At 72.2% G+C, this 113,099-nt stretch carries 111 protein-coding genes and 2 pseudogenes (2 of these 113 cut by a window edge); 79 read left to right on the top strand and 34 right to left on the bottom strand.

Going from position 1 to position 113,099, the window contains the following annotated elements; all coding sequences use genetic code 11:
- The 23 genes and pseudogenes from RI578_RS06470 to RI578_RS06360 all read left to right on the top strand — a co-directional run.
- On the top strand, positions 1-224 hold the 3' portion of the coding sequence (locus tag RI578_RS06470; protein WP_310870171.1) for a hypothetical protein. Its footprint begins 136 nt before the window's first position; only the last 224 of its 360 coding nucleotides appear in the window; its start codon lies off the left edge, out of view; the stop codon is at positions 222-224.
- Entirely contained in the window at positions 221-634 is a 414-nt protein-coding gene (locus tag RI578_RS06465; RefSeq protein ID WP_310870170.1) for a hypothetical protein, read from the top strand. The genes RI578_RS06470 and RI578_RS06465 overlap by 4 nt, the downstream gene beginning before the upstream one ends.
- Before the next feature lie 17 nt (positions 635-651).
- Positions 652-1,479, top strand: coding sequence for a hypothetical protein (locus RI578_RS06460; protein ID WP_310870169.1), 828 nt, complete (start codon positions 652-654; stop codon positions 1,477-1,479).
- Complete coding sequence (locus tag RI578_RS06455) at positions 1,480-1,932, top strand: hypothetical protein (protein ID WP_310870168.1); 453 nt, start codon at positions 1,480-1,482, stop codon at positions 1,930-1,932.
- A gap of 11 nt (positions 1,933-1,943) precedes the next feature.
- Positions 1,944-2,291 (top strand): hypothetical protein, encoded by a 348-nt coding sequence (locus RI578_RS06450; RefSeq protein ID WP_310870167.1) that lies wholly within the window; start codon positions 1,944-1,946, stop codon positions 2,289-2,291.
- Positions 2,288-2,497, top strand: a complete 210-nt coding sequence (locus RI578_RS06445) for a hypothetical protein (RefSeq protein ID WP_310870166.1) — start codon at positions 2,288-2,290, stop codon at positions 2,495-2,497. Before RI578_RS06450 ends, RI578_RS06445 begins: the two co-directional genes overlap by 4 nt.
- A gap of 3 nt (positions 2,498-2,500) precedes the next feature.
- Positions 2,501-2,983, top strand: a complete 483-nt coding sequence (locus RI578_RS06440; protein WP_310870165.1) for a hypothetical protein — start codon at positions 2,501-2,503, stop codon at positions 2,981-2,983.
- Positions 2,984-2,986: 3 nt separating this feature from the next.
- The gene (locus tag RI578_RS06435; RefSeq protein ID WP_310870164.1) at positions 2,987-3,505 is read left to right on the top strand and encodes a hypothetical protein; all 519 of its coding nucleotides are present in this window, start codon (positions 2,987-2,989) and stop codon (positions 3,503-3,505) included.
- A 13-nt stretch (positions 3,506-3,518) separates the two neighbouring features.
- Positions 3,519-3,947, top strand: coding sequence for a hypothetical protein (locus tag RI578_RS06430; RefSeq protein WP_310870163.1), 429 nt, complete (start codon positions 3,519-3,521; stop codon positions 3,945-3,947).
- Positions 3,948-4,131: 184 nt separating this feature from the next.
- Positions 4,132-5,280 carry a hypothetical protein gene (locus RI578_RS06425; protein ID WP_310870162.1) on the top strand — a complete coding sequence of 383 codons (1,149 nt, stop codon included), beginning with the start codon at positions 4,132-4,134 and terminating at the stop codon, positions 5,278-5,280.
- 141 nt (positions 5,281-5,421) lie between these two features.
- Positions 5,422-6,960 (top strand): hypothetical protein, encoded by a 1,539-nt coding sequence (locus tag RI578_RS06420; RefSeq protein WP_310870161.1) that lies wholly within the window; start codon positions 5,422-5,424, stop codon positions 6,958-6,960.
- A complete protein-coding gene (locus tag RI578_RS06415; protein WP_310870160.1) occupies positions 6,960-8,435 on the top strand; it encodes a hypothetical protein in 1,476 nt (491 codons plus the stop codon). Before RI578_RS06420 ends, RI578_RS06415 begins: the two co-directional genes overlap by 1 nt.
- Position 8,436: 1 nt before the next feature.
- On the top strand, positions 8,437-9,516 hold the full coding sequence (locus RI578_RS06410) for a DUF5047 domain-containing protein (RefSeq protein WP_310870159.1): 1,080 nt from the start codon (positions 8,437-8,439) through the stop codon (positions 9,514-9,516).
- Positions 9,516-10,337, top strand: a complete 822-nt coding sequence (locus RI578_RS06405) for a hypothetical protein (protein ID WP_310870158.1) — start codon at positions 9,516-9,518, stop codon at positions 10,335-10,337. Before RI578_RS06410 ends, RI578_RS06405 begins: the two co-directional genes overlap by 1 nt.
- On the top strand, positions 10,334-11,098 hold the full coding sequence (locus RI578_RS06400; protein ID WP_310870157.1) for a hypothetical protein: 765 nt from the start codon (positions 10,334-10,336) through the stop codon (positions 11,096-11,098). The genes RI578_RS06405 and RI578_RS06400 overlap by 4 nt, the downstream gene beginning before the upstream one ends.
- 9 nt (positions 11,099-11,107) lie before the next feature.
- On the top strand, positions 11,108-11,518 hold the full coding sequence (locus tag RI578_RS06395; RefSeq protein WP_310870156.1) for a hypothetical protein: 411 nt from the start codon (positions 11,108-11,110) through the stop codon (positions 11,516-11,518).
- A gap of 3 nt (positions 11,519-11,521) precedes the next feature.
- On the top strand, positions 11,522-12,400 hold the full coding sequence (locus RI578_RS06390) for a hypothetical protein (protein WP_310870155.1): 879 nt from the start codon (positions 11,522-11,524) through the stop codon (positions 12,398-12,400).
- Positions 12,400-12,759 (top strand): hypothetical protein, encoded by a 360-nt coding sequence (locus RI578_RS06385; protein WP_310870154.1) that lies wholly within the window; start codon positions 12,400-12,402, stop codon positions 12,757-12,759. The genes RI578_RS06390 and RI578_RS06385 overlap by 1 nt, the downstream gene beginning before the upstream one ends.
- 34 nt (positions 12,760-12,793) lie before the next feature.
- On the top strand, positions 12,794-13,099 hold the full coding sequence (locus RI578_RS06380; RefSeq protein ID WP_310870153.1) for a hypothetical protein: 306 nt from the start codon (positions 12,794-12,796) through the stop codon (positions 13,097-13,099).
- 18 nt (positions 13,100-13,117) lie between these two features.
- Entirely contained in the window at positions 13,118-13,396 is a 279-nt protein-coding gene (locus tag RI578_RS06375; RefSeq protein ID WP_310870152.1) for a hypothetical protein, read from the top strand.
- Positions 13,396-13,980: pseudogene (locus RI578_RS06370) on the top strand (N-acetylmuramoyl-L-alanine amidase); the annotation flags it as partial. The gene RI578_RS06375 and the pseudogene RI578_RS06370, both read left to right, overlap by 1 nt.
- 431 nt (positions 13,981-14,411) lie before the next feature.
- Positions 14,412-14,597, top strand: a complete 186-nt coding sequence (locus tag RI578_RS06365; RefSeq protein ID WP_310870151.1) for a hypothetical protein — start codon at positions 14,412-14,414, stop codon at positions 14,595-14,597.
- Positions 14,594-14,908, top strand: coding sequence for a hypothetical protein (locus RI578_RS06360; RefSeq protein ID WP_310870150.1), 315 nt, complete (start codon positions 14,594-14,596; stop codon positions 14,906-14,908). Before RI578_RS06365 ends, RI578_RS06360 begins: the two co-directional genes overlap by 4 nt.
- Positions 14,909-15,146: 238 nt before the next feature.
- Here the strand turns inward: RI578_RS06360 and RI578_RS06355 are convergent, their stop codons facing one another.
- Positions 15,147-15,362 (bottom strand): hypothetical protein, encoded by a 216-nt coding sequence (locus tag RI578_RS06355; protein WP_310870149.1) that lies wholly within the window; start codon positions 15,360-15,362, stop codon positions 15,147-15,149.
- 168 nt (positions 15,363-15,530) lie between these two features.
- On the opposite strand from RI578_RS06355, the gene RI578_RS06350 reads away from it, so the two are divergent.
- The 6 genes from RI578_RS06350 to tgmC all read left to right on the top strand — a co-directional run bounded on the left by RI578_RS06350 (position 15,531) and on the right by tgmC (position 20,093).
- Entirely contained in the window at positions 15,531-16,715 is a 1,185-nt protein-coding gene (locus RI578_RS06350; protein ID WP_310870148.1) for a helix-turn-helix transcriptional regulator, read from the top strand.
- Between the two features lie 184 nt (positions 16,716-16,899).
- A complete protein-coding gene (locus RI578_RS06345; RefSeq protein WP_310870147.1) occupies positions 16,900-17,058 on the top strand; it encodes a hypothetical protein in 159 nt (52 codons plus the stop codon).
- Positions 17,055-17,540, top strand: coding sequence for a DUF6415 family natural product biosynthesis protein (locus RI578_RS06340; protein ID WP_310870146.1), 486 nt, complete (start codon positions 17,055-17,057; stop codon positions 17,538-17,540). The genes RI578_RS06345 and RI578_RS06340 overlap by 4 nt, the downstream gene beginning before the upstream one ends.
- A 191-nt stretch (positions 17,541-17,731) precedes the next feature.
- Entirely contained in the window at positions 17,732-18,025 is a 294-nt protein-coding gene (tgmA, locus tag RI578_RS06335; protein WP_310870145.1) for a putative ATP-grasp-modified RiPP, read from the top strand.
- Entirely contained in the window at positions 18,022-18,972 is a 951-nt protein-coding gene (gene tgmB, locus RI578_RS06330) for an ATP-grasp ribosomal peptide maturase (RefSeq protein ID WP_310870144.1), read from the top strand. Before tgmA ends, tgmB begins: the two co-directional genes overlap by 4 nt.
- Positions 18,972-20,093, top strand: a complete 1,122-nt coding sequence (gene tgmC / locus RI578_RS06325; RefSeq protein WP_310870143.1) for an ATP-grasp peptide maturase system methyltransferase — start codon at positions 18,972-18,974, stop codon at positions 20,091-20,093. Before tgmB ends, tgmC begins: the two co-directional genes overlap by 1 nt.
- A gap of 59 nt (positions 20,094-20,152) precedes the next feature.
- Here tgmC and RI578_RS06320 read toward each other — a convergent pair whose 3' ends face one another.
- Both RI578_RS06320 and RI578_RS06315 read right to left on the bottom strand, forming a co-directional pair.
- Positions 20,153-20,386: a helix-turn-helix transcriptional regulator gene (locus RI578_RS06320; protein WP_310870142.1), complete on the bottom strand. Its 234-nt coding sequence runs from the start codon at positions 20,384-20,386 to the stop codon at positions 20,153-20,155.
- Positions 20,387-20,821: 435 nt separating this feature from the next.
- Positions 20,822-21,055 (bottom strand): annotated as a pseudogene (locus tag RI578_RS06315) (radical SAM protein); the annotation flags it as partial.
- Positions 21,056-21,214: 159 nt separating this feature from the next.
- Between RI578_RS06315 and RI578_RS06310 the strand changes: the two are divergent.
- The 4 genes from RI578_RS06310 (at position 21,215) to RI578_RS06295 (ending at position 27,707) form a co-directional block, all read left to right on the top strand.
- On the top strand, positions 21,215-21,658 hold the full coding sequence (locus RI578_RS06310) for an SRPBCC family protein (RefSeq protein ID WP_310870141.1): 444 nt from the start codon (positions 21,215-21,217) through the stop codon (positions 21,656-21,658).
- Between the two features lie 149 nt (positions 21,659-21,807).
- Positions 21,808-24,216 carry an MFS transporter gene (locus RI578_RS06305; RefSeq protein ID WP_310870140.1) on the top strand — a complete coding sequence of 803 codons (2,409 nt, stop codon included), beginning with the start codon at positions 21,808-21,810 and terminating at the stop codon, positions 24,214-24,216.
- A gap of 145 nt (positions 24,217-24,361) precedes the next feature.
- On the top strand, positions 24,362-26,833 hold the full coding sequence (locus RI578_RS06300) for a SpoIIE family protein phosphatase (RefSeq protein ID WP_310870139.1): 2,472 nt from the start codon (positions 24,362-24,364) through the stop codon (positions 26,831-26,833).
- A 148-nt stretch (positions 26,834-26,981) separates the two neighbouring features.
- Complete coding sequence (locus RI578_RS06295) at positions 26,982-27,707, top strand: class I SAM-dependent methyltransferase (RefSeq protein ID WP_310870138.1); 726 nt, start codon at positions 26,982-26,984, stop codon at positions 27,705-27,707.
- Between the two features lie 68 nt (positions 27,708-27,775).
- On the opposite strand, the gene RI578_RS06290 is transcribed toward RI578_RS06295, so the two are convergent.
- Complete coding sequence (locus tag RI578_RS06290; protein WP_310870137.1) at positions 27,776-28,999, bottom strand: cation:proton antiporter; 1,224 nt, start codon at positions 28,997-28,999, stop codon at positions 27,776-27,778.
- Between the two features lie 285 nt (positions 29,000-29,284).
- Here RI578_RS06290 and RI578_RS06285 point away from each other — a divergent pair, with 285 nt between their 5' ends.
- The 6 genes from RI578_RS06285 to RI578_RS06260 all read left to right on the top strand — a co-directional run bounded on the left by RI578_RS06285 (position 29,285) and on the right by RI578_RS06260 (position 37,161).
- Positions 29,285-30,118, top strand: a complete 834-nt coding sequence (locus tag RI578_RS06285; RefSeq protein ID WP_310870136.1) for a M55 family metallopeptidase — start codon at positions 29,285-29,287, stop codon at positions 30,116-30,118.
- Positions 30,111-31,469, top strand: coding sequence for a M20/M25/M40 family metallo-hydrolase (locus RI578_RS06280; RefSeq protein WP_310870135.1), 1,359 nt, complete (start codon positions 30,111-30,113; stop codon positions 31,467-31,469). Before RI578_RS06285 ends, RI578_RS06280 begins: the two co-directional genes overlap by 8 nt.
- 59 nt (positions 31,470-31,528) lie before the next feature.
- A complete protein-coding gene (locus tag RI578_RS06275; protein WP_310870134.1) occupies positions 31,529-33,520 on the top strand; it encodes a prolyl oligopeptidase family serine peptidase in 1,992 nt (663 codons plus the stop codon).
- A 5-nt stretch (positions 33,521-33,525) separates the two neighbouring features.
- The gene (locus RI578_RS06270) at positions 33,526-34,449 is read left to right on the top strand and encodes an LD-carboxypeptidase (RefSeq protein ID WP_310870133.1); all 924 of its coding nucleotides are present in this window, start codon (positions 33,526-33,528) and stop codon (positions 34,447-34,449) included.
- Positions 34,450-34,502: 53 nt separating this feature from the next.
- Entirely contained in the window at positions 34,503-35,072 is a 570-nt protein-coding gene (locus RI578_RS06265; protein ID WP_310870132.1) for a GNAT family protein, read from the top strand.
- Positions 35,073-35,181: 109 nt separating this feature from the next.
- Positions 35,182-37,161 (top strand): DUF5107 domain-containing protein, encoded by a 1,980-nt coding sequence (locus RI578_RS06260; RefSeq protein ID WP_310870131.1) that lies wholly within the window; start codon positions 35,182-35,184, stop codon positions 37,159-37,161.
- Between the two features lie 35 nt (positions 37,162-37,196).
- On the opposite strand, the gene RI578_RS06255 is transcribed toward RI578_RS06260, so the two are convergent.
- Positions 37,197-37,544 (bottom strand): VOC family protein, encoded by a 348-nt coding sequence (locus RI578_RS06255; protein WP_121750033.1) that lies wholly within the window; start codon positions 37,542-37,544, stop codon positions 37,197-37,199.
- A gap of 81 nt (positions 37,545-37,625) precedes the next feature.
- On the opposite strand from RI578_RS06255, the gene RI578_RS06250 reads away from it, so the two are divergent.
- A complete protein-coding gene (locus tag RI578_RS06250) occupies positions 37,626-38,144 on the top strand; it encodes a phage holin family protein (RefSeq protein ID WP_210962403.1) in 519 nt (172 codons plus the stop codon).
- A gap of 95 nt (positions 38,145-38,239) precedes the next feature.
- On the opposite strand, the gene RI578_RS06245 is transcribed toward RI578_RS06250, so the two are convergent.
- Positions 38,240-39,202: an LLM class F420-dependent oxidoreductase gene (locus tag RI578_RS06245; RefSeq protein WP_310875684.1), complete on the bottom strand. Its 963-nt coding sequence runs from the start codon at positions 39,200-39,202 to the stop codon at positions 38,240-38,242.
- A gap of 168 nt (positions 39,203-39,370) precedes the next feature.
- On the opposite strand from RI578_RS06245, the gene RI578_RS06240 reads away from it, so the two are divergent.
- The 13 genes from RI578_RS06240 to RI578_RS06180 all read left to right on the top strand — a co-directional run bounded on the left by RI578_RS06240 (position 39,371) and on the right by RI578_RS06180 (position 49,872).
- Entirely contained in the window at positions 39,371-41,530 is a 2,160-nt protein-coding gene (locus RI578_RS06240; protein ID WP_310870130.1) for an FAD-dependent oxidoreductase, read from the top strand.
- Positions 41,527-43,374 carry a transketolase gene (locus RI578_RS06235; RefSeq protein WP_310870129.1) on the top strand — a complete coding sequence of 616 codons (1,848 nt, stop codon included), beginning with the start codon at positions 41,527-41,529 and terminating at the stop codon, positions 43,372-43,374. Before RI578_RS06240 ends, RI578_RS06235 begins: the two co-directional genes overlap by 4 nt.
- Positions 43,371-44,300, top strand: a complete 930-nt coding sequence (ligD, locus tag RI578_RS06230) for a non-homologous end-joining DNA ligase (RefSeq protein WP_310870128.1) — start codon at positions 43,371-43,373, stop codon at positions 44,298-44,300. The genes RI578_RS06235 and ligD overlap by 4 nt, the downstream gene beginning before the upstream one ends.
- Before the next feature lie 100 nt (positions 44,301-44,400).
- Entirely contained in the window at positions 44,401-44,781 is a 381-nt protein-coding gene (locus tag RI578_RS06225) for a gas vesicle protein (RefSeq protein WP_310870127.1), read from the top strand.
- Between the two features lie 88 nt (positions 44,782-44,869).
- Positions 44,870-45,313, top strand: coding sequence for a gas vesicle structural protein GvpA (locus RI578_RS06220; protein ID WP_310870126.1), 444 nt, complete (start codon positions 44,870-44,872; stop codon positions 45,311-45,313).
- The gene (locus RI578_RS06215) at positions 45,310-46,083 is read left to right on the top strand and encodes a GvpL/GvpF family gas vesicle protein (RefSeq protein ID WP_310870125.1); all 774 of its coding nucleotides are present in this window, start codon (positions 45,310-45,312) and stop codon (positions 46,081-46,083) included. The genes RI578_RS06220 and RI578_RS06215 overlap by 4 nt, the downstream gene beginning before the upstream one ends.
- 4 nt (positions 46,084-46,087) lie before the next feature.
- Entirely contained in the window at positions 46,088-46,351 is a 264-nt protein-coding gene (locus tag RI578_RS06210) for a gas vesicle protein GvpG (protein ID WP_310870124.1), read from the top strand.
- Positions 46,348-47,106 (top strand): DNA primase, encoded by a 759-nt coding sequence (locus tag RI578_RS06205; protein ID WP_310870123.1) that lies wholly within the window; start codon positions 46,348-46,350, stop codon positions 47,104-47,106. Before RI578_RS06210 ends, RI578_RS06205 begins: the two co-directional genes overlap by 4 nt.
- Positions 47,103-48,272 carry an SRPBCC family protein gene (locus tag RI578_RS06200; protein WP_310870122.1) on the top strand — a complete coding sequence of 390 codons (1,170 nt, stop codon included), beginning with the start codon at positions 47,103-47,105 and terminating at the stop codon, positions 48,270-48,272. The genes RI578_RS06205 and RI578_RS06200 overlap by 4 nt, the downstream gene beginning before the upstream one ends.
- Positions 48,269-48,595 (top strand): gas vesicle protein, encoded by a 327-nt coding sequence (locus tag RI578_RS06195; protein ID WP_121750042.1) that lies wholly within the window; start codon positions 48,269-48,271, stop codon positions 48,593-48,595. Before RI578_RS06200 ends, RI578_RS06195 begins: the two co-directional genes overlap by 4 nt.
- Complete coding sequence (locus RI578_RS06190) at positions 48,592-49,398, top strand: GvpL/GvpF family gas vesicle protein (RefSeq protein WP_310870121.1); 807 nt, start codon at positions 48,592-48,594, stop codon at positions 49,396-49,398. The genes RI578_RS06195 and RI578_RS06190 overlap by 4 nt, the downstream gene beginning before the upstream one ends.
- Positions 49,395-49,577, top strand: coding sequence for a gas vesicle protein (locus RI578_RS06185; RefSeq protein ID WP_121750043.1), 183 nt, complete (start codon positions 49,395-49,397; stop codon positions 49,575-49,577). Before RI578_RS06190 ends, RI578_RS06185 begins: the two co-directional genes overlap by 4 nt.
- Before the next feature lies 1 nt (position 49,578).
- Complete coding sequence (locus RI578_RS06180) at positions 49,579-49,872, top strand: gas vesicle protein K (RefSeq protein ID WP_310870120.1); 294 nt, start codon at positions 49,579-49,581, stop codon at positions 49,870-49,872.
- A 41-nt stretch (positions 49,873-49,913) separates the two neighbouring features.
- On the opposite strand, the gene RI578_RS06175 is transcribed toward RI578_RS06180, so the two are convergent.
- The 3 genes from RI578_RS06175 to RI578_RS06165 form a co-directional block, all read right to left on the bottom strand.
- Positions 49,914-50,084, bottom strand: a complete 171-nt coding sequence (locus RI578_RS06175; RefSeq protein WP_121750045.1) for a hydrophobic protein — start codon at positions 50,082-50,084, stop codon at positions 49,914-49,916.
- Between the two features lie 53 nt (positions 50,085-50,137).
- Positions 50,138-50,959, bottom strand: a complete 822-nt coding sequence (locus RI578_RS06170) for a class I SAM-dependent methyltransferase (RefSeq protein WP_310870119.1) — start codon at positions 50,957-50,959, stop codon at positions 50,138-50,140.
- An 89-nt stretch (positions 50,960-51,048) separates the two neighbouring features.
- Positions 51,049-52,554 carry a phosphatase PAP2 family protein gene (locus RI578_RS06165; RefSeq protein WP_310870118.1) on the bottom strand — a complete coding sequence of 502 codons (1,506 nt, stop codon included), beginning with the start codon at positions 52,552-52,554 and terminating at the stop codon, positions 51,049-51,051.
- A 123-nt stretch (positions 52,555-52,677) separates the two neighbouring features.
- Here RI578_RS06165 and RI578_RS06160 point away from each other — a divergent pair, with 123 nt between their 5' ends.
- Positions 52,678-54,297: an ATP-binding cassette domain-containing protein gene (locus RI578_RS06160; RefSeq protein ID WP_310870117.1), complete on the top strand. Its 1,620-nt coding sequence runs from the start codon at positions 52,678-52,680 to the stop codon at positions 54,295-54,297.
- A gap of 23 nt (positions 54,298-54,320) precedes the next feature.
- On the opposite strand, the gene RI578_RS06155 is transcribed toward RI578_RS06160, so the two are convergent.
- Positions 54,321-55,442 carry a Vms1/Ankzf1 family peptidyl-tRNA hydrolase gene (locus RI578_RS06155; protein ID WP_310870116.1) on the bottom strand — a complete coding sequence of 374 codons (1,122 nt, stop codon included), beginning with the start codon at positions 55,440-55,442 and terminating at the stop codon, positions 54,321-54,323.
- A 61-nt stretch (positions 55,443-55,503) separates the two neighbouring features.
- Between RI578_RS06155 and RI578_RS06150 the strand changes: the two genes are divergently transcribed.
- Positions 55,504-55,785: a DUF6158 family protein gene (locus tag RI578_RS06150; RefSeq protein ID WP_310870115.1), complete on the top strand. Its 282-nt coding sequence runs from the start codon at positions 55,504-55,506 to the stop codon at positions 55,783-55,785.
- 142 nt (positions 55,786-55,927) lie between these two features.
- On the opposite strand, the gene RI578_RS06145 is transcribed toward RI578_RS06150, so the two are convergent.
- The 3 genes from RI578_RS06145 to RI578_RS06135 all read right to left on the bottom strand — a co-directional run bounded on the left by RI578_RS06145 (position 55,928) and on the right by RI578_RS06135 (position 57,442).
- Positions 55,928-56,470 (bottom strand): type 1 glutamine amidotransferase domain-containing protein, encoded by a 543-nt coding sequence (locus RI578_RS06145; RefSeq protein WP_310870114.1) that lies wholly within the window; start codon positions 56,468-56,470, stop codon positions 55,928-55,930.
- A gap of 88 nt (positions 56,471-56,558) precedes the next feature.
- On the bottom strand, positions 56,559-57,002 hold the full coding sequence (locus RI578_RS06140; protein WP_121751074.1) for a CBS domain-containing protein: 444 nt from the start codon (positions 57,000-57,002) through the stop codon (positions 56,559-56,561).
- 32 nt (positions 57,003-57,034) lie between these two features.
- On the bottom strand, positions 57,035-57,442 hold the full coding sequence (locus tag RI578_RS06135) for a DUF2795 domain-containing protein (protein ID WP_121750051.1): 408 nt from the start codon (positions 57,440-57,442) through the stop codon (positions 57,035-57,037).
- Positions 57,443-57,643: 201 nt separating this feature from the next.
- Between RI578_RS06135 and RI578_RS06130 the strand changes: the two genes are divergently transcribed.
- The 4 genes from RI578_RS06130 (at position 57,644) to RI578_RS06115 (ending at position 61,156) form a co-directional block, all read left to right on the top strand.
- Positions 57,644-57,784: a hypothetical protein gene (locus RI578_RS06130; RefSeq protein ID WP_193776610.1), complete on the top strand. Its 141-nt coding sequence runs from the start codon at positions 57,644-57,646 to the stop codon at positions 57,782-57,784.
- A gap of 70 nt (positions 57,785-57,854) precedes the next feature.
- Entirely contained in the window at positions 57,855-60,245 is a 2,391-nt protein-coding gene (locus tag RI578_RS06125; protein WP_310870113.1) for an excinuclease ABC subunit UvrA, read from the top strand.
- A gap of 60 nt (positions 60,246-60,305) precedes the next feature.
- Positions 60,306-60,734, top strand: a complete 429-nt coding sequence (locus RI578_RS06120; RefSeq protein ID WP_310870112.1) for a helix-turn-helix transcriptional regulator — start codon at positions 60,306-60,308, stop codon at positions 60,732-60,734.
- Positions 60,735-60,739: 5 nt separating this feature from the next.
- A complete protein-coding gene (locus RI578_RS06115; RefSeq protein WP_310870111.1) occupies positions 60,740-61,156 on the top strand; it encodes a VOC family protein in 417 nt (138 codons plus the stop codon).
- Positions 61,157-61,171: 15 nt separating this feature from the next.
- Here the strand turns inward: RI578_RS06115 and RI578_RS06110 are convergent, their stop codons facing one another.
- Complete coding sequence (locus RI578_RS06110; RefSeq protein WP_310870110.1) at positions 61,172-62,965, bottom strand: thiamine pyrophosphate-requiring protein; 1,794 nt, start codon at positions 62,963-62,965, stop codon at positions 61,172-61,174.
- Positions 62,966-63,328: 363 nt separating this feature from the next.
- On the opposite strand from RI578_RS06110, the gene RI578_RS06105 reads away from it, so the two are divergent.
- The 4 genes from RI578_RS06105 to RI578_RS06090 all read left to right on the top strand — a co-directional run bounded on the left by RI578_RS06105 (position 63,329) and on the right by RI578_RS06090 (position 67,856).
- Positions 63,329-64,123 carry an RNA polymerase sigma factor SigF gene (locus tag RI578_RS06105; RefSeq protein ID WP_310870109.1) on the top strand — a complete coding sequence of 265 codons (795 nt, stop codon included), beginning with the start codon at positions 63,329-63,331 and terminating at the stop codon, positions 64,121-64,123.
- Positions 64,124-64,348: 225 nt separating this feature from the next.
- On the top strand, positions 64,349-65,155 hold the full coding sequence (locus RI578_RS06100; RefSeq protein ID WP_310870108.1) for a hypothetical protein: 807 nt from the start codon (positions 64,349-64,351) through the stop codon (positions 65,153-65,155).
- 149 nt (positions 65,156-65,304) lie between these two features.
- Complete coding sequence (locus tag RI578_RS06095) at positions 65,305-66,762, top strand: aminotransferase class I/II-fold pyridoxal phosphate-dependent enzyme (protein ID WP_310870107.1); 1,458 nt, start codon at positions 65,305-65,307, stop codon at positions 66,760-66,762.
- Positions 66,759-67,856 (top strand): MBL fold metallo-hydrolase, encoded by a 1,098-nt coding sequence (locus RI578_RS06090; RefSeq protein ID WP_310870106.1) that lies wholly within the window; start codon positions 66,759-66,761, stop codon positions 67,854-67,856. Before RI578_RS06095 ends, RI578_RS06090 begins: the two co-directional genes overlap by 4 nt.
- A 43-nt stretch (positions 67,857-67,899) precedes the next feature.
- On the opposite strand, the gene RI578_RS06085 is transcribed toward RI578_RS06090, so the two are convergent.
- Positions 67,900-68,526 carry a VTT domain-containing protein gene (locus RI578_RS06085; RefSeq protein WP_310870105.1) on the bottom strand — a complete coding sequence of 209 codons (627 nt, stop codon included), beginning with the start codon at positions 68,524-68,526 and terminating at the stop codon, positions 67,900-67,902.
- Entirely contained in the window at positions 68,523-69,296 is a 774-nt protein-coding gene (locus RI578_RS06080; protein ID WP_310870104.1) for an MBL fold metallo-hydrolase, read from the bottom strand. The genes RI578_RS06085 and RI578_RS06080 overlap by 4 nt, the downstream gene beginning before the upstream one ends.
- A gap of 83 nt (positions 69,297-69,379) precedes the next feature.
- Between RI578_RS06080 and RI578_RS06075 the strand changes: the two genes are divergently transcribed.
- The 6 genes from RI578_RS06075 to RI578_RS06050 all read left to right on the top strand — a co-directional run bounded on the left by RI578_RS06075 (position 69,380) and on the right by RI578_RS06050 (position 76,971).
- Positions 69,380-69,781 (top strand): hypothetical protein, encoded by a 402-nt coding sequence (locus RI578_RS06075; protein ID WP_310870103.1) that lies wholly within the window; start codon positions 69,380-69,382, stop codon positions 69,779-69,781.
- A gap of 151 nt (positions 69,782-69,932) precedes the next feature.
- Positions 69,933-72,029, top strand: a complete 2,097-nt coding sequence (locus tag RI578_RS06070; RefSeq protein WP_310875683.1) for a phage holin family protein — start codon at positions 69,933-69,935, stop codon at positions 72,027-72,029.
- A gap of 84 nt (positions 72,030-72,113) precedes the next feature.
- Positions 72,114-73,520 (top strand): amino acid permease, encoded by a 1,407-nt coding sequence (locus RI578_RS06065; RefSeq protein WP_310870102.1) that lies wholly within the window; start codon positions 72,114-72,116, stop codon positions 73,518-73,520.
- 75 nt (positions 73,521-73,595) lie between these two features.
- Positions 73,596-74,657: a MoxR family ATPase gene (locus RI578_RS06060; protein WP_310870101.1), complete on the top strand. Its 1,062-nt coding sequence runs from the start codon at positions 73,596-73,598 to the stop codon at positions 74,655-74,657.
- Positions 74,654-76,459: a DUF2201 family putative metallopeptidase gene (locus RI578_RS06055; protein ID WP_310870100.1), complete on the top strand. Its 1,806-nt coding sequence runs from the start codon at positions 74,654-74,656 to the stop codon at positions 76,457-76,459. The genes RI578_RS06060 and RI578_RS06055 overlap by 4 nt, the downstream gene beginning before the upstream one ends.
- Before the next feature lie 86 nt (positions 76,460-76,545).
- A complete protein-coding gene (locus tag RI578_RS06050) occupies positions 76,546-76,971 on the top strand; it encodes an OsmC family protein (protein WP_310870099.1) in 426 nt (141 codons plus the stop codon).
- A gap of 10 nt (positions 76,972-76,981) precedes the next feature.
- Here RI578_RS06050 and narI read toward each other — a convergent pair whose 3' ends face one another.
- The 6 genes from narI to RI578_RS06020 all read right to left on the bottom strand — a co-directional run bounded on the left by narI (position 76,982) and on the right by RI578_RS06020 (position 85,385).
- Positions 76,982-77,704, bottom strand: a complete 723-nt coding sequence (gene narI, locus RI578_RS06045) for a respiratory nitrate reductase subunit gamma (RefSeq protein ID WP_310870098.1) — start codon at positions 77,702-77,704, stop codon at positions 76,982-76,984.
- A complete protein-coding gene (narJ, locus tag RI578_RS06040) occupies positions 77,701-78,195 on the bottom strand; it encodes a nitrate reductase molybdenum cofactor assembly chaperone (protein WP_310870097.1) in 495 nt (164 codons plus the stop codon). Before narJ ends, narI begins: the two co-directional genes overlap by 4 nt.
- Positions 78,196-78,199: 4 nt before the next feature.
- A complete protein-coding gene (gene narH / locus RI578_RS06035) occupies positions 78,200-79,795 on the bottom strand; it encodes a nitrate reductase subunit beta (protein ID WP_310870096.1) in 1,596 nt (531 codons plus the stop codon).
- On the bottom strand, positions 79,795-83,490 hold the full coding sequence (locus tag RI578_RS06030; RefSeq protein WP_310870095.1) for a nitrate reductase subunit alpha: 3,696 nt from the start codon (positions 83,488-83,490) through the stop codon (positions 79,795-79,797). The genes narH and RI578_RS06030 overlap by 1 nt, the downstream gene beginning before the upstream one ends.
- Before the next feature lie 109 nt (positions 83,491-83,599).
- Entirely contained in the window at positions 83,600-84,415 is an 816-nt protein-coding gene (locus RI578_RS06025; RefSeq protein WP_310870094.1) for an SAM-dependent methyltransferase, read from the bottom strand.
- A 106-nt stretch (positions 84,416-84,521) separates the two neighbouring features.
- Positions 84,522-85,385: a helix-turn-helix transcriptional regulator gene (locus tag RI578_RS06020; RefSeq protein WP_310870093.1), complete on the bottom strand. Its 864-nt coding sequence runs from the start codon at positions 85,383-85,385 to the stop codon at positions 84,522-84,524.
- 218 nt (positions 85,386-85,603) lie between these two features.
- Here RI578_RS06020 and RI578_RS06015 point away from each other — a divergent pair, with 218 nt between their 5' ends.
- Positions 85,604-86,029 (top strand): hypothetical protein, encoded by a 426-nt coding sequence (locus RI578_RS06015; protein ID WP_310870092.1) that lies wholly within the window; start codon positions 85,604-85,606, stop codon positions 86,027-86,029.
- On the opposite strand, the gene RI578_RS06010 is transcribed toward RI578_RS06015, so the two are convergent.
- Positions 86,011-86,826: a helix-turn-helix transcriptional regulator gene (locus RI578_RS06010; RefSeq protein ID WP_310870091.1), complete on the bottom strand. Its 816-nt coding sequence runs from the start codon at positions 86,824-86,826 to the stop codon at positions 86,011-86,013. The two genes, RI578_RS06015 and RI578_RS06010, sit on opposite strands and share 19 nt — an antisense overlap.
- Before the next feature lie 122 nt (positions 86,827-86,948).
- Here RI578_RS06010 and RI578_RS06005 point away from each other — a divergent pair, with 122 nt between their 5' ends.
- The 3 genes from RI578_RS06005 to RI578_RS05995 all read left to right on the top strand — a co-directional run bounded on the left by RI578_RS06005 (position 86,949) and on the right by RI578_RS05995 (position 89,963).
- Positions 86,949-87,254, top strand: coding sequence for a 4a-hydroxytetrahydrobiopterin dehydratase (locus RI578_RS06005; RefSeq protein ID WP_310870090.1), 306 nt, complete (start codon positions 86,949-86,951; stop codon positions 87,252-87,254).
- A gap of 5 nt (positions 87,255-87,259) precedes the next feature.
- Positions 87,260-88,000, top strand: coding sequence for a class I SAM-dependent methyltransferase (locus RI578_RS06000; RefSeq protein WP_310870089.1), 741 nt, complete (start codon positions 87,260-87,262; stop codon positions 87,998-88,000).
- 88 nt (positions 88,001-88,088) lie between these two features.
- Positions 88,089-89,963, top strand: a complete 1,875-nt coding sequence (locus tag RI578_RS05995) for a rhamnogalacturonan lyase (RefSeq protein ID WP_310870088.1) — start codon at positions 88,089-88,091, stop codon at positions 89,961-89,963.
- A 15-nt stretch (positions 89,964-89,978) separates the two neighbouring features.
- Here the strand turns inward: RI578_RS05995 and RI578_RS05990 are convergent, their stop codons facing one another.
- Both RI578_RS05990 and RI578_RS05985 read right to left on the bottom strand, forming a co-directional pair.
- Positions 89,979-90,224, bottom strand: coding sequence for a hypothetical protein (locus RI578_RS05990; RefSeq protein ID WP_310870087.1), 246 nt, complete (start codon positions 90,222-90,224; stop codon positions 89,979-89,981).
- 199 nt (positions 90,225-90,423) lie between these two features.
- Positions 90,424-93,345 (bottom strand): glycoside hydrolase family 48 protein, encoded by a 2,922-nt coding sequence (locus RI578_RS05985; RefSeq protein WP_310870086.1) that lies wholly within the window; start codon positions 93,343-93,345, stop codon positions 90,424-90,426.
- 511 nt (positions 93,346-93,856) lie between these two features.
- On the opposite strand from RI578_RS05985, the gene RI578_RS05980 reads away from it, so the two are divergent.
- Together RI578_RS05980 and RI578_RS05975 are read left to right on the top strand one after the other, a co-directional pair.
- Positions 93,857-95,593, top strand: a complete 1,737-nt coding sequence (locus RI578_RS05980) for a glycoside hydrolase family 6 protein (protein ID WP_310870085.1) — start codon at positions 93,857-93,859, stop codon at positions 95,591-95,593.
- A 151-nt stretch (positions 95,594-95,744) separates the two neighbouring features.
- On the top strand, positions 95,745-96,659 hold the full coding sequence (locus tag RI578_RS05975) for a class I SAM-dependent methyltransferase (RefSeq protein WP_310870084.1): 915 nt from the start codon (positions 95,745-95,747) through the stop codon (positions 96,657-96,659).
- A 51-nt stretch (positions 96,660-96,710) separates the two neighbouring features.
- Here RI578_RS05975 and RI578_RS05970 read toward each other — a convergent pair whose 3' ends face one another.
- The 3 genes from RI578_RS05970 to RI578_RS05960 form a co-directional block, all read right to left on the bottom strand.
- Positions 96,711-97,547: an aldo/keto reductase gene (locus tag RI578_RS05970; protein WP_310870083.1), complete on the bottom strand. Its 837-nt coding sequence runs from the start codon at positions 97,545-97,547 to the stop codon at positions 96,711-96,713.
- Positions 97,548-97,630: 83 nt separating this feature from the next.
- Entirely contained in the window at positions 97,631-99,457 is a 1,827-nt protein-coding gene (locus RI578_RS05965; RefSeq protein WP_310870082.1) for an AMP-binding protein, read from the bottom strand.
- A 252-nt stretch (positions 99,458-99,709) separates the two neighbouring features.
- Positions 99,710-100,591: a LysR substrate-binding domain-containing protein gene (locus RI578_RS05960; protein WP_310870081.1), complete on the bottom strand. Its 882-nt coding sequence runs from the start codon at positions 100,589-100,591 to the stop codon at positions 99,710-99,712.
- A 186-nt stretch (positions 100,592-100,777) separates the two neighbouring features.
- Between RI578_RS05960 and RI578_RS05955 the strand changes: the two genes are divergently transcribed.
- Positions 100,778-101,845 carry a bile acid:sodium symporter family protein gene (locus tag RI578_RS05955; RefSeq protein WP_310875682.1) on the top strand — a complete coding sequence of 356 codons (1,068 nt, stop codon included), beginning with the start codon at positions 100,778-100,780 and terminating at the stop codon, positions 101,843-101,845.
- A gap of 15 nt (positions 101,846-101,860) precedes the next feature.
- Here the strand turns inward: RI578_RS05955 and RI578_RS05950 are convergent, their stop codons facing one another.
- The 6 genes from RI578_RS05950 to RI578_RS05925 form a co-directional block, all read right to left on the bottom strand.
- The gene (locus RI578_RS05950) at positions 101,861-103,774 is read right to left on the bottom strand and encodes a sialidase family protein (protein ID WP_310870080.1); all 1,914 of its coding nucleotides are present in this window, start codon (positions 103,772-103,774) and stop codon (positions 101,861-101,863) included.
- Between the two features lie 218 nt (positions 103,775-103,992).
- Entirely contained in the window at positions 103,993-104,841 is an 849-nt protein-coding gene (fdhD, locus tag RI578_RS05945) for a formate dehydrogenase accessory sulfurtransferase FdhD (protein ID WP_310870079.1), read from the bottom strand.
- Positions 104,842-104,862: 21 nt separating this feature from the next.
- On the bottom strand, positions 104,863-105,723 hold the full coding sequence (locus RI578_RS05940) for a 2Fe-2S iron-sulfur cluster-binding protein (RefSeq protein ID WP_310870078.1): 861 nt from the start codon (positions 105,721-105,723) through the stop codon (positions 104,863-104,865).
- On the bottom strand, positions 105,720-107,558 hold the full coding sequence (locus tag RI578_RS05935; RefSeq protein WP_310870077.1) for an NADH-ubiquinone oxidoreductase-F iron-sulfur binding region domain-containing protein: 1,839 nt from the start codon (positions 107,556-107,558) through the stop codon (positions 105,720-105,722). Before RI578_RS05935 ends, RI578_RS05940 begins: the two co-directional genes overlap by 4 nt.
- Positions 107,539-109,461: a molybdopterin-dependent oxidoreductase gene (locus RI578_RS05930; protein WP_310875681.1), complete on the bottom strand. Its 1,923-nt coding sequence runs from the start codon at positions 109,459-109,461 to the stop codon at positions 107,539-107,541. The genes RI578_RS05935 and RI578_RS05930 overlap by 20 nt, the downstream gene beginning before the upstream one ends.
- 5 nt (positions 109,462-109,466) lie before the next feature.
- Positions 109,467-110,438, bottom strand: coding sequence for a 2-dehydropantoate 2-reductase (locus tag RI578_RS05925; RefSeq protein ID WP_310870076.1), 972 nt, complete (start codon positions 110,436-110,438; stop codon positions 109,467-109,469).
- Between the two features lie 188 nt (positions 110,439-110,626).
- Here RI578_RS05925 and RI578_RS05920 point away from each other — a divergent pair, with 188 nt between their 5' ends.
- From RI578_RS05920 to RI578_RS05910, 3 genes are all read left to right on the top strand, one after another.
- Complete coding sequence (locus RI578_RS05920; protein WP_310870075.1) at positions 110,627-111,967, top strand: OFA family MFS transporter; 1,341 nt, start codon at positions 110,627-110,629, stop codon at positions 111,965-111,967.
- A complete protein-coding gene (locus RI578_RS05915) occupies positions 111,936-112,079 on the top strand; it encodes a hypothetical protein (RefSeq protein ID WP_167355245.1) in 144 nt (47 codons plus the stop codon). Before RI578_RS05920 ends, RI578_RS05915 begins: the two co-directional genes overlap by 32 nt.
- Before the next feature lie 146 nt (positions 112,080-112,225).
- On the top strand, positions 112,226-113,099 hold the 5' portion of the coding sequence (locus RI578_RS05910; RefSeq protein WP_210961133.1) for a beta-ketoacyl-ACP synthase III. The gene runs 74 nt beyond the window's last position; only the first 874 of its 948 coding nucleotides appear in the window; the start codon lies at positions 112,226-112,228; its stop codon lies beyond the right edge, outside the window.

The following is a 113,099-nucleotide window of genomic DNA, read 5'->3' as shown; positions in this document are numbered from 1 at the left end:
CGGCCGTACGCGAAGCCCCGGTGGAGGACGCCTCCGCTGCGCCCGGCCGACGCCGGTCGCTGACCCGGGCCGCGGTGAAGCGCGCCGCGGGCAAGCCCGCCAGGCAGGCCGCTGCCAAGCCGGCCAAGCAGGCGGCCCCCAAGGCGGAGCCGAAGCCCAAGTCCGAGCCCGAGCAGGCCGGGCCGAAGGGTGCGGACAGCGAGCAGGAGGGGACCGCATCATGAGGCACAGCCTGTACAACGTCGCGCTGGCGAAGGCGACTCTCGCGCCGGCCGCCGCCCGTACGGCGACCGCGACCGGCACGGCTGTCGACCGGATGACCGACGAGGGCGGGTTCCGGTCCGCGCTGGTCGTCGTCAACGTCGGCACCGTCACCGACGGCACGCACACCGTCGTCGTCCAGGACTCCGACGACGGCTCCAGCTGGGCGGCCGTCGCCGACGAGTTCCTCCAGGGCGCGGAACCGGCGATCACGTCGGCCAACGACGAGCGGGTCTTCGAGGTCGGCTACGTCGGGCACCGCCGGTACCTGCGGGCCGTCGTCAACGTCACCGGGGCGCCGGTCACGGGCGGCCTGTACGACGCGGTGATCCTGCTGGGCTGGCCGCGTCGCATGCCGCCCGCGCGGGCCTGACGGCGAGGAGCTGAGCCGTGATCGATCTCGGGGCCGCGATACGCCTGACCGCCAGCTGCACAGACGCGGGCGGCACACCGGCGAACGCCGACTCGGTCACGCTCACCCTCACCCTCCCGGACGGCACCACCACATCCCCGGCCGTCACCAACCCGCCGGCCGTGGTGGGCCAGTACAGCGTCGACTACACCGCGGCGCAGCCGGGACGGCACGCCGTGCACTGGCAGTTCGCCAGCCCGACCGCCGCCTACGCGGACGTCTTCGACGTACGCCCGGCCGACCCCGGGTTCCTGTTCTCCCTGGCGGACGCCAAGAAGCACCTGAACATCGCGGCCACGTCCACCAGCGACGATGACGAGATCCGCGACTGGTCGGCGGCGACCACGTGGATCGTGGAGCACTTCGTCGGCCCCGTCGCCCGCCGCACCATTACCGAGCGGCACACGTTCACCGTGGCGGCGATGCGGGTGCTGCGGCACACGCCGGCGCTCGCCCTGACGTCGGTGGTGCCGGTCCTCACCTCCGGCACCTCCTACGACCCGGCCGCCCTGGACCTGGACCCGGACACCGGGATCGTGCAACGCCTGGACGGCGGCCTGCTGTACGGGCCGCTGCGCTTCACGTACACCGCCGGCCGCGCCCGGGCCACCGCGAACATCACCGCAGCCGGACGGGTCATCCTCCAGCACCTGTGGCGCACGCAGCGCGGCAGCGGACGCGGCCCGGTCATCGCCGGCGGCGACGACTACGCCGTCTCCGAGCCCATCGCAGGCCTGGGCTACGCCATCCCGAACCGGGCGCTGGAACTCCTCGAACCGGATCGACTGCCCCCTGGAGTGGCGTAGATGACCGACATCGACGTGCCCGAGCTGATCGACGCTGTCGTCGGCCGGCTCCGGACCGAGGACGAACTGAGCGACGCCGGCATCACAGACGGGCCGGAGCTCACCGGCGCCGGCGGGGACGACTGGGTGCTGGTCGGCTTCGACGGCGACCAGGACGGCGAGTTCCTCGCCGCGACAACCGAAGAGAGCTGGGCTGGGCTGGATTCCTCCCGGCGCAGGTCCATCCAGCTCACCGTGGCGCTGCTGACCCGGCGAGGGGACGGCGACGTTCAGGCGGCCCGGGCGCGGGTCTACGAGATGGCCCGCGTCGTCCGCCGAGTTCTCCGCGACGACCCGAGCGTGGGCCTGCCCGGCGCGCAGTGCGCGATCGGCGCGACGGCCCTGCACCAGCCCCAGAACGATTCCGGCCTCCAGACGCGCCTGTTGCTGACGCTCGTCTGCCAGACCATCTGAGAAGGAGACCCATGGCCGCGCTCACCACTAGCGTGGTCCCGCTCACGGGGCTGCGTTTCGACACTCTGCTGGTCGCTGCCACGTCAGGCGGTGACGACTGTGCCACCGGCGCCGGTGTGCTCCTGGTCGTGCAGAACACCGACGCTGCGACCAAGGACGTGACCCTGGCGACGCCCGAGGTCGTCGACGGTGACCTGGACGTCGCCGACCGTACCGTCACCGTCGCCGCGACGACCGGGCTCACCGTCATCCCCGTCACCGACCGGTACCGGGACCCATCCACCGGCCGCGCCGCGATCACCTACCCGGGCGGCGTCACCGGCGTGAAGGTCTGCGTCGTCAGGACGGCCACGTCATGAGCGACTACGTCCGTCTGCGGCACCCCAGCCTCCCCAAGGATCAGACCATCACGGTCGCCGCGTCCGCAGTGCCGCACCACCGGGCCGCCGGCTGGGTGCCCGTCAACGAGCCCGAGCCGCAGCCGGCCGCCCCGGCGCCGGCCGCTCCCGCAGACCCCGATCCGAAGCCCGCCCGCACGCGCCGGCGCGCCACCGAAGGAGAGTGACCCATGCCTGCAACGCCGATCGCGTCGTCGGTGCGCTACTACCGGCGCGGCCTGACGAAGGTGTCCTGGGTGCCGACGATCGCCGCGCCGGCCTCGCCGACCCGGGCTGAGCTGGACGCGGGCACTGAGCTGTCCGTGGAAGTCGGCGCCGTGGAGGGCTGGCAGGTCACGTCGGAGGTCGTGGAGACTCCGGCGCTGGGCTCGAAGTTCAACTCGAAGATCGACGGCCCGATCAGCGCCGACGACTCCAGCCTGACCCTGTACGCGTCGAAGACCGGCACGGACGTCCGTGACCTGCTCCAGCGCGGGTCGGACGGGTTCGTCGTGTGGATGGACGAGGGCGACACCCCGGGCCGGACGATGGACGTCTTCCCGTCGCGTGTCCTGACGCAGTCCAAGCAGCGGAACTTGGAGGACGCCGCCCAGGTGACCGTCCAGTTCGCTGTGACCCGCGAACCGTCCGAGAACGTCGTCATCCCGGCCTGAGCCATGGCGCAGCGGGACTTCTGGATCACCAACACCGGGGATCTGGCGGCGCTTCAGCGGCGGCTCCGTCAGGCCGGTGACGGGAAGCTGAAGGACAACCTGAACCGGCGGATCCGTCACGCTGCCGCACCGATCCACCGGGACCTTCAACGGAAGGTGCGCACGCTGCGCGTCTGGGGCCCGGGCAGCCGCACTGGCCGCAGCAGCAGCCGGCCGGGCCGCCAGGGGCCGCCGCTGCGCGCGACGATCGCGGCGGCGATCCGCCTGTCGGTCACCACGGGCAGCGGCGCCAAGCTGTGGGTGGACAAGTCCAGGCTGCCGCCGGACTGGCAGACCATGCCGAAGAACCTGGACAAGGGGAGCTGGCGGCACCCCACCTTCGGCAACAAGTCCCGGGGCGGCTGGGTCTACCAGTACTCGGAGGCGAACTGGTGGTGGAACACCATCCGCCCCCACATGCCCCGCCTCAAGCGGGACGTGGAACGCATCCTCAACGACGTCGAACGCCACCTGGGCGGATGAAAGCGAGCACCACATGATCGTCTCCTTTGCTCACGACGACCGGGTCGAGGAGTACTCCACGCAGGACATGGCCACCATCGAATCCGCTGAAGTCGAGCGGGTGACCGGCCTGGAGTGGGACGACGTCGAAACCGCCCTGAAGAGCCAGAAGCCGCTCGCGATGAGCGCGATCATCTGGGTGTTCCGCAGGCGGATGGAGGCCGGCCTGAAGTTCGAAGGGTTCTCCCTGCCGCAGTGGAAGCGCCGGCTCAAGGCCCGCCTGGAGCGCGAGGAGATCCTCGATCTCCTGGAGGGCGTCCGCGAGAACGTCGGCGAGGAGCACGTGGAGGAGGCGGCACGGCAGTGCCGGGTCCTCGCCCACCAGCCGGACGACGTCGATGCGGTGCTGGCTGAGCTGGCGGCCCCAAAAGACAAGAAGGGCACGGCGAAGACCTCGAAGTAGTCGCCCGCCCGAAGGGCAGCATCACCGACCTGTTCGACCAGTACTGGACGCTGATCGCGCAGCTCCTGCACGTCGGCCCCACCGAACTCGGGGCCCTGCCGCGTAAGCGGTTCTACCAGGCCGTTCTCCACGTCAAGCAGTACCTGGCCGCGCAGGCCCGGGAGGCCGAAAGGGGGTAACCCCTTTGGCCACCACCATGACCTTCGTCCTCGAAGGTCGCGACCGGCTGTCCCGGGTCCTCAACAACACGGGCCGCTCGGCAGGGCGTGCGGAAAGGCGACTCGCCGCGTTCGGTGCGGCGATCCCGGCCGCCTCCTCGATCGCCCCGTTCGTCGGCGCCATGGCCGGGGCCGGTGTGGCGGTGGCCGCGTTCGGTGCCGCGGTCATCCCGCAGATCCTGTCGATGGCCGAAGCCACGCAGGCGCAGACGAAGTACAAGGAGGCCGTCGAGGAGCACGGGGCGGCCTCGCAGGAGGCCGCCAAGGCTGAGGTGGCCTACCACCGGACGGTGGCCAAGATGCCGTCCGCCACCAGGGAGGCTGCGGCGGCGTTCTCGGTGCTGAAGACCGAGACCCGGGACTGGTCGGACAGCCTCGCCGACGCCACGATGGAGCCGGTCACCAAGGGCCTCCAGCTCACCAACGCTCTGCTGCCCAAGACGTCGGGCCTGGTCCGGGGCACGTCGGGGCAGCTGAACCGGCTGATGACGGTCGCTGGCGGCGCCATGGCGACGCCGGGCTTCGACACGTTCATGGGCAAGGTGGAGGACTTCGCGGTCGGCTCGCTCCGCGACGCCGTCAACGGCATCATCCACTTCAGCCGGGTAGGAGCCACGGGCGAATTCGGCAGCAGCGTCCGCGACTTCCTCGACTTCGCCCGCGAGCAGGGCCCCCTCGTGGGCGACACCCTGGAGAACGTCGCCATCGCCGCGGTGCACCTGCTGACCGCCGCCGCCGACGTCGGCGTGGGACTCCTGGAGATCGCGAACGCGGCTGCCAAGGTCGTCGCTGCCCTGCCTCCCGGCTTCCTCTCCATCGTGTTGCAGCTCGCGGTGGCCATGCGGCTCGTGGCGCTCACCCAGTCGGGCATCCTGCTGCTGGCCGGCGCGTACACGATCCTCCGTGCGCAGATCGCGGCCGCGGGCACGGCTGCTCTCGGAGCCTCCGGGTTCGTGGGCACGCTCACCGCCGCGTTCGCCGCACTGTCGATCAAGGCGAAGCTGGCGTTGGCAGCCACCGGTATCGGCCTGCTCGTGATCGGCCTGATGGAACTCTCCAAGGTCGGGCAGGAAGCCCCGCCCGACGTCGACAGGCTGACCACGTCCCTCAGTTAACTGGCACTCACCGGCAAGGTCAGCGGCGAGGCAGCCCGCGTCTTCGGCTCCGACCTCAAGGGCCTCGGTGAGAGCCTGCGCACCCTGTCCCGTCCCAGCAACCTGGACAAGACGCAGCAGTTCCTGACGAACCTGATCGGGATGGACAGCACCCCGGTCAAGAACGCCAAGAAGGACTTCGACGGGATCGACAAGGCGCTCACCAACCTGGTCCAGGGCGGCAAGGCCGACCTCGCGGCTACGGCCCTGGAACGGATCATCAAGAACCTGAAGAAGCAGGGGTTCACGGCCGCCGAGATCAAGGCGCAGCTGGACGACTACAACAGCGCCCTCGCTGACCAGCGGCTCGAAGCGGAGCTGACCGCCCAGTCCCAGGGCTTGTTCGGTGAGCAGGCGCGGAAGACACAGGAAGCGCTAGCCGCGCAGAAGCTATCCGCCGACGGACTGCGCGAGAGCATCGTCGCCCTCAACAACGTGCAGCGCCAGGGCCTGGGCGGCATGATCGCCTTCGAGGCCAGCATCGACGCCGCCGCGAAAGCCGCGAAGGACAACGCCGGCTCTCTCAACATGGTCGGCGGCCAGCTGGACCTCAACTCGCCGAAGGCGCAGGCAGCGGCGACCGCCCTTCAGGACCTGGCGCACAAGACCGACGAGGCCGCCGCAGCGAACCGCGAGTCCACCGGTTCCTGGCAGGGCGCCATCGGCATCTACGAGCGCGGCCGCCAGCAGCTGATCAAAAACGCCATGCAGATGGGACTCACGCGGGCAGAAGCGGAGAAGCTCGCGAGCCAGATCCTGAACACGCCGGACAAGACGGCGATGCTGAAGGCGGACATCACCGACTGGAAGACGAAAATCTCCGAGGCGGAGACGCAGCTCAAGACCGCCAAGGGCACCAAGAAGGCCAAGCTCACCGCGGACATCCTGAACTGGAAGGTCCAAGTCGCGCAGGCCGAACGGCAGCTCGTGACCGCGAAGGGCGACAAGCGGGCCAAGCTGACCGCCGACATCGCCGTGTGGCGCGCCCGGGTCGCTGAGGCCGAACACCAGCTGAAGACGGCCAAGGGCAGCAAGAAGGCTCAGCTCACGGCCAACACCCGCGACTGGCGGGCCAAGATCGCCGCAGCCGAGCGGCAGATCAACAGCCTGCCTCCGAGCAAGTCGACCACCCTGCGTCTGACGACGATCAAAGAGATCATCACGTACTCGAAGACGTACCGCAGCGTCCACGACATCGTCGGCAAGTCGCGTGGCGGCCTGGTGCCCCGGCGGGCGGCTGGCGGGCCCGTGCAGTACTTCCCCCAGGGCGGGTACATCGACGGGCCGGGCACGAGCACATCGGACAGCATCCTGGCAGTCATGGGCTCGGGCGCGATGGCGCGCGTCTCTGACACGGAGTACGTGATCAAGGCGGCGGCCGTAGCCAAGTACGGCGTCCGCACGTTCGACATGCTCAACGCGATGAAGGTCCCCGCCGTTGCCATGCCGCGCACCGCCCCAAGGTCCATGGGAGCACCGGTCTTCGCAGCTGCCGCACCGGCCCCGGCCGGCGGCGAGTTCACGGGACAGCTGGTCCTCGACAGCGGAGAGCTGCTCGGGGTGATCCGGGGCACCGTGCGGCCGATGATCCGCGATGCGCAGGACGAGGCCGCCTTCCGGCGGCAGGTCGGGAGGCGCTGATGGGCATCTCGCATCTGTCGACCGGCGCCGGTGTCGGCCATGACACGACGATCACGCCCACCTACGGGGCAGGGGCCACGGCGGGGCGGCTCGGGGTCCTTCAGGTCACCACCGGCCACCCCGACGACGCGGTCCCGTCCACGCCGTCCGGGTGGACCAGGGCGGGCACGTTCTCCGGAGGCGGCGGCACGTTCGCCGACGGGACCGGGCCCCGCCGCCTGACCTGGTTCGTGCGCGTCCTCACCGGCGGGGACGCGAACCCCACGACCAGCATCCCGGCCGCCACGGGGTCGGTCATCTCCGGCCGGATCTGGGTCCTGGACCGGTCGGCCGGCACCGGCTGGCTGTGGGCGGCGTCCTTCGGGGAGGACACGTCATCCGGCACCGCGTTCTCGGCTGCCTGTATCGACACGGTGACCTGGCGGCCGGGCGACTTCGCCGTCCTGGGTTACGCGGCACCGAACACGTCAGCCGGGGTGTCGGCGCACACCATCACAGCGAGTGGCGTCGTCTTCGGGTCGGCGACCGAGTCGGGCGACGGGGGCCAGCCCAGCGGGTACGGGGTGCGCAACGCTCAGGCGTACTGCTCGGTCTCGTCGGGCGCGGCCGCGCAGCCACCGACGGTGGCGGCGACCCTGGCGGCTGCGTCTACGGGCGTCGCCGGGGTGCTGCGGTTGCGCGAGGACACACCCAAGGGCGCCATCACCGTCACGGAACAGTCCGTGTTCCCGCCCCGGAACCAGATCGTGGTGTCCGAGCTCCTGGCCGGGGACGTCGCCACCGCGAGCCTGTACCGGAACGTCGGCAGCAACCGGACGGAACTGCGGGGCGCGATCGGTATCGACGCAACCGGGCAGACAGCCGTGGTCCGCGTGGACGGCGAGCAGCCGTTCGGGGTGCCCGTCACCTACACCGCCCGCCTGGTCGACAGCCTCGGAGACGAATCCGAGGTCACCTCCGCGCCGATCACCTCGATCGTCGACGCCGACGTGATCTCAGACGCGGTCCGTGGCGTCGGCGCCCCGGTCACCCTCCAGACCTACCCGGAGAAGCAGCGCAACCGGGACGCGAGCGCCTTCAACGTCGGCGGCCGCATGGTCGTCGTCTCCCGGCGCCGCTCCGGCCCCTCGGGGCAGATGACGCTGCGCACCCTCACCGATGAGGCCGGGGACGCCCTCAACGCCACCCTGGACGACGCCACCGAAGGCATCGTCCTCATCCGCAAAGCCACGCACATGCCGCGCCTGGACGGTCACTACGCCGTGCCCCAGGACAGCGAGCAGCCGCGCTGGTTCGACGAGATCACCTTCTGGTCCCTGGACGTCGTCAAGGTCGAAGCCTGGCCCGACGTCCTCGAAGCCGCTGGCTTCACCCTGGAGGATCTGGCCGCAAACTTCACCACGTTGCAGGACCTGGCCGACGCGTTCACGCCGGGCAACCTGCTCGACATCGCGATCTACGACTTCGGCGGCTGACGTGCTGGACCTGTCAGCTGAAGCGCTCGCCATCATCCGGCGCAGCTTCGTCATGGACGTCCGCGTCTCATCCTGGCGCGGCGGCGAGCTGCTGGCGGACGACGTGCCGATCTCGGCCGGCTCCGAGGCCCGCGACCGGTCCCTCGCCGTCCCCGAGCGCGTCACGCTCACCGTGCCGCGCCGGGACCGCGGCACCGACTGGGACCCCGGCGGCGACCCCGACCACCCGCTGGCAGCGTTCGGGCAGCAGCTGCACATCGCGTACGGCGTCGACATCGGCAGCGGCATGGAGTGGATCGACCGCGGCTGGTTCCTCATCACCGACGCCCGCGCGGACGGCGACGACATCAACGTCACCGCGCAGGGCCTCCTCGCGCTCATCGAGGAGGCCAAGTTCGTTGCCCCCTACCAGCCGGCCGCCGGGGACACGCTGGTATCTACCGTGCGGGGCCTGGTCGAACCCGCGCTCACGGTCGTGTTCGACACCACGCTCGTGGATCGGGATGTGCCGCTAGCGATGCAGTGGGACCAGGACCGGCTTGGCGCGCTCAACGAGGTGTTGGACGCGTGGCCGGCGGATTCCCGGGTCCACGAGGACGGGTATCTGCTGATCGAGCCGATGGTGGACGTGGGTACGCCGGTGCTCGCGTTGACCGATGGGCAGGGCGGCACAGTGATGCGCTGGGCGGGCGCGAGCAGCCGGGATGGTGCGTTCAACGTGGTCGTCGCCCAGGGCGAGGACGGTGAGGGCACCCAGTTGCGCGGCACCGTCTACGACCAGTCCAGCCCCTACCAAGTCGGCGGGCCGTTCAGCCCTCTGCCGGTGCCGTACTCCTTCCAGTCGCCGCTGCTGAAGACGATCGAGCAGTGCCGCAGGGCGGCGCAAACCAGGCTCACCCTGCTACGTCGCACCGCCGACCGGCGCCTGGAGGTGACGATGGTCCCGCACCCCGGTCTCCAAGTTGGCGACACGGTCGCCCTTACGAACGACACGCTGACCGGCGCACTGGGCACCCTGGAGACGCTGTCCCTGCCGTACACGCCGGGGCAGATGACGGCCACGGTGCGGGTACCGCTCTGATGGCGAACGCGGCAGACGAACACGTCAGCCTGGCTGGATACGGCAGCTTCGTGGGCACCGCTCGCAGCGCCGTCACCGGCGGCGCCTGCCTGGTCGACGTCGCCGGCATCCGCATCACCGCCCGCGTCATCGCCGGCCTCACCGTCGCCCCCGGGGACTCTCTGCTCATCGCCCGCTCCCTGTCCACGTACTTCGTGCAGGCGGTTCTCCAGGCCAACCCCAACACGCCTCCCACCCCGCCCGAGCAGGGCCCCGATGAGACGGCGGAGACACCCAGCGGTGACGACGCACCGGACCCGAAGCCGACGATCACCGGCGGCACTCTCCTGGTCCTGCCTGTGGCGACGTCGACGTGGCGGGATGGCCGCTGGCGCACGGACATCGGCCCGTCGACGAACGCCGACCTCTACCAGGGCCGCTACGGCGGCAGCTCGTACGGCCGCAGTCACGGCTTCGCGTTCTACGGCTCCCGGCCCCGCTCCATCGAAGGGGCCACGGTCACGAAGGCCACGCTGAGACTGCGCCGCATGCGCGGCGGGGACTTCGCCGCCCGGGCGCCGACGCTGCGCCTGGTCACCCAGTCCACCCGCCCGACCGGGTTCCCGACGCTCAACGAGACCGGCGCCGGACCGCGCCTCGCGGTGGACAAGTCCGTCAACCACTTCGAGATCCCCAAGTCGTGGGCGCAGGCCATGGTCGACGGCACCCGCGGCGGCATCGCCATCTCGATCGGCTCCGACAGCCCCTACATGAAGTTCGCCGGGCGGGGCTCCTGGTCGGCGGCCTGGGCCTTGACGATCTCCTGGAGGAGAGGCAGTTGAGCGACACGACGTCCAACGGGATCGTCTACCCGACCAGCACCGACAACACCCGGCTCTGGGAGCACTTCGCGACCATGGCCGGGTCTATCAACCCGCAGCTGGGTATGCCGCTGCGGCAGATCTTCACCATGTCCGGGACCTGGACCAAGCCCGACAACGCGAAGTGGCTGCACGTCCAAGTCGTCGGTGGCGGCGGGGGCGGCGGGGGTGTGCCGGCCACGAGCTCCACGGAGTCCGCGTGCGCCGGCGGGGGCGGGGGCGGCGGCTACGCGGAGTCCGTGGTCCCGGCCGCGTCCGTCGGAGAAACCGTCACCGTGGTGATCGGCGCTGGCGGTGGCGGCGGCGCAGCCGGCGGTAACAACGGGTCGGCCGGCGGTAGCACGTCATTCGGGTCCACGGTGGTTGCGACCGGCGGGAGCGGAGGGTTCGCCGGGATCGAAGCGGCCACCACGCGCGCTGTCGCCGGTGGTGACGCCGGGGTGGGCACCGCCGGTGACCTCCTGGTCCGAGGCGGCGACGGCGGTAACGGCGTCGTCGTCTCCGCCGCCCCGGCGACCACCGGCTACGGCGGCACCGGCCTGTACGGCACCCAGCAGCGCGCGACCGCGATCACCTCCGGGGCCGCGCCCGGCACCAGCGCCCAGGACGAAGGCCGCTACGGGGCCGGCGGGGGCGGCGCGGTATCCGGCACCGCAGCGAACAGTGCGACGAACGGCGGCGACGGCGCCGACGGCATCTGCATCGTCACCACTTACTTCTGAGAGGGCCCCATGACCGTCTTCATCTCCGGCGCGGCCCGCAACGCCGCCGCCGACGCGATCACCGCACTGATCGACGCCGGCGCCGCCGGCGGCAAGCTCCAGATCCGGTCCGGCACACAGCCGGCCGGACCGGACGCCACCGCGACCGGCACCCTGCTCGCCGAACTCACCCTCGCCGCGACAGCGTTCGCTGCGGCGTCGGGCGGTGTCGCCGCGCTGGCGGGCACACCGATCGCGGTGACCGCGGTCGCCGACGGCACCGCGACCTGGTTCCGGATCCTCGACTCGAACGGCGTGGCCCGCATCGACGGCGGCGTGGGCGTCTCCAACGCAGACCTGCTGGTCAACACGACCACGGTGTCCACGGGCCTCGACGTGGAGATCACCGACGGCACGATCACCATCCCCGCGTCCGGCTGAGCCATGGCGAAGCTGAGCACCCTGTTCGACGCCTTCGACGGCGACGGGCTCGACACGACGCTGTGGAACGACAGCGTCGGCGCCACGCAAACTCTCGGGGACGGGTACGCGGCCGTCGCCCCGTCCGCCGCGTACACCAACTGGCTGGGCTTCACCCCGCCCTCCCGGGACTTCACCGAGGACACCTTCACCTGGGAGTGGACCTACACCGGCGCGGCCGTGGCGGGCATCGAGCAGTACTGCACCATCGGCAGCGGCACGGCCGGGCAGGAGATCGCGTTCGGCCGCTACTCCACGTCGCTGGGCTACTTCGTCGGCGCCGATGACGGGTTCGTGCCGTGGGTCGACGCCGACCACCGCTGGTGCCGCATCCGCACCACCAGCACGCAGGTCATCTTCGAGACGTCCCCGGACGGGGTGACGTGGGTCAACCCGTTCGCGGCCGGTGGCGGAGGCGCGGAGGCGCTACCCGCCTGGGACCTGTCGAACGTTCACGTCCACTTCGTCAACGGCTACTTCAGCGGGTCGGGAGGCGGCGACCAGCGCCTTCACACGGTCGGCGTCGCGACCAACACCATGTCCGGCAGCGTCCACGCCGCGCTCGGGGGAGCCGGAGCGCAGCTGCACGCAGAGCTGTCGTCCCCAGGGTCCGCCAGCCTCGCCCTTGGCGGGCCCCTGGGCGCGGGGGCGGGTCGTCTCGTCAGCCGCACCAGCCTCGCCGGCGTCCTCGGGGGCGCGCGCATGGCGGTCTCCGGGCACTTCGAGTCGAGCGCGGAAGACGTCACGCTCTCCGTCGGCCCCACCCGCGTTGCGGCCCTCGGGGTCGGGCCCACGGTCCTCAGCCCCGAGGTGGCAGAGACGATCCTCGAAAGGGAGCCCTGATGGCGGTAGAGCTGTACAGCACCGCGACCGAGTACACGTCCAACGCGCTGACATTCACCCGCGGGGGCCCGGTCAACGTCACGGCGGTCGGCGTCTACCACACCACCGACCTGGGGGAGATCCCGGCCGTCACGGACTTCACCATCGTGCAGCTGGTCAACGGCGTCGCATCGCCCGACGGGCCGCTCGCCCAGGACGGCGTGATCGATGTGGTGGCGCTCATCGGACCGGCCGTCGGCGCGGACCTGGCGCTCACACCGGGGACCTACCAGCGGTGGGTTCTCGTACAGACCGAGGGCGTCGACACCCGGCCCGGCGAGGACATCATCCGCAAGGCCGACACGATCACCGTGCTCTGACGCGGACCCCGCACCCCACGATCGGAGGCTGACCGTGGCTGTCGACCGCACCACACCGCCGACCGAATGGCCGGGCCTGGAAACAGCGGGCCTGACCAAGCTGACCGACGACATCTACTACGGCTGGCTGGAGCACGAGACCAACCCGCTGTTCTGGCACTGGTGCCCCACCTACGCCGCTCTGCCGGAAGAGAAGACCGTCAGTGGCGGCTGGGTCGGCGCGGGCACCGGCGGCCACACGGTCGTCTCTCGCGATCCGCTGCACCTGGAGCCGTCCTTGCTCTGGCGGTGCTGCGGCACCCACGGCTTCGTCCGAGGCGGCGCGTGGATCCCCGCCTGACCGTATGAAGGAGGAACCATGCCCCAACCACCCAGCCCGGGGCGCGTCGTCATGTACCGGCTCACCGAGGACGACGCCCGGCACATCACCCACCAGCGCGTGCAGTCCGGCATCACCGGCAACCACGTGGAGGCCGGCGAGCAGTACCCGGCGATCGTCGTACGCGTCTGGTCCGGCAACCCCGACGACGCCTGCAACCTTCGCGTCCTCCTGGACGGCCAGGACCCGCCCATGTGGGCCACGTCCCGGCTCCAGGGCGACCAGCCGGGCACGTGGTCGTGGCCGGAGCGTGTGTGATGGCCGCCCCGATGGGAGCGCGGAGCCTCCTGCAAGCCCTCCGCGATGAGGGCCTGGTCGTTGTTGAGGTCGGCGACTGGGAGGACCACAACCGCGACCACACCGGCCCGTTCGGGCCGATGCACGGCGTGATGATCCACCACACCGTGACCTCCGGCAGCGCCCGCACGGTGGAGATCTGCCGCAATGGCTACGCGGGACTGCCCGGGCCGCTGTGCCACGGCGTCATCACCAAGGATGGCCGCGTGCACCTGGTCGGCTACGGCCGGGCCAACCACGCGGGCCTGGGCGACGACGACGTCCTCCAGGCGGTCATCAACGAGTCGCCGCTGCCCACCGAGAACGAGGCGAACACCGACGGCAACCGGCACTTCTACGGCTTCGAGTGCGAGAACCTCGGAGACGGCGACGACCCCTGGCCGGCGGCACAGCTGGAGGCCATCGAGCGGGCCGCCGCCGCGGTCTGCCGCCACCACGGCTGGAACGAGCGCTCCGTGATCGGCCACCTCGAATGGCAGCCCGGAAAGGTCGACCCGCGCGGCTTCACCATGGCCTCGATGCGCGCCCGGATCGAGAAACGCCTCACCCGCCCCGCCGGCTGGAGCTCCGGCGACCTTGAGGAGGAAGAGATGCCGCGAGCGATCGGCCGCTACGACAGCGACGACCAGGAGATCACGCCCCGCAAGTGGACCACGCTGAACGTCGACGGGGTGGACCTGCTGACCGGCGCGTCCCACTACCAGGCCATGGCGCACGTGCAGGCGGTTGTCCCGCCGGGCTCCACGCTCCAGGGCCGCTTCTACCACCTGCGTCCGGACGGCTCCCGCTGGAACGGGCCGATCATCGAACGCATCGGCACCGACGGCAACAGCTTCCCGGACTTCCACAACTCGGGCTCGATCGTCGCCAACGAGCGGCTGCGGTTCGAGTTCATCTACTACCCGGCCGACTCCAGCGACCAGGAGCCGATCACGATCACGGCCGCGTACGTGCGCGGCCTCTACTGGGAGGCGTCATGAGGATCTCGCGCTACTGGAAGTCAGTGGTCGCCGGCGCTGCGGCCGGCACCGCGGCGCTGGGTACCGCCGTGCAGGACGGCACCCTGACGACCGGCGATGGTGTCGCCGTCGTCCTGGCCGTGCTCGGGACGCTGGGAATCACGTGGGCAGTCCCGAACCGGGAGCCCAAGGGTCAGTCATGACCGCGCCGGCCCCGGCCCCGGACCCGACCACCAACCTGGCTGTCGAACTGGCGAACCTGCGAGGGGAGATCAACACGGGGCTCTCGGACATCAAGGGCACGCTGGGCGTCCTCGTAGAGCGGACCAACCGGACTGATGCCGACCTGGCCAAGCTCCGCACCGAGGTGGAGAAGGAGATCGACGAGCTGCGCCTTGAAGTCAACGAGCTGAAGCGGGGTCGGTGGCCTCTCGCCCAGATCGGTGCCCTCGCCGCCGTGGCCGGGGTGATTGCCGCCGTGGCCGGCGTGGTGGTCGCTCTGTTCGTCGCCTGACCCGACACCGAGCCCCCGCCGCCTTCGGGCGGCGGGGGCCTTTCGTCGTGTCCGAGGTCTTGTGTCTTTCGGTCAGGGTGGCGCATTGTGGTCGCTCCACCGCCTCACCGGTGCTCCCCTCAGCGGGGTCCGGCACCTCCCGGGGGCGGTGGGCCGCGGGGCCTCCTTCTGCTCCCCAGGTGGATGTGGTCTCCCCGTTGCCCCCGCTGCGTACCCCTCAGCGGGGGCTTACTCGCGTTCAGTGCTCCCAGGAGTCTGGGCCGCCACCGCGCCACTCGATCAGCGAGGTTCCGGCGACGTCCAGTTCGTCCCAGCCCTCCAGGCCGGCGTGCTGGAGGAAGACAGTCAGGTCGTGGAGGCTGTACGCGGTCCCGAGGATCTCCCCATCGATGCGCACTCGCCGGCCGCCGGTCTCACTGGGCGGATACACGATCACGGGTCTCTCACGGGCCATGGCCCCAGCCTCACCCGGACCGTGGCAGGTCGCACGGTCAGTGGGGCCATCCGCAGGTGCCCGCTGCTCCGGCAACGGCCCCCGCCTGTACGGCGGGGGCCGTTGAGAGGGTCCCCGACTGCGCGTACGGGGTACCGTTCTGAGTGTCGAGTTCAGAACGGAGCCAGTATGCCCCCGTACGCTGAAGAACACACAGGCGCACGCATCGCGCACGCGCGCAAAGTCCGCCGTCTGACGCAACGCGAGCTGGCGGACCTCTCGCACGTCTCCTACAGCGCCATCACGAAGATCGAGCAGGGCGTCATGCCCGCGAGCCCTTCGGTGATAGGCGCGCTTGCCCGCGTCCTGTCCGTGCCGGTCGCCGAACTTAACGGCCAGCCCTACCTGGACGAGCTGCGCCAGGACCAGCTGGACGGGCTCATCAACCCGATCCGTGAGGCGCTGAACATCTACGACCTCGGGCCCGACCCTGACGTGTCGCCGCGCTCCCTGGACGAGCTGGAGGCGGCCGCGGACGAGCTGTGCGCCCAGGTGCGCGCCACGAACATCAAGCAGGTCGCCGCCGAACTACCCGGACTGATCCATGAGGCCACGACGGCGGCACACACCGAAGCGACGGACCGGAGCTGGCAGCTGCTCGCCAGCGCGTACCGGACCGCGTACGACGTGACGACCAAGCTGGGCTTCCCGGACCTGTGCACCGTGGCCCTGGACCGGATGGACTGGGCGGCTCAGAAGGCGTCCGACCCGGTTCTCAGCGGCATGCGCCAGTACCTTCGGGCGCTCGCCTACCTGCGGGCCAGCGACTACAAGACCGGCAAGCGCCTGATCGGTCTCGGCATGTCCACGTTGCAGCAGGCCGATCAGGGCCGTGTCCTGGACGTTGTCACCGGCCAGCTGCACCTCGGGGCCGCCGTGCTCGCCGGCCGCGACCAGGACCAGGACACGGCCGAAGGGCACCTGAAAGAGGCCGGCCGGATCGCCAAGCGCACCGGCGCGGCGGAGAAGGTGCACTGGCTGTCGTTCGGACCGACCAACGTGGGCGTGCACCGTGTGAGCGTCCTCGCGGAACTGGACCTGTACCCGGAGGCCGTCGACCAGGCGCAGCAGATCGCCATCCCGGATGACTGGCCGCCGTCCCGGCTCGCGCACCACCACTCCGAGGTCGCGCGAGCGCAGATGTGGACGGGCCGGACGGACGCCGCCTTCAAGAGCTTGCTGGCCGCGCGCAAGCTCGCCCCCCAGCAGACGAAGTATCACCCCACCGTGCGGGAGACGTACGCCGGGCTGGAAGCGGCGAAGCGTCGGATGCCCGATTCCTTCTCCAACTATGGTTCGTGGCTGGGCGTGTGACGCTGCGTCAAAGCTTTGGCCGGAGCTATCAGTGAGGACTGATAGTTCCGGCCTTTTCGTGTCGGCACTCTGAGAAGCAGACAAGGACCCCCGCGACCGTGCGACCGGTCCGGGGGCATGGCCCACGCTACTCAGGAGCGTCGACACCATGAAACCTACAGCCTCGCGAAAGCCAGGCGTCAAGATGACCTTGCACGTCTACCGGGTGAACCGGGACGGTGCGGTCACCGAGGACCACGGCACGGTGAACGTCACGGGCAAGGGAAAGCCCCTGCCGCTGCGTGACGTGTACCCGCCGTGCAAGTGCCCGCGCCACAGTGCCGCCGAGGCGGCGGCCCGGTGAGCGCCACGCGCCCCGAGACGGCCGCGCCCGCCACCGCCACCATGCGTGCCACCGCTGCCTGGTTCCTCGCGCAGCTCACCCTCCCGCGCCACGGCGTGGTGAAGAGCTTCGACCACGACCTGCGCGACTACCTGACCGAGCTGATCCCCCACATCGAGCAGCTGGCCGCCGACCGCGGCGACGACGTGCCGGCCAAGGTTGCGCTCGCCAGCGTTGAGGAGGCCCGGCGGCGCATGAGGGTGCCGGAGGCCGCCGGGCTGCTGGGGGAAGTCGAGCGGGTGAAGCTGCTTGCCCGCTCCGTGGCCGCCCTGTGCGCCCACTACGACGCGCTCACCGGCGTGGTCAGGTGCCTGGCCTGTGACCGGGCGATCGAGTCCGGCGACGACTCGGTGCCGTACGACCAAGGCAGCCCGTCCGGGAGCGCCGTCCGGTCCGGCCGCGTGCACGCCCGCTGCGTCAACGTCGGCCGCCCCCGCCGCTGACCGCATGCCCCGGCGTCCCGGGGCCCCATGGCGACCGCAGGGTCAGGGTCGCACCCCACGAACGCCCGTCCCGCTGGTGGACCGCAAGCCACCGGCGGGGCGGGTCCCACAACTCCCGCCCCGGGCCCCAACCCTGGACAGGTCGAGCCCCGGGGCGGGTCCACCGCACGACAACACGAGAGGAAGATCCGTTGTTTGCTCACTCTGACCGGCTCCCGACCGGGATGCCGCTGCCGACCGGTACGCGCACCCCGACCCCGTGGGGCGTGCGCCGCATGGCCCCCTACCCGTCGCCCGCCCCGGGCTACGCCAAGGCCGTCCTGGACCCGACCACCCAGACCACCCGGTACTTCGACGACCGCGGCGAGATGATGGAGATGGGCGGGCACGGCACCAGCACCGGCACCAACCCGTCCACGGGCACCAGCCCCGACGGCAACGCGTCCGGTACGGACACCGACACGGGGAACGACACCGACCAGTGACCGGTGTCGGCCCGGTGCTGGTCGTCACCAACCTTGACGACCCCACGGCCGACGTGGTGATCAGTGAGCTGCACGACCGGGATGTCCCGGTCGTGCGGCTCGACTCGGGGGACTTCCCCCACGCCCTGTCGGTTGCGGCCACGATCACGTCGAACGGTGTGGAGGGCACACTGTCCACGCCGTCCCGGACCGCCGACCTCACCAAGGTCCGGTCCCTGTACTACCGGCGGCCCTCCGGGTTCGCCTTCCCGCACCTTGAGGACCAGGACGCCCGGTTCGCTGTCGCTCAGGCCCGCTACGGCCTCGGTGGCGTCCTGGCCTCCCTCCCGGGCTGCCGGTACGTCAACCACCCCCACAGCATCGGCGACGCGGAATTCAAGCCGTCCGGCCTCATCGCCGCCGCGAAGGCAGGCTTCCGCCTCCCGCCCACCACCATCACCAGCGACCCGGACGCGGCGAGGGCCTTCATCAAGCAGCACGGCCCCGCCATCTACAAGCCGCTCGCGGCGCCGCTGTACCGCATCGACGGCGTGTCGTCCGTCGTGAAGGTCGCCGAGGTCAGGGCCGACGACATCGACGAGACGGTGGCCGGCACCGCGCACCTGTTCCAGCAGTGCGTGGACAAGACGGCGGACGTACGCGTGACCGTCATCGGCGAGCACGCCTTCGCCGTCCGGATTGACTCCGACCTGCTGGACTGGCGCACCGACTACAGTCGCCTGTCCTACACCGTCGTTCCGCTGCCGCACGGCACCGCCGAATCCCTGTACGCCTACCTGTCCCACTTTGGTCTCGTCTTCGGCGCTTTCGACTTCGCCATTGACCGCCAGGGCCGATGGTGGTTCCTGGAGTGCAACCCCTCCGGCCAGTGGTACTGGCTGGAGCACGAGACCGGCCTGCCGATGCTCGCGGCCATGGCCGACCTCCTGGAAAGGAACAGCCGCTGATGACCGTCCTGGATTCCGCAGCCCTGCGTCGGGATCTTGCCGACCGGCTCGCTGCGGACGGCGCCCTGCGTACCGGACCGTGGCGGGCGGCTGTCGAAGCCGTGCCCCGGCACGAGTTCCTCCGCGGCGGCTTCTTCCGCCGCTTCGGCAGTGCCTGGCGGCCGGTGCCCGCCGATCGGGAAGGCTGGTTGGACCTCTGTTACACGGACGATTCGCTGGTCACCCAGATCGCGGGCACCATCGTTCCCAGCGACATCCGCGGTGAGATCCGGCGCGAGCCCACGTCTTCCAGCACCCTGCCGAGTCTGGTCGTGCGGATGCTGGAAGACCTTCAGGTCGCTGACGGCAACCGGGTCCTGGAGATCGGCACCGGCACTGGCTACTCCACCGGGCTGCTTTGCCACCGGCTCGGAGACGACCGGGTGACGTCTGTGGAGGTGGACGCCGACGTAGCCAGCCGCGCCAGTGTTGGCCTGGGCGCCTGCGGCTACTTCCCGAATTTGATCGTCGGTGACGGCCTGGCCGGGCACAAGGACGGCGCCCCCTACGACCGAGTCGTCGTGACGTGCGGGGTGCGGGAGCTGCCGCACACATGGATCGAGCAGACCAAGCCGGGCGGCGTCATCCTCGCCACCCTGGGCGGCTGGATGCACTCCTCGGAGCTGGCGCGGCTGACCGTCGGACACGACGGAGTGGCTCACGGCCGTTTGCTCGGTGGACAGGTCCATTTCATGCTGGCCCGGCCCCAGATGCCGCCGCCCCTGGGCATGCTGCCCGACTTCGACTCCGGCCAGGAGCGGCACGCGCGGGTAGGTGCTGACGTCCTGGACGACTGGGGCGCACGGTTCGTCGCTCAGCTCGCGGCGCCGCACGCTCAGCGTCTCAGCCTGACCCTCGCCGACAAGGCCCACCACGTCTTGGTCGACGTGGAGGCCGGCGCCTGGGCGGCCCTCGCCCAGGAGGGCGAGCAGTGGACCGTCCGTCAGGGCGGGCCCGTACCGCTGTGGGACGCGGTGGAGGACCACCTGCTGCGCTGGCAGGCCGACGGCTCCCCGGCCCTGGACCGCTTCGAGGTCATCGTCACGCCCGAGGGGCAGAGGGTCACCTGGCCGAAGATCTGACGCCCGCCGCCCTGAACGGCCCCGCTCGTCTGCTCCCCCCGTGGCAGATGGGCGGGGCCTCAGTCGTTGACGAGGACCGCCACCCGGGTGTCGAGGACGGCCGCGATCCGCATCAGCTCGCTGTAGCGCGGGTCGCCTTGCCCGGACTCGATGCGCTGAAGGGTGCTTCGGCTCAGCCCGGTGGCCTCGCAGAAGGTCTCCTGGGTGTAGTGCGCGGCGGTGCGCAGGTCCGCGATGCGTTCGCCCAGCGCCCGGCGCCCGTCATTGATCCAGTCCGGGTGATCACTAGGCACTCGACAAAAGTGGAGGGCGCGTGTTCACATGTCAGCATCAGCCCTGGTGCTTTTGGTGACGCATCGTCAGTCACGTTTCCAGGGCTCTTGAGCGCCCGCCCTGCTGGAGGTCCGCAAGCCTCCGTCAGGGCGGGCTTTGTCGTAGGCCCGCCACGCCGTCGGCTTGCGGAACCTGCGGCGCGGCGGGGGATCGGGGTCAGGCGGTCCGGCGCCGCGTACTGTCGCGCAGCAAGAGCCACGGTGTGGCGTCGGCTGTCCGCGTTCGCGGCGTGGCCTCCGGCTGTAAGAGGGCTGCGTAGGCCGCCCGCCCCGCCTGGCTGGCGTTCTGCGTCTTGTTCTGTTGGTCCAGCAGCGGGGGCCGTGCCATGTCCTTCCAGGCCCTGCCTGCCTGTGATGCGCTGAGCAAGGAACCTCCCCGACTCAATAGGGTTATTGAAAGAAGTACTCGCAGGCGTGCGTACAGCCCCGGTACGGATTGACCGTCCATTCGAACGGCATGCGCGAGGCGCCCGGCACCCGGTTGAGGATCGAGCGGGCCCGCACCTCGTGGAAGGTGATGCCGCGGAACTCGGGCGTGTCGAACGTGCGGGTGGTGACCGCGTCCGCGCCGAACAGCGCGGGGTCGGCCGCCCGGGCGTGGTCGGAGTCCGTGAGGTTCTCCCAGCGCATTGACGCCTCCTCGGTAGCACTGCCCACACAATAGAACACTTGTTCCCTTGATCGTGCGGACGAGTCGCGCGGGGCCGCTTCGCGCCCCCCGATTTGGTGGCCGGGCGGCGGGGTGGTTGGCTTGCCCGGACCCCGAGAACCAGGCCCTGGAGGAACCCGATGGCGCAGGTCGAGGCGACTACGGAGCGGATCGTCGCAGCGGACGCGGAGACGGTGTTCGACACCCTCGCCGACTACAGCGGCAGCCGCGAGAAGCTGCTGCCCGAGCACTTCAGTGAGTACGAGGTCCGCGAGGGCGGCGACGGCGAGGGCACCCTCGTGCACTGGAAGCTCCAGGCCACCAGCAAGCGCGTCCGTGACTGCCTGCTGGAGGTCACCGAGCCGACCGACGGCGAGCTGGTCGAGAAGGACCGCAACTCCTCCATGGTCACCACCTGGCGGGTGACCCCGGCCGGGGAGGGCAAGTCCCGCGTGGTCGTCGTCACCACCTGGCAGGGTGCCGGCGGCGTCGGCGGATTCTTCGAGAAGACCTTCGCGCCCAAGGGGCTCGCCCGGATCTACGACGCGATGCTCGCCAAGCTCGCCACCGAGGTCGAGAAGTAGCCAAAGGGCAAGTACGGGGCGGCCGTTGGCCGCCTCACCGGTTCGAGTGATCTGCTCGGGTTACCGCCGTATGCCGTAACTCTTCGCACTTGTTCGCAGTTGTCGCCCCAGGCGGCAATTGTGAGCAGGTGTGACGAGGGGAGCGGGACGTGGGCGGGATCACTCTGGTGCAGGACGAACCGGTCACCGCACCCCCGACGCCTCCCGAGCCCCCCGCACCGGAGCCGGAGACGGGGGCGGGGCTCAGTCCGCGCCGGGTGCGGCTGGTCTTCGTCGGGCTGATGCTGGCGCTGCTGCTCGCCGCGCTGGAGCAGATGATCGTGGCCACGGCGCTGCCGAAGATCGTCGGCGAGCTGCACGGCCTGGAGAAGATGTCCTGGGCGATCACCGCCTACCTGCTCACCTCCACCGTCGGCCTGCCGATCTACGGCAAGCTCGGTGACCTCTTCGGGCGCAAGGGCGTCTTCCAGTTCGCCATCCTGGTGTTCATCGTCGGCTCGGCACTCGCCGGCCGGGCGCAGACCATGGACCAGCTGATCGCCTTCCGCGCGGTGCAGGGCGTCGGCGCGGGCGGCCTGATGATCGGCGTGCAGGCGATCATCGCGGACATCGTGCCGCCCCGCGAGCGCGGCCGGTTCATGGGCCTGATCGGCGCCGCCTTCGGACTCGCCTCGGTCGCCGGCCCCCTGCTGGGCGGCTACTTCACCGACCACCTCTCCTGGCGCTGGTGCTTCTACATCAACGTGCCCTTCGGACTGGTCACCATGGCCGTCGTGGCCGTGGTACTGAAGCTGCCCAAGCCGCAGGTCAAACCGCGCCTCGACATCCTCGGCGCGCTGCTGCTCGCCGCCGCCTCCACCTGCCTGGTGCTGCTGACCAGTTGGGGCGGCACCGAGTACGAGTGGGGCTCGGAGGTCATCCTCGGCCTCGCCGCCGGAGCGGTCGCGGCCACCGTCCTCTTCCTGGTCGCCGAGCACTTCGCGCCCGAACCGCTGATCCCGCTGCGGCTGTTCCGGGACTCCGTCTTCAACGTCACCGGCCTGGTCGGCCTCGTCATCGGCGTGGCCCTGTTCGGAGCCGCCAGCTACCTGCCGACCTTCCTGCAGATGGTCGACGGCGCCACCGCCACCGAGTCCGGCCTCCTGATGCTGCCGATGATGGGCGGCATCGTCGGCACCTCGATCATCTCCGGTCAGATGATCAGCCGTACCGGGCACTACCGGTCCCACCCGATCCTCGGCAGTGCCCTGTCCGTCGTCGGCATGTGGCTGCTGTCCGGGCTCGACGCCGACACACCCCGGCTGCACTACAGCATCTGGATGGCCGTCCTCGGCGCCGGCATCGGCATGGTGATGCCCGTACTGATCCTCGCCGTGCAGAACTCCGTGCGCCCCGCCGACCTCGGCACCGCCACCAGCGCCAACAACTACTTCCGGCAGATCGGCGGCAGCGTCGGCGCGGCCGTCTTCGGCACCCTCTTCGCCGACCGGCTCACCGACGCCCTGGCCGACCGGATCCCCGCCGAGGCGGGCGCCGGGCTGCCCGACGCCGAGGCCATCACCCCACAGCTCGTCCACTCCCTGCCCCCGGCGCTGCGCGACGCCTACATCGGGGCGTACGCCGACGCCATGCCGCGGATCTTCCTCTACCTGGTGCCGGTACTCGTCCTCGGGCTGCTCATCGCCTTCTTCCTCAAGGAGAAACCCCTGGTGTCCCACAACGCATCCGTCACCGAGCAGGAAACCGCCCAGTCCGCGCAGTCCGTCGCCCCCGTCCCGCAGGCCCGGTCGCCGTACGCCGCCGGCGTCGCCGTCTGCGGCACGGTGCAGCACCCCGACGGCACCGTCGTGCCCCGCGCGGCGCTCACCCTCATCGACGTCGGCGGCCGGCAGATCGGCCGGGGCGCCAGCGGCGACGACGGACGGTACGCGCTGGCCACGCCCGGCTCGGGGACGTACGTCCTGATCGCCGCGGCCGGCGGTCACCAGCCGCAGGCGGTCTCCGTGACCGTCGGCGAACGTCCGGTGGAACTGGACGTGGTGCTCGGCGGCGCCGGCCGCCTCGCCGGCAGCGTGCTCACCGCCGACGGCAGCCCCGTGCGCGACGCGACCGTCACGCTCACCAACGTCCACGGCGAGGTCGTCGCCACCACCCGCAGCGGCCGCGAGGGCGGCTACGTCATCACCGAGCTGGTGGCCGGCGAGTACACCCTGGCCGGCAGCGCCCCCGCCTTCCGCCCGGCCGCGCTGCCCGTCAGCGTCCAGGCCGCCCGGGAGACCCGCCAGGACGTCGAGCTGGCCGGCGGCGCCGTGCTGCGCGGCACCGTGCGCGCCAGTGGCGGACGGGCCGTGGAGGACGCGCGCGTCACGCTGCTCGACGCGGCGGGCAACGTCGTGGACACGCTGACCACCGGGCCCGACGGCACCTTCCGGTTCGTCGACCTGTCGTCCGGCGAGTACACCGTCATCGCCGCCGGCTACCCGCCCGTGGCCACCGTGCTCCAGGTGGCCGGCGGCGGCCGTACGGAGCGCGACCTCCAGCTCGGGCACGAGGACTGAGGGCGGGCACCGGCGCGCGGGTGTGCGCCGGTGCGTTTGCGCGCCACCAATTCCCCCGTTGCCGCACATGGTCACCGACCACCGCCGTACCGTGGTGACGGCGACACAGATCTTGCGGAGCCGTGGGGAGAGAGGGCCTGACGCCATGGACCATGGCACCCAGCGGGACGCACCTCCAGGCCGCCGGGCCGGACCCGGCGCCGCGCCGGCGGACCCCGTGGCGGGCCGGGTCCCGCTGGCCGTCGTCGTGGTGGACCGCGACGGGCTGGTCTCCCACTGGAGTCGGGGCGCACGGCGGCTGTTCGCCCTGCCCAAGGAGGAGGCGATCGGCCGGCCCGCCCCCGACCTGCTGCCCGTCTCGGGCGTGCTCCCCGAGGACGAGGACGTCACCGGGTACGGCTCGTACGCGGCCTACGACGGCCTCGGACCCGGGCTGGAGTCCTCCCTCGACGGGCGCTTGTCCTACCCGGCGGCGGGCCGCGCCCGCCTCACCGTGCCGGGCAACGACCGCGTCGACGTGCTGTGGTGGGCGTATCCGCTGGTGGGACCCGGCCGGGAGCGGCTGCTGGTGCTGGCCGCCGACGCGGACGGCCTGCGCCGGGACTACGCCGACGGCGGCGCGCAGGAGGCGACCGTCGAGCGGATCGCGCCCGGCTTCGCGCTGCACACCGACTTCCCCGGTGCCGAGGAACTCGCCCGCCGCCTCCCCGAGATCCTGCCCAGCATGAGCGTCGGCGAGAGCGCCCGCATCGTCGCGCAGGTCCTCGAACTGGGCTATCCGATCCTGGAGTTCAGCCAGAACGACCGGGTGCCCGTCACCCCCGACTGGGGCGTGCCCCGGCGCGCCGAGCGCATGGCGCGTCGCGAGCGGGCGGCCCGGGCGCTGGCGGCGGGCGAGCCGGTGCCGGACGAACTGCGGGACGAGGCCGAGGACCTGGAGTACGCCGCCGTCCGCGAACGCCTGGAGTTCCTCAACGAGGTCAGCGGACGGATCGGCACCTCGCTCGACCTGTCCCGGACCATCGTCGAGGTCAGCAAGGCGGTCGTCCCGCGCTTCACCGACGTCGCCGGCACCTATCTGCGTGAGCAGGTCGTCGCCGGCGAGGGCTTCCCCGACGGCGTGCCGGACACGACGACGATGTGGCACCGGGTCGCCCTGGAGCACACCGACGAACCCGGCCGCTGGGACGACGTCGTACCGGTCGGCGAGGCCATGCCGTTCCCGGCGCACACCCCCTTCTTCCAGTGCATGACCAGCGGCGAGCCGGTCCTGGTGCCCCGCATCACCGAGGAGATGGGCCACGCCATCGCCTCCCAGTTCGAGAAGCGGGACATCCGGCCGCTCATCACGGGCCGCTCGATGCTGCTGGTGCCGTTGAAGGCGCGCAACGTCGTCCTGGGCTTCATGATCCTTCTCCGGCACCCGGAGCGGCCCGTCTTCAACGACATGGACCGGGTCACCGGCGCCGAACTCGCCGCCCGCGCGGGCCTCGTGCTCGACAACGCCCGCATGTACACGTTCCAGGAGAACGTCGCCGAGACGCTCCAGGACAGCATGCTGCCGCACATCCCCCCGCGCATGGCCGGCTGCGACATCGCCACCCGCTATCTGCCCGGTACGCTCCTCGGCCGGGTCGGCGGCGACTGGTTCGACTCGGTCAAGCTGCCCGGCGCCCGCACCGCCCTCGTGGTCGGCGACGTCATGGGCCACGGCCTCAACTCCGCCGCGATGATGGGCCAGTTGCGCACCGCCGTGCAGACCATGGCGGGGCTCGACCTGCCGCCCGCCCAACTCCTGCGCAACCTCGACGATCTCGCCCAGCGGCTCGGCGACACCCACCTGGCGACCTGCCTGTACGCCGTCTACGACCCCATCGCCGGTGAACTGCACCTCGCCAACGCCGGTCACATCCCGCCCGTGCTGGTCCGGGCCGAGGACGGCTCCAGCGAGCTGATCGACCTGCCCACGGGAGCGCCGATCGGCGTCGGCGCGGTGCCCTTCGAGGCGGTACGCGTGCCGGTGGCGCCGGGCGACCGGCTGGTGATGTGCACCGACGGACTGGTGGAGATGCGCGGCGAGGACATCGGCGTCGGCCTCGCCACCCTCTGCGAGTCCGCCGCCCACCCGGCCGCGTCCATGGACGACGCCTGCGACACCATCATCCGCGCGCTGGGCACACGCGGCGGCCGCAAGGACGACGTGGCCCTGCTGATGGTACGGCTGGGCGGCATCGAGTCCGACGCCGTCGCCGAATGGCGCCTCGCCCGCGACCCGGCCGAGGTCGGCCGCGCCCGCGCGGTGGTCCGCGAGCAGGTCCACGACTGGGGCCTGCCGCAACTGGCCGACCCCGCCGAGCTGATGGTCAGCGAACTCGTCACCAACGCCGTACGGCACGCCCACTCCCGTCCGGTCGAGCTGCGTCTGGTCCGCGCCGACACGCTGCTGTGCGAGGTGGACGACGACGACCACGAACTGCCGACGCTGCGCAGCGCCGGCCCCGACGACGAGAACGGGCGCGGGCTGCGCGTCGTCAGCACCCTCGCCCGCGAATGGGGCGCGAGTCGCACGAAGGCCGGCAAGACCGTCTGGTTCGAGCTGACGCTGCCCCGCCGTTGAGCCGCCGCGCGCGGTCAGGGGGCGCACTTGGTTCGCACGTCCGGTGAAGGAATGCGCCGGGCGCTTGTGGCCGTGCGCCGGGCGCGGTACACCGTACGGGCCCGTCACCTCCGACGGGCTGTACGTCGTCGCACCTGGGGAGACGGGCATGAGCGTGACGAGTCGGTACCGGGACGCCTGGGAGAGCTTCTGGAACGAGGCACCCGAGGGCCAAGGGGCGGTGTTCTGGGACGCGGAGCCCATGCTGACCGCCGGGCGCCACCTGGCCCACTTCGAGCCGCACCTGACCGACCCCGGCCTGCCGATGATCGACCTCGGCTGCGGCAACGGCACCCAGACCCGCTACTTCGCCGACCGCTTCCCGCATGTCGTCGGCGCCGACCTGAGCGCCTCCGCCCTCGACCACGCCCGGCACGCGGACCCCGCCGGCCAGGCGGCGTACCGGCAGCTGGACGCCGCTGACAAGGCCGAGGCTAAGACGCTGCACGCGGAGCTGGGAGACGCCAACGTCTATGTGCGGGGCGTCCTGCACCAGTGCGAGCCCGACGACCGGCAACCGCTGGCCGACGCACTCGCCGCACTCCTCGGTGAACGCGGCCGAGCCTTCCTGGTGGAGCCCTCCCAGGCGGCCAAGACCGTGCTGATGGGGCTGGCCCAGGGGCCCGAGGGGCCGCCCGCCAAGCTCGCGCCCGTCCTCCGGCACGGCCTGACCCCGGGAGAGGTTCCCGACGAGGCGGTGCCGGAGTACCTCCGCGCGGCCGGACTCACCGTCCTGGCGAGCGGTGAACTGCCGCTGATGACCACGGAGTACACACCGGACGGCACACGGATCGAACTGCCGTCGACGTGGGTGGTGGCGGGGCGGCACCAGTGACGGGCGCACGGGTGACGGGCGCACGGAGCGGTGGCGTGGGACGCGGTGGCAGGCGGTCCGCTCAGGCGTCACCACGCCTCCGTGTCCTTCGCCCCGTCCTGGGCGGACGCCGGCCTCGCCGTCCCGCCGGTTGCCGAGCGCAGCCGCGTCGCGAGCAGAGGCAGCACGAGTACGGAGATCATCGCGGCGCCGACCAGCGCGGCGGCCCGGTCCGTGCCGAGCAGGTCCTGGTCGACGCCGATGGTCGTGATCGCGACGACCAGCGGCAGACAGGTCGAGGCGAACAACGCGAGGGCCGACCGGTCCGTACGGCTCAGGTCCTTCGGGGCGAGCAGGTACACCGGTCCGCCGCGCACCAGCAGGAACAGCAGCAGAAAGGCCGGCACCAGCAGGAGCGCGACCGGATCGTCCAGCAACGCCTCCAGGTCGAACTCGATTCCCGTGACGACGTAGAACAACGGCACGAGGAAGCCGAAGCCCAGGGCCTCCACCTTGCCGACGACCTCCTCGCTGCTCGCGGGCGCGGCCCGGTGCAGTACGAGGCGGGTCAGCACGCCGGCGGCGAAGGCGCCCAGCAGCACGTCGAGGCCGAAGACCTCGGCGAGGCCCAGCATGCAGGCCAGCAGCAGCATGACGAACCGGACCGCGAACTGGCCGCTGCTGCGCAGGGTCCGCTCGGTCAGCTCGCCGAACCACGGCGGGCGCGGGCGCAGCGCCCAGAAGACGGCGGCGGCGGTGATCGCCCCGAACGCGGCCAGCAGGGCCGCGGACTCGGCGGGCCGGCGTCCGCTGAGGAGCAGCGCCATGGCGACGACGGGACCGAACTCGCCGACCGCGCCGAACGCCGAGACCACCGTCCCGAAGCGGCCCCGCAGCTCACCGCGGTCCCGCAGCATCGGCAGCACCGTGCCCAGCGCTGTGCTGGTCAGGGCGGTGCCGACGACGAACGCCTCGAAAGCCCCACCGCCGCTGAAGAGGAAGCCCAGGCCGATCCCGAGGACCAGCGAGACCGGCCAGGCCCAGAGGGAACGGCGCAGGGTGTCGCCGCGGACGGCGGCGAACTCGATCTCGTAGCCCGCCAGGAAGATGAGCATCGACAGTCCGAGATCGGCGAGCGTGTCGACGACCTCGTCGGGGTGCGCCCAGCCCAGGACCTGCGGGCCGATGAGGATGCCGAGGACGACCTCGAAGACGACCAGCGGAACGCGGAGTCGACGTCCCGTGGCGTGCACGAGAAGCGGCGCCAGGACGGCGGCGGCCATGATCAGGACGAGAGTGCCCGGATGGGTCATGGCGCGCCGCCGTTCGTGGACGCGGCGCGGCGGTACATGGCCGTACCGGCGTGGACGTTCTCGCTGACGGCGTGCACAGTGCCACTCTTCCTCGCTCCGGCGGCCGGGACGACCGGGTGTACGCCGTCGGGGTGAGGAGGGAGGGCTGCGCGTCTGGTCCTATGATCGGCCGAACCCTGGAAGTGCTGGTCGTAGGCCGTACGAGGTGAGTTGAGTGGTCCATACCACCGGTAGTTGTCCACAGCTCTGGCCGCGGCGGCCGGGCAGCGCGTACGGTTTCGAGGCATGAAGATCCTCATCAGCGCCGACATGGAAGGCGCCACCGGTGTCACCTGGCCGGCCGACGTGCTGCCGGGGACGCCGCAGTGGGAGCGGTGCCGGTCGATGTTCACCTCGGACGTGAACGCCGCCGTGCTGGGCTTCCTCGACGGCGGTGCCGACGAGGTGCTTGTCAACGAGGCGCACTGGACCATGCGCAACCTGCTCCTGGAACAGCTCGACGAGCGTACGCAGATGCTCACCGGGCGGCACAAGGCGCTGTCCATGGTGGAGGGGGTCCAGCACGGGGACGTGGACGGCATCGCCTTCATCGGGTACCACGCGGGCGCCGGCATGGAGGGCGTCCTCGCGCACACCTACCTCGCCAACCAGATCACCGGCGTGTGGCTGAACGACGTGAGAGCCAGTGAGGGTCTGCTCAACGCACACGTCGTCGCCGAGTACGGGGTCCCGGTCGTGCTGGTCACCGGGGACGACGTGGCCTGCGAGGACGCGCTCGGGTACGCGCCCGAGGCGCTGAAGGTCGCGGTCAAGGACCATGTGTCGCGGTACGCGGCCGTGTGCCGTACGCCGGCGAGGACCGCCTCCGACATCCGGGCGGCGGCCAAGGAGGCGGCGGCGCTCGCGGTGCGGTACGAGCCGGTGAGCGGCGGGCCGTTCACCGTCGCCGTGGAGTTCGACGCCGAGCACCTGGCGGCGGCCTCGACCGTCGTGCCGGGGGTGGCCCGCATCGCGGAGCGGAAGGTGGCGTACACCCACGACACCATGTTCGAGGCGATCCGTACCTTCAAGGCGGTCACCACGATCGCCTCGGCAGCGGTGGAGGAGCAGTATGGCTGAGCAGACCGGGAGCACGCCCGAGGGCCCGTCCGACGGCACACCGGGGAGTACGGACGCCCAGGCGCTGGACGAGGTCGTGCGGTTCACCTCCGAGCTGATCCGGATCGACACGACGAACCGCGGTGGCGGTGACTGCCAGGAGCGCCCGGCCGCCGAGTACGCCGCCGCGCGGCTCGCCGAGGCCGGGATCGAGCCCACCCTGCTGGAGCGGACCGAGGGCCGCACCAACGTGGTCGCGCGGATCGAGGGCACCGACCCGTCGGCCGGTGCGCTGCTCGTGCACGGTCATCTGGACGTGGTGCCCGCCGAGGCCGCCGACTGGAGCGTGCACCCGTTCTCCGGCGAGATCCGCGACGGCGTCGTCTGGGGGCGCGGCGCCGTCGACATGAAGAACATGGACGCGATGATCCTGGCCGTCGTGCGCGACTGGGCCCGGCAGGGGGTACGGCCCCGGCGGGACGTCGTCATCGCGTTCACCGCGGACGAGGAGGCCAGCGCCGAGGACGGCTCCGGCTTCCTCGCCGACCGGCACGCCGCGCTGTTCGAGGGCTGCACCGAGGGCGTCAGCGAGTCCGGTGCGTTCACCTTCCACGACGGTGCCGGTCGCCAGTTCTACCCGATCGCCGCCGGTGAGCGCGGCACGGGCTGGCTCAAGCTCACCGCGCGAGGGCGGGCGGGACACGGTTCCAAGGTGAACCGGGAGAACGCGGTCACCCGGCTCGCCGCGGCGATCACCCGCATCGGCGACCACGAGTGGCCGCTGCGCCTGACCCCGACCGTGCGCGCCGCCCTGACCGAACTCGCCGCCGTCTACGGCATCGAGACCGACCTGCGCGACATCGACGCGCTGCTGGACAAGCTGGGCCCCGCCGCGGGGCTGGTCGAGGCCACCGTCCGCAACAGCAGCAACCCGACGATGCTGGACGCCGGCTACAAGGTCAACGTCATCCCCGGAGAGGCCGTCGCGTACGTCGACGGGCGCTTCCTGCACGGCTGCGAGGACGAGTTCCGCAGTACCCTTGACCGGCTCACCGGGCCGGACGTGGACTGGGAGTTCGCCCACCGCGAGGTCGCCCTCCAGGCGCCGGTGGACTCGCCGACCTACGCCCGGATGCGTGCCGCCGTCGAGGAGTTCGCCCCCGAGGGGCACGTGGTGCCGTACTGCATGTCCGGCGGCACGGACGCCAAGCAGTTCTCGCGGCTCGGCATCACCGGCTACGGGTTCGCGCCGCTGAAGCTGCCCGAGGGCTTCGACTACCAGGCCCTCTTCCACGGCGTCGACGAACGTGTCCCCGTCGAGGCGCTGCACTTCGGCGTCCGCGTCCTCGACCGTTTCCTGCGCACGGCGTAGCGGGCAGGCCCTTCAAGGGCCCGCCCGACAAGTATCTGGAGGAGAAAGTGGGGGAGTCGGTGCGGACTCTGCCGTACGGATCGTGGCCCTCGCCCATCGACGCGGCCCTCGCCGCCGCGCACGACGGGCGCCCCGACGACGTGGCCTTCGTCGGCGACGAGGTGTGGTGGACGGCCCCCCGCCCCACCGAGGGCGGTCGGCGCACGCTGGTGCGGCGGCGTCCCGACGGCACCGAGGAGCCGGTGCTGCCCGCGCCGTGGAACGTCCGCAGCCGCGTCATCGAGTACGGCGGCCGGCCCTGGGCCGCGCTCATGACCGACACCGGGCCGCTGGTGGTCTTCGTGAACTTCGCCGACCAACGGCTGTACGCCTACCGGCCGGGCGGCGGCGAGCCGCGTCCGCTGACGCCCGTCTCCCCGGTGGGCGGCGGGCTGCGCTGGGCCGAGCCGGAGGTGCGTGGCGAGCGCGGCGAGGTGTGGTGCGTCCTGGAGGAGTTCACCGGTGACGGGCCCAGCGACGTCCGCCGGGTCCTGGCGGCGGTGCCGCTGGACGGCTCGGCAGCCGGCCGACGGGACGCCGTCCGCGAACTCACCGGCGCCCGGCACCGGTTCGTCACCGGCCCCCGCGTCTCGCCCGACGGGCGGCGCGCCGCCTGGCTCGCCTGGGACCACCCGCGCATGCCCTGGGACGGCACCGAGCTGGTCGTGGCCGAGATCGGCCCCGACGGCACCTTCCGGGACGCCCGGACAGTGGCCGGCGGGCCCGAGGAGTCCATCGCCCAGGCGGACTGGGCGCCCGACGGCGCTCTGCTCCACGTCTCCGACCGCACCGGCTGGTGGAACCTCTACCGCGACGGCCGGCCGCTCTGCGCCCGCGAGGAGGAGTTCGGCGGACCGCTGTGGAAGCTCGGGCAGCGCTGGTTCGCCCCGCTGGACAGCGGCCTGATCGCCGTCGTGCACGGCCGCGGCGCCACCGCCCTCGGCATACTCGACCCCGAGACCGGCGAGGTCGTCGACGCCGCGGGCCCCTGGACCGAGTTCGCGGCGACCCTCACCGCGCACGGCGAGCGAGTCGTGGCGGTCGGCGCGAGCCCGCGCAGCGCCTACGAGGTGGTCGAGCTGGACGCCCTCCCCCACGCTCGAACGAGCTCGCGCGGGGGGACCCCCATCGGCCGGGCCCGGGTGATCGGCGCCCCGCACGACGACGCGGTGGACCCGGCGTACTACCCCGAGCCGCGGCTTCGCACCTTCACCGGACCCGCCGGGCGCGACATCCACGCCCACCTCTATCCGCCGCACAACCCGGGCTGCCTCGCACCGGACGGTGAGCTGCCGCCGTACGTGGTCTGGGCGCACGGCGGCCCCACCAGCCGGTCTCCCCTCGTACTGGACCTGGAGATCGCCTACTTCACCTCGCGCGGCATCGGCGTCGCGGAGGTCAACTACGGCGGCTCCACGGGGCACGGCCGGGAGTACCGCAACCGGCTGCGCGAGCAGTGGGGCGTGGTCGACGTCGAGGACTGCGCCGCCGTCGCCCTCGCCCTGGCCGGCGAGGGCACCGCCGACCGGGAGCGGCTCGCCGTACGCGGCGGCAGCGCGGGTGGCTGGACGGCCGCCGCCTCGCTGGCCACGACCGACGTCTACGCCTGCGGCACGGTCAGCTATCCGATCCTCGACCTGACCGGTTGGGGCACGGGGGAGACGCACGACTTCGAGTCGCGGTACCTGGAGAGCCTCATCGGCCCGTACGCCGAGGTACCCGACCGGTACGCCGAGCGGTCGCCCGCCGAGCACGCCGACCGGGTCACCGCGCCGTTCCTGCTGCTCCAGGGGATGGACGACGTGATCTGCCCGCCCGTGCAGTGCGAACGGTTCCTCGCCCGCATGGCGGGCCGGGGAGTGCCGCACGCGTACCTCACCTTCGAGGGCGAGGGGCACGGATTCCGCCGGGCGGAGACCATGGTGCGCGCCCTGGAGGCCGAACTCTCCCTCTACGCCCAGGTGTTCGCCCTGCACCCGCACGGCATTCCGACCCTGGCGCTGAACCGGTGACGAGGGTGAGAGACCTGACCCGCCCGGCCCGGCTCGCCCCCGGCGCCCGGGTGGCCGTCGTCGCGCCCAGCGGGCCCGTCCCCGAGGAGCGGCTGCAGGCGGGCCTGGACGTGCTGCGCGGCTGGGACCTCGACCCGGTCGTGGGCCCGCACGTCCTGGACCGGCACGGCACCTTCGGCTACCTCGCGGGCGCCGACGCCGACCGGGCCGCCGACCTTCAGGCCGCCTGGTGCGATCCGTCCGTGGACGCGGTGCTGTGCGCCCGCGGCGGGTACGGCGCGCAGCGCGTGACCGACCTGCTCGACTGGGAGGCGATGCGCGCGGCCGGGCCGAAGGTGCTCGTCGGTTTCAGCGACATCACCGCGCTGCACGAGGCGTTCGCCACCCGGCTGGGCCTGGTCACACTGCACGGGCCGATGGCCGCGGGGATCGACTTCCTGAAGAACGCGCGGGCCCAGGAGCATCTGAGGGCCACCCTGTTCGCTCCGGAGACGGTCCGCGTGATCGCCTCCGGCGGCACGCCCATGGTCCCCGGCCGGGCGCGCGGCGTCACCCTCGGCGGCTGCCTGAGCCTGCTCGCCGCCGAACTGGGCACCCCGCACGCCCGTCCCTCCGCGCGCGGCGGCCTGCTGTGCCTGGAGGACGTGGGGGAGGAGACGTACCGGCTGGACCGCTACCTCACCCAGCTGCTGCGCGCCGGCCGGCTCGACGGGGTCGGCGGGGTGCTGCTCGGCTCGTGGCACGCCTGCGAGCCCTACGAGCGGCTGCGGCCGATGCTGGCGGACCGGCTCGGCGGCCTCGGTGTGCCGGTCGTGGAGGACTTCGGCTTCGGCCACTGCGAGGGAGCGCTGACCATCCCGTTCGGCGTAACGGCGGAACTGGACGCGGACGCGGGCACCTTGACGCTGGACCGGCCTGCACTGCGCTGACCACGGTGCCGACCGGCCCCGCGCGCGGCGACAAGGCGTCGTAGGCTGGCGAAATGCCGCACAACGCATCCCGCCACCTCGCCGAGGGCCCTCGCGTGGGCATACGGCACTTCACCTACGAGGACGGCGCCGAGTTCACCGCCCGGGCCAGGGAGAGCAAGGACCTGCACCACCCGTGGCTCTTCCCGCCGGACAGCGCCCAGGCGTACGAGGCCTACGCCGCCAGGCTGATCGAGGACCGGACGAAGGCCGGGTTCCTGCTGTGCGAGAAGGACACGGGCGGGGCGGACGGCGGTTCCATCGCCGGATTCGTCAACATCAACAACATCGTCGAGGGCGGTTTCCTCAGCGGCGCCCTCGGCTACGGCGCCTTCGCCCACGCGGCCGGGCGCGGGCTGATGCGCGAGGGGCTGGACCTCGTCGTGCGGTACGCGTTCGGACCGATGCGGCTGCACCGGCTGGAGATCAACGTGCAGCCGGGCAACTTCGCCTCGATCGCGCTGGCCCGGGCCTGCGGCTTCCACCTGGAGGGCTTCTCGCCGAGGATGCTCTACATCGACGGGGCCTGGCGCGACCACCAGCGCTGGGCGATCACCGCCGAGACCGTGACCACCTCCGGTTGATCTCCGCCGCCGACACAACGCTCAGCGGTTCAAACGTGAGCGACGTCGCGCGAACGTGACCGACGGTGCCCCTGTTCACAGCACCGGTGAGCGGCTTCCATGGGGAAGCGTGACGACGATCCGACGTGAGGTACTGAGCCTGCCCGCCGCGCCGCTGGGGCCGGACAACCCCCTGCCGCCGCTGCGCCCCCTGGACGAGGCGCACCGCATCGACGAACGCGACCGGGCCGGCCTGCCGCGCGACATGGCCCGCCAGGTCGACTACGAGCCGCTGCGCAGCCTGCTGCCCGTGCGGGTCCGGGACGGCTACGACCGGCGGCGCGAGGCCCGGGAGATCGACGCCCTCGTCATCGAGAACGACCGGCTGCGGGCCACCGTCCTGCCCGGCCTCGGCGGCCGCATCGCCTCCCTCCTGCACAAGCCGACCGACCGCGAGCTCCTCTACGTCAACCCCGTGCTCCAGCCCGCCAACTTCGCCCTCAACGGAGCCTGGTTCTCCGGCGGCATCGAATGGAACATCGGAGCCACCGGCCACACCACCCTGTCCTGCTCGCCCGTGCACGCCGCCCGTGTGCCCGCCTCCGACGGCGGCGAGATGCTGCGCCTGTGGGAGTGGGAACGGCTGCGCGACCTGCCCTTCCAGGTCGACCTGTGGCTGCCGGAGGGCTCGGACTTCCTCCGCGTCGGCGTCCGGATCCGCAACCCGCACGAGCGCCCCGTGCCGACGTACTGGTGGTCCAACATCGCCGTGCCCGAGGAGCGGCGCGTCCTCGCCCCCGCCGACGAGGCCTGGCATTTCGGCTACGAGCGGCGCCTGCGCCGGGTGCCCGTCCCGTCGTACGACGGAGCCGACCGGACGTACCCGCTGAACAGCACGTACCCCGCCGACTACTTCTACGAGGTGCCGGACGGCCGGCGCCGCTGGATCGCCGCGCTCGACGAGCACGGCCGCGGACTGGCGCAGACGTCGACCGACGTGCTGCGCGGCCGCAAGCTGTTCGTGTGGGGCACGGGCCCCGGCGGACGGCGCTGGCAGGAGTGGCTCACCGAGCCCGGCACCGGCGGCTACTGCGAGATCCAGGCCGGGCTCGCCCGCACCCAGCTCGAGCACGTCAAGCTGGAGGCGGAGAGCGAGGTGTCGTGGCTGGAGGCCTACGGGCCGCTCGACGCGGCACCCGAGGGCGAGTGGCACACCGTACTGCGCGGCGCCGAGGAGCGGCTGGAGGCGGTACTGCCGCGCGCCGACGTCGACGCGGCCTACGAGGCCTGGCGGCCGTACGCCGACGCCGAGCCCGGCGAGGTCCTCGCAACGGGGTCGGGCTGGGGCGCGCTCGAAGTGCTGCGCGCGGGCTGGAAGCTGCCCGGCACGCCCTTCGAGGAGCACACTCTCGGCGACGAACAGCGGCCCTGGCTGCACCTGCTGCGCGCCGGGTCCCTGCCCGAACCGGGGCACCACGAACCGCCAGGGGACACGCTGGTCGCCCGGCCCTGGCGGGACATGCTGGAGACCACGGCCGCCACGCCGATCGCCGAGTACCACCTCGGCGTCGCCCAGTGGCACGGCGACGACCGGGCCCAGGCGGTGCGCAGTTGGGAGCGGGGCCTGAAGACCGCCGCCGCCGGCTGGCCGCTGCTGCGCTGCCTCGCCGTCGCCGACCGGGAGGACGGCCACCACGAGCGGGCCGCCGACCGGTACGCCGAGGCCTTCGACGACCTGTGCGAGCGACTGCGCGAGCGGCGGGAGGAGACGGACGTCCCCGTCGACGACGCGGAGCGCACGGCCGTCGCCGCGGCGCTCGGCCGCGAGGCGATCGAGGCGCTGCTCGCGGTCGGGCGCACGGCGGACGCCCGCGCCGTGTGGGACCGGCTGCACCCCGGGACCCGGGCCCGCGGCCGGTTCCGGCTGACCGAGGCGGAACTGCTGGCCGCCGAAGGCCGGCGCGAGGCGGCGCGGGCCGTCTTCGACGAGGGCTTCGAGGTCGCCGACCTGCGGGAGGGCGCGGAGAGCCTCGGCCGGCTGTGGGCCCGGCTCGGCGACGAACCGCTCCCGGCCCGCCACGACTTCCGGATGCGGCCGGACGGGGACTGAGCCCGCCCGGCCCGCCGCTGCCCCGGCGGATCCAGCTACCCCCGCCGGTCCACGTACTCGTAGATCGCCCCGTCCGGGTGCCGGGCGATCAGGTTGCGGCCCACGGGCGTCGGGACCGGGCCCGCGATGACGTCCGCGCCCAGCGAGGTGAGGACACGATGGGTCTCCTCGACGTCCGTCACGGCGATCGTCGCGGCGACCTTGCGCAACACCTCGAGCTGGGACTCGGGCCCGCTCATCAGCAGGAAGCAGCCGACCGCGGCGACTTCGACACCGCCGCGTTCGAAACGGTGGGCCCGACCGCCGGCCAGGCCTTCGTAGAAGGGGATCGCCTTGTCCAGGTCGTCGACGTAGATGCGCAGTGTGGCTCCCAGAATGTCCATGCGGACGAGCCTAGTTGGGAGAGGCGGGGTCCCACTCGCGGTCCCGCCCATGGAAGTTCCGCCCGCGGGTACCCGCAACGTATGGACCGCATGGATCACTTGGAACACCTGGACAAGCATCTGGTCGACGAACTGGCGCAGGTGGCACGCGAGACCGTGCGCGACGAGCTGCGGGAACAGACGCGGAAGCAGCGCCGCAAGGCGACGCTGTACGCCGCGTCCGGTGCCGCCGCCCTGTACGCGGGTGCCGCCCTCGCGCTCACCGTGGGCCTGGCCCTCGCCATCGGCCTGCCGGACTGGGCCGCCGCGCTGATCACGGCGGCCCTCCTGGGCGTCGTGGCCTACCTGCTGCGCGGTGCGGCCCGGCCGCACGCGTCCCGGCCGGGGGCCGGCCACGAGCACACCGTCGGTGGTGACGCACCGGGTGTGCCGCCGAGCGGACTCGGCATGCCGTACCCGCCGATGCCGCCCGTCGCGCCCGGTGGCGTCGGCGGCGCGACCGGCGCCCCGGGTGCGGGCACGCCCGCTCCTGGCGGCACCGGACCGGCAGCGCCGCGCCAGGACGACATCGACCCCGAGGCCCCGCACGGCCGCGGCTGACCGGCCGCGGCCAGAGCCACGCCCCCCGGACACGCGTCCGGGGGCGTCACGCCGCGGCGGGGCCGGCCGCCTGAGTCAGGCCGGGGCAGGCCGGGTCAGGCGCCCCGTTGGAGCTGCGGCAGCACCTTCGTGCGATAGAAGTCGAAGAAGCCGCGCAGGTCGGGGCCGATCTGGTTGACGTAGACGCGGTCGAAGCCGGCGTCGGCGAACTCCTTCAGCTCCGCGACGTGCTCGTCCACGTCGTCGCCGCACACCCGGCTGTCCCGGACCATGTCCTCGGTGACCAGGGTCTGCGCCTGCTCGAAGTGTTTCGGCGAAGGCAGCACCTGGCCCAGCTCGCCCGGCAGTTGCTCGTTGGCCCACAGCCGGTGCACGGTCCGTACCGCCTCGTCCCGGTCGGTGTCGTAGCAGACCTTGGTGCCCCCGCTGACCAGCTTTCCGCCGCCCCCGCCCTTGCGGTACTGCTCCACCATCGAGGTGTCCGGCATCATCGTGATGTAGCCGTCGCCGACCCGGGACGCCAGTTTGGTCGCCGCCGGGCCGAAACCGGAGATGTCGATCGGGACGGGCTCGTCCGGGACGGTGTACAGGCGGGCGTTCTCCACCGTGTAGTGCGTGCCATGGTGGTTGACCTCCTCGCCGGTGAACAGCCGGCGCATGATCAGGATGGCCTCCTCCAGCATCTCCAGGCGTACGTGCGCGGCCGGCCAGGCGTCACCCAGGATGTGCTCGTTGAGCGCCTCGCCGGTGCCGACGCCGAGCCGGAAACGGCCGTCCGTCATCACCGCGCTGGTCGCGGCGGCCTGCGCCACCACCGCCGGGTGGATACGCACGGTCGGGCAGGTCACCGCCGTCTCGATGGGCAGCGACACCGCGTCCGACAGCGCGCCGATCACCGACCACACGAACGGGCTCTGCCCCTGCTCGTCGTTCCAGGGGTGGTAGTGGTCCGAGATCCACAGCGCCTGGAATCCGGCCTGCTCGGCCATCCGCGCCTGTTCGATGAGTTCCGCCGGACCGTACTGCTCGCACGAGAGGAAATAGCCGTACTCGGGCATGAGGGATTGCCTCCGGGACATGGGGCGGGTGGGTCCCGGCCCGGGTACCCGGGCGCCCGGCCGGAAACCGGCGGTGCGGGGCGTCGCACGGGCCCGGCGCACGTTTGGGTGCCCTGGCCAGGGGGACGCGGAAGGCTCACGAGGTACGCGACAGCCCGGAGGCGAACCGTGAGCCGACCCCGCATCGTGATCGTCGGTGCCGGCTTCGCCGGGTACCGGACGGCCCGCACCCTGTCCCGGCTCACCCGGCACCAGGCCGACATCACCCTGCTCAACCCGACCGACTACTTCCTCTATCTGCCCCTGCTGCCCCAGGTCGCCGCCGGAATCCTGGAACCGCGCCGGGTCAGCGTGTCCCTCTCGGGCACCCTGCCGCGCGTCCGGCTGGTGCTCGGCGAGGCCGACGGGATCGACCTCGACGGGCACACCGTGCACTACTCCGACCCGGAGGGCGGCGAGGGCACCCTGCACTTCGACCGGCTGGTACTCGCCGCGGGCAGCGTCAACAAGCTGCTGCCCATTCCCGGCGTCGCCGAGCACGCCCACGGCTTCCGCGGGCTGCCGGAGGCGCTGTACCTGCGCGATCACGTGACGCGGCAGGTGGAACTGGCCGCCGCCGCCGGCGACCGCGAGGAGTGCGCCGCCCGGTGCACCTTCGTCGTGGTCGGCGCCGGGTACACCGGCACCGAGGTCGCCGCGCACGGCCAGATGTACACCGACGCGCAGGTCCGCAAGCATCCGATGCGCACCGGCATGCGGCCCCGCTGGATGCTGCTGGACGTGGCGCCCCGGGTACTGCCCGAGATGGACGAACGGCTCTCCCGCACCGCCGAGCGGGTACTGCGGCAGCGGGGCGTCGACGTGCGGATGGGGACCTCCGTGAAGGAGGCCACGCACGACGGGGTCCTGCTGACCGACGGTACGAGTGTGGACACGCGCACGCTGGTGTGGTGCGTGGGCGTGCGGCCGGACCCCCTGGTGGAGTCCCTCGGGCTGCCCATGGAACGCGGCCGGCTGCTCGTCGACCCGCACCTCCAGGTGCCGGGGCGGCCCGAGCTGTTCGCGTGCGGTGACGTGGCCGCGGTGCCCGACCTGCACGAGCCGGGCCAGTACACGCCGATGACCGCGCAGCACGCCTGGCGGCACGGCAAGGTCTGCGCCCAGAACGTCGCCGCGTCGCTCGGCATCGGGGAACGGCGGGTCTACCGCCACCGTGACATGGGGTTCGTCGTCGACCTCGGCGGCGCGAAGGCCGCCGCCAACCCGCTCGGCCTGCCGATGTCCGGCCCGGCGGCGGGCGCGGTCACCCGGGGCTACCACCTGGCGGCGATGCCCGGCAACCGGGTCCGGGTCGCCGCGGACTGGCTGCTCGACGCGGTACTGCCCCGTCAGGCCGTCCAGTTGGGCCTCGTACGGTCCTGGTCCGTGCCGCTGGAGTCGGCGTCGCCGGAGGTGGCACGGGTGCCGGGCGGCACGGGGAGCGCCGGGACACGGAAGAAGGAGGGCGCGGCGGCCGGAGACGACCCGGGGCGCCAGGACGCCCCCGAGTCCGCGGACGGCCACCGGTCGAGTCCCGAGCCCACCGACACCAAGCCGACGACGGGCACGCCTGCCGCCGAGGCGACCAAGAGCCAGCCGGGTGGTGAGCCGGCCAGGAATCAGCCGGGTGGTGAGCCGGCCAAGAGCCAGCCGGGTGGTGAGCCGGCCAGGAATCAGCCGGGTGGTGAGCCGGCCAAGAGCCAGCCGGGTGGTGAGCCGGCCAGGAATCAGCCGGGTGGTGAGCCGGCCAAGAGCCAGCCGGGTGGTGAGCCGGCCAGGAATCAGCCGGGTGGTGAGCCGGCCAAGAGCCAGCCGGGTGGTGAGCCGGCCAAGAACCAGCCGGGTGGTGAGCCGGCCAAGAACCAGCCGGGTGGTGAGCCCGCCAAGAACCAGCCGGGTGGTGAGCCGGCCAAGAGCCAGCCCGGCGGTGAGCCCGCCAAGAACCAACCCGGGGCTGAACCGGCCAAGGGTGGCCGCCCGGCCGGGGCCTCCGGCAAGTCGCGTCCCGCCCGTGCGCCCGCGAAGCCGCCGTCCACCGCCGCGCCCGCGAAGCCGCCCTCGGCCAACGCGCCCGCGAAGCCGTCCTCGGCCAAGTCGCCCACCGCGCCACGGCGGCCGGGAGCGGCGCCCGGCAAGCCCCGGCCCGCCGGTTCGGCGCCCGCCCGGTCCGCCGGTGCGCCCGGTGACCCCGGCCCAGAACCCCCGGCGGACCAGCCACCGCCCGGACCCGACATCGCCCCCGGCCCCGTCAAACGTTCCGACGGCCGCGCCGCAGAAGGAGACTCATGAACACCGGTGAACTCGTCGACCTCGGACAGCAGCTGCGCGTCGACAGCGTACGGACGTCCGCCGCCGCGGGCTCCGGACACCCGACGTCCTCGATGTCCGCCGCGGACCTGATGGCCGTACTCCTCGCCAACCACCTCCGCTACGACTTCGAGCGCCCCGCCCACCCCGGCAACGACCGCTTCGTCCTCTCCAAGGGACACGCCTCGCCCCTCCTCTACTCCGCCTACAAGGCGGCCGGCGCCATCGACGACGAGGAGCTGCTGACCTTCCGCAAGCTGGGCAGCCGCCTGGAGGGGCACCCGACCCCGCAGCGGCTGCCGTGGGTCGAGACGGCCACCGGGTCGCTGGGCCAGGGGCTGCCCGTCGGCGTCGGCATCGCGTTGTCCGGCAAGCGGCTGGACCACGCCGACTACCGGGTGTGGGTGCTGTGCGGCGACAGCGAGATGGCCGAGGGGTCGGTGTGGGAGGCCGCCGAACACGCCGGGTACGAGCACCTCGACAACCTCACCGTGATCGTCGACGTCAACCGGCTCGGCCAGCGAGGCCAGACCCGGCACGGTCACGACCTCGACGCGTACGCGCGCCGTTTCCGGGCCTTCGAATGGCACACCATCGAGATCGACGGCCACGACGTCGACGCCATCGACCGCGCCTACGGCGAGGCCCTGTCCACCAAGGGCCAGCCCACCGCGATCATCGCGCGCACCCTCAAGGGCAAGGGCGTCGAGGCCGTGGAGGACCGCGAGGGCCAGCACGGCAAGCCGCTGCCGGAGGCCGAGGAGGCGATCGCTGAACTCGGCGGGCCGCGCGACCTCACCGTCCGGGTACAGGAGCCGCCGTCCGCGCGGGCACTGCACTCGGCCGGCACCGGACAGACCGAGCTGCCCCGCTACGACAAGGGCGACGAGGTCGCCACCCGCAACGCCTTCGGAGAGGCGCTCGCCGCCCTCGGCACCGCCCGCGGCGACGTCGTCGCCCTCGACGGCGAGGTCGGCGACTCCACGCGCGCCGAGTTCTTCGCCAAGGAACACCCCGAGCGCTACTTCGAGTGCTACATCGCCGAGCAGCAGATGGTCGCCACCGCGGTGGGCATGGCGGCACGCGGCTGGGTGCCGTACGCCACCACCTTCGCCGCCTTCCTGACCCGCGCCCACGACTTCGTGCGCATGGCGGCCGTCAGCGGCTCCGGCATCAACCTCGTCGGCTCCCACGCGGGCGTCGCGATCGGCCAGGACGGGCCCAGCCAGATGGGTCTGGAGGACCTCGCGATGATGCGGGCCATCCACGGCTCGACCGTGCTCTACCCGTGCGACGCCAACCAGACCGCCCGCCTCGTCGCCGAGATGGCCGGCCTGGAGGGCATCCGCTACCTGCGCACCTCGCGCGGCGAGAGCAAGGTGATCTACAGCCCCGACGAGGAGTTCCCCGTCGGCGGCAGCAAGGTGCCGCGCTCCTCCGGCCGCGACCGGCTGACCGTCGTCGCGGCCGGCGTCACCCTGCACGAGGCGCTCGCCGCGGCCGACGCCCTCGGCGAGGACGGCATCCCGGTCCGGGTGATCGACCTGTACTCGGTCAAGCCCGTCGACCGGGCCACCCTGCGCGAGGCCGCCGAGGACACCGGCTGCCTGGTGACCGTGGAGGACCACCGCCAGGAGGGCGGCATCGGCGACGCCGTCCTCGACGCGTTCAGCGACGGACGGCCCGTGCCCCGCCTGGTCCGGCTCGCCGTCGGCACGATGCCGGGTTCCGCGACCCCGGCCGAGGAGCTGCACGCCGCGGGGATCGACGCCGAGTCCATCGAGGCCGCCGTACGGATGCTGGTGGAGCAGGCGATCGTCCCGTGAGCGGTGGCGCCGCGCGGACCGTCCGGGCCGGCCGGCACACCGTGGAGGTTCACCGGCCGGACAAGGTGCTGTTCCATGAGGGCGCAGGAGGCGCCCAGGAGTACACCAAGGGTGATCTGGTCGACTACCACCGTGCCGTCGCCCCGTTCATGCTGCCGCACCTGCGGGGCCGCCCGCTGATGCTGGAGCGGCACCCGGACGGCGTCGACGGGCCGCGGTTCATGCAGAAGAACACTCCGGAGCACTACCCGGACTGGATCAGCCGCGTCGAGGTGGGCAAGGAGGGCGGCACCGTCTGCCACACCGTCTGCGACGACTCCGCCACCCTCCTCTACCTCGCCGACCAGGCCGCGCTCACCCTGCACCGCTGGCTGTCCCGGGCCGGGCAGGTGGACCGGCCGGACCGGATGGTCTTCGATCTCGACCCGGCCGGTGACGACTTCGAGGCGGTACGGGAGGCGGCCAGGCTGCTGGGCGGGCTGCTCGACGAGCTGAAGCTGCCCTCGGCCCTCATGACCACCGGGTCGCGGGGACTGCACATCGTCGTGCCGCTGAACGGCCGTCAGGGCTTCGACGACGTACGGGAGTTCGCCCGGGACGTCGCCGAGGCCCTGGCCGCCGCCCATCCCGACCGGCTCACCACCGCCGCCCGCAAGAAGGACCGCGGCGACCGGCTCTACCTCGACATCCAGCGCAACGCCTACGCGCAGACCGCCGTAGCCCCCTTCACCGTCCGCGCCCTGCCCGGCGCGCCCGTGGCCACCCCCATCTCCTGGGACCAGCTGGACGACCCCGCGCTGCACGCCCGCCGCTGGACGATCGCGGACGCCGTCGACCAGGCGCGCACCCAGCCGTGGGCCGGGGTCATGAGCCGCGCCCGGGCCCTGGGGCCTGCTCGGCGGCGGCTGAACGCGCTGCGCGGCTGAGCCGGCCCGGGGCCGGGCGGGGGCGTCGGCGGGTGGCACATGCACGTGCCCGTGGAGGTTTGGCGAACACACTTGCGGCCACACGGGAGGGGAGGTGGCCATGTCGAACACGAACAACACGTCCGAATCACAAGGCTCACAACAGAGTTCACGCGGAACACGAAAACCACAGAAGACCCAAGAGTCGCAGGACTCACAGGAGTCGCGTCGGCCCCGGCCGATGGAGGTGCTGCGCGAGGCGCGCGCCCAGCTCGCGGAGCTCACCGGAATGACCGCGGAGACGGTGTCGTCCTTCGAGCAGACGGAGGAGGGCTGGGCGCTGGAGGTCGAGGTCCTCGAGCTCGAGCGCGTGCCCGACACGATGAGCCTGATGGGGAGCTACCAGGTGGAGCTCGACGCCGAGGGGCAGCTCACGGGCTACCGGCGAGTCAGGCGCTACGAGCGCGGCCGGGCCGACGCCCGCGGGTCCGGAGGCCGCTAGGCGGCCCGTCGCGGACCGACTCGACGCACGCACACCCGCGACAAGACGACAAGACGGCAAGACGACAAGACACGGAGGAACGCCAGGCATGACTGTCGTACCGGCACAACAGTCCGGCGGTGGAGGCGGCAGCAGCGGCCTTTACGACGTACTCGAGCTTGTTCTGGACAGGGGGCTCGTCATCGACGCATTCGTCCGCGTCTCCCTGGTCGGCATCGAGATCCTGAAGATCGACGTACGTATCGTCGTCGCAAGCGTCGACACCTATCTGCGCTTCGCCGAAGCGTGCAACCGGCTCGACCTGGAGGCCGGACCGCGCAAGGACCCGGGCCTGCCCGACCTGGTCGGCAAGGTGACCGAGTCCGGCGCCAAGGGCAAGTCCAAGGGGGCGCTGTCCGGTGCCGCCGAGACCATATCCGACGCCTTCAAGCAGGCCCGCGACGATGACGGCTCCGAGCGCGAGCGCGAGACCGCGTCGCGTCCGCGTGCCCGCAAGGCCGCGCCCTCGCGCCGGAAGGAGGAGCAGGAGTGAGTACGTACGTCTACGGCATCACCGCCGGCTCCCACCCCTCGCTCCCCGAGGGACTGGCCGGCGTCGGTGAACCACCGCGCGAGGTGCGCGTCATCGAGGCGGGTGGCCTGGCGGCCGTCGTCAGCGACGCGCCCGAGGGACTGCGCCCCAAGCGCAGGGAGCTGCTCGCCCACCAGAGCGTGCTCAGCGAGGCGGGCGCGGGCGGCTGTGTGCTGCCCATGCGGTTCGGCAGCGTGGCCCCGGACGACAGCGCGGTCACCGCCGTGCTCGCCGAGCGGGCCGAGCACTACAAGGAGCGCCTCGGGGCGCTGGACGGCCGGGTCGAGTACAACGTCAAGGCCAACCACGTCGAAGAGGCCGTGCTGCACCACGTGATGGCCGAGAACCCGGAGATCCGGGCCCTGGCCGAGTCCAACCGGCAGTCGGGTGGCGGCAGCTACGAGAGCAAGATCCAGCTCGGTGAGATGGTCGCGGCCGCGATCCAGGGCAAGGAGGCCGAGGACGCCGTCGTGCTGGAGCGCGCCCTGGAACCGGTCGCCGACGCCGTGAGTGTGGGCCCCGAGTCCACCGGGTGGCTGGCCAACGTCTCGTTCCTGGTGAAGCAGGACTCTGCCGAGGAGTTCCTCGCCGCCGTGGAACGGGCCCGCGGGGACATGCCGCACCTGGAGGTGCGTGTGAACGGGCCCCTGCCGCCATACAGCTTCGTCGAGCCCGGCCCGGCCGAGCCGGCGGGCACCGCGGCCGGTGGGGCCGACGCCGGAGCGGGGTGACGAGATGGGACTGATCTCGGAGGTTCTGCTGCTGCCGCTCGCCCCGGTGCGCGGCGCCGGCTGGGCCATCAGACAGGTGTTGAGCGAGGCCGAGCGGATCTACTACGACCCGGCCACGATCAGAGCCGAACTGGCCCGTCTGGAGGAGCAGTTGGAGGCCGGTGAGATCTCCGAGGAGGAGTTCGACCGACAGGAGGACGACCTTCTGGACCGGCTGGAGATCGCTACGCGCACGAGCGCGGGATTGGGCAACGGGACGGCACCATGAATCGAGTGGGACTGGGCCTCGCGGTAGGGGCCGGATATCTGCTGGGACGCACCAAGAAACTGAAACTCGCCGTCGCCGTGGGCACCATGGTGGCCGGCAAGAAGATGAACCTGACGCCGAAGGGCATCGCCGAGCTCGTCTCCTCCCAGCTGCAGAACAACCCGCAGTTCAAGGAGATGGGGGACCAGCTGCGCACCGACCTTCGGGGCGTGGGCAAGGCGGCCTCGGGCGCCATGGTCGAGCGGCAGATCGACGCGCTCGCCGACCGGCTGCACGGTCGCACCGCCCAGGTCCGCGACCAGCTCTCCGGCGTGGCGTCCCAGGCGCCCGGCGTCGGCTCCGACTCCTCCGACTCCTCCGAGTCTTCCGAGTCTTCCGAGTCCGCCGAGGACAGGGACGACTCCCGCGACTCCGAGGCCTCGGAGGACTCGGAGGAGCGTGCGGAGTACGACGACGACCGCTACGAGGACGAGCCGGCGGACGGGCAGCCCGACGACGAGCACGAGGAGGAGCCCGAGCGGCGGCGCGAGCCGCGGCGCGAGCGGGCGGCGAAGAAGGCACCGCCCGAGCCGCGCAAGGCGGCCAGGAAGGCGCCCGCGCCCGCGAAGAAGGCGGCGGCCAAGGCACCCGCGAAGAAGGCTGCGGCGAAGCGGGCGCAGCCCGCCAAGAAGGCGGCCGGCAAGAAGACGGCCGGCGCCAGGAGCGCCGCCCGCGGTGCCGGGAGCCGGCAGTCGAAGGGTGGTGGTGAGCGATGACCGACACGCTCGGTTCCGCGGCGTCCACGGCGGGCAAGGCCGCGAAGAAGAACCCGATCGCCGACGTGGCCCAGAGCGAGGCGGCCGACCGCCTCAAGGCGGAGGTGCAGGAGTACCTCGCCGCCCAGGTCACGCGGCTGCTGACCGGCGTCGGCACCAAGCTCGGCGAGACCACCGGCAAGCTGAACGACATCGCCGAGGGCAACAGCCCCGGATTCGGCAAGCTCGCCCTCGACGGCGGACGCAAGCTCGCCGAGGGCAAGGGCCCGATGCGGGCCGCGTTCGAGGTCGGCGCCGGCAAGGTGAAGGACAACGTGGTCGGCGCCTTCAGGAACCTCACCGGCGGCAAGGGCAGGAAGAAGGGCGGCGGCGGCCAGAAGCCGACCGTCATCATCGAGTACGTCGATGTCGGCGTGCCGGTGCGCACGGCCTACGACCAGTGGACCCAGTACCAGGACTTCAGCACCTTCGCCAAGGGCGTCAAGAGCGCGAACCGCGCCGACGACACCTCGTCCGACTGGCAGCTGAAGGTCTTCTGGTCCAACCGCAGCTGGAAGGCGAAGACCACCGAGCAGGTGCCCGACGACCGGATCACCTGGACGTCGGAGGGTGCCAAGGGCACCACGAAGGGTGTCGTCAGCTTCCACAAGCTCGCCGACAGTCTCACCCGCGTGATCCTCGTCATCGAGTACTACCCCAAGGGCCTGTTCGAGAAGACCGGCAACATCTGGCGCGCCCAGGGCCGCCGGGCCCGCCTCGACCTGAAGAACTACGTCCGCCATATCACCCTCAAGGGCGAGGCGGACGACGGCTGGCGCGGCGAGATCCGCGACGGCGAGGTCGTCCGCAGCCACGAGGACGCCCTCGCGGAGGAGCAGGAACAGGAGCAGGAGGACCAGGACCAGGAGCCCGAGGGCGAAGAGGGCGAAGAAGGCGAAGAGGCCGCAGAGGGCTACGAGGACGAGGAGGAGGCGCCGTACGCCGAGGAGGAGGGCGAAGCGGACGCCGAGTACGAGGAAGAGCCCGAGGAAGGGGCCGAGGGCGAGCCCGAGGAGCAGTACGAAGAGGAGCCCGAGGGCGAGTACGAGGAGGACAAAGAAGCCGGCGAGGACGAGTACGCGTCCCGTGACGAGTACGAGGACGCCGACAGCGGGAGTCGTCGATGACCACACCCAGCCGGCTGCCCGATCCCTATGGCCAGGGACAGAGCGCCAATCTCGCCGACATCCTGGAGCGGGTGCTCGACAAGGGAGTCGTCATCGCGGGCGACATCAAGATCAACCTGCTCGACATAGAGCTGCTCACCATCAAGCTGCGGCTCGTCGTCGCGTCCGTCGACAAGGCCAAGGAAATGGGCATCGACTGGTGGGAGAGCGACCCCGCGCTCTCCTCGCGCGCCCGGCGCGACGAACTGACCCGGGAGAACGCCGAGCTGCGCGAACGCCTGCGCGAACTGGATCCGGGCCGCGTACCGAGGGAGGCGCCGTGACCGGACTGCGGTACGTCTACGCCGTCTGCCGCCCGTTCGGCGCGGCACTCCAGTCCCAGCTGACCGGGGTGGCGGGAGACCCGCCCCGGCTGCTGACCCACGGCGACCTGGTCGCGGTGGTCAGCCATGTGCCGGAGGGCGACTTCTCCGAGGAAGCGCTGCGCGGCCACCTGGAGGACCTGGACTGGCTCGCCGGGACCGCCCGCGCCCACCAGCAGGTCATCGACGCGCTCACCGCCGTCACCACCCCGCTGCCGCTCCGGCTGGCCACCGTCTTCCGGGACGACAGCGGCGTACGCGTGATGATGGAGGAGCGCGAGGAGGCCTTCCGGCGCACGCTCGACCGGCTGGACGGGCGCGTGGAATGGGGCGTCAAGGTGTACGTCGAGGCGGAGCCCGAGCGGGCCGCCGAGCCGGCGCAGCCCGCCCCGAAGCCCGCCTCGGGCCGGGACTACCTGCGGCAGCGGCGCCAGCAGACCCGGGCCAACGACGACCTGTGGAGCAGGGCCGAGGAGTTCGCGACCCGACTGCACGAAACGCTGTCCTCCCGGGCCGACGACGCGCGGCTGCACGCGCCGCAGAACCCCGGCCTTTCCGGTGCCGCCGGGCGGAACGTTCTCAACGCCGCCTATTTGGTACGGCGCGACGTGTCCGAGGAATTCGTGGAAATGGTGGACGGGACGAAGGACGACGCCCCCGGAATCCGCGTGGAACTCACCGGGCCGTGGGCGGCCTATTCCTTCGCCGGTGAAGAAGCCGGTGAACGAGGGGACGGCGGAGAAAGCACGGGGGAGGGATCATGACCGTCGTCGAGCGCCGTGAGATCGCCCTGGTGGACCTGCTCGACCGGCTGCTGGCCGGGGGAGTCGTCATCACCGGTGACGTCACGCTGCGCATCGCGGACGTCGACCTGGTCCGCATCGACCTGAACGCGCTGATCAGCTCGGTCAACCACAATGTTCCGTCGCCGTTCGGGGATTGACGTGAGTGAACATCCTGAGCCCCGCAAGCGCCTCGACCTCGACCCCGACACGGTCGAGCGCGATCTGATCAAGCTGGTGCTGACCGTTGTCGAGCTGCTGCGCCAGCTCATGGAGCGCCAGGCACTGCGCCGCGTCGACGAGGGCGACCTGAGCGAGGACCAGGAGGAGCGGATCGGGCTCACCCTGATGCTCCTCGACGACCGCATGACCGAACTGCGCGACCGCTACGGCCTGCGGCCCGAGGACCTGAATCTGGACCTCGGGCCGCTGGGACCGCTACTGCCCCGGGAGTGAACCTTCCGGGGCAGCAGCCTCATCACTCGCAGTGCATGGGTTCACCACCTGTACCAGCGGCTCCTGCCGCCGCCGGCCTTCGTCCCGCGGGCCAGGAATCCCAGCAGCCACAGGACCAGGACTGCCAAGGCAATCCACCAGAGAATCTTCACGGCGAATCCGGCGCCGAAAAGAATGATTGCGAGAAGCAGCACGATCAGAAGTGGAACCATGATGTGGACCTCCTGTCGTACTGGTTTCCCGAATTTCACCGATCAGGCGCCCGTCAGGCTTCCTTTCGGCACAGAATCTCCCCGTGCAGGACGCTGAACCAGCTCTCCGGCCGCTCGCCCCACTCCCGCCAGGCGGCCGAGACGGCCCCCAACCGCTCCGTCGTCGCATGGCCACCCTCGGTGGCGCGCTCGGCGTACGCGGACGCCACGGTGCGGTCCGCCCACAGGCCGCTCCACCACCGGCGCTCCTCGGGTGTGGCGAAGGTCCAGGTGGCCGAGGTCGCCGTGATGTCGGTGAACCCGGCCTCGAGCGCCCAGGCCTTCAGCCGGCGTCCGGCGTCCGGCTCGCCACCGTTGGCGCGGGCCACCCGGTGGTACAGGTCCAGCCAGTCGTCCATGCCCGGGGATGCGGGGTACCAGGTCATGGCGCCGTAGTCCGAGTCGCGGACGGCGATGACCCCGTTCGGCCGCGCCACCCGCCTCATCTCGCGCAGGGCCTGCATCGGGTCGCCCACGTGCTGGAGGACCTGGTGGGCGTGGACGACGCAGAACGTGTCGTCCGGGTAGTCCAGCGCGTGCACGTCCGCGACCGCGAAGTCGGTGTTGGCGAGGCCGCGTTCGGCTGCCGTGGCCCGGGCCCGCTCGACGATCTCCGGCGCCCGGTCCACGCCGGTGACGTGCCCGTCCGGGACCAGTTCCGCCAGGTCCGCGGTGATGGTGCCCGGACCGCAGCCGATGTCCAGGATCCGCATGTGGGGCTTCAGTGAGCCGAGCAGATAGGCGGCGGAGTTGGCGGCGGTGCGCCAGGTGTGCGAGCGGAGCACGGACTCGTGGTGTCCGTGCGTGTATACGGCGGTTTCCTGCGGCTTCGACAAGGTGGGTCCCCTCTCCCGACGATGTGATCACCGTACGCGCACCGGCCGAATGGTGAGACCCACGTTTTATGATGTGGACTGACGAGTCGTCAGGAAAGGAGCCCGTCCCCGGGCAGCGGGCGGTACACCGTGAGCGCCTCGGGCAGCTTCTCGAGCGTCAGGTCGCCCTCCGTCTCCGTCAGTTCGCCGTCGAAGGCCATCAGCGTGCCCGGCGCGACCCCGGACAGGCGCAGCCGGCTCACCTGCACCGCCGCGTGGGCGGGGGAGCGGGTCAGCGGACCGGCCAGGGCCGCGGACAGCAGCCGCAGGGCCGGCCTCCGGCCGCCGTGCACCACCCGCACGTCCAGCTGCCCGTCCGCCATGTCGAGGCGGCGGCCGGAGGCGATGCCCCTGCGGTGGTACGTGCCGTTGCCCGCGAACAGCATCCACAGCGGGCGCCGGCGGCCGCGTACCTCGGCCTCCAGCGGGTGCCGGTCGGCGCGCAGCACCCGTACGGCCGCGACCACCCCGGCCGGCCAGCCGCCGATCCGGGGAGACCAGCGCTCCCGCTCGCGCACCAGTTCCGGGTAGACGCCGAGGCTGAAGGTGTTCAGGAAGACACCGTGCTGCCCGCCGGAGGCGAACCGGCCCACGTCCACGCGCACGCCCTCGCCCCGCTCCAGCGCCCGGCACAGGTCCCGCACGTCCTCCACACCGAGGTCGTAGGCGAAGTGGTTGAGCGTGCCGCCGGGCAGCACCGCGAGCGGCAGCCCGTGGCGGACCGCGATCTCGGCCGCGGCGTTCACGGTGCCGTCGCCGCCGCACACACCGAGCACCCGGGCGTGTTCCGCCGCCTTCTCCAGCTCCGCCCGGACGTCCTCCGGCTCGCACTCCACCACCTCCGCGTCGGGCAGCGCGTCGCACAGCGCCCGCACCCGGTCCGAGGTGCCCGAGCCGATGTTGGCCACCATGACGAGACCCTCGCCACCGGGCAGCGCCGGGACCTCGGCGCGCGGCCGGGCCGGCGGGGTGAGCTGGGCGCGCGTCGGCACCATGCCCCGTACGGCGAACGCGGCCCCCGCCCCGAGCACCGCACCGGCCACCACGTCGCTCGGGTAGTGGACGCCGGTGTAGACCCGGGAGAGGGCGACCGCGGCGGCCACCGGGGCCACCGCCGCGCCCCACGCCGGGGACTCCAGCGCGACGCCGGTCGCGAAAGCGGCGGCCGACGCGGCGTGCCCCGACGGGAAGGACGTCGTGATCGGCTGCCGCTTCAGCTGCCGCACCAGCGGCACCGGGTCGAGGACGGGACGGGTGCGGCGGACCGACCGCTTGCCGAGGGTGTTGATCGTCAGCGAGGCCAGGCTCAGCGACGCGAGGCCCCGGGCGGCGGCACGGCGAGCCCTCGGGGTGCGGGTCGCGGCCAGCGCGGCGCCCGCCGCGAACCACAGCACCCCGTGGTTGGCGCTACGGCTCAGCCGGGGCAGCAGGGGGTCGGCGCCGGGCCAGGTACGGGCGGCGACGGCCACGAACACACGCTGGTCCAGCCGCAGGAAACCGTTGCGGACCGGATGCGGGCCGGGCGTCAGGGCGGTGAGGTCTACGTCGGGGCTCATGCCTCCCGCCTACCCCGCGGAACGCGTTTCCTGCGGGTGGCGCGCCCCACGTACCCGAGCCCCGGCCGCGGAGGACGAAAACGGTTTGCCCGGGGCGTGCCCGGAGCCGCACAATCCGGTCCCATGGGTCATCTAGAAGCCGCGCACCTGGAGTACTACCTCCCCGACGGGAGGGCGCTCCTCGGCGACGCGTCCTTCCGGGTGGGGGAGGGGGCCGTCGTGGCCCTCGTCGGACCCAACGGAGCGGGCAAGACCACCCTGCTGCGCCTGCTGTCCGGCGAGCTGAAACCGCACGGTGGCACGGTCACCGTCGGCGGCGGCCTCGGAGTGATGCGGCAGTTCGTGGGCTCCGTCCGGGACGAGACGACCGTACGCGACCTGCTGGTGTCCGTGGCCTCCCCCCGCATCCGCGAGGCCGCGCGCGCCGTCGACGCCGCCGAGCACGGCATTCTGACGGTCGACGACGAGGCCGCCCAGATGCGCTACGCGCAGGCGCTCGCCGACTGGGCCGAGGCACAGGGGTACGAGGCCGAGACCCTCTGGGACATCTGCACCACGGCCGCGCTGGGCGTGCCGTACGACAAGGCCCAGTGGCGGCAGGTGAGCACCCTGTCCGGCGGCGAGCAGAAGCGGCTGGTGCTGGAGGCGCTGCTGCGCGGCACCGACGAGGTGCTGCTGCTCGACGAGCCGGACAACTACCTCGACGTACCCGGCAAGCGCTGGCTGGAGGAGCGGCTGAAGGAGACCCGCAAGACGGTGCTCTTCGTCTCCCACGACCGGGAACTGCTCGCCCGCGCCGCCCAGAAGATCGTCTCCCTGGAGCCCGGCCCCGCGGGCGCCGACGCCTGGGTGCACGGCGGCGGCTTCGCCACCTTCCACGACGCCCGGCGCGAGCGCTTCGCCCGCTTCGAGGAACTGCGCCGCCGCTGGGACGAGAAGCACGCCCAACTGAAGAAACTGGTGCTGACACTGCGTCAGGCCGCCGCGGTCAGCCACGACATGGCCTCCCGCTACGCCGCCGCCCAGACCCGGCTGCGCAAGTTCGAGGAGGCCGGTCCGCCGCCCGAGCCGCCGCGCGAGCAGGACATCCGGATGCGCCTGAAGGGCGGCCGCACCGGCGTCCGCGCCGTCACCTGCGAGCAACTGGAACTCACCGGCCTGATGAAACCCTTCGACCTGGAGGTCTTCTACGGCGAACGGGTCGCCGTCCTCGGCTCCAACGGCTCCGGCAAGTCGCACTTCCTGCGCCTGCTCGCCGGCGACGACGTGGCCCACACCGGGAACTGGAAGCTCGGGGCGCGCGTGGTGCCCGGACACTTCGCGCAGACCCACGCCCACCCGGAGCTGCTGGGCCGCACGCTCCTGGACATCCTGTGGACCGAGCACGCCCAGGACCGAGGCGCCGCCATGTCCAGGCTGCGCCGCTACGAACTGACCCAGCAGGCCGAGCAGACCTTCGAGCGGCTCTCCGGCGGCCAGCAGGCCCGCTTCCAGATCCTCCTGCTGGAACTCCAGGGCGTCACCGCCCTGCTGCTCGACGAGCCGACCGACAACCTCGACCTGGAATCGGCCGAAGCCCTCCAGGAGGGCCTGGAGGGCTTCGAGGGCACGGTCCTCGCGGTCACCCACGACCGCTGGTTCGCCCGCTCCTTCGACCGGTACCTCGTCTTCGGCAGCGACGGACGCGTCCGCGAGACGACGGAGCCGGTCTGGGACGAACGGCGGGTGGAGCGGGCCCGCTGACGCCCACCCGCACCACCCGGAGGTCACTTCCAGCGCAGCAGCGCCCCCAGGCCGCCCACCGGCGCCTTCTGAGCCGCCTCGGACGGCAGGGCCGGCGTCACCGAGATCGCGGGGGCGCCGGTCATCACCGCCGAGCGCAACAGGGCGTCGTCCGCGCGGGCCGACCAGGAGTTCTGCTCGCCGAGCGTCTTCAGCTCCGTACGGCGCACCGCCAGCTGGTCGGCGTCCTCGCCGATCCACACCTCGCGGTGGGTGTCGGGGGCGTCCGGGATGACCAGCAGCTCGTCGATGCGGTGCTCCCGGGCCGCCTCGACCAGCGCGGGCACGCCCTCCGCGGCACCGGCCCGGCCCTCGCCGTCCGGCGTGCGGGCGGCCAGGAAACGGTCCAGGTCCTCCCGCGCGCGCGAGCGCACATGGTCTTCCCGCAGGCCCTCCACCTCGTCGTCCAGCAGCCTGCTGCCGGCGCCGCGCGAGGCCTCGGCGATCCGGTCCTGCAGCCGCTTGGGGAGCCGCTCGTGCACGGACCGCCGCTCCCGGTCGTCACCCACCAGGATCAGCAGATCGGCGCCCGTCTCCTCCTGGCACACGGCGAGCGCGTCCGCGATCTCCGCCGCGTTGTGCTCCCAGGTGTTCTCCACCCGCAGCTGGAAGTGGCGCTCGGACCAGTCGACGGTGCTCGTGCGGTGCACCGGCCACTGCCGGCCGGTCACGCCGCCCGCGTCCGAGCTGCCCAGCGCACTGCGCAGCTCGAAGTCGGCGCCCTTGCGGTCGACGTAGGCCACCACGCACACCGGGTCCTCACCGGCCAGGTCCAGCAGCGGTGCCACGTGCGGCAGCGGCGCCCAGTCGGCGGTGGTCCCGCCGTACGGGGGCCTGGCCAGCGGCGGATCGAGGACCACCTGCCCGGCGCACGCGAACAGCGCCCGCCCGTGGGGGTCGGTGGCGTGGCGCAACTCCTCCACCGCCTCCTTCACGGCCCGGCAGGTCGCGTCGTCCGCGCCCTGCTCCGCCAGCTCCCGGGCCACCGCGGCGGCCGTCAGCTCACGTTCGTGGGGGGTGTCCTCCGTGTGCCGGGAGAGATCGACGTACACGGAGGCCCAAGGCCCCTGATGCTCATAGAGGGGATGCAGAAACGCGAGATCCATGGCTCCCTCCCGGGGTGCCGCTCGGGGGTGGTAGTGCTCCGGGGGCGGGTACCCGGACCGCATGAACGAACACGACACGCGTGACGACACCACGACCGGCGGCGTGGACCCCGGCCGCCTGGACGACCAACAGCTCATGAAGGAGCTGGAGACCATCCACCGCACGCGCCACGACACCCTGCTGTACGGGTCGAACGACGCGCTGCGGGCCCACAACGACCGGATGGCGCAGCTGGAGGGCGAGTGGCTGCGCCGCAACCCCCGGCGCCCGGTCGCCGCGGGCCGCACCCGCGAGGGCGCCCGGGAACGGGGCTGCGGGGAGGGCACCACCCCCGGCGGCTGACCGCGCCGCCCGGGCACGCGTGGGCCCCGGGCACGCGTGGGCCCCGGACACACGTGAGCCCCGGACACGCGTGGCCCGGCCCTCCGGCGCGATCGGGGCGCACCGGCGAGCCGGGCCCGGCGAGAGGCCCGCGCCCCGTTTCTCAGCCGCCCGCCTTGGCGAACTCCGCGAGGAAGGTCTCGCAGAACGCCTTGAGATCGTCCGGCTTGCGGCTGGTGATCAGCACGTTGCCGCCGTGGTCGCAGACCTTCACCTGTTCGTCGACCCAGGTGGCCCCGGCATTGCGCAGGTCGGTCCGCAGACTGGGCCACGAGGTCACGACCCGGCCGCGTACGACGTCCGCCTCGACGAGCGTCCACGGCGCGTGGCAGATCGCGGCCACCGGCCGGCCCTGCTCGAAGAAGTCCCTGACGAACGCCACGGCCTTCTCGTCCATCCGCAGGAAGTCCGGATTGGCCACGCCGCCGGGCAGGACCAGCCCGCCGAACGAATCGGCCGACGTGTCGCCGACCGCCTCGTCCACCGGGAACGTGTCCGCCTTGTCGAGGTGGTTGAAGCCCTGGACCTCACCGGATTGCGTGGAGACGAGCACGGGCTCGTGGCCCGCGTCCTTCGCCGCCTGCCAGGGCTCGGTCAGTTCGACCTGCTCCACGCCCTCGGGCGCGGTCAGAAACGCGATGCGCATGTGATTCGGATTCCTTTCCTGGCGCGTCGGCCGGTGTCGCCGCCCGGCGCGCGTGAGTCGTTCGGCCGCGGGGGAGGCGCGGCGCGTCTCAGCCGCCGCCCCGGGCGTCCGGTTCCGCGCGGCTGATGTCGGCGAGCGCCGACGAGGGGTCCCGGGCCTCGGCCAGATCGCCGAGGCTCACCATCCCGACCGGCAGCCCGTCCTCCACGACCGGCAGCCGCCGTACGGCGTGCTCGCGCATCAGCGCCACCACATCCGCGACCGGGTCGTCCGGGGAGACCGTCAGCGGGTCGTGGGTGCAGATCGCCCGGACGCCCACCCCCATCGGGTCGAGGCCCTCCGCCACCGCCCGCACCGCGATGTCGCGGTCGGTGAGCAGACCCACGACCTCCTGTCCGTCCGCGACCACCACGTCGCCGATGTTCTGCGTGCGCATCAGCTGCGCCGCCTCGACGAGGGAGGAGTCCGGACGGACGGCGGTCACGCCCGGCGTCATGACGTCCCGCACGTACTCGGCCGTGTGCTCGGCCATCGGAGCCATCGAAGGCCCGCCCTTTCCAGCGCCTAGGCGCCCTGCGTCCCGGTGGGTCCGGACCCGCCGTTCTCGGTCAGGGCCACCGCCAGTTCCTGGACGTTGTCGTAGCGCGCCTTGTGCGGCAGCCGCTCCAGCCCCTCGACGAGGGCGTCGGGCGCGTGGCCGCGGCGCAGCGCCCGGGTCAGTTCCCGCGGGCTCGCGGGGAAGGTGCCCCGGGTCAGGTTCCGGGCCAGTTCGAGCCGGAGGGCTTCCAGATACGTCGGTCCGCGGCCCGGTGTCACCGGTCCGTAGGTGACGTCCGGGTCGTCCTCGGCAGCAGGTTCCGGGTCGTGCCACTCCTCGGTACGGGTGGGGTGCCCGGACCTGAGCAGACCCTGCAGTTCGTGCTTCATCTCGTCGTCGCGGTGGACGCTCATCCGGTCACTGCCTCGCTGCATGTCTCCCTCCAGGTCCTTCAGGGGTGCCGACCGCGTACCCGGACACCGAAGGCCGACACGGATTCATCCGGACGGGTCCGGTCCGATTTCCCCGGGCACGCTGCGTGCCTCCGCGTGCACCGCGGGTTTGCCCGGCGGGCCCGGGGAACCCGGCTCTCGCCACCACCCCCCACGCCCACCCCTTATCGGGAAGGACGGATCATGGCGGTGCTGCTCGCTGTGTTCATCCCGGTCCTCATGCTCGGCGTGGTGCTGGCCCTCGGCCGCTACGAGGAACTGATGCTGCCCGACACCGCGGCCCCGCCCGACGACGCCGACGTGGCCGCGCGAACAGATCAGTAATCGAGAAGCGAGCTCCAACGTGCTCCGTCTAGCGTGTCCCTGCTGACCCGCTCGACAGAGGGAGACACCGATGAGCAGCGCCAGGAGAACGGACCAGCAGGCGGCCGCACCGCATGTCGCGGACAGCCACGACCTGATCCGTGTGCACGGTGCCCGCGAGAACAATCTCAAGGACGTCAGCATCGAGATCCCCAAGCGCCGGCTGACGGTGTTCACCGGCGTCTCCGGCTCGGGCAAGAGCTCACTGGTGTTCAACACGATCGCCGCCGAGTCGCAGCGGCTGATCAACGAGACCTACAGCGCCTTCGTACAGGGCTTCATGCCGACGCTGGCCCGGCCCGAGGTCGACGTCCTCGACGGCCTGACCACCGCGATCATCGTGGACCAGCAGCGGATGGGCGCCGACCCCCGCTCCACGGTCGGCACCGCCACCGACGCCAACGCCATGCTGCGCATCCTCTTCAGTCGGCTCGGGGACCCGCACATCGGACCGCCCAGCGCCTACTCCTTCAACACCGCCTCCGTCCGGGCGAGCGGCGCGATCACCGTCGAGCGCGGCAACAAGAAGGCGGTCAAGGCGACCTACGAGCGCACCGGCGGCATGTGCACCAACTGCGAGGGCCGGGGCAAGGTCTCCGACATCGACCTCTCCCAGCTCTACGACGACTCCAAGTCGCTCGCCGAGGGCGCCTTCACGATCCCCGGCTGGAAGTCCGACAGCCAGTGGACCGTGCAGGTCTACGCCCAGTCCGGCTTCGTGGACCCGGACAAGCCGATCCGCGAGTACACCGAGAAGGAACTGCGGGACTTCCTCTACGGCGAGCCGGTCAAGGTGAAGGTCAGCGGCGTCAATCTCACCTACGAAGGACTGATCCCGAAGATCCAGAAGTCGTTCCTGTCCAAGGACAAGGAGGCGATGCAGCCGCACATCCGGGCGTTCGTGGAGCGGGCCGTCACCTTCACCACCTGCCCCGAGTGCGACGGAACCCGGCTCAGCGAGGGCGCCCGGTCGTCGAGGATCGGGAAGATCAGCATCGCCGACGCCTGCGCGATGGAGATCCGCGACCTGGCCGAGTGGGTCCGCGCTCTCGACGACCCGTCGGTGGCGCCGCTGCTCACCGCGTTGCGGGACACCCTCGACTCGTTCGTGGAGATCGGCCTCGGCTATCTCTCGCTCGACCGTCCGGCGGGCACCCTGTCGGGCGGCGAGGCGCAGCGCGTGAAGATGATCCGCCACCTCGGCTCGTCCCTCACCGACACCACGTACGTCTTCGACGAGCCCACCATCGGCCTCCACCCCCACGACATCCAGCGCATGAACGACCTGCTGCTGCGGCTGCGGGACAAGGGCAACACGGTGCTGGTCGTCGAGCACAAGCCGGAGACGATCGCGATCGCCGACCACGTCGTCGACCTCGGCCCCGGCGCCGGCACGGCGGGCGGCACCGTCTGCTTCGAGGGCACCGTCGAGGGGCTGCGGGCCGGCGACACCGTCACCGGCCGCCACCTCGACGACCGGGCCCAGCTCAAGGAGACGGTCCGCGAGCCCACCGGGACGCTGGAGATCCGCGACGCCACGACGCACAACCTCCAGGGCGTAGACGTCGACGTTCCGCTCGGCGTGCTCTGCGTGGTCACCGGCGTGGCGGGCTCCGGCAAGAGCTCCCTGATCCACGGCTCGGTCCCGGCCGGCGCGGACGTCGTATCGGTCGACCAGAGCCCCATCAAGGGCTCCCGGCGGAGCAACCCGGCCACGTACACCGGGCTGCTCGACCCGATCCGCAAGGCCTTCGCCAAGGCCAACGGCGTCAAGCCCGCCCTGTTCAGCGCCAACTCCGAGGGCGCCTGCCCCACCTGCAACGGCGCCGGTGTCATCTACACCGACCTGGCGATGATGGACGGCGTCGCCACGCCCTGCGAGGACTGCGAGGGCAAGCGGTTCCAGCCCTCGGTACTGGAGTACCGCCTCGGTGGCCGCGACATCAGCGAGGTCCTCGCCATGTCGGTGGCACAGGCGGAGGAGTTCTTCGGCACCGGCGAGGCCCGCACCCCGGCCGCGCACAAGATCCTCGACCGGCTCGCCGACGTCGGGCTCGGCTACCTCACCCTCGGCCAGCCGCTCACCACCCTGTCCGGCGGGGAGCGCCAGCGGCTCAAGCTGGCCACCCACATGGGCGACAAGGGCGGCGTCTACGTACTCGACGAGCCGACCACCGGCCTGCACCTCGCCGACGTCGAGCAACTGCTCGGCCTGCTCGACCGCCTCGTCGACGCCGGCAAGTCGGTCATCGTCATCGAGCACCACCAGGCGGTCATGGCGCACGCCGACTGGATCATCGACCTCGGCCCCGGCGCCGGCCACGACGGCGGCCGGATCGTCTTCGAGGGCACCCCGGCCGACCTCGTCGCCGACCGCTCCACCCTCACCGGCGAGCACCTCGCGGCGTACGTCGGCGCCTGACCGCGAACGAACCCACGGCGCCGGTACCGGGAGCCCCCGGCGTCGTGGGATCGTGGTGGGGTGACGACCTTGGAGGACCTGGTCCGGCTGCGCCGGGCCCGCGACCTGATGGACCGCGAGTACGCCGAGCCGCTCGACGTGCCGGCGCTGGCGCGCGTCGCCCTCATGTCGGCGGGCCACTTCTCCCGCAGCTTCCGCGCCGCCTACGGGGAGACGCCGTACAACTACCTGATGACGCGCCGGATCGAGCGGGCCAAGGCATTGCTGCGGCGCGGCGACCTGTCCGTCACGGAGGTCTGCTTCGAGGTCGGCTGTACCTCGCTGGGGTCGTTCAGCTCGCGGTTCACCGAACTGGTCGGTGAGAGCCCGAGCGCGTACCGGGCCCGCGACCACGCCGACGGCGCCGACATCCCGGCCTGCGTCGCCAAGATCTACACGCGACCGGTCAGGAACGGAGAAGCGAAGCCCACGCCCCCGCCCGTAGCGTGAGACGCATGGACATCAACCTCTCGCAGTGCTTCATCGCCGTCGACGACCACGACAAGGCGCTCGCCTTCTACCGCGACGTACTCGGACTGGAGGTCCGCAACGACGTCGGGTTCGAGGGCATGCGCTGGGTGACCGTCGGCTCCCCGGCCCAGCCCGGCGTGGACATCGTCCTCGAACCCCCGCTCGCGGACCCGAACGCCTCGGCCGCCGGCAAGGAGGCCATGGCCGAGCTGCTGGCGAAGGGACTGCTGCGCGGCGTCATCTTCACCACCGAGGACGTCGACGCCACCTTCGAACGCGTCCGGGCCGCGGGCGCCGAGGTCCTCCAGGAGCCGGTCGACCAGCCCTACGGCGTCCGCGACTGCGCCTTCCGCGACCCCTCCGGCAACATGCTGCGCTTCAACCAGCCGCGCAAGGGATGACCGCCGCTGCCGCGGTCACCCCTTCTCCCGCCCCGGCAGAAACTCCTGCACCTTCGCCTTGAACCCCTGCTTGACCATGGACCCCCGGTCCGCGTCGCCCTTGAGGATGGAGGCGGCCGTCGCCTCCATCTGCTCCCAGGTGGCGTGCGGCGGGATCGGGGGCACGGCGGGGTCGGTGAGGAACTCGAGCACCGCCGGGCCGTCCGCCGCGAGGCCCGCCCGCCAGGCCGCCTCCACCTCGTCCGGCTTCTCCACCCGGATCCCGGTCAGGCCCAGCGAGCGGGCGAAGTCGGCGTAGCGCACGTCCGGGAGCGACTGCGAGGGCAGGAAGGACGGCGCGCCCTCCATGGCCCGCATCTCCCAGGTGACCTGATTGAGGTCCCGGTTGTTCCAGACGGCCACGATCAGCCGCGGGTCCTCCCACAGGTCGCGGTACTTCGCCGCCGTGATCATCTCCGCCAGCCCGTTCATCTGCATCGCGCCGTCCCCGACCAGGGCGATCACGGGCCGGCCCGGGTGGGCGAACTTCGCGCCGATCGCGTACGGCACCCCGCAGCCCATGGTGGCCAGCGTGCCGGACAGCGAGCCGCGCATCCCGGGCCGCATGGTCAGGTGCCGGGCGTACCAGTTCGCCGTCGAACCCGAGTCGGAGGTGACGATCGCGTCGTCGGGCAGCATCGGGTCCAGGGCGGCGGCCACGTACTCCGGGTTGATCGGATCGGCCTCCAGCCCGGCCCGCCGCCCCATGACCCCGCGCCAGCGCGTCACGTTGTCGCACACCGTGTCGTACCACTCGCGCCCCCGGCCGCCCTCGACCAGCGGGATCAGCCGGTCCAGGGTGGCCTTCGCGTCGCCGACGAGGTTCACCTCGTACGGATAGCGCATCCCGATCATGTGCGGGTCGATGTCGATCTGCACGCCCCGCGCCTTGCCGAACTCCGGCAGGAACTGCGAGTACGGGAACGAGGACCCGATGGTCAGCAGGGTGTCGCAGTCCCGCATCAGCTCGTACGAGGGGCGCGTACCGAGCAGACCGATCGAGCCGGTGACGTACGGCAGTTCGTCGCTGATCACGTCCTTGCCGAGCAGCGCCTTGGCCACGCCCGCGCCGAGCATCTCCGCGAGCGTCTCCACCTGCTGCCGGGCCCCGGCCGCGCCCTGACCGACCAGGACCGCCACCTTGTCGCCGGAGTTGAGCACCTCGGCCGCCCGCCGCACGGACTCGTCGGACGGGACCGCCGTCCAGGAGCCACGGTCCAGGCTGGACGGCACCATCTTGAACTCGTGGGTGGGCGGCGCGTAGTCCAGCTCCTGCACGTCGCCGGGGATGATGACCGCCGTCGGACAGCGACGCGCGTACGCGGTGCGGATCGCCCGGTCCAGCACGTTCGGCAGCTGCTCCGGGACCGTCACCGTCTCCACGAACTCGGAGGCGACGTCCTTGTACAGCGTGTGCAGGTCCACTTCCTGCTGGTAGGAGCCGCCCATCGCGGTCCGGTGGGTCTGCCCGACGATGGCCAGCACCGGAACGTGGTCGAGCTTGGCGTCGTACAGCCCGTTGAGCAGATGGATCGCGCCCGGCCCCGAGGTCGCCGCGCACACGCCCAGACGGCCGCTGAACTTGGCGTACCCGACCGCCTGGAACGCGGACATCTCCTCGTGCCGGGACTGCACGAACCTCGGCCGGTCGTCGGCGCGTCCCCAGGCGGCGAGCAGGCCGTTGATCCCGTCGCCCGGGTAGCCGAAGACCTGCTCGACACCCCATTCGCGCAGCCGCTGCAGGACGTGGTCGGACACCTTGGTGCTCATGTAACGGACCTCCCGGACCGATGAGGGCGATGTCGGCGGCAAGCGGTACGGGTGACCCCGGCTCGGCCCGGAAAACATCCGGGTGTTTGACCCGGGGGTCAGGGGGCAGGCGCAGACTCAGTGCTTCGGACAGGAGGCACGTCCGTGGGAGCGGCGCGACGCCGCCCCGGATGCGTCCGTCCGGGCCGGACGCCCTCCCACGGTGACCGCCCGACCCCAAGGGCCGTGTTGTCGTACCGGTGCCGGCCGCTCCGCGCGCCGGAGGTTCCGTGAACCCCGGCGCCGTCCGCCCCGGCCGCGCCGTCCGGGCCATCGCCCGGCGCGACGACAGGACCCCGCGCTCCGAGGGAGTTGCGACGCACCATGCCGATCCACGCCAGCGTGAAGCACCCGCACGACGACGCCCCCGACACCGCCGACGCCTTCCGCCGACTCACCACCCTTCCCGACGGCCCGGAACGCGACGCGGTCCGCGACCGGATCGTCGAGGCCTGGCTCCCCATGGCCGAACGGCTCGCCGGGCGGTTCCGCAGCCGCGGTGAGAGCTACGAGGACCTGCGCCAGGTCGCGGCGCTCGGCCTGGTCAAGGCCGTCGACCGGTACGACCCCGAGCGCGGCAACGCCTTCGAGAGCTACGCCGTGCCGACGATCACCGGCGAGATCAAGCGCCACTTCCGCGACCACATGTGGACCCTGCACGTGCCGCGCCGGGTCCAGGACCTGCGCAACCGCGTGCGCTTCGCCGGCCAGGACCTGTCCCAGACCATCTCGGGGCGCAGGCCCACCGTCACCGAGATCGCCGAGCACGCCGATCTGAGCGAGGAGGACGTCCGGATCGGCCTGGAAGCCCTGGAGAGCTTCACGGCCCTGTCCCTGGACGCCGAGCTCCCCGGCAGCGAGGACGGCTACTCACTCGGCGACGCCCTCGGGGCCTCCGACCCGGCCCTCGACACCGTCGTCGACCGCGAGGCCGTCAAGGACCGCCTCGCCGCCCTGCCCGAGCGGGAACGCGCCATCCTTTACATGCGCTTCTTCGACGACATGACCCAGAGCCGCATCGCCGAACAGCTCGGTATCTCCCAGATGCACGTCTCCCGCCTGATCAGCCGGTGCTGCGACCGGGTGCGGGAACAGGTACTCCGGGACCCGGCGGCCTGAGCCCGGGGCCGGCCCCCCGCGCTCCCGCCCACGGCGCCGCGGTCACGCCCCGAGGCGGAGATCCGTGACGGCCACGGGTGGGCCGAAACCTCGCTCTCACCCGCTCGGGGGTCCCGTTCCCGCGAACGGCGCACGGTGGCGCGCGGACCCGCCGCGGGCGGGCTGTGATGGCCGAGGGGGCGCGAGTGCCGTGCCCCGCAGCCGTCGCTCGAAGGAGCCCACCCCATGCGCCGCACCGCCCGCGCCCTGTCCGCCGCCGTCCTGGCCGGTGCCGCCCTCGGCGTCCCGGCGTGGCCTGTCTCGGCCGATCCCGGCGTTCCCCAGCCGCCCGCCGGCACCGGTGCGCCCGCCGCGGAGGTCAGCCCAGCAGGCGTCACCCCGGGCGGCACCGTCACCGTCTCCGTCTCCTGCGCCTCGACCGGCGGGTCCGCGCCGGCCACCCTCGACGCCACCTCACCGGCCTTCGACGAGGGCACCGTCGCGCTGCGCAAGGTGGACGGCGACGACGGGGCGACGTCCACAACCGCCTACCGGGGCACCGCGCGCATAGCCGCCGCCGAGGACTTCGAGACCGACCCGGAGGCGGAGGGCTCCGAGGACGCGTGGACCGTCGACGGCGCCTGCCCCGAGGAGTCCGGCGGCGAGGGCGATCCCTGGAGCGCGACGATGACCGTGCCGGAGGAGGAGGGCGGGGCCGTCGCACCGCCCTGCCCCGAGCCGACACATGCCGGTCAGCACGGCGAGCAGTGCGGCGGAACCAAGCCGGTGTGCCCGGAGACGACCGCCCCGCACGGCGAGACCGCCGAGCGGGGCACGTCCTGCACGACGAAGCCGCCCTGCCCCGAGCCCGCCGCACAGGGCAAGTCCTGCGGCGGCGCGACCGCGGAGCACGGGGTGCGGGCGGGCGCGGGCGGGTCCTTCACCGACTCGATGCCCGCCCTGGTCGCCGGCGGCGCCCTGATCGCGGGCGCGTTCGGCGCGGCGGCGCATCGGCTGCGGCTCCGTCTGCGCGGGGGCGCCGAGCACCGCTGACCCGCACCGCCGCCGGTCCGCGTGTGATCCGCGACCGGGGTCACAGCCATGGCAGGGCGGCACGATGGGTACTTGGTGCAACGACCGAGGAAAGAGCACCCGGCCGGGCGGCGACGGGACACGGCACCACGGACTGCGCGGAGGCACGCATGCGGCGGACGGACCCCGAAGACCATGACTCTGCGGGGCATGGCTCCGAAGGGCGTGACGCCGTAGCGCATGACTCGGATAGGCACGGCTCCGTAGGGCGTGGCGCCGTAGGGCATGGCGCCGTGGGGCATGGCCCCGGGGGACACGATCCCGAAAGGCACGACTCCGTCCGGCACGATTCCGTAGGGCACGGCCCCGTCCGGCACGGCTCCGTAGGACACGACCCCGTGGGGCACGGTCCCGTCCGGTACGGCCCGCACCTTCCCGACGACGGTCTGCCCGTGCTGCCCGAACTGTCCGCCGTACTCGCCGCCGCCGCGGGCCGCGGCCACGACGAACCGGCGGGCGGCGCCCCGCCCCTCCTGGACGCCGCCTGCGGCTACTGGGACCGGCGCGGCCTGCCCACCGAGCCCGGCCACGTGGCCGCCGCCCCCGGCGCCAACGCCCTGCTGCTCGCGCTGACCGCCGCGCTCGGCGGCGACGTCCTGGTGCCCCGCCCCTGCGCCGCCTGGTGGGCGCCGTACGCGCGGCTGCTGGGCAGACCCGTCTTCCACGTGCCGACCCCGGCCGAGTCCGGCGGCGTCCCCGACCCGTACGCCCTCCTGGAAACCGTTCGCCGGGTCCGCGCCGAGGGCGGCGACCCCCGCCTGCTCGTGCTGTCCGTCGCCGACGACCCCACCGGGACCGTCGCGCCGCCCGAACTGCTGCACGAGACCGTCGAGGCCGCCGCCGACGAGGGACTGCACCTGGTCAGCGACGAGACCTGGCGGGACACCCTGCACGACGCGCACGCCACCGTGCTGCTCAGCCCCGCCGAGATGCTGCCCGAACGGGTCACCGTCGTCACCGACCTGGCCGGCGCGCTGCTGCCGCCGGGCTGGCCGGCCGCCGTCGCCCGCTTCCCCGCGTCCGCCGCCGGGGACGGCCTGCACGCGCGCGTGCTCGACGTGCTCACCGCGCTCGGCGCCAACGTCGCCGCGCCCGTCGCCGCCGCGGCCGGGTACGCGCTCGCCGAACCCGAGCCGGTCACCGCCCGCCGCTCCGCCGCCGTACGCCTGCACGCGCGCGTGGCCGCCGCCGTGCACGCCGCCGTCGTCGCCGCGGGCGCCACCGCCCGGCCCCCGCAGGCCGGCCGCCACCTCTACGCCGACCTCGGTCCGCTGCGCGACGCGCTCGGCGCCCAGGGCGTCGGCGACGCCCAGGAACTGGAGGACTTCCTCACCGCCCGGCTCGGCATGCCCGCCCCCGGCGGCCACCGCTTCGGCGACGACCTCGCGGCTCTGCGCGTGCGGCTCGCCACCGGCCCACTGCTCGACGGCGGCACCGATGAGCAGCGCGCGGAATGTCTCACGTTCCCCGACCCGTTGGAACTGCCACACGTGCAACGCGCGTTGATCGGTCTGAAGTCGGTCTTCGACGATCTCCGCGACGCTCAGCGATGGGAGCCTCCTCGATGACGCAGCAGCCCCGGTCGACCACGCGCACGTCCACGCCCACGTCCACGGCTACGTCCACCGAGGACACCGACGCGCCACCGTCCTCGTCCCCCTCGTCCCCCTCGTCCTCCTCGGCCCCCTCGTACCCGCCGCTCGCCGAGCCCCGGCCGATGGCCGAACACCGGGTGTGGCCGCGGACCTTCCACGACCGGCTGACCGCGCCGCTCCCCGGCCTGAAGGCCTTCGCCAGATTCGCCCGCGAGGGCGCGGTGAGACCCGGCCCCGAGGGGCTCGCCGACATCCCCCGGCTGCCCTACGCCCCCGGCCCGCTGCCCCGCGTGGACGCGCACACCGTCGCCGTCACCTGGGCGGGACACGCCAGTTGGGTGGTGCGCATCGGCGGGCTCACCGTCCTCACCGACCCGGTCTGGTCGCGCCGCATCCTCGGCACCCCGGCCCGCGTCACCCCCGTCGGCGTCCCCTGGAGCGCCCTGCCCCGGGTGGACGCGGTCGTCATCAGCCACAACCACTACGACCACCTGGACGCCCCCACCCTGCGCAGGCTCCCGCGCGACACCCCCGTCTTCGCCCCGGCCGGGCTCGGCCGCTGGTTCCACCGCCGCCGCTTCACCCGCGTCACCGAGCTGGACTGGTGGGAGGCCGCGAAACTGGACGGCGTCCGCTTCGACTTCGTACCGGCCCACCACTGGTCCAAGCGCAGCCTCACCGACACCTGCCGCACCCTGTGGGGCGGCTGGGTCCTCACCGACCCCGACGGCCGGCGCGTGTACTTCGCCGGTGACACCGGGTACGGCCACTGGTTCACCCGCATCGGCCGCCGCTACCCCGGCATCGACCTCGCCCTGCTCCCCATCGGGGCCTACGACCCACGCTGGTGGCTGAGCGACGTGCACTGCGACCCGGAGGAGGCGGTGCGGGCCGCCCAGGACGTGGGCGCCCGCCGGATGGCGCCGATGCACTGGGGGACGTTCGTCCTGTCCGCGGAACCGGTACTGGAACCGCTCACGCGCGTACGCGCCGCCTGGCAGCGGGCGGGCCTGTCCCGGGAGCACCTGTGGGACCTCCCGGTCGGCGGCTCCCGCGTGCTGGAGTGACCGGGGCCGGCCGCCCGGCGACCTGGTGCCGCGCGGGCAGGGCCTACGCCTTCGCCGGCCCCCGGAACCGTCGCCACACGCTCGGCGCCCCGCTGACCAGTACCGTCAGCGCGATCGCCGCGGCCACGCCCTCCCACGGCTTGCTGAACAGGGCGCCGCTCAGGACGCCGATCAGCTGGTACGTCACCGCCCAGGCCAGGCAGGCCGGAAGGTTGCCCCGGGCGAACCGGCGCAGTGGCCACTCGGCCAGCAGGCAGGCCAGCATCACCGGTATCCGCCCCGCCGGCACCAGCCGGGACAGCACGAGCACCGCGACATCGTGCTCGGCGAGCTTGTCCTGGGCCTGCTCCAGCCGGTCCTCGGGTGCCCGGGACCGGATCGCCTCCAGCCAGCGCGAGCCGTTCTTCGAGCCGACGCCCCGCCGCCCCAGCCAGTACAGCGCCATGTCCCCGCAGAACGCGGCCAGCGACGCCGTCGCGAACACCATCAGCATCGAGAACGGCAGGGTCTGGTGCATCGCGACCACGGCCGCCGAACTCACCAGCGCGCCCGTCGGCACCACCGGTACCAGCGCCCCGATCAGCACCAGCAGGAACAGCGAGGGATAACCGAACGCCTGCTGGGTCGGCTCGGTCGGGATACTCGTCACGGCGGCGCCCAGCCAGTTCACCGCGCGACCTCCACCCGCACGCTCTCGCCGTGCGCCAGCCGGTGCACCGCCACACCCGGCGCGCGCAGCGCCGACAGGCGCACGAACTCGTCCCCCGGCGTGTGGAACTCGTGGGGGCGCACGGCGTCCATCCCGATCGGCCAGTACGTGCCGTAGTGCACCGGCACCGCCGTGCGCGGCGCCAGCCGGGCCAGCGCCTCGGCGGCCCGCCCCGCGTCCAGGTGCTCCGCGCCCAGGTACGGCCCCCAGCCGCCCACCGGCAGCAGCGCCGCGTCGACCGGCCCGACCTCCTTCTCCATGCCGTCGAACAGACCGGTGTCCCCGGCGAAGTACGTCCGTGCCTCACCCTCGACGACATAGCCGAGCGCGGGGGAGCGGTGCCGTCCGACGGGCAGCCGCCGCCCGTCGTGCCGTGCCGGCACCGCCCGTATCCGCAGGTCCCCGACGGTCGCCTCGTCGCCGGGCGCCACCTCGGTCAGCTCCAGGTGCCCGAGTCGGCGCAGTCCCGGCACCCCCCGTCGTGCGCCCCGGGGCACGAGCAGGCGCGTGCCCGGCGCGAGCCGCGCGAGCGACGGCACATGCAGGTGGTCGGCGTGCAGGTGCGAGACGAGCGCCACGTCCGCGCGCCAGGCGTCCGGCGGCGGCAGCGCGCCCCGTCTGCGGCGCAGATGGGCGAGTCTGCGGACGAACAGAGGATCGGTGAGCACACGGATGTCCGAGTCCTCGACCGTGCAGGTGGCGTGACCCCACCACGTGAGCTCCACCGGCACCTCTTTGCCTCCTTCGCGCGACTCCCCGAAGCCTACGTCCAGGAGTAGGGTCGGCGGCGAAAACGGGAGGTGAGGGGGACCCCATGGGGCTGGTGCGGGTGACGGCGATCGCGAGTCTGACGCCGCTGGAGCAGTTGGACGACGATCCCTTCCTGGTCGACTCCCGCAGCCAGCACGCCATGTGCGCCCGCTGGGCCGCGGAGAACGGATACGTCGTCGCCAGAGAACTGCTGGTACGCGGCCTGCGACCCGACCACGACGCCCTGTGGGACGGCGTCCGCCCCGGACACGACCTGTTCGTGGCGCCCAGCCGCCGGGTGCTCGAGAGCGCGCTGTCGTCGGTGGAGGAGTTCACCGCGGAGTGCGCGCGGCGCGGCGTCCGGATCGAGACGGTCGGCCACGCCGAACCGTCCTACGACGCCGGGATGAAGGCGTGCGTCCACCGCAGACTGTCGATGCCGACGGCGGGGTACGACGGCCGCTGACCCCGGCCACGGGGTGTGAACCGGACCCGGGGGGACAAACGGGTGCTCCGGACCGTTGTGACAGGGTGGGGCAGGCCCGTGCCGACGACGGGCCGGGACGTGAGGTGTGCGGAGCGTGGGTGGAGGGCGTTGGCGCCGGGTCGCCAGTCAGATGGGGCGGAGTGTCGCGGTGTGGGCCGTGTCCACCCTCACCATGCTCGTGCTCGCCGGGATCCTGCCGGACTTCCGGCTCCAGTCGCCCGACGGCGACAGCGCGACCGACATCGCCATGACCGCCGCGGTCGGCGCCGGCGCCTTCGGCCTGCTGTCCGCCCTGGTGTGGCCGCTGATGGTCCGGCTGCTCCTCTTGGTGCCGGCGCTGGTTCTGGGGCTGCTGGTCTTCTTCCTCAACGGCGGGCTGCTGCTCCTCGCGATCGACGTGAACCCGGCGGGGCGCGGCGGCGTAGCCCCGGAGACGGCGGTCGTGGTGGCCGCCGTCATGTCCGCCGTCGCCTCCGCCACCGGCGGTGCCCTGGTCGTGCGCGACGACGACGCCTACCGGCGCCGGCTCTACCGGCTCGCCGACCGCCGCCGCAGATCCGGCCCGCCCTGTCCGTCCGGCCCCGGCACCCTCTTCCTGCAACTGGACGGCGTCGGCCACGACGTCCTGCTGGCCGCCGCCGACAGCGGCGCCATGCCCACCGTCGCCCGCTGGCTCGGCCGTGACGGCACCTCCGCGACCCACCGGCTCGCCCTGTGGCGCACCGACTGGTCCAGCCAGACCGGCGCCAGCCAGCTCGGCATCCTGCACGGCTCCAACCACGACGTCCCCGCCTTCCGCTGGTTCGAGAAGGACAGCGGCGAGGTCGTGGTCTGCAACCGCCCGACCAGTGCCGCCCAACTCCAGCACCGCGCCGTCAAGCACACCGGCGACGGCGGCCTGCTCAGCTTCGACGGCGCCAGCCGCGGCAACCTCTTCGGCGGCGGCGCCGACGAGCAGGCCCTCGTGCTCTCCATCGCCACCCGCCGCCGCAGCCGGGAGACACGGTCCAGGTCCGGCTACTTCGCCTACTTCTCCGACCCGGCCAACGCCGTCCGCACCGCGATGTCCTTCGTCGCCGAGGTGGGCCGCGAGATCGGCCAGTCCACCCGCGCGCGCGTGCACAAGGTCCGCCCGCGCGTCTCCCGCGGCGGCCTCTACCCCTTCGTCCGGGCCTTCGCGACCGTCGTCGAACGGGACGTCGTGGTCGCCGCGGTGATGGGCGACATGCTCGCCGGCCGCACCGCCGTCTACGCCGACCTGGTGGCGTACGACGAGGTGGCGCACCACTCCGGGCCGGGCAGCCGGGACGCCGCGAAGGTCCTCCAGCGGCTCGACCGGTCCCTCGCGCTGATCGAGAAGGTCGCCGAGCACGCGCCCCGCAAGTACCGGATCGTCGTCCTGTCCGACCACGGCCAGAGCCCCGGCGAGACCTTCCGCGCCCGCTACGGCCTCACTCTCGGCGACCTGGTGCGGGCCGGCTGCGGACTGCCCGTGCCGCGCCGGGCCCAGCGCACCCGCAGCGGCGCCGAGGCGCGCAACACCGTACGGGCCGCCCTGCACCGGCCGGTCGAGGAGGGCGCCGAGCAGCAGCGCCCCGCCGACACCCCCACCGGCCGCCGCTCGGAGCCGATCGTGCTGGCCTCCGGCAACCTGGGCCTGGTCTCCTTCCCGGACGTGCGTCACCGGATGACGCGGGAGGAGATCGACGCGCGCCACCCCGCCCTGCTGGCGACCCTCGCCAACCATCCCGGCGTCGGCTTCCTGCTGGTCGACAGCGAGCGCGGCGGTCTCGTGCTCGGCGCGCGCGGCGCGGAGATCCCGTTGGACCGGCTCGACGAGGAGCCCGGCCCGCTCGCGCCCTTCGGACCCGGCGCCGCCGACGCCGTGCGCCGCACGCACTCCTTCCCGCACACCGCCGACATCATGGTCAACTCCTTCCACGACCCGGCGGACGGCGAGGTCCTCGCCTTCGAGGAGCAGATCGGCTCCCACGGCGGTCTCGGCGGTGCCCAGTCGCGGGCCTTCCTGCTGTCGCCGGTCGTCCTGTCCGCGCCGGTCGCCGAGGGGGCGGAGATAGTCGGCGCGGAGCACGTGCACCGGGTCCTGCGGCGCTGGCTGCGGGAGTCGAACGGCCCGCAGGTGCCCGTGGAGGATTCCCGGTCCGGGGCCGTCGACAGCGCACCTTTTCCGGCCCCGGACGGGGTCGTGCAGGACAAAAGCGCCTGATTTGGAGCCGCGCCGGACCGTGCCCGACCATGGGCGCCGCCCCGGCGATCCCGGGCACCAGTTCCAAGGAAGGCGCACCACCCCATGCACGTCACCGGGACCGTCCCCCCACCGGCTCCGGCGTCGCAGGAGACCCCCGCGGCCCCCGCTCCCGCCCCGGACAACGGCAGGCACGCCCGCCGCTTCGGGCTCCCCGTCGCCACCGCCCTCGTCATGGGCAACATCATCGGCGGCGGCATCTTCCTGCTCCCGGCCTCCGTCGCCCCCTTCGGCACCGTCAGCCTGCTCGCCTTCGGCGTCCTGACCGTCGGCGCCATCGCGCTCGCCCTGGTCTTCGGCCGCCTCGCCGCCCGCGACCCGCGCACCGGCGGCCCCTACGTCTACGCCCGCGAGGCCTTCGGCGACTTCGCCGGCTTCCTCGCCGCCTGGGCGTACTGGATCACCACTTGGGTGTCCAACGCCGCGCTCGCCGTCGCCGCCGTCGGCTACCTCGACGTCCTGATCCCGGTGAACGACCACCGCTGGACGGCGTGCCTGGCCGCGCTCGTCATCCAGTGGCTGCCGGCCCTCGCCAACTTCGCCGGCACCCGCTACGTGGGCGCCGTCCAGCTGGTGTCCACGGTGCTGAAGTTCGCGCCGCTGCTGCTCGTCGCGGTCGGCGGGCTGTTCTTCTTCGACCCGGACAACCTCGGCCCGTTCAACGCGAGCGGCTCCAGCGGCATCGGCGCGGTCTCCGCCGCCGCCGCGATCCTGCTCTTCTCCTACCTCGGCGTGGAATCCGCCGCCGTCAGCGCGGGCGAGGTGAAGGACCCGCGGCGCACGGTCGGCCGGGCCACGGTCATCGGCACCGCGGGCGCCGCCCTCGTCTACCTGCTGGGCACGATCTCCGTCTTCGGCACCGTCTCCCACGACCGCCTGGTGACCTCCACCGCGCCCTTCTCCGACGCCGTGAACGCCATGTTCGGCGGCGCCTGGGGCGGCTGGGCCGTCGCGCTGGCCGCCCTGGTGTCGATGACCGGCTGCCTCAACGGCTGGACCCTGCTCAGCGCCCAGACCCCGTACGCCGCCGCGAAGGACGGCCTCTTCCCGGCCGCGTTCGCGCGCAGGCGGCGCGGCGTGCCCACGGTCGGCGTCGGCGTGACCGTCGTCCTCGCCTCCCTCCTCACCGTCTACAACTACACGTCGGGCTCGGCGAAGGTCTTCGAGGTGCTCGTGCTCGTCACCACCTTCACCGCGACCGTGCCGTACCTGCTGGCGACCGCGGCGCAGATCTTCCACCTGGTCTCCGGACAGGGCGAGAAGGTCGACCGGGCACGGCTGGTGCGGGACGGGGTGATCGCGGCGGTCGCGGCCGCCTTCTCCCTCTGGCTGGTCGCCGGCGCCGGCTACGCGGCGGTGTACCAGGGCGTCCTGTTCCTCTTCGCGGGCGTGCTGGTCTACGCCGTGATGGCGGCCCGCAGGCAGCGGCAGAACGGGCCCGGCGCGCGGTAAATCGGCTGCGCACGGGCCCCGCCCCGCCCACACTGGTCCGGGTCCGCTTCGAACAGCAGCCCGAGGAGCCCCTGCGTGCAGGCCGCCGTCACCGTCACCCCCGCCCGACTCCCGGAACTGCTGCTCGGCCTCGCCACCGTGCGGCCGGTCTTCCTGTGGGGCGCACCCGGCATCGGCAAGTCCTCCCTGGTGAGGAACTTCGCCGACTCGCTGGGCCTGGAGTGCGTGAGCCTGCTCGGCACCCAGCTGGCGCCCGAGGACCTGATCGGCGTACCGCAGATCCGGGACGGGCGGTCGGTGTTCTGCCCGCCCGAGTCCATCGCCCGCGACGAGCCGTACTGCCTGTTCCTGGACGAGCTGAACGCGGCAGGACCCGACGTGCAGAAGGCGTTCTACTCCCTCATCCTCGACCGGCGCATCGGCGACTACGAGCTGCCCAAGGGCTCCATCGTCATCGGCGCCGGCAATCGCGCCACCGACAACGCCCTCGCCCGCCCCATCGCCTCCGCGCTGGTCAACCGCCTCACCCACGTCCACCTGGACGCCTCCGCCAAGGACTGGCTCGTCTGGGCCGGCGAGAACGGCATCCACCCCTGGATCACGGACCACCTCACCGACCGCCCCGACCACCTGTGGTCCAAGCCGCCCAAGACCGAGGAGCCGTTCTCCACCCCGCGCTCCTGGCACATGCTCTCCGACGCCCTGCACTCCTTCGGGCCGGACCTCGACGAGGAGACCCTCAAGGTCCTCGCGCACGGCACGCTGACCCCCGCCCACGCCACCGCCTTCTGCGGCTACGTCAAGATCGTCCGCAGCCGGTTCGGCATCGAGGCGGTCCTCAAGGGCGAGGCCCGCTGGCCGAACCGCCTCCAGGACCGGGACCTGCTCTACTACCTCGCCGAGTCCTTCCGCGGCCGGCTGGTCAAGGAACTGCCCGCGAGCAAGGAGCACATGTCGGCGAACGGCCGCCAGACCGCGTACCGCGCCAAGTCGCTGCTGGTGCAGCTCGCCGAGATCTCCGTCGAGGTCGCCCAGAGCGTCATCGCCTCCGACGCCGACGGCAACCCGGTGCTGCCCGCCTGGTTCCTCGTCGAGGCCGCCCGCGACATGCCCCGGCTGGTGGAGGCCCGGCGATGAGCCCCGCCCGGACCACCAAGGGCAAGAAGAAGCGGGACCTGGCGGCGGAGGCGTTCGAGGCGGGACTGCGGCTGGTCCGCGCCGACCCGTCCCTGAGCGCGGTGGAGTTCACCGTCTGCCGCCGGGAGAAGTGCGCCGTCGCGCCCCGGGGCGGGCTGGTGCGCGTCGACTCCGACGGCGTCGTGCACGCCCACCCGGACCGGCTCACCGAGCCCGCCCTCTGGGCCTGGGCCCTCGCGCACGCCGCGCTCCACCTCGGCTTCGGCCACGTCCCCGCGGCCACGGGCGAGCGCGTCCAGCCGGACGACGCCGACCTCGCCGCACGCTGCGCCGTCGTCAACCGCTTCCTGCTCGGCTTCCGCATCGGCCGCGCCCCGGACGACCTCCCCGCCGCCTACCCCGACGGCGACGAGGAGCGGCTCGCCGCGCGCTGGCGCCGGGACGGGGTGCCGGCCGTGTACGAGCACTGCGGCACCGCGGGCAACGCGGCCGACCTGCTGCTCGTGCCGTGGAACGGCTGGCTCGGGCGGGCCCCCGACTGGCAGACGGCGTTCGCGAGCGCGCTCACCCGGACCGTCTCCACCGCGCTCGACATGGCGGGCGGCCGCCGCGACTCCATGGACGGCGAGGCACCCCGCCTGCGCCCCTGGGAGGAGGCCCTGAGCTGGTTCGTCTCCTCCTACCCGCTCCTCGGCGGCATCGCGTCCGGCATCACCCTCGTCGCCGACGCCGAACTGGCCCGCGCCCACGGCATCTCCGTCGCCGCCGTCGCCGCCGTCGACGCCGAGATCTACGTCAACCCCCTGCGCCGGTACGACGACGAGGAGTGGCGCTTCATCCTGGCTCACGAGATGCTGCACGCCGCCCTGCGCCACGGCGACCGCTGCGGGACCCGCGACCCGTACCTCTTCAACGTCGCCTGCGACTACGTCATCAACGGCTGGCTCGTCGAGATGCAGGTCGGCACCATGCCCGAAGGGCTGCTGCACGACCCCGAGCTGGCCGGCCTGTCCGCCGAGGAGGTCTACGACCGCATCGCCGATGACCTGCGCCGCATGCGCCGCCGCCTGTCCACGCTGCGCGGCAAGGGCGTCGGCGACATCCTGGGCGGCCCGCTCGGCTCACCCCGCGACTACGTCGACCTCGACGGCTTCTACCGACGCGGCCTCGCCCAGGGCCTCGACCTCCACCAGCGGCAGGAGCGCGGCTTCCTGCCCGGCGGCCTGGTCGAGGAGATCCGCGCCCTCAGCCACCCGCCGCTGCCCTGGGACGCCCGCCTTGCCCGCTGGTTCGACGAGTTCGTGCCCCGCCCCGAGCCCGTACGGTCGTACGCGCGCCCCTCGCGGCGTCAGGCGGCCACCCCGGACATCCCGCGCGCCGGAAGATACTTCCCGCCCGAGGAGATCGCCCGCTGCACCTTCGGCGTCGTCCTGGACACCTCCGGCTCGATGGACCGCACCCTGCTCGGCAAGGCGCTCGGCGCCATCGCCTCCTACGCCGAGGCCCGGGACGTGCCCGCCGCCCGGGTGGTGTTCTGCGACGCGGCACCGCACGACGCCGGGTACCTGCCCGTCACGGACATCGCGGGCCGGGTGCGGGTGCACGGCCGGGGCGGCACCGTCCTCCAGCCGGGCATCGACCTGCTGCTGCGCGCCGACGACTTCCCGCCCACCGCGCCGGTCCTCGTCATCACCGACGGCTGGTGCGACGTACTGCGGGTACGGCGCGAGCACGCCTACCTGATTCCGCAGGGGGCGCGGCTGCCGTTCACCGCCCGGGGACCGGTGTTCCGCGTGAGCTGAGCCGGAGTGTGATCGGATGGGGGTGGGAACCCGGCCGCCGGGCTCCCACCGCCCAGGTACAGCAAGAGAATTCGAGAGGACCCGCCGTGGCAACCACGCGCTCCGCACACACCGTCTGGGAAGGCAACCTGCTCGAGGGCAACGGTGTCGTCACCTTCGACTCGTCCGGCATCGGCGAGCAGCCGGTGTCGTGGCCGTCGCGCGCCGAGCAGGCGAACGGCAAGACCAGCCCGGAAGAGCTGATCGCCGCCGCCCACTCCAGCTGCTTCTCCATGGCGCTGTCGCACGGCCTGGCCGGCGCCGGCACCCCGCCCACCAAGCTCACCACCTCCGCCGACGTCACCTTCCAGCCCGGTGAGGGCATCAAGGGCATCCACCTCACCGTGGAGGGCACCGTCCCCGGTCTCGACGAGGAGGCGTTCACCGCCGCCGCCGAGGACGCCAAGAAGAACTGCCCGGTCAGCCAGGCCCTGACCGGCACGACCATCACCCTGACGGCGAAGCTGGCCTAGCCGGAAGGTCTCAGGAGCCGGCGCGCTCCCAGCCCCGCCGGTCCGGGCGCGGCCCCAGCTGTCTGGGGTCGCGCGACCGGTAGACCACGTAGGGCCGGACCAGGTACTGCACCGGCGCGCTGAACATGTGCACCAGCCGGGTGTAGGGCACCAGCGCGATCAGCGCCATCCCGATCACCGCGTGCACCTGGTACAGCACCGGCACGCCCACCATCAGCTCCGTCTTCGGCTGGAGGGTGAACAGGCTGCGCGACCACGGCGCGATGGTGTGCCGGTAGTCGTAGCCGGTGCCGGAGGAGTGCGCGAGCTTGGCCACCATGCCGAGGACGATCGCGCCGAGCAGGAAGACGTACATGACCTTGTCGTTGGCGGTCGTCGCCCGGAACACGGGCGCGTTGGTGCGCCGCCGGTAGATGAGGATCAGGATTCCGGCGACCGCCAGCACCCCGGCCGCCGTGCCGCCGTACAGCGACAGCAGGTGGTACGCGTGCTCGCTCACGCCCACCGCGTCCGTCCACGACTCGGGGACGAACAGCCCGACGAGATGGCCGACCAGTACGAACAGGATGCCGTAGTGGAACACGGGCGAGGCGATGTTCAGCAGCTTCGACTCGTAGACCTGCGAGGACCGCGTCGTCCAGCCGAAGCGGTCGTAGCGGTGCCGCCAGACCAGACCGGCGACCAGCAGGGCGAACGCGGCGTAGGGCAGCACGCCCCAGAGGAAGACGGTCACGGGCGGGCTCCGGTGGGTGCGGGCGGCAGGGTGGCGCACACGGCGTCCAGGACGCACGCGTAGGGCGTGCCGAAGGCGGTGAGCCGGGAGCGGAGCTGGTCCAGGGCTTCGCGGTGCTCGGTGAGCATGCCGATGTCCCCGGTGCGGGAGGCGAACTCCAGCACGGCCGGCAGGAAGTCGGGGAGTTCCTCGTCGGTGAACTCCAGGCCGTGCGCGCGGTACAGCTCCTTGAAGCGGACCAGTGACATCCCCCGGTTGCGGGTGTCGCCGTCGGTCCACCAGCTCAGGTACAGGCTGTGCCGGTTCTTGAAGTCGAAGACCTCCACGTAGTGGGCCTGGAGCTCGCCCTGCGGTGTCATGGCCGCGTGGTCGGTGAAGCCGCGCAGTTGCGGCGCGGCCTCGCGCAGCAGGGGCAGCCGGGCGCGGAAGTCGTCGTCGGGATACGTCAGACAGAGCGCCGCCGCCTGGTACAGCACCTCGAACCCGGGCATCGGATCAGACCTCCCTCTCGTCGTCCGTGGTCTGCCGCCTGCGCAGGATGTGGAAGTTCTCCACCGGCACCAGCGGCAGCCTCTTGCGTCCCGAGTCCTGGCCGAACGGCCCGTCGCCGCCCATGCCGGGGCCGCCGTCCGTGTCCAGGCTGCACGTGTCCGGCAGGGCCGACGCCTCCAGCCGGTGCGCGTCCCCGACGGCCGCCGTCGGGATCACGTACCGCTCCTCGTACTTGGCGATGGCCAGCAGCCGGTACATGTCCTCGATCTCCTGGGCACGCATCCCGACGCCCGCGCAGACGGCCGGGTCGGGGTCCTCGCCGAGGTTGACCGACCGCATGTGGGCGCGCATCGCCGCCAGCTTCTCCAGCGAGGCCCTCACTGGCGCAACGTCCCCCGCCGTGAACAGCTCCGCCAGGTACTCCAGCGGAATGCGCAGCGTGTCGATCGCGCCGAAGAGGTTGTCGGCGTCCTCGCCGTCGTGCCCGGTCTCCGTCAGCGCGTCCACCACCGGCGACAGCGGCGGGATGTACCAGACCATCGGCATGGTGCGGTACTCCGGATGCAGCGGCAGCGCCACCCGGTACCTGCTGACCAGCGCGTGCACGGGGGAGCGCCGGGCCGCCTCGATCCAGTCGAAGGGGATCCCCGCCTCCTCCGCGGCCCGCCGTACCGCGGGGTCCTCGGGGTCCAGGAAGACACCCAGCTGTGCCTCGTACAGCTCCTGCTCGTCCGGCGTGGAGGCCGCCTCGGTCACCTTGTCGGCGTCGTACAGCACGACCCCCAGGTACCGGAGCCGTCCCACGCAGGTCTCCGAGCAGACCGTGGGCTGGCCCACCTCGATGCGCGGGTAGCAGAAGGTGCACTTCTCGGCCTTGCCGGTGCGGTGGTTGAAGTAGACCTTCTTGTACGGGCATCCGGTCACGCACATCCGCCAGCCCCGGCAGCGGTCCTGGTCGACCAGGACGATGCCGTCCTCCGAGCGCTTGTACATCGCCCCGGACGGACACGACGCCACGCACGACGGGTTGAGGCAGTGCTCGCAGATGCGCGGCAGGTAGAACATGAAGGTCTCTTCGTAGGCGAACCGCACCTTCTCCGAGGCCTGTTGACGGGTGCGCTCCACCATCGGGTCGAGGTCGCCGTAGGCGGGGGCGCCGCCGAGGTCGTCGTCCCAGTTCGAGGACCAGCCGATCTTCATCGGTTTGCCGTCGAGCTGGGAGACGGGCCGGGCGACGGGGTAGTCGCCGCCGAGCGGGGCGTCGGTGAGGTTCTTGTAGTCGTACGTCCAGGGCTCGTAGTAGTCCTTGATCTCCGGGAGCCTCGGGTTGGAGAAGATCCCGGCGAGCTTCTTGAACCGGCCGCCCGCCTTGAGCTTCAGCGCGCCCCGCCGGTTCAGTTCCCAGCCGCCCCGCCACTTCTCCTGGTCCTCGTAGCGGCGGGGGTAGCCCTGGCCGGGGCGGGTCTCGACGTTGTTGAACCAGACGTACTCCATGCCCCGCCGGTTGGTCCACGCCTGCTTGCAGGTGACCGAGCAGGTGTGGCAGCCGATGCACTTGTCGAGGTTCATGACCATGGCGACCTGGGCCATCGGGCGCATCAGTACTCGACCTCCTGAGAGCGGCGCCGGATGACCGTCACCTCGTCGCGCTGGTTCCCCGTCGGGCCCAGGTAGTTGAACGCCCACGACAACTGGGCGTAGCCGCCGATGAGATGGGTCGGTTTGAGGATCAGGCGGGTGAGCGAGTTGTGGATGCCGCCGCGTTTGCCGGTCGTCTCCGCGAGCGGCACGTTGACCGTGCGTTCCTGCGCGTGGTGCATGTAGACCGTGCCGGGAGGCATCCGGTGCGAGACGATCGCGCGGGCCACGACCACGCCGTTGCGGTTGACGGCCTCGATCCAGTCGTCGTCGGACACCCCGATCGCGTCCGCGTCCTGGGTCGACATCCAGATGGTCTGGCCGCCCCGGGACAGCGCCAGCATGAACAGGTTGTCCTGGTACTCGGAGTGGATGGACCACTTGTTGTGCGGGGTGAGGTAGCGGACCGTCACCTCCCGGTGCCCGTCCGGCCCGAGCTGCGGTTCCCCGAACAGCCGGCTCATGTCCAGCGGCGGCCGGTACACCGGCAGCGCCTCGCCCAGCTCGTGCATCCAGTCGTGGTCGAGGAAGAAGTGCTGGCGGCCGGTGAGGGTGTGCCAGGGCTTGAGGTGCTCGGTGTTCAGCGTGAACGCCGTGTACCGGCGTCCGCCGGCCTCGCTGCCCGACCACTCCGGCGAGGTGATCACCGGCACGGGCGCCGCCTGGGTGTCCGCGTACGTGATCCGCTTGCCCTCGTGCTCGGCGGCGAGGTGGGCCATCCGCTGCCCGGTCTTCGCCTCCAGCGTGTGGAAGCCCTGGACGGCCAGGCGCCCATTGGTGGTGCCGGAGAGGGCCAGGATGGTGTTGGCGGCCTTCACCGCCGTGTCCAGCGCCGGACGCCCGTCGGCCGGGCCGCCGCGCACCGCGCCGTTCATCCGCCGCAGCCGGTCGACCTCATCGTCCGGCTTCAGGGTGATGCCCTTGGCGGGCAGGCCCTTGGCCTCCACCAGCGGGCCCAGCGCCGCGAACTTCGCGCCGATCGCCGTGTAGTCCCGCTCCACGACGACGAGGTTCGGCAGGGTCTTCCCCGGCTCCGGAGCGCACTCCCCGCTCCGCCAGTCCCGTACGACCCCGCCCGGCTGGGCGATCTCGCCCGGGGTGTCGTGCTGGAGCGGCGCCGCCACCAGGTCCTTGCGCACGCCGAGATGACCGACGGCCAGCTCGCTCAGCTTCTGAGCCAGCACCTTGAAGGTGTCGAAGTCGGTCCGCGTCTGCCACGGCGGGTCCACGGCCGGGGAGAAGGCGTGCACGTAGGGGTGCATGTCCGTGCTGGACAGGTCGTGCTTCTCGTACCAGGTCGCGGCGGGCAGCACCACGTCGGACAGCAGCGTGGACGAGGTGTGCCGGAAGTCCAGCGACAGCAGCAGGTCGAGCTTCCCCTCGGGCGCCTCGTCGTGCCACACCACGTCCCGGGGCCGCTCGCCCGGCGCGGCCTCCTCGGCGCGCAGGGAGGAGTGCGTGCCCAGCAGGTGCTTGGTGAAGTACTCGGCGCCCTTCGCCGACGAGCCGAGCAGGTTGGCCCGCCACAGGGTCAGGATCCGCGGCCAGTTCTCCGGCGCGTCCGGATCCTCGCAGGCGAACTTCAGCGTCCCCGCCCGCAGTTCGGCCACCGCGTTCGCCACCGGGTCGCCGAACGCCTCGCCCAGCTCCAGCGGGCTGCGGTCGAAGGTCGGGTACGACGGCATCCACCCCGTACGCGCCGACAGCGCCAGGCAGTCCGCGCCCGTCATGCCCGCCAGCCGCCCCTCGCCCAGCGGGGAGGCCAGTACGTCGGCGCCGAACCGGTCGTAGCGCCACTGGTCGGTGTTGAGGTACCAGTAGGCGGTGCCGATCATCTGGCGCGGCGGCCGCGACCAGTCCGACGCGGCGGCCAGCGACGCCCAGCCGGTCACCGGACGGCACTTCTCCTGCCCCACGTAGTGCGCCCAGCCGCCGCCGTTGCGGCCCTGGCAGCCGGTCAGCTGGAGCAGGGCGAGGAAGGCACGGTAGATCGTCTCGGAGTGGAACCAGTGGTTGGTGCCCGCGCCCATCAGGATCATGCAGCGCCCCTTGGAACGCTCGGCGGTCCGCGCGAACTCCCGGGCGATGCGCACACAGGCCGCCGCCGGTACCGAGGTGTGCGTCTCCTGCCAGGCCGGGGTGCCGGGCGCGTCCGCGTCCTCGTACGATTCCGGCCAGTCGCCCGGCACCCCTGGCCGCGCCACGCCGTACTGCGCCAGCAGCAGGTCGAACACCGTCGTCACCAGCGGCCCGGTCGCCCCGCCCAGCCGCGTCGCGGGCACACCTCGCGTGACGACCTCCCCGCGGCCCTGCGCGTGCGCGCCGCCCTCGGTGTCGAAGCGGGGGAGCAGCACCTCGACGCCCGACGCCATCTCGTGGCCGTGCAGGCTCAGCCGTGGCCGTACGTCACCGAGGTCGAGGTTCCACTTCCCCTGGTCCGCCTCGTTCCAGCGGAAGCCCAGCGAGCCGTTGGGGACGACCGCGCGGCCCGACGCCTCGTCCAGCACGACCGTCTTCCAGCGGGCGTCCTCGCCCTCCTGCCCCAGGTCGGCCGCGCGCAGGAACTTCGCCGGGACGTACGCCCCGTCCCGCTCGGTCAGCGTCACCAGGAACGGCAGGTCGGTGAAGCGCCGCACGTAGTCGTCGAAGAAGGGCGTGCCGCGGTCGACGAAGAACTCCTTGAGCACCACGTGCCCCATCGCCAGGGCCAGCGCGCCGTCCGTGCCCGGGTGCGGGTGCAGCCACTGGTCGGCGAACTTGGTGTTGTCGGCGTAGTCGGGGGAGACCACCACGACCTTCTGGCCCCGGTAGCGGGCCTCCGCCATCCAGTGCGCGTCCGGCGTGCGGGTCACCGGGACGTTCGACCCCCACATGATCAGGTACGCCGCGTCCCACCAGTCACCCGACTCCGGCACGTCCGTCTGGTCGCCGAAGACCTGCGGGGACGCCACGGGCAGGTCGGCGTACCAGTCGTAGAACGACAGCATCGGGGCGCCGATGAGGGAGTGGAAGCGGGCTCCCGCCGCGTGCGACACCATCGACATCGCGGGGATGGGGGAGAAGCCCGCGATACGGTCCGGGCCCTGCGTGCGGATGGTGTGGACATGGGCCGCGGCGACCATCTCGACCGCCTCGTCCCAGGTCGCCCGCACCAGGCCGCCCTTGCCCCGCGCCCGCTGGTAGCGGCGCCGGCGCTCCGGGTCGCCCTGGATGTCGGCCCAGGCCAGCACCGGATCCGACAACCGCGCCTTCGCCTCCCGGTACAGCTCGAGGAGCACCCCGCGCACGTACGGGTAGCGCACGCGGGTCGGCGAGTACGTGTACCAGGAGAACGCCGCCCCCCGGGGGCAGCCGCGCGGCTCGTACTCGGGGCGGTCCGGGCCGACCGACGGGTAGTCCGTCGCCTGGGTCTCCCAGGTGATGATGCCGTCCTTGACGAACACGTTCCAGCGGCACGAGCCGGTGCAGTTCACGCCGTGCGTGGAGGTCACGACCTTGTCGTGGCTCCAGCGGTCCCGGTAGAAGGCGTCCGCCTCCCGGCCGCCGACCAGCCCGATGCTGTGCAGGTCGGGCGCCGCGGTGCCGGGCCGGAAGAACCGCCCCGCACGCAGCAGCGCCGCGCCCGGCTCGGTGGGCGGTGTCCGCGTGTCGGTCACGTGCGCTCCCTTGATCGACCGGGTCCTGGCCTTCGAACCTAGGGGCGGGCACGGGAGCGCACCCGTTCGCGGGGCCCGTACGGGTCAGGAGGCGACGGCTCCAGGCCCGTCAGATCTTGCGCGCCACCCCCGCGTACACCGGCACGATGCCCTCCGCCTGGGCCGCCACGTCCTCCGGGTCCGGCCGCCACCCGGTGACCGGGATGACGCCCGGACCCAGCAGCTCCAGGCCGTCGAAGAAGCGCGCGAACTCGGTCAGCGAGCGTGGGTGGAACGGCGTGCCGTTGCGAGTGAACAGACCGGCGGCCCTGCCCACCGCCTCCGGGTTCAGATCGGGCGTTACCTGGGACAGCACCAGGTAGCTGCCGGGCGCGAGGGCATCGACGTACCGCCCCAGCAGGCCGTGCACGTCGTCGCCGTCGACCGCGTCGCCGAGGTAGTGCGTCAGCGCAACCAGGGACAGGGCGACCGGCCGGCCGAAGTCCAGGGACTCGCCCGCCAGCCGCAGGATCCGGTCCGGATCGCGGACGTCGGCGTGGACGTACTCGGTGGACCCCTCCGCCGAGCCGTGCAGCAGCGCCTCGGCGTGCCTGAGCACGATCGGGTCGTTGTCGGCGTAGACGACCCGCGCCTCGGGCGCCACCGCCTGGGCCACCTGGTGCAGGTTCGGCTCGGTGGGGATGCCGGTGCCGATGTCCAGGAACTGGCGGATCCCGGCCTCGGCGAGCGTGCGGACGGCCCGGTGCATGAACCGGCGGTTGGCGCGCGCCCCGCGCACCGCCGTGCCGTCCGCCGCGAGGATCCTGCGGGCCAGCTCCTCGTCCACCGGGTAGTTGTCCTTGCCGCCCAGCCACCAGTCGTAGACGCGGGCCGGATGCGGCCGGCCGGTGTCGACGGGAGCGGGGGTGGCGTCGGATCCGGTCATACGGTGTCGTCTCCTCTGGGCCTGGTGGACTGGTGCCTGCCGTGCTCGGGCCTGATGTGCTCGCGTGCTCGGCCGTGCTCGTACCTGATGTGTCCGGGTCGCCGGATCAGAAGTTCCCGCGGTACTCGCGCAGGACCTTCTCGGTGCGCTGGGTCGAGGCGGCACGTGCCGTCATGTGGTCCAGGACCTCCAGGTGGGCCGAGACCTCCGCGCGGGAGTCCAGGTACAGGGCACCGGTCAGATACTCGGTGAAGACCATGTCGGGCAGTTCCGGCTCCGCGAACCGGAAGAGCGTGAACGGCGCGTACGTCCCGGGGTGCGGACCGTCCTCGAACTCGGCGACCTGCAACGTCACCCGGTCCCGCGTCGAGAGCTCCAGCAGCTTGTCCAACTGGTCGCGCATCACCCGGCCGTCGATGCTCACCGGGCGCCGCAGCACCGTCTCGTCCATGACCACCCACAGGTGGGGCGGGTCCGCGCCCTCCAGCAGCCGCTGCCGCTCCATGCGCAGCGACACGTGCCGCTCGACGGCGTCCCGGCCCGCGTTGCCGATCGTCCCGGCCTCCAGCACCGAGCGCGCGTAATCCTCGGTCTGCAGCAGCCCCGGTATGAAGTGCGGCTCATAGGAGCGGACGATCCGTGCCGCGCCCTCCAGGCTCACGTACATGCTGAACCAGTCGGGCAGCACGTCGTGGTACCGCTGCCACCAGCCCGGCTGGTTCGCCTCCTCGGCCAGCGCCACGAACGCCGAGACCTCGTCCGCGGGCACCCCGTACGCCGTCAGCAGGATCTGGACGTACGGGATTTTCAGGGCGACCTCGGCCATCTCCATGCGCCGCACGGTCGCCGGGGCCACCCGCAGCACCTTGGCGGCCTCCTCGCGTTTGAGGCCCGCCGTCTCCCGGAGTTCCTGCAGCCGTCTGCCCAGGACCACCTGGCCCACGGTGGCTGCGGCCCGCCGCTCACTCACGCCACGCCTCCCCAACGCGCCCAAGTCTCACCGCAGTCTGTCATGTCCCGCCGCCGGTCTCACAGGGGTGGTCGTGGATCAACGTCATTACCTGCCGGGTAATCGACCGGCCGGGTCTCGGACGGCATCGTGAAGTCACCGGGTACCGGTCCGGCGCACTCCGGTCCGGCACCCGGCTCCACGCAGCGCTGTCCCGACCCGACGGAGGGTGACTCGTCATGACCACGAACCAGCCGGCCGCACTCGCCCGCACCGCCGAACCGCAGCTGACGCTGCGCCGCTTCCTCGCCCTCGACGCGGTGGTGACCGGCGCCAACGCGCTCGCCTACCTCGCGTTCTCCGGGCCGCTGGGCCGCTTCCTCGGCGCCGGTTCGGGGCTGCTGCTCGGCCTCGGCGCGTTCCTCGCGGTGTACGCCGGGTGCGTGGCTCTGCTGGCGGCGCGCCCCCGGCCGTCGGCCCTCGGGGTGCGGGCCGTCGTGGACGCCAACCTCGCCTGGGCGGCGGTCAGCTTCGTCGCCCTCGCCCTGTGGCTGACGCCCACCACGGCGGGCGCGGTGTGGACGGTGCTCCAGGCGCTCACCGTCGCCGGGTTCGGGCTGCTGCAGTACGCGGCGCTGAAGCGACGTCAGGACAGCAGCGTGTGAAGGTACTTGACCGTCGCCGGGTCGGCCGGGAGCAGCGTCTCGATGGCCAGCTCGGCGACGGTCACGTCCATCGGCGTGTTGAAGGTGGAGATGGACGAGATGAAGGACAGGGTCCGGCCCTCGTGCTCGATCTGCATCGGCAGCGCGAAATACGGCACCGGCTCCGCCGGCTCCTCGCCCGGCGCGGTGTCCGGCACCGGATACGCCGCCACCTCCTCGTACAGCGCCCGCAGCGGCTCCGAGCGGTGCAGGGCGATCTGCCGCTCCATCTGCTCCAGCAGGTGCCCGCGCCACTCGCGCAGATTGCGGATGCGCGGCGCCAGGCCCTCCGGGTGCAGGGTCAGCCGCATCGCGTTCAGCGGCGGCTCGAGCAGATGCTCCGGCACGCCGTCCATCAGCATCAGGATGCCCCGGTTGGCGGCGAGCACCTGGTACGTCGCGTCCACGACCAGCGCCGGATACGGCTCGTAACCCCGGATCAGCCGCTCCATGCCCTCGCGCAGGGCGTCCAGCGCCGGGTCGTCCAACGGCGTCTCCGGATAGTGCGGGGCGTAACCGGCCGCGAGCAGCAGCGCGTTGCGCTCCCGCACGGGTACGTCCAGGTGCTCGGCGAGCCGCAGCACCATCTCCTCGCTCGGCCGGGAGCGGCCCGTCTCGATGAAGCTGACGTGCCGGGCGGAGGAGTCGGCGCGCAGCGCCAGCTCCAGCTGGCTGACCCGCCGCCGTTCCCGCCAGGCCCGCAGCAGCGGGCCCACGCCCTGGGCGGTGGGGGCGGTGCCGGACATGAGTGCGGTCATACTCCGAACGGTAGCCGACGGCCGTCCGCGCCGGGGCCGGTCGGCGCTCCTGACCAGGGTCCTGACGGCCGCGTTGTGGCACGCTGAAGAGGCAACCGCCGCCGAGGACAGGAGCGCAGCCCATGCCCGTCGAACCGCTGTCGCAGAAGGAGATCGAGGAGCGGCTGGCCGAGCTGCCGGGCTGGTCCCTCGACGACGGCCGCCTCACCCGTTCCTACCGGCTCGCCTCGCACTTCGCGGCGACCGCCATGGTCGTCCACATCGCCCAGGTGCAGGAGGAACTCGACCACCACTCCGACCTGGCCCTCGGCTACAACACGGTCTCCCTGGCCGTGCACACCCACGGCGCGGGCGGCGCCGTCACCGAGAAGGACGTCGAGCTCGCCCGCAGGGTGGAGGACCTGGCCGCCGGCCATGGGGCACACTGACGGACGTGCTCGACTACGACAAGGAAGCGGAACGGTACGACGCCTCCCGCGGTGGCGAGCCCCGCGCCGCGGCCGCCGCGCAGGCCGTACTGAGCCTCGTACCGCGGCAGGCGCGCGGCCTGCTCGACGTCGCCTGCGGCACCGGCATCGTCACCCGGCGTCTCGCCGCCGGCCGGGAGGGCATGCGCGTGACCGGCGCCGACCTCGCCCCCGCCATGGCCCGCTACGCCGCCGCCCGGCTGCCCGGCGCGGTCGTGCTGGCCGACAGCCGCCGACTGCCGTTCAGGGACGGGGAGTTCGACGCGGTCTGCAGCGTGTGGCTGCTGCACCTCGCCGGCGGTGACGAGAACGTGCGGGCGATCGTCGGCGAGTGCGCGCGCGTCCTGCGACCCGGCGGGGTGTACGTGACCACGGTCGACAAGGGCGCCTCGCACAACGTGGGCAGCGACATCGACGCCGTGCTCGCCTCCCGCCCGCCGAGCACCGCGCACGACGCCGCCGGCCTCGTCGAGTCGTACGCCCGCGCGCACGGCCTGGCCCCGGCGGGGCAGGCCCGCTTCACCGGCCACGGCCAGGGCCGCAGCCCCCGCCGCACGGTCGCCGACCTGCGGCGCGGCTGGTTCGTCACGCTGCCGCCGGGCGACCCGCGTGCCGAGCATTTCGCCACCCGGCTCGCGTCCCTCCCCGACCAGGACCGGCCGCGCCCCGACCCGGTATTCACGCTGAGGGCGTTCAGCAAGCCATGAACAGGCGGCCACGGGGCGGCAACCTCCGCGCCACCGGGGGCGACTGAGAGACGGAGATTCCCCCCCGCCCTCTCAGGAGGCACCCCACATGAAGCCCCCGCACACCCACCGCAGACACCGCGTCGTCCTGCCGGCCCTCGCCGCCGCGGCGGTTCTGACCGGCACCAGCCTGACGGCCCTCACCCCCGACACCGCCGAAGCCGCCACCGCCCGGCAGGTCGAGGCCCTCGACCGGGGCGTCGTCAGCGTCCACACCGGAGACGGCAACCTGGTCAGCTGGCGCTGGCTGGGCACCGACCCGGACAACATCGCGTTCAACGTGTACCGGGCCGGCACGAAGGTCAACTCCACGCCGGTCACCGGCTCCACCACCTTCTTCCACTCCGGCGCCCCCTCCCACGCCGACTACACCGTCCGCGCGGTCGTGGGCGGCACCGAGCAGGGCGACTCGGTCCACGCCATCCAGTTCCGGGCCGGCTACAAGGACGTGCCGATCTCCCCGCCCGCCGGCGGCACCACCCCCGACGGCGTCTCCTACACCTACGAGGCCAACGACGCCTCCGTCGGCGACCTCGACGGCGACGGTGCGCCGGACATCGTCCTCAAGTGGCAGCCGACCAACGCCAAGGACAACTCGCAGTCCGGTTACACGGGCAACACGATCGTCGACGGCGTCAAGCTCGACGGCACCCGGCTGTGGCGCGTCGACCTGGGCCGCAACATCCGCTCCGGCGCCCACTACACGCAGTTCCAGGTGTACGACTACGACGGCGACGGCAAGGCCGAGGTCGCCATGAAGACCGCCGACGGCACGCGGGACGGCACCGGCGCGGTCATCGGCAGCTCCTCGGCGGACCACCGCAACTCGTCCGGCTACATCCTGTCCGGCCCCGAGTACCTCACCATGTTCGACGGGCGGACCGGCAGGGCGATGGGCACCGTCGACTACGTCCCCGCCCGGGGCAACGTCTCCTCCTGGGGCGACTCCTACGGCAACCGCGTCGACCGCTTCCTGGCGGGCACGGCGTACCTGGACGGCTCCCGCCCCTCCCTGATCATGGCGCGCGGCTACTACACGCGCTCGGTGATCGCCGCCTGGGACTGGCGCGACGGACGGTTCACCCGCCGCTGGACCTTCGACACCAACTCCTCCACCAACGCCGGCAAGGGCTACGACGGCCAGGGCAACCACCAGCTGTCCGTCGCCGACGTCGACGGCGACGGCAGGGACGAGATCGTCTACGGCGCGATGGCCGTCGACGACAACGGCCACGGCCTGTGGACCACCAGGAACGGCCACGGAGACGCCATGCACGTCGGCGACCTCGACCCGTCCCGGGCGGGCCTGGAGGAGTTCAAGGTCGACGAGGACAGCTCGAAGCCGTCGTCGTGGATGGCGGACGCGCGCACGGGCCGGATCATCTGGTCCACCGGCGCGAGCGGCGACAACGGGCGTGGCGTCTCCGCCGACATCTGGTCCGGCAGCGCGGGCGCCGAGTCCTGGTCGTCCGCCGAGAGCGGCGTCCGCGACCCGAAGGGCACGGTCGTGAACAGCCGCAAGCCCTCCAGCGCCAACTTCCTGTCCTGGTGGGACGGCGACCCCGTCCGCGAACTCCTCGACGGCACCCGCGTCGACAAGTACGGCACCTCCGGCGACACCCGCCTCCTCACCGGCTCGGGCGTCGCCTCCAACAACGGCACCAAGGCCACCCCGGTCCTCGCCGGTGACATCCTCGGCGACTGGCGCGAAGAGGTCATCTGGCGCACCACGAACAACACGGCCCTGCGCATCCACGCCACCCCGCACGACACGGACACCCGCATCACGACCCTGCTCCACGACACCCAGTACCGCACGGCCCTGGCCTGGCAGAACACGGCTTACAACCAGCCCCCGCACCCGAGCTTCTTCATCGGCAGCGGGATGCCGACGGCGCCCAGGCCGGCGGTCTACACGCCCTGATCCTCGTCCGCCCCTTCAGGCGGCCCGGTCCACCGGCGGGGGCTTCCCGCCGGTGACCACCGCACGGACCCGGCTCTGGGACAGCCGCGTCCGGGCAGAGATCACCTCCACCGGCAGACCCCGCCGGTGCGCGCCGCGCAGGGCGGCGTCCCGCCAGTTCTGGAGTCTCTTCTTCGCGGCCCCGCCCGCGACCGTCCGGTGCAGCAGCACCGCCAGTCCGAGCGACAGCCGCCCAGCCATGTCCTCCCACGTCCGTGCCACGCAGCGCCCCCTGTCCTCGCACCACTTCCACTGACACAACGGTCGAAGAGGCTCAGCGCGGCCACAAGGGCGTGAAACGGGCGCACTGGTCACCGCGGGGACGGGCGGAGGAGGGCGCACGGCGGCACGCGCCCGCGCGACGACCGGGCGGCCCCCTGTGCGGGAGGGACCGCCCGGCCCGGTACGCGGAGAGCGGGGGCTATTCGAGTAGCTCCGCGTACGAGCCCATGGCGAGGGCTATGTCCGCCTGGGCCCAGAACCGGTGGTACGTGAACGTGGGCGCGGCACCGCCCGCGAGATAGCTCTCGATCTTCGACCAGGCCGGGTCGTCCTGGTAGAAGGAGCGGATCGAGGAGAAGGTCGACGACGCGTCGATCGTGTCGCCGTTCGGCATGGTCCCGGTCCAGCCGTTCGGCACGTGCACCGGGTCGTCGAAGCGGTTGTAGTCGGCGCGGGTCTCCGGGACGGCGATGCCGAGCGCGTCCTGGTTGTTCTCCCACATGCCGTCGAGCAGCGCCTTGGCGGTCGCGGCCGCCTCGGTGTCGCCCGAGCGGTCGGCGTAGTACGTCAGGGTCTTGGCGTACGCCGCCGCCACGCCGACGTCGTTGGTGTAGTCCGAGACGGTGACGTGCAGTTCGCTGTTGTCACCCGGGGAGGAGGCGTTCCAGGTGTCGGGCTGCCCCGACCACCGCATCGTCGACGGGATGCGGAAGGTGCCGTCCGGGTTGACCGTCGTCTCCGACAGCGCCCAGGCGACCCACTTGTCCAGGACCTCCCTCGCGTCGGCGTCACCGCTCTGCTGGTAGTACTCGGCGACCCGCTCCATGGACCACGCCTGGAAGCCGAACCACTGGTTGGACGGCGGGTCGTGGTACACCGGCTTCTCGTCGTAGTACATGCCGTAGAAGGTCGGCGTACCGGCCGGCGGTGTCGCGTACCGGCCCGCCCAGCTGTTGGTCGCGCCGCCCGCGATGGCGCCCTCGTCGGACTGCAGCCAGCGGTAGAACTCCACCTGCCGGTCGAGGGACTTGGCCCAGTCCGAGACGCCGGTGGCCGACTTGGGCTTCAGGTCGTCGTAGGTGCTCAGCGCGTACGCCGCCAGCGGGTTCTGGTAGCCGCCGTGGGTGTGGCTGGAGCCGATGCGCCAGGCCCAGCCCGCCGAGGTGTCGACGGCGCCGCCCCAGGCGTAGTACCAGGACAGCAGGTAGTGCGAGGAGTCCTTGCCGGTGCCGGCCGGGCAGCTGGTGGGCCCCACGCAGTTACCGACCTTCTTGAAGTACTTGTCGAACATGGCGTAGCGCAGGTAGTCGCCCATCTTGGCGGCCTTGTCCAGGGTCCCGGCGATCTCCTCGCCCTTGCCCTGCTCCTCGGCCCAGATGTCGGCCCAGTACGCGGCCTGCACGGCCCGCGCGTCGGCGTCCGGGGCGTTGGTGAACTTCCACTGCTTGGCGTAGGACGCGTCACCGGTGAACAGGTCCAGGTAGCCGTTCGGACCGCCGTACTTGAAGGCGTCGCAGGTCGGCTGCGGCACCGTCTCCCACACCGACTCCTGCGCGCCGCGCTGGAAGGTGTTGATGTAGGAGGGGCCGGTGTCCGTGGGGCCGGCCTCGCACTTGCCGGGCGAGTTGCCGTAGCCGTAGGTGTTGTCGACGTCCTGGAGCCAGTGCATGCCGTAGACGTCGTCCGTGCCGTACGCCGACCTCAGCTCGGCGGCGATCGGGTCGGGGCCGACGGAGACCGCGCCGTCCAGGGGTGCCGGGTACTCCTCCGGCGTGTCCAGCTCGGGCGCGTACGTCGCCGGCTTCGAGGCGTTGTAGGCCGAGTTGGTCGGCTGGTCGGCGTGCGTGGGGATCATGTACGTCTCCATGATCTCCCAGGCGTTGTTGAACCGGGTCCAGTCGCCGGTGACCTTGCCGTACATGGCCTGGAGCCACAGCAGGTAGCTGTACGCCTCGGAGGTGGTCTCGTGCCCGTGGTCCGGCGCCTCGACGATCAGTGTCTCCACCGAGTGGTACGGGATGCCCTCCGGCGAGAAGTAGCCGTTCGCCGGGTCGGTGATCTTCCCGTACAGCTCCAGGAAGCGGGCGTCGTAGTCCTTCGCCGCGGCCAGCTGGGTCACGTTGACCGCGGCCTTGCCGTGGCCGGGGGCCGTCGACTCGAAGACCGCCGAGCCGGTGCCGGAGGCGTCGGCCGCGATGGTCACCTGCTGGGCGGTGTTCCAGTTCGACGGGGTGAAGGTGAGGCTCGCCCCACCGGAGACGGTGAGGCCGGTGTTGCCGCTCGCGCGGGCCGTCGTCACCGCGACGTTCGCGGTCGGCTGCTTGGAGAGCTTGACCTCGTACGTCCCCGACTCGCCCTGCTGGACGCCCAGTTGGGCGGGCGTGGCCACCACGGTCGGTCCCGAGGCGACCGTGATGCCGACCGGCGTGGAGTCCGCGGAGGCGCCCATGCTGTCGTACGCCTTGGCCACCAGTGAATGACTGCCCACGGTCAAGTCGGTGGCGGAGTACGCGTAGGGCGAGCTGGTGTCGGTGGCCAGCAGCCTGGTGTCGTCGTAGAACTCCACCTTGCTGATGGTGGCGCCGTCGGCCGCGGCCGCCGTGGCCGCCAGCGGGACCGCCTCGCCCTGCGAGTACACCGCGCCCGCCTCCGGGCTGGTCAGCACGGTGATCGGCGGCTGGTGCGCGCCGGCGCAGGCGGTGCCGTTGACCGCGAAGCTCGTCGGCGCGGTGTTGGTGCCGCTGTAGGTGAACTGTCCGCCGGTGGAGACGGCGGCCCCGGCGGCGATCCGTGCGTTGTACGAGGCGTTCTTCACGGTGACGGTCCGGCCCGACTGGGACCAGGTGCCGTTCCAGCCGTTGGCCAGCCTCTGGTCGCCCGCGTAGTCGTACGTCAGCGCCCAGCCGTCGATGGCGTCGCTGCCGCGGTTGGTGAGCGTCAGCTCCGCGGTGAAGCCGGAGCCCCAGTCGTTGGTCCGGTAGTCCACGCTGCACTGAAGTGCCGCTGCCTGAGCGGGTGTCGAGCCCGTACTCAGCATCGTGAGGGGTAGCGCGAGGGCCGCCAGCGCGGCCGTCCACAGCCGCCGCGCGGTGCGGGGTCTGCGTCTGTGTCCGGGGTGCATGGTGCTGGTTCCTCCTTGCGGCTCGGGGAGGGTGGGGGAGGAGCAACAAGCCTTGAACCAGTGGGAGCGCTCCCATAGTGATGAGAGGGTCCGAAGCGGTCAAGATGTGTGGCGAGTCGAAAAGATTCGACAGGCGCCGTTGAGAGAAAGTCAGTTACTCCCCTGTTCTTTGCCGTCACTTGGCGCTACCTTCGCTGGCACCAGTGGGAGCGGTTCCATCAGTCGACGCGTCCGTCACGGCGCGCCCGAACTGCAAGGAGTCGCTCATGCGACACCCCCCGCTCCACCTTCCGCGTTCAGGACTTTTAGCCGCGGTCGCGGCCTGTTCCACGCGTCATCGGCCGGCGTGCCGGCTCGCACATCCCCCGGGCGGTTCCACCGTGCCCGCGGGCCGTTCCTGACCTCCGAACGCGACGGCACCCCCATGCCGTCCGGCAGCGGGCCGCGCCCGGCACGCGCGCGGCCCCGGACGACAGCACCCGCACCCCCACGAAAGAAGGAACCCGCACTCATGACCCGTAGCAGAACCGCGATGCTCGCCGCCCTGGCGCTGGTCGCCGGGGCCTCCGGCACGGCCTTCGCCGCCCAGTCCGCGAACACCGGCGCGGCGGCCGTCCCCTGCACCGTCGACTACGAGGTACAGAACGACTGGGGCAGCGGCTTCACCGCCGCCGTGACCGTCACCAACAACGGCGCCGCCACCTCCGGCTGGTCGCTGGGGTGGACGTACGCCGGCAGTCAGAAGGTCACCAACAGCTGGAACGCGAAGGTCAGTCAGAGCGGTGCCGCCGTCACCGCGGCCAACGAGTCCTACAACGGGACCCTGTCCACGGGCGGTTCGGCGAGCTTCGGCTTCCAGGGCACCTACAGCGGCAGCAACGCGATCCCGGCCACCTTCACCCTCAACGGCGCGACCTGCAACGTCGACGACGGCGGTTCGACCGGCCCCGACCCGACCGATCCGCCGGACCCGACGGACCCGCCCGGCACGGGAGACAAGGTCGACAACCCGTACACCGGCGCCCAGGTCTACGTGAACCCGGAGTGGTCCGAGAAGGCCGCCGCCGAACCGGGCGGCAGCCGCATCGCGAACCAGCCCACCGGCGTCTGGCTCGACCGGATCGCCGCCATCGAGGGCGTGAACGGCGGCATGGGTCTGCGCGACCACCTCGACGAGGCCCTGACGCAGAAGGGCTCCGGCGAACTCGCCGTCCAGCTCGTCATCTACAACCTGCCCGGCCGTGACTGCGCGGCCCTCGCCTCCAACGGCGAGCTGGGCCCGACGGAGATCGACAGGTACAAGACCGAGTACATCGACCCGATCGCCGCGATCCTCGCCGACCCGAAGTACGCGGACCTCCGGATCGTCACCACGGTGGAGATCGACTCGCTGCCCAACCTGGTCACCAATGTCAGCGGGCGGCCGACCGCCACGCCGAACTGCGACGTGATGAAGGCCAACGGCAACTACCAGAAGGGCGTCGGCTACGCCCTGAACAAGCTCGGCGACATCGGCAACGTCTACAACTACGTGGATGCCGGCCACCACGGCTGGCTCGGCTGGGACAGCAACTTCGGTCCCTCCGCCGACATGTTCAAGACCGCCGCCACCACCGAGGGCGCGACCGTCGGCGACGTGCACGGCTTCATCGTCAACACCGCCAACTACAGCGCCCTGAAGGAGGAGAACTTCAAGATCACGGACTCGGTGAACGGAACCCCCGTGCGCCAGTCCGACTGGGTGGACTGGAACCAGTACACCGACGAGCTGTCCTACGCCCAGGCCATGCGCGACAAGCTGGTCTCGATCGGCTTCGACCAGAACCTCGGCATGCTGATCGACACCTCCCGCAACGGCTGGGGCGGCGCCGACCGGCCCACCGGACCGGGCGCGACGACCGACGTGAACACCTACGTGGACGGTGGGCGCTACGACCGCCGCATCCACCTCGGCAACTGGTGCAACCAGTCCGGCGCCGGCCTCGGCGAGCGCCCGCAGGCCTCTCCCGCCGCCGGGATCGACGCGTACGTCTGGATGAAGCCCCCGGGCGAGTCCGACGGCGCGAGCGAGGAGATCCCGAACGACGAGGGCAAGGGCTTCGACCGGATGTGCGACCCCACGTACGAGGGCAACGCGCGCAACGGCAACAACCCGTCGGGCGCCCTGGGCGACGCCCCGGTGTCCGGGCACTGGTTCTCCGCGCAGTTCCAGGAGCTGATGAAGAACGCCTACCCGCCGCTGTCCTGAGCGGGCTCCGGCGTAGGTGACGCCGTCGGGGTCCGGTCTTCGGGCCGGGCCCCGGTGGCGCTTCCGTCTTTTGCGGTTACGGCAACAGAATTTGCCCGGACGCGGTGAGTCGTCGCACGCTGGCGGCATCGCGAACGGGAGGCTGACCATCATGGCGCACGACCACCACCACCAGCACGAGCACCACCACCCCGGACCCGGGCACGACCACGACCACGACCACGCCGACGTCGACTGGGCCGACATGGCCCCGCTGCTGGAGGCGCAGGCGGAGCTGTACACGCCGCTGTACCGGCAGGCCATGGCCTGGCTGGCGCGGGATGCGCCCGAGCCCGGCCTGGTCGTCGACGTCGGCAGCGGCCCCGGTGTCGTCTCCTGCCTGTTCGCCGACACCTTCCCCGACGCGCGCGTCGTCGCCGCCGACGGCGCCGGCCCGCTCCTGGACCGGGCCCGCGACCGTGCCGACCGGCTCGGTGTCGGCGACCGCTTCGGCACCCTCACCGGTGACCTGCCCGGCGTACTGGGCGAACTGGACTACCCGGCCGACCTGATGTGGGCCAGCCAGAGCCTGCACCACCTCGGCGACCAGCGCGCGGCCCTCGCCGCGCTCGGCGGGCACCTCGCGCCCGGCGGCACGCTGGCGATCCTGGAGGGCGGACTGCCCGCCCGGTTCCTGCCCCGCGACATCGGCATCGGGCGCCCCGGGCTGCAGGCCAGGATGCACGCCGTGGAGGAGGACTCGTTCGCCGAGATGCGCGCGAGCCTGTCCGGCACCGTGGCCGAGACCGAGGACTGGCCCGCGATGCTGACCTCGGCGGGCCTGAAGCACACCGGCACCCGCAGCTTCCTGCTGGACCTGCCGGCGCCGCTCACGGACGAGGCCCGCGCGTACGTCACCACCTCACTGTCCCGGCTGCGCGACCGGTTCGGGGACGGCCTCGACGCCGTCGACCGGGCCACGCTCGACCGGCTGCTCGACCCCGGGGACGAGGCGAGCGTGCACCGGCGCCAGGACGTGTTCGTACTGGTGGCGCACACGGTCTACACGGCCCAGCGGCCTTCCTGAACCGAAGGGGCCCGGTCGCATCGACCGGGCCCCTTCGCGCGAGACGACGTCTCATTCCCCGTTGAACTCCGCGGGGTCGAAGCCGAGGCGCCGGTCCTCGTTCAGCGCGCTGATCGCCGCGAGGTCCTCGGTGTCCAGGGTGAAGCCGAACACGTCGATGTTCTCCTTGATCCGGGACGGCGTCACGGACTTCGGGATCACCACGTTGCCGATCTGGAGGTGCCAGCGCAGCACGACCTGGGCCGGGGTGCGGCCGTGCTTCCGGGCGATCGCCACGATCGCCGGGACCTCCAGCAGTCCCTTGCCCTGGCCGAGCGGGGACCAGGCCTCGGTGGCGATGCCCTGCTCCGCGTGGTACTCGCGGGCGGCGTGCTGCTGGAGGTGCGGGTGCAGCTCGATCTGGTTGACGGCCGGGATGACCGACGTCTCGCCGATCAGCCGCTCCAGGTGCTCCGGGTAGAAGTTGGAGACGCCGATGGCGCGGATCCGGCCGTCGGCGTGCAGCTTCTCGAACGCCTTGTACGTGTCGACGTACCGCTCCTTGGCCGGCATGGGCCAGTGGATCAGGTACAGGTCGACGTACTCCAGGCCCAGCTTCGCCAGCGACGTGTCGAAGGCGCGCAGGGTGGAGTCGTACCCCTGGTCCTTGTTCCAGAGCTTAGTGGTGACGAAGAGGTCCTCGCGGGCGATGCCGGAGGCGGCGATCGCCTTGCCGGTGCCCTCTTCATTGCCGTAGATCGCCGCTGTGTCGATGCTGCGGTACCCGGCCTCCAGCGCCTGGGCGACGGCCGTTTGGGCCTCGTCGTCCGGCACCTGCCAGACGCCGAAGCCCAGCTGGGGCATCTCGACGCCGTTGTTCAGGATGATCGGGGGGACCTTGCTGCTCACGAGCTCTTGATCCTTCGGTTGTGGTCAGGTGGTACTCATATCGTCAACGATCACGGCCGCCGACGCATTCCTGACCGGCGAAGTCACGCCGTGTACAGCGCCTCGACCTCGCTGCCGTAGGCCTTCTCGATGGCCTTGCGCTTCAGTTTCAGCGAGGGCGTCAGCAGCCCGTGCTCCTCGGTGAACGGCTGGGCGAGGATGCGGAACGTGCGGATCGACTCGGCCTGCGACACCAGCGTGTTGGCGGCGACGACCGCGCGCCGCACCTCCGTCTCCAGGTCCGCGTCGTGCACCAGCTCGGTCGGGGGCATCTGCGGCTTGTTGCGCATCGTCAGCCAGTGCTCGACCGCCTCCTGGTCGAGGGTGATGAGCGCGGCGACGTAGGGCCGGTCGTTGCCGACGACGATGCACTGGTTGACCAGCGGATGGTCCCGGACGCGCTCCTCCAGCAGACCGGGGGAGACGCTCTTGCCGCCGGAGGTCACCAGGATCTCCTTCTTGCGCCCGGTGATGGTGAGGTAGCCGTCCTCGTCCAGGGCGCCCAGGTCACCGGTGGCCAGCCAGCCGTCCTGGAGGGTCTCGTCGGTGGCCTTGGGGTTGTTCAGGTAGCCCTGGAAGACGTTGTCGCCGTTCAGCCAGATCTCGCCGTCGTCCGCGATGTGCACGGTGACGCCCGGGACGGGCACCCCGACGGTGCCGAAGCGGGTGCGTTCGGGCGGGTTGGCGGTGGCGGCGGCCGTGGACTCGGTCAGGCCGTAGCCCTCGTAGATCTGCACGCCCGCGCCCGCGAAGAACAGCCCCAGGCGCCGGTCCATCGCCGAGCCGCCCGACATGGCGTTGCGGATGCGCCCGCCCATCGCGGCCCGCACCTTGGTGTAGACGAGCTTGTCGAAGAGCTGGTGCTGCATGCGCAGCCCCGCCGACGGGCCGGGGCCGATGCCCCAGGCCTTCGCCTCCACCGCCTCCGCGTACTTCACGGCCACGTCGACGGCCTTCTCGAAGGGACCGGCCTTCCCCTCCTTCTCGGCCTTGCGCCGGGCCGCGTTGAACACCTTCTCGAAGATGTACGGCACGGCCAGGATGAAGGTCGGCCTGAAGGCCGCCAGGTCGGGCAGCAGGACGGCGGCGTTCAGCTGCGGCTGGTGGCCGAAGCGGACCCGGCCCCGGATCGCCGCGACCTCCACCATCCGGCCGAAGACGTGGGCGAGCGGCAGGAAGAGCAGGGTGGCCGCCTCGTCGCCCTTCCTGGAGTGGAACACCGGCTCCCAGCGCTCGATGACGGTGTCCGCCTCGTACATGAAGTTGCCGTGCGAGATGACGCAGCCCTTGGGGCGGCCGGTGGTGCCCGAGGTGTAGATGACGGTGGCGGGCGTGTCGGGCGTGACCGCCTGCCGGTGCCGGTGCACCACCTCGTCGTCCAGGTGGGCGCCCGCGTCGTACAGCTCCTGGACGGCGCCGGAGTCGAGCTGCCACAGGCCGCGCAGGTGCGGCAGCCGGTCGATGACGGTGGCGATCGTCATCGCGTGGTCCTCGTGCTCGACGACCGCGGCGGTCACCTCGGCGTCGTACAGCATCCACACGCACTGCTCGGCCGACGAGGTCGGGTAGATGGGCACGACCTGGGCACCGATCGTCCACAGGGCGAAGTCGAAGAGGGTCCACTCGTAGCGGGTGCGGGACATGATGGCGACCCGGTCGCCGAAGCGGACGCCCTGGGCGAGCAGCCCCTTGGCGAGGGCCAGCACCTCGTCGCGGAACGCGCCGGCGGTCACGTCCCGCCACCGCCCGGCGTCGTCCTTGCGGCCGAGCGCGATGTGCCGCGGATCCTCCTGGGCATGCCGGAAGACGACGTCGGCCAGCCCGCCCACCGGTGGTGCCGACGTCGACGGAGGACTGGTGAACTCGCGCAAACCCCGCTCCCCGCTTCTGGTGACGCCCCCGCACAGCGCGGTGAAAGCTACCCCACCCGGCGCGGGGGCGGGAGGGGTGTCAAAATCGAACAGGGCTCATGTTCGCGCTGGTCAGCAAGGGAAAATGCGCTCACATGGGGAAGGGTCGGACACATTCCTGACCGTTGAGTAAGTTTCGGTGCCGTAATCTCCACGGAATCTGTACGACCCGCTTACCGTCGGTACGGTGGGTGACTCCGACGGCTGTCCGGGTCATCCGAGACCCGTGCTCCGAGCCCGGTGCAGCCGGTCGCCGCCCGCCAGGATCGCCGACGCGAGGGCGTCGGCCGCGCCCCGCGCCGAGGGGTGGCGCCGGCCGTGCACCAGCACGAAGTCGACACGGCCCAGTTCGGGCAGTCCGGCCCGCTCCGGCACCCGCACCAGGCCGGGCGGGACGAGCCCGCGCGAGTGCGCCATCACGCCGAGGCCCGCGCGGGCCGCCGCGATCAGGCCGTTGAGGCTGCCGCTGGTGCACGCGACGCGCCACTCGCGGCCCTGCCGCTGCAGGGCCTCCAGCGCGAGCGCGCGGGTGATGCCCGGCGGCGGATAGACGATGAGCGGCACCGGACGGTCCGGGTCGACGCGCAGCCGCTCCGCGCCGATCCACACCAGCCGGTCGCGCCAGACCGGCTCGCCCCGCGGGTCCTGCGGCAGCCGCTTGGCCAGCACCAGGTCGAGCTTCCCGGCGGCCAGCTGCTCGTGCAGCGTGCCCGACAGCTCCACCGTCAGCTCCAGGTCGACCTCGGGGTGGTCGTGCCGGAAGCCCTCCAGGATCTCCGGCAGCCGGGTCAGCACGAAGTCCTCGGACGCCCCGAAGCGCAGCCGCCCGCGCAGCCGGGTGCCGGTGAAGAAGGCCGTCGCCTGCTCGTGCACCTCCAGGATCCGGCGCGCGAACCCGAGCATCGCCTCCCCGTCCTCCGTCAGCTCCACGGAGTGCGTGTCACGGTCGAACAACTGCCGGCCGGTGGCGTCCTCCAACCGCCGCACGTGCTGGCTCACGGTCGACTGGCGCAGCCCGAGCCGCCGGGCGGCCTGCGTGAAGCTCAGCGTCTGGGCCACCGACAGGAACGTGCGCAGGTGGGAAGGGTCGTACACCCCTCCAGCCTATCGCCGGACGTGATGACAGTCAGAGCGGTATACCGGATTCCCGATCGCGCGGTGAGAGAGCACGATGGAGCGGGGACCCGCGACCCGTCCTCGACCTTCGGGCGACAGTGAACAAGACAGCGAACGAGAACGAGCAAGTGGAGCACCGTGAAACGCCTGCGATGGCCGCGTTGGATGCCGATCGACCCGTACATCCTGCTGCTGCTCGGGACGGTGGGCCTCGCGGCGCTGCTGCCGGCCCGCGGCACGGGCGCGGATGTCGCCTCCGGTGCCTCCACCGCCGCGATCGCCTTCCTCTTCTTCCTCTACGGTGCCCGGCTCTCCACCCGTGAGGCGATGGACGGCCTGCGGCACTGGCGGCTCCACGTCACGGTGCTCGCCTGCACCTTCGTCGTCTTCCCGCTGCTCGGCCTCGCCTCCCGCGGACTCGTCCCGGTCTTCCTGACCGACCCCCTCTACCAGGGGCTGCTCTTCCTCACCCTGGTCCCGTCGACCATCCAGTCGTCGATCGCCTTCACCTCCATCGCCCGCGGCAACGTGCCCGCCGCGATCTGCGCGGGTTCCTTCTCCTCGCTGGTGGGCATCGTCGGCACGCCGCTGCTGGCCGCCGTCCTGCTGGGCAGCGGTGGGGGCGGGTTCTCCGCCGACTCGGTCGTCAAGATCGTGCTGCAACTGCTGGTGCCGTTCGTCGCCGGGCAGGTGCTGCGCCGTTGGATCGGGGGCTTCGTCGCCCGGCACAAGAAGGTCCTCGGGCTCGTCGACCGCGGCTCGATCCTCCTCGTCGTGTACACGGCATTCAGCGAGGGCATGGTCCAGGGCGTCTGGCATCAGGTCAGCCCGGTCCGGCTGGCCGGGCTGCTGGCCGTGGAGGCCGTGCTGCTCGCCGTGATGCTGCTGCTGACCTGGTACGGGGCGAAGGCGCTGCGCTTCGGCCGGGAGGACCGGATCGCCATCCAGTTCGCCGGGTCGAAGAAGTCCCTGGCCGCCGGGCTGCCGATGGCGAGCGTCCTGTTCGGCGCCCAGGCCTCACTGGCCGTGCTGCCGCTGATGCTCTTCCACCAGATGCAGTTGATGGTGTGCGCGGTCATCGCCAAGCGCCGGTCGCACGACCCGGAGGCGGTCACCGCCGAGCAGTCCGGAGAGCCCGGGAAGCCCGAGCGGCCCGAGCAGTCCGGAGAGCCCGAGCGGTCCGAGAAGCCCGCGGCCCCGGCGCGCGGCAGGGTCGGCACCGGGAACCGCTGAGCCGGCGAGGGCCCCTCAGCCGCCCGCCGCCACGCTGTCCATGGGCAGATGCAGCACGGTGTCCCCGATGGCCGACGGCGGGTTCCCGGCGGCCATCTCCTCGTCGGTCAGCGCCCGGTTCCAGACGTGCACCTCGTCGATCGCGCCGGTGAAGCGGGCCCGGCCGTCCACGCGCTCCCCGATGTGCACGCCGAACGGCGAGTTCCGACTGACCGAGCCCGGCACGTCCGCCGCGCCGGCCGTCGTGCCGTCGACGGACAGTGTGAGCCGGCCTCCGCCGCGCCGCAGCGCGAGGTGGTGCCAGCGGCCGTCGTTGTGGGCGCGGTCGGTGCGCACCCACGCCGAGCGCGGGGCCGCCCCGCCCTCGCGCGTGGTGATCAGTCCCTGGACGCGGCCGTTGCCGGGCTCGGCGCGCAACCACACCTGGGGCTGCGTGGTGCCGACCCCGCCCATCCACAGCAGCGGCTGCTCCCCGTCGTCCGCCGAGTACCGGAACCACAGCGACGCCGTGAAGTCCCCGGCCCCGAGCGGAAGCCGCTCGTCGTACGGCAGCCGTACGGCGTCGTCGGCACCGTCGAAGGCGAGCGCGCCCCCCGCCGCGCCGTCCGTCGTACCGGCGCCGCCGAGCACGGCCGCGGGCGCGGCACCCGCGGCGAGGTCGGGGGTGGTGGGGTCGGCGGCCCGGCGCGGCTGGAGCCAGTCCTCGGTGAAGCGCGCGAAGCGGATCTCGTCGCGGGCGTCCACCGCCCCGGCCTCGTACAGCAGGCCCACCGTTTCGTCGTCGACGGCCGCCATGTCGGAGTAGCCGGACCAGTCCCGCGTGACGACCGTGCCGCGGTCCACGCTGTCCCAGGTCGCGCCGCCGTCGTAGGAGGAGCGGACCGTCATCGTCCGGCGGCGGTCGGGGTCGGCGGGGGCGGACAGCAGCATCCGGTCGCCGAGGCGGAGTACGGCACCCTGCACCTGCGGGGTGTACAGGTCCGGGAGGGCCTGGAAGGGGGCGGCGAAACTGTCGCCGCCGTCGCGGCTGACGGCCAGGGTGCGGTGACCGAGGTCGGTGCCGTTCTCCTCCCGGCCGCTGACCAGGAGCGACCCGTCGGCGCGTTCGGTGAGGGTGACCTCGGACGGCTTCTGCCGGAACGTGCCGTCGGCGGCGACGGGCCAGGTGTCGGTGGCGCCGACCTTCCAGTGCTCGCCCCCGTCGTCGCTGACCGCGAGCGCCGCGTGGTTGGCGGTGACCCTCCCCCAGCCTCCGGCCGGGGGGACCCCCATCTCGCTTCGCTCGCCGTCCCAGGTCTCGGCGTTGACGCCGACCACGAGCCGCCCGGGGTGGCTGCCGCCGGTGAGCTGGATGCCGTGCACGGGGCCGGTCGCGTACCAGGAGTTCCAGTCGGGCGGCAGGATGTCGGCGCTCAGGTCGCGGGGCGCGGACCAGGTGCGGCCGTCGTCGTCGCTGTACTGGAGGTGGGGGGTGCGGGCGCAGGGCACCGCGCAGCCGGCGGCGTCCGTACGGCCGGCGTTGTACGTCTCGACCAGCAGGATCCGGCCAGTGGTGCGGTCCACGACCGGGGCGGGGTTGCCGTGGGTGTCGCCGCCGCCGTCGTTGACGACCTGGAGCGGTCCCCAGGTGCGTCCGCCGTCGGTGGAGCGCTTGACGACGATGTCGATGTCACCGGCGTCCCCGCAGTTGAGGACGCGGCCCTCGGCGAAGGCCAGCAGGGTGTCGTCCGTCGTCCGCACGATCGCCGGGATGCGGAAGCAGGTGTAGCCGCCCGGGTCCTGGTCCGCCCTGAAGAGGACCTGCTGCTCGAACTCCGGCGCCCGGCTCCCGGCTTCGGCGTGGGCGGGGAGCGTGGCGGCGGCCAGGGCGAAGAGGGAGGCGAGGGCGAGCAGGGGGGAGCGCGGAAGCGTGCGGGGAGGTGACGGCATGGAACGGTCTGCCCTTCAGGCGGCTGGTCGGGAGCCGGTCGTCAGGACATCAGTACATCAGGACGTTCCCCGCCCGATACGCCCCGTGCGATCCACGCGCGTGTCGCCCGACGGCGCCTCAGAAGACGCGGGGGAGAAGGGAATCGAGACGGGGCCCCTGCGGCGCAGGGGGCGCTCCCCGCCGGTCGGGGCCCCGCCGCCGTGCCGCGGGAACCGGGTCAGCCCTGGGCGGCCGCGGCCCGCAGGGCGACGCGGTCCTCACCCGCGTACACGTTCATGGAGCTGCCGCGCAGGAAGCCCACCAGTGTCAGCCCCGTCTCGGCGGCCAGGTCCACCGCGAGCGAGGACGGCGCCGACACCGCGGCGAGCACGGGGATGCCCGCCATCACGGCCTTCTGCGCCAGCTCGAACGAGGCCCGGCCCGACACCAGCAGGACCGACCGGGACAGCGGCAGGTCCCCGTTCTGGAGGGCGCGGCCGACCAGTTTGTCGACGGCGTTGTGCCGGCCCACGTCCTCCCGTACGTCCACCAGCTCGCCGGCCTCGGTGAACAGGGCCGCCGCGTGCAGGCCGCCGGTCCGGTCGAAGACCCGCTGGGCGGCGCGCAGCCGGTCGGGCAGGTCCGCCAGCAGTTCCGGGGTGACGCGGACCGGGGGAGTGTCGGCGATGGGCCAGCGGGCCGTCGTACGCACCGCGTCCAGGCTGGCCTTGCCGCACAGGCCGCAGGACGAGGTCGTGTAGACGTTCCGCTCCAGCGTGATGTCCGGGATCGGCACGTCCGGGGTCGTCCGCACGTCGACGACGTTGTACGTGTTGGCTCCGTCCGCCGTCGCGCCCGCGCAGTACACGATGTTCTGGAGGTCGCCCCGCTCGGCGAGCACCCCCTCGCTGACCAGGAACCCGGCCGCGAGCGCGAAGTCGTCGCCCGGAGTGCGCATCGTGATCGCGAGGGGCTTGCCGTTCAGCCGGATCTCCAGCGGTTCCTCGGCGACGAGCGTGTCGGGGCGGGTGGAGACCGCGCCGTCCCGTATGCGGATCACCTTGCGTCGTTCCGTGACTCGTCCCATTGTCCGTGCCCCTTGTGCCGGTCAGTCCCGGTTCTGTACGTGCTGGTAGCCGAAGCGGCCCTTGATGCAGAGGTTGCCGTGGGTCACCGGGTTGTCGTGCGGCGAGGTGACCTTCACGATCTCATTGTCCTGCACGTGGAGGGTGAGGTTGCAGCCCACTCCGCAGTACGCGCACACCGTGGTCGTCTCCGTCTGCCGCGCCTGGTCCCAGGTGCCCGCGGCGCGCATGTCGAACTCCGATCTGAACGACAGGGCCCCCGTGGGGCAGACCTCGATGCAGTTGCCGCAGTAGACGCACGCCGAGTCGGTCAGCGGGGCGTCCTGCTCGACCGAGATCCGGGCGTCGAAGCCGCGCCCGGAGACGGAGATCGCGAACGTGTTCTGCCACTGCTCGCCGCAGGCGTCCACGCACTTGTAGCACAGGATGCACTTGCCGTAGTCGCGTACGTACAGGTCGTTGTCGGTCCTGGGCTCCTCGTCGACGCGGGCGGCGTCCGGGCCGAAGCGGTCGGGCTTCGCCTCGTACTCCTTGATCCACCGCGCGACCGCGGGGGTCGTGGACAGGTCGACCGACGAGGCGAGCAGTTCGAGGACGACCTTGCGGCTGTGCCGGGCGCGCTCGGTGTCCGTGCGCACCACCATGCCCGGCTCGGCCCTGCGTGAGCAGGCGGGCGCGAGGGTCCGGGCGCCCTCGACCTCCACCACGCAGACCCGGCAGGCGTTCTTCGGGGTGAGGGTGTCGCCCTCGCACAGGGTCGGGACGTCCTTTCCGGCTGCCCGGCAGGCGTCGAGGATCGTCGACCCCTCGGGGACCCGGGCGTCCTGACCGTCGAGGGTGAACTCCACCAGCCGGCGCGGCACTCCGAGCGGTATCGCGGTCATTCGTAGGCCCCCAGACGGTCGATGGCGGATTCCACGGCGTTCCACGCGGTCTGCCCGAGACCGCAGATCGAGGCGTCCCGCATCGCGCGGCCGACCTCGCGCAGCAGGGCGATGTCGTCGGCCGCGGCGGCACCCGTGCGCTCCACGATCCGGCGCAGCGCCTCCTCCTGGCGCACGGTCCCGACCCGGCACGGCACGCACTGCCCGCACGACTCGTCGCGGAAGAACTCCGCGACGCGCAGCAGCAGCCGGGGAAGCGGGACGGTGTCGTCGAAGGCCATGACGACACCGGAGCCGAGCGTCGTGCCGGCCTCCCGGGTGCCCTCGAAGGTGAGGGGGATGTCGAGTTCGTCGGGGCGTACGAAGCCGCCCGCCGCGCCGCCGAGCAGCACCGCCCGCAGCCCCTTCCGGACCCCGGCGAGCGTGAGCAGCTCGCCCAGCGTGGCGCCGAACGGGAGCTCGTAGACGCCGGGGCGGTCCACGCTTCCCGACACGCAGTACAGCTTGGGGCCGGTGGACGTCCGGGTGCCGATCGCCGCGTACGCCGGGGCCCCCATGGTCAGGATCGGCAGCACGTTGACCAGGGTCTCGACGTTGTTCTCCACCGTCGGCTTGCCGAACAGGCCCTTCTCCACGGGGAACGGCGGCTTGGAGCGGGGCTCGCCCCGGTAGCCCTCGATGGAGTTGAACAGGGCCGTCTCCTCACCGCAGATGTACGCGCCCGCGCCCCGGCGGATCTCGATGTCGAAGGCGTAGCCCTGGCCGAGGACGTCGTCGCCGAGCAGGCCGCGGGTGCGGGCCTGCGTGATGGCGTGGGTGAGGCGGGCGAGGGCGCGCGGGTACTCGCCGCGGAGGTAGAGGTAGCCCTTGTGCGCGCCGGTGGCGTACGCGGCGATCGTCATGGCCTCGACGAGCGCGTACGGGTCGCCCTCCATGAGCACGCGGTCCTTGAAGGTGCCGGGCTCGGACTCGTCGGCGTTGCAGACGAGGTAGTGCGGATGGTCGGGCTGGGCGGCCGTCGCCTGCCACTTGCGTCCGGTGGGGAAGGCGGCGCCGCCGCGGCCGGCCAGGCCCGCGTCGGTGACCTCGCGGATGACGCCGGCCGGGCCCAGCTCGAAGGCGCGGCGCAGCGCCGTGCAGCCGCCGTGGGCGCGGTAGTCGTCGAGGGAGGTGGGGTCGGCGGTGCCGATGCGTCCGAGGAGGGTGAGGGTGGACTCGCCGGTCTGGGGGACCGCTGCCGCCGGTGGGGGTTCGGCGGGCGCGGATTCGGGGGCGGTGGCGGCGTGGACGGCGGTGTCGGGGGTGGCGGGGGCGCATACGGCGGTGGCCCGCAGCTCCGATCGGCCCGCGCGCACCGCCAGAGCCGCCGGTGCCCGTTCGCACAGGCCCAGGCACGGGCCGCGCTCGACCCGCACCCCGCTGTCCGGTCCCAGCCGCCTCTCCACGGCCGCGCACAGGTCGATCGCCCCGGCCGCCGCGCACGCCAGGTCGGTGCAGAGGTGGAGCACCGTCGCCGGGCGGGGGCGGACCGAGAACATCGCGTAGAAGGTGGCGACGCCGTACGCCTCCGCCGGGGGCACCGTCAGGCGTCGGCACAGGTAGTCCAGGGCGCCGCCGCTGATCCAGCCGACCCGGTCGTTGACCGCGTGCAGCCCCGGCAGCAGCAGGTCGCGGCGGTCCCGGGCCTCCCGTCCACCGCGTGCCCACCGCAGGTCGGCGGGGTCCGTCCCGTCGCGGGCGGCGCCCTCCCAGGACGACTCGGGCGGGCCGAGCAGGGCGTCGACGGCCGCGCGTTCCTCGTCCGTCGGCTCGCTGTCACCGAAGCGCAGGTCCACCGGTGCTCACCTTCTCGATCCGGATCGCCGAGGCCTTGAACTCCGCCGTCCCGGCGATCGGGCAGTTGGCCTCGATGGTCAGCTGGTTGGTGTCCACCTCGTCGGGAAAGTGGAAGCTCATGAAGGCGAGCCCGGGTCGGAGCGCGGTGTCGACCCACACGGGCGCGAGCACCGACCCGCGCCGCGAGGTCACCCGCACCTCCTCGCCGACCACCACTCCGTAGCGCTCGGCGTCCTCCGGGCACAGCTCGACGGACTCGCCGCGGCGCAGGGGGGACGAGTAACTCCCGCTCTGCACGCCGGTGTTGTAGGAGTCGAGCCGCCTGCCCGTGGTCAGCCTGATCGGGTACTCCTCGTCGGTGAGGTCCACGGGCGGGTCGTGCCGGACGATGCCGAAGGGCGCGCGCGGGCCACGCCGGGCCGGGTCCGTCTGCCACAACCTGCCGTGCAGATAGGTCGGTTCCAGCTCCTCGGTGCTCGGGCACGGCCACTGGATGCCCTGGTGCTCCTCCAGGCGGGCGTACGTCATCCCGTGGTGGTCCGGTGACAGGGACCGCAGCTCGTTCCAGACGGCCTCGGCGTCGGCGTACTTCCAGTCGTGGCCGAGGCGGGCCGCCAGGTCGCAGAGGATGTCGACGTCCTCCCGTGCCTCGCCGGGCGGGGTCACGGCCCTGCGGACGCGCTGGACGCGCCGCTCGCTGTTGGTGGTGGTGCCCTCGGTCTCGGCCCAGCCGGCGGTCGCCGGGAGGACCACGTCGGCCAGCTCGGCGGTCTTCGTCAGGAAGATGTCCTGCACGACGAGGAAGTCCAGCGCCCGAAGGCGTCGTACGGCCTGTTCGCCGTCGGCCTCCGACTGCGCGGGGTTCTCGCCGATGCAGTAGACGGCGCGCAGCGAGCCGTCGTCCATGGCCTCGAACATCTCCGTCAGGGTGAGGCCGTGGTGCGGCTGGACGACCGTGTCCCAGGCCGTCTCGAACTTGATCCGGACCCCGGGGTCGAGCACGTCCTGGAAGCCGGGCAGCCGGTTGGGGATCGCGCCCATGTCACCGCCGCCCTGCACGTTGTTCTGGCCGCGCAGGGGCTGGAGCCCGGAGCCGTAGCGGCCCACGTGGCCGGTGAGCAGGGAGAGGTTGATCAGCGCGCGGACGTTGTCGGTGCCGTTGTGGTGCTCGGTGATGCCGAGGGTCCAGCACAGCTGGGCGCGCTCGGCGCGGGCGTAGGCGTGCGCGAGGTCGCGGATCGCGGCGGCCGGTACGCCCGTCACCTTCTCCGCGAGGGAGAGCGTCCACGGTTCGACCAGGGCCCGGTACTCCTCGTAGCCGGTGGTCGCGCGCCCGACGAACGCCTCGTTGACGAGCCCGGCGTGGATGATCTCGCGGCCGATCGCGTGCGCCAGCGGGATGTCCGTGCCGACGTTCGGGCCGAGCCAGCTCTCCGCCCACTCGGCGGTGGAGGTGCGGCGCGGGTCGACGGCGTACATGCGGGCGCCGCCCCGGATGCCCTTCAGCACGTGCTGGAAGAAGATCGGGTGGGCGAAGCGGGCGTTGGAGCCCCACATCACGATCACGTCGGTGTGCTCGATCTCCTCGTACGAGGAGGTCCCGCCGCCCGAGCCGAAGGCGGCCGACAGGCCCGCGACGCTCGGCGCGTGGCAGGTGCGGTTGCAGGAGTCGACGTTGTGGGTGCCCATGACGACCCGGGCGAACTTCTGCGCCACGTAGTTCATCTCGTTGGTCGCCCGGGCGCAGGAGAACATCCCGAACGCGCCGCGCGCCGCCGTCAGGCCCCGGGCGGTCCGGTCCAGGGCCTCGTCCCAGGTCGCCCGGCGCAACGGCGCGTCGCGGGAGTCGCGCACCAGCGGATGGGTGAGCCGGGTGTAGGTCTTCGGCTGCCGTTTCCTCATGTTCCTCATGCGGCACTCCTCAGCGCGAGCAGGTCCGAGATGGCGTGCACGGTGCGCAGGGTGGGCACCTCCACGCCGGTGATCTCCGCCAGTTCGACGACGGCCGCGAGGAGCACGTCGAGTTCGAGCGGCTTTCCGCGCTCCAGGTCCTGGAGCGTGGAGGTGCGGTGGTCGCCGACCTTCTCGGCGCCCGCGAGGCGGCGTTCGATGGAGACGCCGACCTCGCAGCCGAGGGCCTCGGCGACCGCCAGGGTCTCGGCCATCATGGTTGCGATCACCTGGCGGGTGCCGCCGTGCGCGCACATCTGTCGCATGGTGGCCCGCGCCAGGGCGCTGATCGGGTTGAAGGAGATGTTGCCGAGCAGCTTCAGCCAGACGTCGTTGCGCAGGTCCGGTTCGACCGGGCACTTCAGACCGCCCATGCGCATCGCCTCGCTGAACGCCGCGCAGCGTGCCGAGACGGACCGGTCGGGCTCACCGATCGAGAAGCGGGTGCCCTCCAGGTGCCGTACGACGCCCGGCCCCGCCAGCTCGGTGGCCGCGTAGACGACGCAGCCGACGGCCCGTTCGGGCGCGAGCACCGCACTGACCGTGCCGGCCGGGTCCACGCTCCGCAGGCGGCGTCCGTCGTACGGGCCGCCGTGCCGGTGGAAGTACCACCAGGGGATGCCGTTCTGGGCGGCCACGACCGCCGTGGTGTCGTGCAGCAGCGGCTCGATCAGCGGCCCGCACGCCGCGTACGAGTTGGCCTTCAGGCCCAGGAACACGTAGTCGACCGGGCCGACTTCGGCCGGGTCGTCGGTGGCACGGGTGTGCGCGGTGAAGTCGCCGCGCGGGCTGCGCACCCGTACGCCGTACTGCCTCATGGCCGCCAGATGCGGTCCACGGGCGATGAGATGCACGTCGGCGCCCGCACGGTGGAGCGCGGCGCCGACGTAGGCGCCGATCGCCCCGGCGCCGAGGACTGCGACCTTCATGGCGAGGGAGCTCCGTTCGGTCGAGGGATACCGCGGAACTGCCGAACGAGATGTCGACGAAATATTGTCTACAGTATGGAGGTTGGCGCAGCAAGGCTTTGTGCAAGGGCAAGGCTTTGTGCAAGGACAGTGGTTGTCTGCTCAACTGTCTTCTCAAGCGCTTTCCCGCTGCCTACGGTTGGGGACTCATGAGTCCCCCCGTCGCGCCCCCGGGCTGGAGCCGCTGGCTCGTTCCCCCCGCCGCCCTCTCGGTCCACCTCTCCATCGGCCAGGCGTATGCCTGGTCCGTGTTCAAGCCACCCCTGGAGTCCGCGCTCGGGCTCACCGGCACGCAGAGCGCGCTCCCCTTCCAGCTCGGCATCGTCATGCTCGGGCTCTCCGCCGCGTTCGGCGGCACGCTCGTGGAGCGCCACGGACCGCGCTGGGCGATGACCGTCGCCCTGGTCTGCTTCTCGTCCGGCTTCCTGCTCTCCGCGCTCGGCGCCGCCGTGGAGCAGTACTGGCTGATCGTCCTCGGCTACGGCTTCGTCGGCGGGATCGGCCTCGGCATCGGCTACATCTCGCCGGTCTCCACGCTGATCAAGTGGTTCCCGGACCGGCCCGGCATGGCCACCGGCATCGCCATCATGGGCTTCGGCGGCGGCGCGCTCATCGCCTCGCCCTGGTCGGCGCAGATGCTGGAGTCCTTCGGCACCGACAGCTCGGGCATCGCCCTGGCCTTCCTCGTGCACGGAGTGACGTACGCCGTCTTCATGCTGCTGGGTGTCCTGCTGGTCCGGGTGCCGCGCCCGAAGGAACGGGCGGACGGCGGGCCGGTCGCGCTCGACGGTGTCCAGGTCTCGGCGCGCGGTGCCATGCGCACCCCCCAGTTCTGGCTGCTCTGGGTCGTGCTCTGCATGAACGTCACGGCCGGCATCGGCATCCTGGAGAAGGCCGCGCCCATGATCACGGACTTCTTCGCCGACACTTCCACGCCGGTGTCGGTGACCGCCGCCGCGGGGTTCGTCGCCCTGCTCTCGGCGGCCAACATGGCGGGCCGGATCGGCTGGTCATCGACCTCCGACCTGATCGGGCGCAAGAACATCTACCGCGTCTACCTCGGCGTCGGCGCGCTGATGTACGCGCTGATCGCCCTGTTCGGCGACTCCTCCAAGCCGCTGTTCGTCCTGTGCGCCCTGGTGGTCCTGTCCTTCTACGGCGGTGGCTTCGCCACGATCCCCGCCTATCTCAAGGACCTCTTCGGCACTTACCAGGTCGGTGCGATCCACGGGCGGCTGCTCACCGCCTGGTCGACGGCCGGCGTCCTCGGGCCGCTGATCGTGAACTGGATCGCCGACCGGCAGGAGGAGGCCGGACGGCATGGCTCCGCCCTGTACGGGACGTCCTTCGTCATCATGATCGGGCTGCTGGTCGTCGGCTTCGTCGCCAACGAACTCGTCCGTCCGGTCCACGCCCGCCACCACGTCTCCGCCGCCCCGGCACCGAAGGAGGGCAACAATGTCCGACGACAGCAGCCAGAGTCCGCCTGACCTGCCCGACCGGCGCCCGCTGATCGCCTTCACCTGGCTCTGGGTCGGCGCACCGCTCGCCTACGGGCTGTACGAACTCGTCCGGAAGGCGACCCAGCTGTTCACCGGGTGAGGCCAGGACGCGGGCGGGGGCGCCCGGGATGCTGACCGAAGCCGACAAGCCGGGCGCCCGTTTCCTGTCGTATCACCTGCCGTCGTACCCGTCGGTCACTGATCACACTGGTGGATCCCGTACCCGAGGCATCGAGGACACCACCCATGCACGGCTCCCGCATCAGCGCCCTCGGCCATTATCAGCCCGCCCGGGTTCTCACCAACGAGGATCTGGCGGGCATGGTCGACACCAGCGACGAGTGGATCAGGAGCCGGGTCGGTATTCACTCCCGCCGTATCGCCGGGCCCGACGAGCCGGTCGACGAGCTGGCCGGGCACGCCGCCGCCAAGGCGCTCGCGTCGGCCGGGCTGACGCCCGCGGACGTGGACATGGTCGTGGTCGCCACCTCCACCGCGATCGACCGCTCCCCGAACACCGCCGCGCGCGTCGCGGCCCGCCTCGGCATCCCCGGGCCCGCCGCGCTGGACCTCAACGTCGTGTGCGCCGGCTTCACCCACGCCCTGGCCACCGCCGACCACGCCGTGCGGGCCGGCTCGTCGAGCAGGGCCCTGGTCATCGGCGCGGACAAGATGTCCGAGGTGGCCGACTGGACCGACCGCACCACCTGCGTGCTCGTCGGCGACGGGGCGGGGGCCGCCGTCGTGGAGGCCTGCGCGCCCGGCGAGGAGGCGGGGATCGGACCCGTGCTGTGGGGCTCGGTGCCCGAGATGGGGGACGCGGTCCGTATCGAGGGCACGCCGCCCCGCTTCGCGCAGGAGGGGCAGAGCGTCTACCGCTGGGCGACCACCCGGCTGCCCGCCATCGCCCGCCAGGCCTGCGAGCGGTCCGGGCTGGAACCGGCCGACCTCGCCGCGGTCGTCCTGCACCAGGCGAACCTGCGCATCATCGAACCCCTCGCCGCGAAGATCGGCGCCGTCAACGCCGTCGTCGCCCGCGATGTCGTCGAGTCCGGCAACACCTCGGCGGCGAGCATCCCGCTCGCGTTCTCCAAGCTGGTGGAGCGCGGGGAGATCACCA

Source organism: Streptomyces sp. BB1-1-1 (assembly GCF_031597775.1).
GTDB lineage: Bacteria > Actinomycetota > Actinomycetes > Streptomycetales > Streptomycetaceae > Streptomyces > Streptomyces thinghirensis.
The sequence above is the reverse complement of the archived record's forward strand: the minus strand, read 5'-3'. Positions and strand labels throughout refer to the sequence as shown.

Excerpts from the sequence above, each read along its gene's own strand:
- RI578_RS06465 (WP_310870170.1), top strand. The coding sequence starts at position 221 with ATGAGGCACAGCCTGTACAACGTCGCGCTGGCGAAGGCGACTCTCGCG.
- RI578_RS06455 (WP_310870168.1), top strand. The coding sequence starts at position 1,480 with ATGACCGACATCGACGTGCCCGAGCTGATCGACGCTGTCGTCGGCCGG.
- RI578_RS06450 (WP_310870167.1), top strand. The coding sequence starts at position 1,944 with ATGGCCGCGCTCACCACTAGCGTGGTCCCGCTCACGGGGCTGCGTTTC.
- RI578_RS06445 (WP_310870166.1), top strand. The coding sequence starts at position 2,288 with ATGAGCGACTACGTCCGTCTGCGGCACCCCAGCCTCCCCAAGGATCAG.
- RI578_RS06440 (WP_310870165.1), top strand. The coding sequence starts at position 2,501 with ATGCCTGCAACGCCGATCGCGTCGTCGGTGCGCTACTACCGGCGCGGC.
- RI578_RS06435 (WP_310870164.1), top strand. The coding sequence starts at position 2,987 with ATGGCGCAGCGGGACTTCTGGATCACCAACACCGGGGATCTGGCGGCG.
- RI578_RS06430 (WP_310870163.1), top strand. The coding sequence starts at position 3,519 with ATGATCGTCTCCTTTGCTCACGACGACCGGGTCGAGGAGTACTCCACG.
- RI578_RS06420 (WP_310870161.1), top strand. The coding sequence starts at position 5,422 with ATGGACAGCACCCCGGTCAAGAACGCCAAGAAGGACTTCGACGGGATC.
- RI578_RS06415 (WP_310870160.1), top strand. The coding sequence starts at position 6,960 with ATGGGCATCTCGCATCTGTCGACCGGCGCCGGTGTCGGCCATGACACG.
- RI578_RS06405 (WP_310870158.1), top strand. The coding sequence starts at position 9,516 with ATGGCGAACGCGGCAGACGAACACGTCAGCCTGGCTGGATACGGCAGC.
- RI578_RS06395 (WP_310870156.1), top strand. The coding sequence starts at position 11,108 with ATGACCGTCTTCATCTCCGGCGCGGCCCGCAACGCCGCCGCCGACGCG.
- RI578_RS06390 (WP_310870155.1), top strand. The coding sequence starts at position 11,522 with ATGGCGAAGCTGAGCACCCTGTTCGACGCCTTCGACGGCGACGGGCTC.
- RI578_RS06385 (WP_310870154.1), top strand. The coding sequence starts at position 12,400 with ATGGCGGTAGAGCTGTACAGCACCGCGACCGAGTACACGTCCAACGCG.
- RI578_RS06375 (WP_310870152.1), top strand. The coding sequence starts at position 13,118 with ATGCCCCAACCACCCAGCCCGGGGCGCGTCGTCATGTACCGGCTCACC.
- RI578_RS06365 (WP_310870151.1), top strand. The coding sequence starts at position 14,412 with ATGAGGATCTCGCGCTACTGGAAGTCAGTGGTCGCCGGCGCTGCGGCC.
- RI578_RS06360 (WP_310870150.1), top strand. The coding sequence starts at position 14,594 with ATGACCGCGCCGGCCCCGGCCCCGGACCCGACCACCAACCTGGCTGTC.
- RI578_RS06355 (WP_310870149.1), bottom strand. The coding sequence starts at position 15,362 with ATGGCCCGTGAGAGACCCGTGATCGTGTATCCGCCCAGTGAGACCGGC.
- RI578_RS06350 (WP_310870148.1), top strand. The coding sequence starts at position 15,531 with ATGCCCCCGTACGCTGAAGAACACACAGGCGCACGCATCGCGCACGCG.
- RI578_RS06345 (WP_310870147.1), top strand. The coding sequence starts at position 16,900 with ATGACCTTGCACGTCTACCGGGTGAACCGGGACGGTGCGGTCACCGAG.
- tgmC (WP_310870143.1), top strand. The coding sequence starts at position 18,972 with ATGACCGTCCTGGATTCCGCAGCCCTGCGTCGGGATCTTGCCGACCGG.
- RI578_RS06310 (WP_310870141.1), top strand. The coding sequence starts at position 21,215 with ATGGCGCAGGTCGAGGCGACTACGGAGCGGATCGTCGCAGCGGACGCG.
- RI578_RS06300 (WP_310870139.1), top strand. The coding sequence starts at position 24,362 with ATGGACCATGGCACCCAGCGGGACGCACCTCCAGGCCGCCGGGCCGGA.
- RI578_RS06295 (WP_310870138.1), top strand. The coding sequence starts at position 26,982 with ATGAGCGTGACGAGTCGGTACCGGGACGCCTGGGAGAGCTTCTGGAAC.
- RI578_RS06290 (WP_310870137.1), bottom strand. The coding sequence starts at position 28,999 with ATGACCCATCCGGGCACTCTCGTCCTGATCATGGCCGCCGCCGTCCTG.
- RI578_RS06285 (WP_310870136.1), top strand. The coding sequence starts at position 29,285 with ATGAAGATCCTCATCAGCGCCGACATGGAAGGCGCCACCGGTGTCACC.
- RI578_RS06280 (WP_310870135.1), top strand. The coding sequence starts at position 30,111 with ATGGCTGAGCAGACCGGGAGCACGCCCGAGGGCCCGTCCGACGGCACA.
- RI578_RS06265 (WP_310870132.1), top strand. The coding sequence starts at position 34,503 with ATGCCGCACAACGCATCCCGCCACCTCGCCGAGGGCCCTCGCGTGGGC.
- RI578_RS06255 (WP_121750033.1), bottom strand. The coding sequence starts at position 37,544 with ATGGACATTCTGGGAGCCACACTGCGCATCTACGTCGACGACCTGGAC.
- RI578_RS06250 (WP_210962403.1), top strand. The coding sequence starts at position 37,626 with ATGGACCGCATGGATCACTTGGAACACCTGGACAAGCATCTGGTCGAC.
- RI578_RS06245 (WP_310875684.1), bottom strand. The coding sequence starts at position 39,202 with ATGCCCGAGTACGGCTATTTCCTCTCGTGCGAGCAGTACGGTCCGGCG.
- RI578_RS06235 (WP_310870129.1), top strand. The coding sequence starts at position 41,527 with ATGAACACCGGTGAACTCGTCGACCTCGGACAGCAGCTGCGCGTCGAC.
- RI578_RS06225 (WP_310870127.1), top strand. The coding sequence starts at position 44,401 with ATGTCGAACACGAACAACACGTCCGAATCACAAGGCTCACAACAGAGT.
- RI578_RS06220 (WP_310870126.1), top strand. The coding sequence starts at position 44,870 with ATGACTGTCGTACCGGCACAACAGTCCGGCGGTGGAGGCGGCAGCAGC.
- RI578_RS06210 (WP_310870124.1), top strand. The coding sequence starts at position 46,088 with ATGGGACTGATCTCGGAGGTTCTGCTGCTGCCGCTCGCCCCGGTGCGC.
- RI578_RS06205 (WP_310870123.1), top strand. The coding sequence starts at position 46,348 with ATGAATCGAGTGGGACTGGGCCTCGCGGTAGGGGCCGGATATCTGCTG.
- RI578_RS06200 (WP_310870122.1), top strand. The coding sequence starts at position 47,103 with ATGACCGACACGCTCGGTTCCGCGGCGTCCACGGCGGGCAAGGCCGCG.
- RI578_RS06195 (WP_121750042.1), top strand. The coding sequence starts at position 48,269 with ATGACCACACCCAGCCGGCTGCCCGATCCCTATGGCCAGGGACAGAGC.
- RI578_RS06185 (WP_121750043.1), top strand. The coding sequence starts at position 49,395 with ATGACCGTCGTCGAGCGCCGTGAGATCGCCCTGGTGGACCTGCTCGAC.
- RI578_RS06175 (WP_121750045.1), bottom strand. The coding sequence starts at position 50,084 with ATGGTTCCACTTCTGATCGTGCTGCTTCTCGCAATCATTCTTTTCGGC.
- RI578_RS06165 (WP_310870118.1), bottom strand. The coding sequence starts at position 52,554 with ATGAGCCCCGACGTAGACCTCACCGCCCTGACGCCCGGCCCGCATCCG.
- RI578_RS06160 (WP_310870117.1), top strand. The coding sequence starts at position 52,678 with ATGGGTCATCTAGAAGCCGCGCACCTGGAGTACTACCTCCCCGACGGG.
- RI578_RS06155 (WP_310870116.1), bottom strand. The coding sequence starts at position 55,442 with ATGGATCTCGCGTTTCTGCATCCCCTCTATGAGCATCAGGGGCCTTGG.
- RI578_RS06150 (WP_310870115.1), top strand. The coding sequence starts at position 55,504 with ATGAACGAACACGACACGCGTGACGACACCACGACCGGCGGCGTGGAC.
- RI578_RS06145 (WP_310870114.1), bottom strand. The coding sequence starts at position 56,470 with ATGCGCATCGCGTTTCTGACCGCGCCCGAGGGCGTGGAGCAGGTCGAA.
- RI578_RS06140 (WP_121751074.1), bottom strand. The coding sequence starts at position 57,002 with ATGGCCGAGCACACGGCCGAGTACGTGCGGGACGTCATGACGCCGGGC.
- RI578_RS06135 (WP_121750051.1), bottom strand. The coding sequence starts at position 57,442 with ATGCAGCGAGGCAGTGACCGGATGAGCGTCCACCGCGACGACGAGATG.
- RI578_RS06130 (WP_193776610.1), top strand. The coding sequence starts at position 57,644 with ATGGCGGTGCTGCTCGCTGTGTTCATCCCGGTCCTCATGCTCGGCGTG.
- RI578_RS06125 (WP_310870113.1), top strand. The coding sequence starts at position 57,855 with ATGAGCAGCGCCAGGAGAACGGACCAGCAGGCGGCCGCACCGCATGTC.
- RI578_RS06115 (WP_310870111.1), top strand. The coding sequence starts at position 60,740 with ATGGACATCAACCTCTCGCAGTGCTTCATCGCCGTCGACGACCACGAC.
- RI578_RS06110 (WP_310870110.1), bottom strand. The coding sequence starts at position 62,965 with ATGAGCACCAAGGTGTCCGACCACGTCCTGCAGCGGCTGCGCGAATGG.
- RI578_RS06105 (WP_310870109.1), top strand. The coding sequence starts at position 63,329 with ATGCCGATCCACGCCAGCGTGAAGCACCCGCACGACGACGCCCCCGAC.
- RI578_RS06100 (WP_310870108.1), top strand. The coding sequence starts at position 64,349 with ATGCGCCGCACCGCCCGCGCCCTGTCCGCCGCCGTCCTGGCCGGTGCC.
- RI578_RS06095 (WP_310870107.1), top strand. The coding sequence starts at position 65,305 with ATGCGGCGGACGGACCCCGAAGACCATGACTCTGCGGGGCATGGCTCC.
- RI578_RS06090 (WP_310870106.1), top strand. The coding sequence starts at position 66,759 with ATGACGCAGCAGCCCCGGTCGACCACGCGCACGTCCACGCCCACGTCC.
- RI578_RS06075 (WP_310870103.1), top strand. The coding sequence starts at position 69,380 with ATGGGGCTGGTGCGGGTGACGGCGATCGCGAGTCTGACGCCGCTGGAG.
- RI578_RS06070 (WP_310875683.1), top strand. The coding sequence starts at position 69,933 with ATGGGGCGGAGTGTCGCGGTGTGGGCCGTGTCCACCCTCACCATGCTC.
- RI578_RS06065 (WP_310870102.1), top strand. The coding sequence starts at position 72,114 with ATGCACGTCACCGGGACCGTCCCCCCACCGGCTCCGGCGTCGCAGGAG.
- RI578_RS06055 (WP_310870100.1), top strand. The coding sequence starts at position 74,654 with ATGAGCCCCGCCCGGACCACCAAGGGCAAGAAGAAGCGGGACCTGGCG.
- narJ (WP_310870097.1), bottom strand. The coding sequence starts at position 78,195 with ATGCCCGGGTTCGAGGTGCTGTACCAGGCGGCGGCGCTCTGTCTGACG.
- narH (WP_310870096.1), bottom strand. The coding sequence starts at position 79,795 with ATGCGCCCGATGGCCCAGGTCGCCATGGTCATGAACCTCGACAAGTGC.
- RI578_RS06025 (WP_310870094.1), bottom strand. The coding sequence starts at position 84,415 with ATGACCGGATCCGACGCCACCCCCGCTCCCGTCGACACCGGCCGGCCG.
- RI578_RS06015 (WP_310870092.1), top strand. The coding sequence starts at position 85,604 with ATGACCACGAACCAGCCGGCCGCACTCGCCCGCACCGCCGAACCGCAG.
- RI578_RS06010 (WP_310870091.1), bottom strand. The coding sequence starts at position 86,826 with ATGACCGCACTCATGTCCGGCACCGCCCCCACCGCCCAGGGCGTGGGC.
- RI578_RS06005 (WP_310870090.1), top strand. The coding sequence starts at position 86,949 with ATGCCCGTCGAACCGCTGTCGCAGAAGGAGATCGAGGAGCGGCTGGCC.
- RI578_RS05995 (WP_310870088.1), top strand. The coding sequence starts at position 88,089 with ATGAAGCCCCCGCACACCCACCGCAGACACCGCGTCGTCCTGCCGGCC.
- RI578_RS05985 (WP_310870086.1), bottom strand. The coding sequence starts at position 93,345 with ATGCACCCCGGACACAGACGCAGACCCCGCACCGCGCGGCGGCTGTGG.
- RI578_RS05980 (WP_310870085.1), top strand. The coding sequence starts at position 93,857 with ATGACCCGTAGCAGAACCGCGATGCTCGCCGCCCTGGCGCTGGTCGCC.
- RI578_RS05975 (WP_310870084.1), top strand. The coding sequence starts at position 95,745 with ATGGCGCACGACCACCACCACCAGCACGAGCACCACCACCCCGGACCC.
- RI578_RS05955 (WP_310875682.1), top strand. The coding sequence starts at position 100,778 with ATGCCGATCGACCCGTACATCCTGCTGCTGCTCGGGACGGTGGGCCTC.
- RI578_RS05950 (WP_310870080.1), bottom strand. The coding sequence starts at position 103,774 with ATGCCGTCACCTCCCCGCACGCTTCCGCGCTCCCCCCTGCTCGCCCTC.
- fdhD (WP_310870079.1), bottom strand. The coding sequence starts at position 104,841 with ATGGGACGAGTCACGGAACGACGCAAGGTGATCCGCATACGGGACGGC.
- RI578_RS05940 (WP_310870078.1), bottom strand. The coding sequence starts at position 105,723 with ATGACCGCGATACCGCTCGGAGTGCCGCGCCGGCTGGTGGAGTTCACC.
- RI578_RS05930 (WP_310875681.1), bottom strand. The coding sequence starts at position 109,461 with ATGAGGAAACGGCAGCCGAAGACCTACACCCGGCTCACCCATCCGCTG.
- RI578_RS05925 (WP_310870076.1), bottom strand. The coding sequence starts at position 110,438 with ATGAAGGTCGCAGTCCTCGGCGCCGGGGCGATCGGCGCCTACGTCGGC.
- RI578_RS05920 (WP_310870075.1), top strand. The coding sequence starts at position 110,627 with ATGAGTCCCCCCGTCGCGCCCCCGGGCTGGAGCCGCTGGCTCGTTCCC.
- RI578_RS05915 (WP_167355245.1), top strand. The coding sequence starts at position 111,936 with ATGTCCGACGACAGCAGCCAGAGTCCGCCTGACCTGCCCGACCGGCGC.